This window comes from Actibacterium ureilyticum, assembly GCF_002285435.1.
GTDB classification, from domain to species: Bacteria; Pseudomonadota; Alphaproteobacteria; order Rhodobacterales; family Rhodobacteraceae; genus Actibacterium_C; species Actibacterium_C ureilyticum.
The window spans coordinates 1-111,198 of the sequence record NZ_NSBT01000026.1 but is presented as its reverse complement, the minus strand read 5'-3'; the positions used below and the strand labels follow the sequence as shown (position 1 = coordinate 111,198).

112 protein-coding genes, 1 tRNA gene and 1 riboswitch (1 of these 114 only partly in view) are annotated in these 111,198 nt (G+C 65.4%); of the genes, 48 read left to right on the top strand and 65 right to left on the bottom strand.

The window, feature by feature from the left end:
• From CLM60_RS09120 to CLM60_RS09095, 6 genes are all read right to left on the bottom strand, one after another.
• Positions 1-967, bottom strand: the 5' portion of a protein-coding gene (locus CLM60_RS09120; RefSeq protein WP_095588855.1) for a S8 family serine peptidase. 614 nt of this gene lie to the left of the window's left edge; 967 of the gene's 1,581 nt are visible here — the first part of the coding sequence; the start codon lies at positions 965-967; the stop codon falls past the left edge of the window.
• A gap of 12 nt (positions 968-979) precedes the next feature.
• Positions 980-1,897, bottom strand: coding sequence for a phosphatase PAP2 family protein (locus tag CLM60_RS09115; RefSeq protein ID WP_141246488.1), 918 nt, complete (start codon positions 1,895-1,897; stop codon positions 980-982).
• Positions 1,898-1,925: 28 nt separating this feature from the next.
• A complete protein-coding gene (locus CLM60_RS09110) occupies positions 1,926-3,665 on the bottom strand; it encodes a tetratricopeptide repeat protein (RefSeq protein WP_141246487.1) in 1,740 nt (579 codons plus the stop codon).
• A 536-nt stretch (positions 3,666-4,201) separates the two neighbouring features.
• Positions 4,202-4,633: an Lrp/AsnC family transcriptional regulator gene (locus CLM60_RS09105; RefSeq protein WP_095588852.1), complete on the bottom strand. Its 432-nt coding sequence runs from the start codon at positions 4,631-4,633 to the stop codon at positions 4,202-4,204.
• A 92-nt stretch (positions 4,634-4,725) separates the two neighbouring features.
• A tRNA-Leu gene (locus CLM60_RS09100) sits at positions 4,726-4,812 on the bottom strand.
• Between the two features lie 114 nt (positions 4,813-4,926).
• Complete coding sequence (locus CLM60_RS09095; protein ID WP_095588851.1) at positions 4,927-6,438, bottom strand: peptidoglycan-binding domain-containing protein; 1,512 nt, start codon at positions 6,436-6,438, stop codon at positions 4,927-4,929.
• Between the two features lie 110 nt (positions 6,439-6,548).
• Here CLM60_RS09095 and lipB point away from each other — a divergent pair, with 110 nt between their 5' ends.
• The 5 genes from lipB to CLM60_RS09070 all read left to right on the top strand — a co-directional run bounded on the left by lipB (position 6,549) and on the right by CLM60_RS09070 (position 11,203).
• Positions 6,549-7,208: a lipoyl(octanoyl) transferase LipB gene (lipB, locus tag CLM60_RS09090; protein WP_095588850.1), complete on the top strand. Its 660-nt coding sequence runs from the start codon at positions 6,549-6,551 to the stop codon at positions 7,206-7,208.
• A gap of 52 nt (positions 7,209-7,260) precedes the next feature.
• On the top strand, positions 7,261-8,166 hold the full coding sequence (locus CLM60_RS09085) for an AEC family transporter (RefSeq protein WP_095588849.1): 906 nt from the start codon (positions 7,261-7,263) through the stop codon (positions 8,164-8,166).
• 181 nt (positions 8,167-8,347) lie between these two features.
• A complete protein-coding gene (gene ctaD, locus CLM60_RS09080; RefSeq protein ID WP_095588848.1) occupies positions 8,348-10,021 on the top strand; it encodes a cytochrome c oxidase subunit I in 1,674 nt (557 codons plus the stop codon).
• Positions 10,022-10,145: 124 nt separating this feature from the next.
• Positions 10,146-10,652, top strand: coding sequence for a DUF2244 domain-containing protein (locus tag CLM60_RS09075; protein WP_095588847.1), 507 nt, complete (start codon positions 10,146-10,148; stop codon positions 10,650-10,652).
• Entirely contained in the window at positions 10,649-11,203 is a 555-nt protein-coding gene (locus tag CLM60_RS09070; RefSeq protein WP_095588846.1) for an SF0329 family protein, read from the top strand. The genes CLM60_RS09075 and CLM60_RS09070 overlap by 4 nt, the downstream gene beginning before the upstream one ends.
• A 7-nt stretch (positions 11,204-11,210) precedes the next feature.
• Here CLM60_RS09070 and CLM60_RS09065 read toward each other — a convergent pair whose 3' ends face one another.
• Positions 11,211-11,669 carry a GatB/YqeY domain-containing protein gene (locus CLM60_RS09065; protein ID WP_095588845.1) on the bottom strand — a complete coding sequence of 153 codons (459 nt, stop codon included), beginning with the start codon at positions 11,667-11,669 and terminating at the stop codon, positions 11,211-11,213.
• 188 nt (positions 11,670-11,857) lie between these two features.
• Between CLM60_RS09065 and carA the strand changes: the two genes are divergently transcribed.
• Together carA and CLM60_RS09055 are read left to right on the top strand one after the other, a co-directional pair.
• Complete coding sequence (gene carA, locus CLM60_RS09060; RefSeq protein ID WP_095588844.1) at positions 11,858-13,024, top strand: glutamine-hydrolyzing carbamoyl-phosphate synthase small subunit; 1,167 nt, start codon at positions 11,858-11,860, stop codon at positions 13,022-13,024.
• Between the two features lie 82 nt (positions 13,025-13,106).
• A complete protein-coding gene (locus CLM60_RS09055; protein ID WP_245848322.1) occupies positions 13,107-15,020 on the top strand; it encodes a glycosyltransferase in 1,914 nt (637 codons plus the stop codon).
• On the opposite strand, the gene CLM60_RS09050 is transcribed toward CLM60_RS09055, so the two are convergent.
• Complete coding sequence (locus tag CLM60_RS09050; protein WP_095588843.1) at positions 15,017-15,670, bottom strand: GntR family transcriptional regulator; 654 nt, start codon at positions 15,668-15,670, stop codon at positions 15,017-15,019. The two genes, CLM60_RS09055 and CLM60_RS09050, sit on opposite strands and share 4 nt — an antisense overlap.
• 100 nt (positions 15,671-15,770) lie before the next feature.
• Here CLM60_RS09050 and CLM60_RS09045 point away from each other — a divergent pair, with 100 nt between their 5' ends.
• From CLM60_RS09045 to CLM60_RS09035, 3 genes are all read left to right on the top strand, one after another.
• Positions 15,771-16,418 (top strand): pyrimidine 5'-nucleotidase, encoded by a 648-nt coding sequence (locus tag CLM60_RS09045; protein ID WP_095588842.1) that lies wholly within the window; start codon positions 15,771-15,773, stop codon positions 16,416-16,418.
• Positions 16,419-16,509: 91 nt separating this feature from the next.
• Positions 16,510-16,761 (top strand): hypothetical protein, encoded by a 252-nt coding sequence (locus tag CLM60_RS09040; RefSeq protein WP_095588841.1) that lies wholly within the window; start codon positions 16,510-16,512, stop codon positions 16,759-16,761.
• Positions 16,762-16,820: 59 nt separating this feature from the next.
• A complete protein-coding gene (locus tag CLM60_RS09035) occupies positions 16,821-18,020 on the top strand; it encodes a UbiH/UbiF family hydroxylase (RefSeq protein ID WP_095588840.1) in 1,200 nt (399 codons plus the stop codon).
• Here the strand turns inward: CLM60_RS09035 and CLM60_RS09030 are convergent.
• Positions 18,017-19,150 carry an aminotransferase class V-fold PLP-dependent enzyme gene (locus tag CLM60_RS09030; protein WP_095589314.1) on the bottom strand — a complete coding sequence of 378 codons (1,134 nt, stop codon included), beginning with the start codon at positions 19,148-19,150 and terminating at the stop codon, positions 18,017-18,019. The genes CLM60_RS09035 and CLM60_RS09030 overlap by 4 nt on opposite strands.
• A 254-nt stretch (positions 19,151-19,404) precedes the next feature.
• Between CLM60_RS09030 and CLM60_RS09025 the strand changes: the two genes are divergently transcribed.
• Positions 19,405-20,613, top strand: a complete 1,209-nt coding sequence (locus CLM60_RS09025; RefSeq protein ID WP_176473838.1) for a Hint domain-containing protein — start codon at positions 19,405-19,407, stop codon at positions 20,611-20,613.
• Here the strand turns inward: CLM60_RS09025 and CLM60_RS09020 are convergent.
• Together CLM60_RS09020 and CLM60_RS09015 are read right to left on the bottom strand one after the other, a co-directional pair.
• Complete coding sequence (locus CLM60_RS09020; protein ID WP_095588838.1) at positions 20,528-20,992, bottom strand: Lrp/AsnC family transcriptional regulator; 465 nt, start codon at positions 20,990-20,992, stop codon at positions 20,528-20,530. The two genes, CLM60_RS09025 and CLM60_RS09020, sit on opposite strands and share 86 nt — an antisense overlap.
• On the bottom strand, positions 20,989-21,447 hold the full coding sequence (locus CLM60_RS09015) for an Lrp/AsnC family transcriptional regulator (RefSeq protein WP_095588837.1): 459 nt from the start codon (positions 21,445-21,447) through the stop codon (positions 20,989-20,991). The genes CLM60_RS09020 and CLM60_RS09015 overlap by 4 nt, the downstream gene beginning before the upstream one ends.
• A gap of 134 nt (positions 21,448-21,581) precedes the next feature.
• Between CLM60_RS09015 and ilvC the strand changes: the two genes are divergently transcribed.
• The gene (gene ilvC / locus CLM60_RS09010) at positions 21,582-22,604 is read left to right on the top strand and encodes a ketol-acid reductoisomerase (RefSeq protein WP_036561870.1); all 1,023 of its coding nucleotides are present in this window, start codon (positions 21,582-21,584) and stop codon (positions 22,602-22,604) included.
• A 33-nt stretch (positions 22,605-22,637) separates the two neighbouring features.
• Here ilvC and CLM60_RS09005 read toward each other — a convergent pair whose 3' ends face one another.
• Complete coding sequence (locus tag CLM60_RS09005) at positions 22,638-25,217, bottom strand: cation-translocating P-type ATPase (RefSeq protein WP_245848320.1); 2,580 nt, start codon at positions 25,215-25,217, stop codon at positions 22,638-22,640.
• A 170-nt stretch (positions 25,218-25,387) separates the two neighbouring features.
• Between CLM60_RS09005 and CLM60_RS09000 the strand changes: the two genes are divergently transcribed.
• Complete coding sequence (locus tag CLM60_RS09000) at positions 25,388-26,323, top strand: DMT family transporter (protein ID WP_176473837.1); 936 nt, start codon at positions 25,388-25,390, stop codon at positions 26,321-26,323.
• A 4-nt stretch (positions 26,324-26,327) separates the two neighbouring features.
• On the opposite strand, the gene glmM is transcribed toward CLM60_RS09000, so the two are convergent.
• The 9 genes from glmM to CLM60_RS08955 form a co-directional block, all read right to left on the bottom strand.
• Positions 26,328-27,674, bottom strand: a complete 1,347-nt coding sequence (glmM, locus tag CLM60_RS08995; RefSeq protein WP_095588835.1) for a phosphoglucosamine mutase — start codon at positions 27,672-27,674, stop codon at positions 26,328-26,330.
• Positions 27,667-28,686 (bottom strand): dihydropteroate synthase, encoded by a 1,020-nt coding sequence (folP, locus tag CLM60_RS08990; RefSeq protein WP_095588834.1) that lies wholly within the window; start codon positions 28,684-28,686, stop codon positions 27,667-27,669. Before folP ends, glmM begins: the two co-directional genes overlap by 8 nt.
• 40 nt (positions 28,687-28,726) lie before the next feature.
• A complete protein-coding gene (locus tag CLM60_RS08985) occupies positions 28,727-29,671 on the bottom strand; it encodes a dihydroneopterin aldolase (RefSeq protein WP_095589312.1) in 945 nt (314 codons plus the stop codon).
• 105 nt (positions 29,672-29,776) lie between these two features.
• Entirely contained in the window at positions 29,777-30,466 is a 690-nt protein-coding gene (locus CLM60_RS08980; RefSeq protein WP_095588833.1) for a cell wall hydrolase, read from the bottom strand.
• Between the two features lie 176 nt (positions 30,467-30,642).
• On the bottom strand, positions 30,643-33,195 hold the full coding sequence (locus CLM60_RS08975; RefSeq protein WP_095588832.1) for a putative PEP-binding protein: 2,553 nt from the start codon (positions 33,193-33,195) through the stop codon (positions 30,643-30,645).
• 85 nt (positions 33,196-33,280) lie between these two features.
• A complete protein-coding gene (gene glyS / locus CLM60_RS08970) occupies positions 33,281-35,533 on the bottom strand; it encodes a glycine--tRNA ligase subunit beta (protein WP_095588831.1) in 2,253 nt (750 codons plus the stop codon).
• Positions 35,533-36,063: a DUF6446 family protein gene (locus CLM60_RS08965; RefSeq protein WP_245848318.1), complete on the bottom strand. Its 531-nt coding sequence runs from the start codon at positions 36,061-36,063 to the stop codon at positions 35,533-35,535. Before CLM60_RS08965 ends, glyS begins: the two co-directional genes overlap by 1 nt.
• On the bottom strand, positions 36,060-36,980 hold the full coding sequence (locus CLM60_RS08960; protein ID WP_095588829.1) for a glycine--tRNA ligase subunit alpha: 921 nt from the start codon (positions 36,978-36,980) through the stop codon (positions 36,060-36,062). The genes CLM60_RS08965 and CLM60_RS08960 overlap by 4 nt, the downstream gene beginning before the upstream one ends.
• Before the next feature lie 51 nt (positions 36,981-37,031).
• On the bottom strand, positions 37,032-38,456 hold the full coding sequence (locus tag CLM60_RS08955; RefSeq protein ID WP_095588828.1) for a pyridoxal phosphate-dependent decarboxylase family protein: 1,425 nt from the start codon (positions 38,454-38,456) through the stop codon (positions 37,032-37,034).
• A 149-nt stretch (positions 38,457-38,605) separates the two neighbouring features.
• Between CLM60_RS08955 and CLM60_RS08950 the strand changes: the two genes are divergently transcribed.
• Complete coding sequence (locus CLM60_RS08950; RefSeq protein ID WP_245848316.1) at positions 38,606-40,342, top strand: trypsin-like peptidase domain-containing protein; 1,737 nt, start codon at positions 38,606-38,608, stop codon at positions 40,340-40,342.
• 55 nt (positions 40,343-40,397) lie between these two features.
• On the opposite strand, the gene bioB is transcribed toward CLM60_RS08950, so the two are convergent.
• The 6 genes from bioB to CLM60_RS08920 all read right to left on the bottom strand — a co-directional run bounded on the left by bioB (position 40,398) and on the right by CLM60_RS08920 (position 46,553).
• On the bottom strand, positions 40,398-41,357 hold the full coding sequence (gene bioB, locus CLM60_RS08945) for a biotin synthase BioB (RefSeq protein WP_095588827.1): 960 nt from the start codon (positions 41,355-41,357) through the stop codon (positions 40,398-40,400).
• A 4-nt stretch (positions 41,358-41,361) separates the two neighbouring features.
• Complete coding sequence (locus tag CLM60_RS08940) at positions 41,362-41,919, bottom strand: biotin transporter BioY (protein WP_095588826.1); 558 nt, start codon at positions 41,917-41,919, stop codon at positions 41,362-41,364.
• Between the two features lie 91 nt (positions 41,920-42,010).
• Positions 42,011-42,610, bottom strand: coding sequence for a GntR family transcriptional regulator (locus tag CLM60_RS08935; RefSeq protein ID WP_095588825.1), 600 nt, complete (start codon positions 42,608-42,610; stop codon positions 42,011-42,013).
• 63 nt (positions 42,611-42,673) lie between these two features.
• Complete coding sequence (locus tag CLM60_RS08930; protein WP_095588824.1) at positions 42,674-44,122, bottom strand: TrkH family potassium uptake protein; 1,449 nt, start codon at positions 44,120-44,122, stop codon at positions 42,674-42,676.
• Positions 44,123-44,171: 49 nt separating this feature from the next.
• Complete coding sequence (gene folE2, locus CLM60_RS08925; RefSeq protein ID WP_095588823.1) at positions 44,172-45,275, bottom strand: GTP cyclohydrolase FolE2; 1,104 nt, start codon at positions 45,273-45,275, stop codon at positions 44,172-44,174.
• A 96-nt stretch (positions 45,276-45,371) separates the two neighbouring features.
• Positions 45,372-46,553 (bottom strand): aminotransferase class I/II-fold pyridoxal phosphate-dependent enzyme, encoded by a 1,182-nt coding sequence (locus CLM60_RS08920; RefSeq protein WP_095588822.1) that lies wholly within the window; start codon positions 46,551-46,553, stop codon positions 45,372-45,374.
• Positions 46,554-46,611: 58 nt separating this feature from the next.
• A riboswitch (SAM riboswitch) is annotated at positions 46,612-46,690 on the bottom strand.
• A gap of 115 nt (positions 46,691-46,805) precedes the next feature.
• On the opposite strand from CLM60_RS08920, the gene CLM60_RS08915 reads away from it, so the two are divergent.
• Positions 46,806-47,741 carry an alpha/beta hydrolase gene (locus CLM60_RS08915; protein WP_095588821.1) on the top strand — a complete coding sequence of 312 codons (936 nt, stop codon included), beginning with the start codon at positions 46,806-46,808 and terminating at the stop codon, positions 47,739-47,741.
• Between the two features lie 23 nt (positions 47,742-47,764).
• Positions 47,765-48,472 carry a glutathione S-transferase N-terminal domain-containing protein gene (locus tag CLM60_RS08910; protein ID WP_095588820.1) on the top strand — a complete coding sequence of 236 codons (708 nt, stop codon included), beginning with the start codon at positions 47,765-47,767 and terminating at the stop codon, positions 48,470-48,472.
• Between the two features lie 92 nt (positions 48,473-48,564).
• Here the strand turns inward: CLM60_RS08910 and CLM60_RS08905 are convergent, their stop codons facing one another.
• The 4 genes from CLM60_RS08905 to ftsY form a co-directional block, all read right to left on the bottom strand.
• A complete protein-coding gene (locus tag CLM60_RS08905) occupies positions 48,565-49,173 on the bottom strand; it encodes an inner membrane-spanning protein YciB (RefSeq protein WP_095588819.1) in 609 nt (202 codons plus the stop codon).
• An 11-nt stretch (positions 49,174-49,184) separates the two neighbouring features.
• On the bottom strand, positions 49,185-50,090 hold the full coding sequence (locus CLM60_RS08900; protein WP_095588818.1) for a DMT family transporter: 906 nt from the start codon (positions 50,088-50,090) through the stop codon (positions 49,185-49,187).
• A gap of 6 nt (positions 50,091-50,096) precedes the next feature.
• Positions 50,097-50,621, bottom strand: a complete 525-nt coding sequence (locus CLM60_RS08895) for a peroxiredoxin-like family protein (protein ID WP_095588817.1) — start codon at positions 50,619-50,621, stop codon at positions 50,097-50,099.
• A gap of 75 nt (positions 50,622-50,696) precedes the next feature.
• Positions 50,697-52,004 (bottom strand): signal recognition particle-docking protein FtsY, encoded by a 1,308-nt coding sequence (gene ftsY / locus CLM60_RS08890; RefSeq protein WP_095588816.1) that lies wholly within the window; start codon positions 52,002-52,004, stop codon positions 50,697-50,699.
• Positions 52,005-52,248: 244 nt separating this feature from the next.
• Here ftsY and CLM60_RS08885 point away from each other — a divergent pair, with 244 nt between their 5' ends.
• On the top strand, positions 52,249-52,650 hold the full coding sequence (locus tag CLM60_RS08885; protein WP_425427219.1) for a hypothetical protein: 402 nt from the start codon (positions 52,249-52,251) through the stop codon (positions 52,648-52,650).
• Positions 52,651-52,699: 49 nt separating this feature from the next.
• Here the strand turns inward: CLM60_RS08885 and xseA are convergent, their stop codons facing one another.
• Together xseA and CLM60_RS08875 are read right to left on the bottom strand one after the other, a co-directional pair.
• Positions 52,700-54,208, bottom strand: coding sequence for an exodeoxyribonuclease VII large subunit (gene xseA, locus CLM60_RS08880; protein WP_095589309.1), 1,509 nt, complete (start codon positions 54,206-54,208; stop codon positions 52,700-52,702).
• 1 nt (position 54,209) lies between these two features.
• Positions 54,210-54,923, bottom strand: coding sequence for a glycine-rich domain-containing protein (locus CLM60_RS08875; protein ID WP_095588815.1), 714 nt, complete (start codon positions 54,921-54,923; stop codon positions 54,210-54,212).
• A gap of 154 nt (positions 54,924-55,077) precedes the next feature.
• Here CLM60_RS08875 and CLM60_RS08870 point away from each other — a divergent pair, with 154 nt between their 5' ends.
• The 4 genes from CLM60_RS08870 (at position 55,078) to CLM60_RS08855 (ending at position 57,419) form a co-directional block, all read left to right on the top strand.
• Positions 55,078-55,398 (top strand): hypothetical protein, encoded by a 321-nt coding sequence (locus CLM60_RS08870; RefSeq protein WP_095588814.1) that lies wholly within the window; start codon positions 55,078-55,080, stop codon positions 55,396-55,398.
• 68 nt (positions 55,399-55,466) lie between these two features.
• Positions 55,467-56,732, top strand: a complete 1,266-nt coding sequence (purD, locus tag CLM60_RS08865; RefSeq protein ID WP_095588813.1) for a phosphoribosylamine--glycine ligase — start codon at positions 55,467-55,469, stop codon at positions 56,730-56,732.
• A gap of 118 nt (positions 56,733-56,850) precedes the next feature.
• On the top strand, positions 56,851-57,216 hold the full coding sequence (locus tag CLM60_RS08860) for a hypothetical protein (RefSeq protein ID WP_095588812.1): 366 nt from the start codon (positions 56,851-56,853) through the stop codon (positions 57,214-57,216).
• A 65-nt stretch (positions 57,217-57,281) separates the two neighbouring features.
• Positions 57,282-57,419, top strand: coding sequence for an entericidin A/B family lipoprotein (locus CLM60_RS08855; RefSeq protein WP_081893856.1), 138 nt, complete (start codon positions 57,282-57,284; stop codon positions 57,417-57,419).
• Positions 57,420-57,595: 176 nt separating this feature from the next.
• On the opposite strand, the gene CLM60_RS08850 is transcribed toward CLM60_RS08855, so the two are convergent.
• Positions 57,596-58,027 (bottom strand): DsrE family protein, encoded by a 432-nt coding sequence (locus CLM60_RS08850; protein WP_095588811.1) that lies wholly within the window; start codon positions 58,025-58,027, stop codon positions 57,596-57,598.
• 176 nt (positions 58,028-58,203) lie between these two features.
• Between CLM60_RS08850 and CLM60_RS08845 the strand changes: the two genes are divergently transcribed.
• From CLM60_RS08845 to CLM60_RS20655, 3 genes are all read left to right on the top strand, one after another.
• Complete coding sequence (locus CLM60_RS08845) at positions 58,204-58,482, top strand: hypothetical protein (RefSeq protein WP_095588810.1); 279 nt, start codon at positions 58,204-58,206, stop codon at positions 58,480-58,482.
• 72 nt (positions 58,483-58,554) lie between these two features.
• Positions 58,555-58,698 carry a hypothetical protein gene (locus CLM60_RS20890; RefSeq protein WP_176473836.1) on the top strand — a complete coding sequence of 48 codons (144 nt, stop codon included), beginning with the start codon at positions 58,555-58,557 and terminating at the stop codon, positions 58,696-58,698.
• 380 nt (positions 58,699-59,078) lie between these two features.
• Positions 59,079-59,525, top strand: a complete 447-nt coding sequence (locus CLM60_RS20655) for a hypothetical protein (RefSeq protein WP_141246486.1) — start codon at positions 59,079-59,081, stop codon at positions 59,523-59,525.
• 177 nt (positions 59,526-59,702) lie between these two features.
• Here the strand turns inward: CLM60_RS20655 and lepA are convergent, their stop codons facing one another.
• From lepA to CLM60_RS08820, 5 genes are all read right to left on the bottom strand, one after another.
• Positions 59,703-61,502 (bottom strand): translation elongation factor 4, encoded by a 1,800-nt coding sequence (lepA, locus tag CLM60_RS08840; protein ID WP_095588809.1) that lies wholly within the window; start codon positions 61,500-61,502, stop codon positions 59,703-59,705.
• A gap of 62 nt (positions 61,503-61,564) precedes the next feature.
• Positions 61,565-63,106: a hypothetical protein gene (locus tag CLM60_RS08835; protein ID WP_141246485.1), complete on the bottom strand. Its 1,542-nt coding sequence runs from the start codon at positions 63,104-63,106 to the stop codon at positions 61,565-61,567.
• A 195-nt stretch (positions 63,107-63,301) separates the two neighbouring features.
• Positions 63,302-63,700, bottom strand: a complete 399-nt coding sequence (locus CLM60_RS08830; RefSeq protein ID WP_095588807.1) for a GtrA family protein — start codon at positions 63,698-63,700, stop codon at positions 63,302-63,304.
• Positions 63,678-64,715: a glycosyltransferase family 2 protein gene (locus tag CLM60_RS08825; protein WP_095588806.1), complete on the bottom strand. Its 1,038-nt coding sequence runs from the start codon at positions 64,713-64,715 to the stop codon at positions 63,678-63,680. Before CLM60_RS08825 ends, CLM60_RS08830 begins: the two co-directional genes overlap by 23 nt.
• 1 nt (position 64,716) lies before the next feature.
• Entirely contained in the window at positions 64,717-66,261 is a 1,545-nt protein-coding gene (locus tag CLM60_RS08820; RefSeq protein WP_176473835.1) for a glycosyltransferase family 39 protein, read from the bottom strand.
• Between the two features lie 332 nt (positions 66,262-66,593).
• On the opposite strand from CLM60_RS08820, the gene CLM60_RS08815 reads away from it, so the two are divergent.
• On the top strand, positions 66,594-66,893 hold the full coding sequence (locus tag CLM60_RS08815) for a hypothetical protein (protein ID WP_095588804.1): 300 nt from the start codon (positions 66,594-66,596) through the stop codon (positions 66,891-66,893).
• Positions 66,894-66,896: 3 nt separating this feature from the next.
• Here CLM60_RS08815 and CLM60_RS08810 read toward each other — a convergent pair whose 3' ends face one another.
• The gene (locus CLM60_RS08810; RefSeq protein WP_095588803.1) at positions 66,897-67,352 is read right to left on the bottom strand and encodes a low molecular weight protein-tyrosine-phosphatase; all 456 of its coding nucleotides are present in this window, start codon (positions 67,350-67,352) and stop codon (positions 66,897-66,899) included.
• 42 nt (positions 67,353-67,394) lie between these two features.
• On the opposite strand from CLM60_RS08810, the gene CLM60_RS08805 reads away from it, so the two are divergent.
• A complete protein-coding gene (locus CLM60_RS08805) occupies positions 67,395-68,084 on the top strand; it encodes an NAD-dependent deacylase (protein WP_095588802.1) in 690 nt (229 codons plus the stop codon).
• A 35-nt stretch (positions 68,085-68,119) separates the two neighbouring features.
• Here the strand turns inward: CLM60_RS08805 and CLM60_RS08800 are convergent, their stop codons facing one another.
• From CLM60_RS08800 to meaB, 7 genes are all read right to left on the bottom strand, one after another.
• Positions 68,120-68,611 carry a copper chaperone PCu(A)C gene (locus tag CLM60_RS08800; RefSeq protein WP_095588801.1) on the bottom strand — a complete coding sequence of 164 codons (492 nt, stop codon included), beginning with the start codon at positions 68,609-68,611 and terminating at the stop codon, positions 68,120-68,122.
• Between the two features lie 41 nt (positions 68,612-68,652).
• Positions 68,653-69,000: a hypothetical protein gene (locus CLM60_RS08795; protein WP_095588800.1), complete on the bottom strand. Its 348-nt coding sequence runs from the start codon at positions 68,998-69,000 to the stop codon at positions 68,653-68,655.
• Between the two features lie 60 nt (positions 69,001-69,060).
• Complete coding sequence (locus CLM60_RS08790) at positions 69,061-69,516, bottom strand: PaaI family thioesterase (protein ID WP_095588799.1); 456 nt, start codon at positions 69,514-69,516, stop codon at positions 69,061-69,063.
• 58 nt (positions 69,517-69,574) lie between these two features.
• A complete protein-coding gene (locus tag CLM60_RS08785; RefSeq protein ID WP_095588798.1) occupies positions 69,575-70,138 on the bottom strand; it encodes a helix-turn-helix transcriptional regulator in 564 nt (187 codons plus the stop codon).
• Positions 70,139-70,297: 159 nt separating this feature from the next.
• On the bottom strand, positions 70,298-70,582 hold the full coding sequence (rpmB, locus tag CLM60_RS08780; RefSeq protein ID WP_095588797.1) for a 50S ribosomal protein L28: 285 nt from the start codon (positions 70,580-70,582) through the stop codon (positions 70,298-70,300).
• Positions 70,583-70,652: 70 nt separating this feature from the next.
• On the bottom strand, positions 70,653-71,387 hold the full coding sequence (locus CLM60_RS08775) for a YrbL family protein (RefSeq protein WP_176473834.1): 735 nt from the start codon (positions 71,385-71,387) through the stop codon (positions 70,653-70,655).
• Positions 71,388-71,595: 208 nt separating this feature from the next.
• Positions 71,596-72,576: a methylmalonyl Co-A mutase-associated GTPase MeaB gene (gene meaB, locus CLM60_RS08770; protein WP_095588795.1), complete on the bottom strand. Its 981-nt coding sequence runs from the start codon at positions 72,574-72,576 to the stop codon at positions 71,596-71,598.
• 105 nt (positions 72,577-72,681) lie between these two features.
• Between meaB and hrpB the strand changes: the two genes are divergently transcribed.
• Both hrpB and CLM60_RS08760 read left to right on the top strand, forming a co-directional pair.
• Positions 72,682-75,126 (top strand): ATP-dependent helicase HrpB, encoded by a 2,445-nt coding sequence (gene hrpB / locus CLM60_RS08765; protein WP_095589308.1) that lies wholly within the window; start codon positions 72,682-72,684, stop codon positions 75,124-75,126.
• Between the two features lie 60 nt (positions 75,127-75,186).
• A complete protein-coding gene (locus tag CLM60_RS08760) occupies positions 75,187-76,428 on the top strand; it encodes a 3-deoxy-D-manno-octulosonic acid transferase (protein ID WP_095588794.1) in 1,242 nt (413 codons plus the stop codon).
• On the opposite strand, the gene thpR is transcribed toward CLM60_RS08760, so the two are convergent.
• Positions 76,409-76,957 carry an RNA 2',3'-cyclic phosphodiesterase gene (thpR, locus tag CLM60_RS08755; protein WP_095588793.1) on the bottom strand — a complete coding sequence of 183 codons (549 nt, stop codon included), beginning with the start codon at positions 76,955-76,957 and terminating at the stop codon, positions 76,409-76,411. The two genes, CLM60_RS08760 and thpR, sit on opposite strands and share 20 nt — an antisense overlap.
• Complete coding sequence (locus CLM60_RS08750) at positions 76,954-78,078, bottom strand: acetoin utilization protein AcuC (RefSeq protein WP_245848313.1); 1,125 nt, start codon at positions 78,076-78,078, stop codon at positions 76,954-76,956. Before CLM60_RS08750 ends, thpR begins: the two co-directional genes overlap by 4 nt.
• A 138-nt stretch (positions 78,079-78,216) precedes the next feature.
• On the opposite strand from CLM60_RS08750, the gene CLM60_RS08745 reads away from it, so the two are divergent.
• From CLM60_RS08745 to ptsP, 5 genes are all read left to right on the top strand, one after another.
• Entirely contained in the window at positions 78,217-78,684 is a 468-nt protein-coding gene (locus CLM60_RS08745) for an NUDIX hydrolase (protein WP_342745116.1), read from the top strand.
• A gap of 72 nt (positions 78,685-78,756) precedes the next feature.
• Positions 78,757-79,182 carry a DUF1178 family protein gene (locus CLM60_RS08740; protein WP_095588790.1) on the top strand — a complete coding sequence of 142 codons (426 nt, stop codon included), beginning with the start codon at positions 78,757-78,759 and terminating at the stop codon, positions 79,180-79,182.
• Positions 79,183-79,193: 11 nt separating this feature from the next.
• Positions 79,194-79,853 carry an SDR family oxidoreductase gene (locus CLM60_RS08735; RefSeq protein ID WP_095588789.1) on the top strand — a complete coding sequence of 220 codons (660 nt, stop codon included), beginning with the start codon at positions 79,194-79,196 and terminating at the stop codon, positions 79,851-79,853.
• A gap of 236 nt (positions 79,854-80,089) precedes the next feature.
• Positions 80,090-81,325: an aspartate kinase gene (locus tag CLM60_RS08730; protein ID WP_095588788.1), complete on the top strand. Its 1,236-nt coding sequence runs from the start codon at positions 80,090-80,092 to the stop codon at positions 81,323-81,325.
• A 223-nt stretch (positions 81,326-81,548) separates the two neighbouring features.
• Positions 81,549-83,792 (top strand): phosphoenolpyruvate--protein phosphotransferase, encoded by a 2,244-nt coding sequence (gene ptsP / locus CLM60_RS08725; RefSeq protein WP_095588787.1) that lies wholly within the window; start codon positions 81,549-81,551, stop codon positions 83,790-83,792.
• A gap of 9 nt (positions 83,793-83,801) precedes the next feature.
• Here ptsP and CLM60_RS08720 read toward each other — a convergent pair whose 3' ends face one another.
• Positions 83,802-84,287, bottom strand: coding sequence for a GNAT family N-acetyltransferase (locus tag CLM60_RS08720; protein WP_095588786.1), 486 nt, complete (start codon positions 84,285-84,287; stop codon positions 83,802-83,804).
• 79 nt (positions 84,288-84,366) lie between these two features.
• Between CLM60_RS08720 and CLM60_RS08715 the strand changes: the two genes are divergently transcribed.
• On the top strand, positions 84,367-84,975 hold the full coding sequence (locus tag CLM60_RS08715; RefSeq protein ID WP_095588785.1) for a flavin reductase family protein: 609 nt from the start codon (positions 84,367-84,369) through the stop codon (positions 84,973-84,975).
• A 98-nt stretch (positions 84,976-85,073) separates the two neighbouring features.
• Here the strand turns inward: CLM60_RS08715 and CLM60_RS08710 are convergent, their stop codons facing one another.
• Positions 85,074-86,702, bottom strand: coding sequence for a SulP family inorganic anion transporter (locus CLM60_RS08710; RefSeq protein ID WP_095588784.1), 1,629 nt, complete (start codon positions 86,700-86,702; stop codon positions 85,074-85,076).
• Positions 86,703-86,901: 199 nt separating this feature from the next.
• On the opposite strand from CLM60_RS08710, the gene CLM60_RS08705 reads away from it, so the two are divergent.
• Positions 86,902-87,465 carry an invasion associated locus B family protein gene (locus tag CLM60_RS08705; protein WP_095588783.1) on the top strand — a complete coding sequence of 188 codons (564 nt, stop codon included), beginning with the start codon at positions 86,902-86,904 and terminating at the stop codon, positions 87,463-87,465.
• Between the two features lie 5 nt (positions 87,466-87,470).
• Here CLM60_RS08705 and CLM60_RS21325 read toward each other — a convergent pair whose 3' ends face one another.
• Positions 87,471-87,593 (bottom strand): hypothetical protein, encoded by a 123-nt coding sequence (locus tag CLM60_RS21325; RefSeq protein WP_281256681.1) that lies wholly within the window; start codon positions 87,591-87,593, stop codon positions 87,471-87,473.
• Positions 87,594-87,928: 335 nt separating this feature from the next.
• On the opposite strand from CLM60_RS21325, the gene CLM60_RS08700 reads away from it, so the two are divergent.
• Complete coding sequence (locus tag CLM60_RS08700) at positions 87,929-88,468, top strand: adenine phosphoribosyltransferase (protein ID WP_095588782.1); 540 nt, start codon at positions 87,929-87,931, stop codon at positions 88,466-88,468.
• Positions 88,469-88,589: 121 nt separating this feature from the next.
• Positions 88,590-89,423, top strand: a complete 834-nt coding sequence (locus tag CLM60_RS08695) for a calcium-binding protein (RefSeq protein ID WP_095588781.1) — start codon at positions 88,590-88,592, stop codon at positions 89,421-89,423.
• Positions 89,424-89,475: 52 nt separating this feature from the next.
• Here CLM60_RS08695 and CLM60_RS21405 read toward each other — a convergent pair whose 3' ends face one another.
• Positions 89,476-89,697 carry a hypothetical protein gene (locus tag CLM60_RS21405; protein ID WP_176473833.1) on the bottom strand — a complete coding sequence of 74 codons (222 nt, stop codon included), beginning with the start codon at positions 89,695-89,697 and terminating at the stop codon, positions 89,476-89,478.
• Positions 89,698-89,754: 57 nt separating this feature from the next.
• Between CLM60_RS21405 and CLM60_RS08690 the strand changes: the two genes are divergently transcribed.
• Positions 89,755-90,234, top strand: a complete 480-nt coding sequence (locus CLM60_RS08690; protein WP_095588780.1) for a fasciclin domain-containing protein — start codon at positions 89,755-89,757, stop codon at positions 90,232-90,234.
• A gap of 40 nt (positions 90,235-90,274) precedes the next feature.
• Here CLM60_RS08690 and CLM60_RS08685 read toward each other — a convergent pair whose 3' ends face one another.
• Both CLM60_RS08685 and CLM60_RS08680 read right to left on the bottom strand, forming a co-directional pair.
• A complete protein-coding gene (locus CLM60_RS08685; RefSeq protein ID WP_095588779.1) occupies positions 90,275-91,690 on the bottom strand; it encodes an FAD-binding oxidoreductase in 1,416 nt (471 codons plus the stop codon).
• 52 nt (positions 91,691-91,742) lie between these two features.
• Positions 91,743-92,567: an MBL fold metallo-hydrolase gene (locus CLM60_RS08680; RefSeq protein ID WP_095588778.1), complete on the bottom strand. Its 825-nt coding sequence runs from the start codon at positions 92,565-92,567 to the stop codon at positions 91,743-91,745.
• 116 nt (positions 92,568-92,683) lie between these two features.
• Between CLM60_RS08680 and CLM60_RS08675 the strand changes: the two genes are divergently transcribed.
• The gene (locus tag CLM60_RS08675) at positions 92,684-93,199 is read left to right on the top strand and encodes an alkylphosphonate utilization protein (protein ID WP_095588777.1); all 516 of its coding nucleotides are present in this window, start codon (positions 92,684-92,686) and stop codon (positions 93,197-93,199) included.
• Here the strand turns inward: CLM60_RS08675 and CLM60_RS08670 are convergent.
• The 9 genes from CLM60_RS08670 to coxB all read right to left on the bottom strand — a co-directional run bounded on the left by CLM60_RS08670 (position 93,196) and on the right by coxB (position 100,640).
• Positions 93,196-93,780, bottom strand: coding sequence for a GNAT family N-acetyltransferase (locus CLM60_RS08670; protein ID WP_095588776.1), 585 nt, complete (start codon positions 93,778-93,780; stop codon positions 93,196-93,198). The genes CLM60_RS08675 and CLM60_RS08670 overlap by 4 nt on opposite strands.
• Positions 93,780-95,042: a M16 family metallopeptidase gene (locus CLM60_RS08665; RefSeq protein ID WP_095588775.1), complete on the bottom strand. Its 1,263-nt coding sequence runs from the start codon at positions 95,040-95,042 to the stop codon at positions 93,780-93,782. Before CLM60_RS08665 ends, CLM60_RS08670 begins: the two co-directional genes overlap by 1 nt.
• On the bottom strand, positions 95,039-96,430 hold the full coding sequence (gene thrC / locus CLM60_RS08660) for a threonine synthase (protein WP_095588774.1): 1,392 nt from the start codon (positions 96,428-96,430) through the stop codon (positions 95,039-95,041). The genes CLM60_RS08665 and thrC overlap by 4 nt, the downstream gene beginning before the upstream one ends.
• Positions 96,431-96,440: 10 nt before the next feature.
• Positions 96,441-97,115: an SURF1 family protein gene (locus tag CLM60_RS08655; RefSeq protein ID WP_095588773.1), complete on the bottom strand. Its 675-nt coding sequence runs from the start codon at positions 97,113-97,115 to the stop codon at positions 96,441-96,443.
• Between the two features lie 71 nt (positions 97,116-97,186).
• Positions 97,187-97,993: a cytochrome c oxidase subunit 3 gene (locus CLM60_RS08650; RefSeq protein ID WP_095588772.1), complete on the bottom strand. Its 807-nt coding sequence runs from the start codon at positions 97,991-97,993 to the stop codon at positions 97,187-97,189.
• Between the two features lie 24 nt (positions 97,994-98,017).
• Positions 98,018-98,599 carry a cytochrome c oxidase assembly protein gene (locus tag CLM60_RS08645; RefSeq protein WP_095588771.1) on the bottom strand — a complete coding sequence of 194 codons (582 nt, stop codon included), beginning with the start codon at positions 98,597-98,599 and terminating at the stop codon, positions 98,018-98,020.
• Positions 98,596-98,784 (bottom strand): hypothetical protein, encoded by a 189-nt coding sequence (locus CLM60_RS08640; RefSeq protein WP_095589307.1) that lies wholly within the window; start codon positions 98,782-98,784, stop codon positions 98,596-98,598. Before CLM60_RS08640 ends, CLM60_RS08645 begins: the two co-directional genes overlap by 4 nt.
• Complete coding sequence (gene cyoE, locus CLM60_RS08635) at positions 98,784-99,719, bottom strand: heme o synthase (RefSeq protein ID WP_095588770.1); 936 nt, start codon at positions 99,717-99,719, stop codon at positions 98,784-98,786. The genes CLM60_RS08640 and cyoE overlap by 1 nt, the downstream gene beginning before the upstream one ends.
• A gap of 51 nt (positions 99,720-99,770) precedes the next feature.
• Entirely contained in the window at positions 99,771-100,640 is an 870-nt protein-coding gene (coxB, locus tag CLM60_RS08630) for a cytochrome c oxidase subunit II (RefSeq protein WP_095588769.1), read from the bottom strand.
• 177 nt (positions 100,641-100,817) lie between these two features.
• On the opposite strand from coxB, the gene tldD reads away from it, so the two are divergent.
• The 9 genes from tldD (at position 100,818) to CLM60_RS08585 (ending at position 110,659) form a co-directional block, all read left to right on the top strand.
• Positions 100,818-102,239, top strand: coding sequence for a metalloprotease TldD (gene tldD / locus CLM60_RS08625; RefSeq protein ID WP_095589306.1), 1,422 nt, complete (start codon positions 100,818-100,820; stop codon positions 102,237-102,239).
• On the top strand, positions 102,236-102,718 hold the full coding sequence (locus tag CLM60_RS08620; RefSeq protein WP_176473832.1) for a GNAT family N-acetyltransferase: 483 nt from the start codon (positions 102,236-102,238) through the stop codon (positions 102,716-102,718). The genes tldD and CLM60_RS08620 overlap by 4 nt, the downstream gene beginning before the upstream one ends.
• A 106-nt stretch (positions 102,719-102,824) precedes the next feature.
• The gene (gene dprA, locus CLM60_RS08615) at positions 102,825-103,961 is read left to right on the top strand and encodes a DNA-processing protein DprA (RefSeq protein ID WP_095588767.1); all 1,137 of its coding nucleotides are present in this window, start codon (positions 102,825-102,827) and stop codon (positions 103,959-103,961) included.
• A 137-nt stretch (positions 103,962-104,098) separates the two neighbouring features.
• Positions 104,099-106,693 carry a type I DNA topoisomerase gene (topA, locus tag CLM60_RS08610; RefSeq protein ID WP_095588766.1) on the top strand — a complete coding sequence of 865 codons (2,595 nt, stop codon included), beginning with the start codon at positions 104,099-104,101 and terminating at the stop codon, positions 106,691-106,693.
• A gap of 109 nt (positions 106,694-106,802) precedes the next feature.
• Positions 106,803-107,366, top strand: coding sequence for a L,D-transpeptidase (locus tag CLM60_RS08605; protein WP_095588765.1), 564 nt, complete (start codon positions 106,803-106,805; stop codon positions 107,364-107,366).
• A gap of 78 nt (positions 107,367-107,444) precedes the next feature.
• The gene (locus CLM60_RS08600) at positions 107,445-108,140 is read left to right on the top strand and encodes a CoA transferase subunit A (RefSeq protein ID WP_095588764.1); all 696 of its coding nucleotides are present in this window, start codon (positions 107,445-107,447) and stop codon (positions 108,138-108,140) included.
• Positions 108,141-108,159: 19 nt separating this feature from the next.
• On the top strand, positions 108,160-109,221 hold the full coding sequence (locus CLM60_RS08595; protein WP_095588763.1) for a GSCFA domain-containing protein: 1,062 nt from the start codon (positions 108,160-108,162) through the stop codon (positions 109,219-109,221).
• Positions 109,218-110,009, top strand: a complete 792-nt coding sequence (locus CLM60_RS08590; RefSeq protein WP_141246484.1) for a hypothetical protein — start codon at positions 109,218-109,220, stop codon at positions 110,007-110,009. Before CLM60_RS08595 ends, CLM60_RS08590 begins: the two co-directional genes overlap by 4 nt.
• 23 nt (positions 110,010-110,032) lie before the next feature.
• The gene (locus tag CLM60_RS08585; protein ID WP_095588761.1) at positions 110,033-110,659 is read left to right on the top strand and encodes a 3-oxoacid CoA-transferase subunit B; all 627 of its coding nucleotides are present in this window, start codon (positions 110,033-110,035) and stop codon (positions 110,657-110,659) included.
• Between the two features lie 74 nt (positions 110,660-110,733).
• Here the strand turns inward: CLM60_RS08585 and CLM60_RS08580 are convergent, their stop codons facing one another.
• Complete coding sequence (locus CLM60_RS08580; protein ID WP_095587995.1) at positions 110,734-111,039, bottom strand: hypothetical protein; 306 nt, start codon at positions 111,037-111,039, stop codon at positions 110,734-110,736.
• Positions 111,040-111,198 lie beyond the last annotated feature (159 nt).

The following is a 111,198-nucleotide window of genomic DNA, read 5'->3' as shown; positions in this document are numbered from 1 at the left end:
TCATCGAATCGTCATAGCCATTGCCCGCCGCACAGACGACCGGGATGGTTTCCGAGATCTTCAGAACCAGATCGTGCAGCGCATCCCAAAGCTCCAGCTCGCGCTCGGTCAGCTCGCAGGGATAGGCCTTCAGCAGCGCCTCGCGCTCTTCGGGCAGCACCTTGCCATTGTCGCGCCGGCCGGTGATCGCGCTGCGCAGCGGATCGGGGAAATCACGCGCCAGCACGATGATGTCGGCCCCGATGATCCAGGCATAAAGCAGCGTCAGGATCAGCTGTTCGGGGTCGGGATCGAAGCTGGTGGAAATCGGCACGATCTCGCAAAACGGATCGACCCCCGCAAAGGGCAGGCTTGGCCCGGCGGGCAGTTTCGCGGGCGGCAGGTCGATATCGGTGCCGTCCTCTTCCGACAGGGGAATGCGCGACGGCACGACGAATTCGACCTCGTCCTTGCCCTTGGGCCGCGCGCCGATCAGCCCCGCCATCGCGGTGCCATGGGCCGAGAAATCGGCGCTGGTGGTGGGCAGGACGCGCTGGCGCTGGTCCCACGGACCGCGCGCGGCGATGTATTCGTCCGGCAGATGCGCGGTCAGCTCCAGGAACAGCTCGCCGATCGGCCCCAGGCCCAGCGGCGCGGCCATGTTCTGGGCCGCGCCCGGGGTGAAGGGATCGGTCTGGCTGGGCTTGGGGAAGGTGCCCAGCCGGGCCGAGAAGAAGTCGATCATCAGATCGGTGTTGATCGCCCCCACCAGGTTCGGGTGGTGATAGGCGACCGATACGTCGATCAGCGCCACGCGGGTCGGCGGATAGCTTTCGCCCTCGCGCTTTTCGGCCAGATCCCAGCCTTCGGAGTTGAAATCCAGATCGGTCACGACGCCGATTTCGAACAGGTGCCACAGCGCCAGGTAATCGGCATAGTTGGCATCGCCCCGGACCGATCCGGGCGGTGTGTAATTCAGTTCAGTCATAATACCCTCCGCTCAAATCCATTCGGCGCGTGCGGCGATCATCTGTTCGCGCAGCACCAGTTCCAAAATCGGTGTGAACATCCGCGCCAGGTCATGGCCCGCGCGGGTGTCGGCGGCAAAATGAATGCCCGCCCATTCCCGGTTCTCGGCGATCCGGCGCGAGGATCGGAACAGCCCCGGAATGCCGGGATGTTCCGGGATCACCCGCGACATCACGAAGGAAATCGCGAAGGACTGGAACGAATGGTTCGACGGATAGGATTCGTAAGGCGGGTTGCTCAGAAAGGTCCGCAGGCGCGGTTCCTGCACCGATGGGCGCGACACGCCATAGCGCGCCTTGTACCGCAGGCCGACCTCTTCGCAGATCCGCGCCACCATCAGCATCAGCGCCCGGGTTTCGTCATAGCCGCCCAGCCCCGCAACCCCCAAGGGGCGCAGATAGCCGGTCAGATCCAGCGAGCGTTCGGACAGGATTTCCTCCTGCCGCAGGCGTTCGGCCGGGTCGGTCTTCAGCCTGTGCAGCTTGTCGAACAGCGCCAGCGTCTGAAGCTTGAATTCATCCGGTGTAGGCGGCAGTTCCAGCGGCAGGTCGACCCAGGCTACGAACACCTCGTGCAGCCAGGCGATCTCGCGCCAGGGCGCCAGGATGTCGCCGCTGGTGTCGAAATCCTCGAAACTGTTGAACCGGTTGCGGTTCCTGTTGCGGTTGCGATTGCGGTTCCGGTTGCGATTTCGGTTCCTGTTGCGATTGCGGTTGCGGTTGAACACGGCCGAGGCCCCGCCGCCGGCCGCCACCATCGCATGCAGCACCACGGTCGCCTCGCCGCCGCCCGCACCGTCGCCTTCCTGTGTCTTGGCGTTGACCAGCTCGAATGTCTCGCCATCCGTCATCAGCCAGTCGGCTTTCAATACATCCCTGTTCAATGGCATCCTTGCACCCCCTTTGCAAAAAATATGGTCAGGCCCCAGCCTTCTCGAATCCCGTCAACAACAATTTGCGCGCCCCATCGTCACTGACCGCCAGGCGGTCGTTCATCACCCAGTCGCCCGAGAAATCGGGCTCCATCTGGCGGATGCGGCCCACCAGACGGTGCGCTTCCTCGTCCTGTCCCAGATGCGCCAGAGCCACCGACATATAGCGCAGCGCGGCCCCGTAATTGGGCCGGTGCGCCAGCGCGCGGCTGCCGAATTCGACGGCGCGGGCATGTTCCCCGCGCAGGGTCGAAATCATGCACATCGTGGTGTCATAGGTGAACCGCAGCGGGCTGTAGACACCCAGCCGGATCGCGGTTTCCGAGGCTTTCAGCGCATCGTCATAGCGCCCGTTATACATGTGGTGCAGCGCCAGGTGATCCCAGGCCAGCGCCAGGGTCGGGTTCAGCTCGACCGCGCGCTCCAGCATCTCGCCCGACAGGACCGGATCGTGCAGGATATAGCCCGCCGCATGCCCCGCCATGGTCAGCGTCACCGTGTTGAACGGATCGTCGTTCAGCACATTATAGACATGCTCGCGCGTGTCATCGATGACCGCCCCGTCATACCGGCCCCAATGCTCGCCCACGTGAAAGGTGTTCAGATACGCCAGCAGCGCGCGGTGGACCGATTCCCCGGTCTCGCTATGGGCGTTGATCAGCATCTGGCGGGTATCGCCCAGCGCCTGCCCTTCAAGCCGGAACATGGTGTTCAGCGCGTGATAGGGCGTGTTCAGATAGGCCCCGCCCGCCTTCATGGCCAGATCGTGCAGCGTCTTGGACACCCGGTCACTGCCCCGGTTGATGAAATTCGAAACCGCCAGATTGTCGAAATTCATCCCGTCGGCATAGCGCGCGGGCATCTGCCAGGTCCACAGCAGCCGCTGTTGGCTGGTGCGATAGACCAGAAGCGTCATGTTGATGCGGTTGGCGTCCTGGAACAGCTTCAGCTGCAACAGGATCGACGGCCCCACCCCCGCGCCGATATCGAACCGCGCGGTGTTGTCGCCGCGATAATCATAGATCTCGGCCAGATGCACCGCCCGCAGGTTGTCGGCGATAGAATCCATGATGGAATCGCCGAACAGCTCCGCATGCAGCGCATTCGCGCGCGAGATCGTAGGCAACAGGCCGATGCCGAAATGGCTTTGCAGATCCGACAGCGCCATCTGCGCGGGATCGCGCAGCGGCGGGTCGATGCGTTCGCGTTCCTGCGGCGGGGTCAGCTTCGGTTCCAGCACGTCGATCCAGTGCTGCCGCTCGATACGCAGCCAATCCTCGAACGTGTCGTCTCCGGTGGCGCGGACATTCAGCCCCTCGATCAGGTCCGGCAGGCGCTGGCCATGGGTATGGCGCAGCTGCTCGGCCCCGGTCGGGCTGGCGTAGTGCACCACGTCGATCCAGAGCCGGTCGATGTTCAGCCGCACGTCCTGGGCATCGCTGGTGATCAGCTCGTCGCCCAGATCGGCCAGGTCCTTTTTCAGCACCGACAGCGCATTGCGCAGGCTGGACGCGCCGCGCGCCGGATCGCGGTCGCCCCAGAACATGTCCTGAAGGGAAAGACGGGATTTCGTACCATGCTGCGACAGCGCCAGAACGGCCAATAACGCGCGCCGCACACCCCCTTTGGGCGTGCGGTCATAGCCCTCCTGGTCGGTCAGCCGGACGGGCCCCAAAAGATAAAGCCGCGCAATTGGCGGCCGACCGGCTTCTGAACCTGGGTCCATGCCCAATGTATTGCCCCGACTGGTAAAGACTTCTTGCGGGGGTGAAAACAGATCGCCCCGGGACACAGAACCGTTAACTGTGTCCCGGAGCGTACTGGAAAGTCCCAAGTCGTCAAAGGAAATAACTACGCGCTCAAAAAAAGGGTACCTTCCGAAAAGGGTTACGTTATGAAACTCGTTACGTACCAACCGGGTCTCTGCCCCCAGCCCCCTGGAGCTATCTGCAATTGACCCTTCCCCAAAACACGGGGAGAGATGCGTCCGGTCCACAGCGGGGACAGGCTTGGGGAGTACTGGCTTGGCGTAATTGCCAAAATCGCTGTGAACCGAACATGTCTGCATCTTGCCCCTAGTGAAGCAACCGGGCGTTAGACCAGCGTTAACTTTCGCGAAACCAAAGTTAAAACTTCTCAAATATCTGATTTTAAATGATATTTTTTCGAATCTTTTCCCCTTGGACGGAAAAACAGGCCGCCAAAGCGGGCTGCGTTAAACGGATTTTCACGCTGAAGTTGAATGCCGTTAATGACGCAACGTTATTTGGTGGTGGATTTCCGAGTCGCCAGCAGCAGATTCGTCTCGGACGCCGCGATTCCGCCGATCTGACGGATTCGGTCCAGCACCGCGTCGAACGTGTCCAGATCATGCGTGGCCAGCTCGATCACCAGATCCCAGCGCCCGTTGGTCGTGTGAACCGACCGCACCTGCGCGATGCCTGACAGCTGCCGGATGACGGGTTGGGTGTTCTTGCCCTCGATCGCGATCAGCATGATCGCCCGCACCGGCATCTCGCGCGTCTCGGACCGCAGGACGACGGTAAAGCCCTGGATCTCGCCCGTGGCGGTCAGCCGGTCCAGCCGGCTGCGCACCGTGGCCCGCGACACGCCCAGATCCAGCGCCAGGTCCGATACCGACCGCCGCCCGTCCTGTCGCAGGGCCGCAATCAGCGCTTGATCGGTCTTGTCCATTTATATCCCCCGTCCATCGGTTCGGATCATCATAAGACACGGGCCGGGCCATGCCAGCGGGCGGCGAAACGTCGATGGATGACTGGGAAGAGTGGTGCGGCCGAGAAGACTCGAACTTCCACGGGAGTTACCCCACAGCGACCTCAACGCTGCGCGTCTACCAATTCCGCCACGGCCGCACGTGAGCAGGTAGTGCGCGGTTACATACCGATTTGGCCTGCCGATGTGAAGGGGGAAAACGCGCGTCGCCGCGCAGGGGATCGGGGGGCGCCGAACGCCCCCCGGAACCGGTGTTATTCGGTCACGGTAAAGACCGGCAGCGCCGCCGGTTGCGGGGCGGTTTCATCCGCCGCGCCGGTGGCCATTTCCGTCCCGCCCGCCATCAGCGCGGCCTTGCGGATCAGGCTCTTGCGCTCGGGCTGGCCGGGGGCGAATGCCGGGGCCGCACCATTGTCCAGCGCGGTCAGCGCGGCCTCGTACCAGGCGGTGCCCAGATCGGGGCGCTTGGCGGCGCCGAAGCCCTGGGTCAGGTGATGGCCCAGAAGCTCGGCATAGATGGGCTCGTCCACCGCCACCAGCAACAGGGCCGAGCCAATGGCCAGGTCCATGTCATCGGTGCGATAGCCGACCGACAGGCAGATCTTCGATGTGCCCGAAAGCTGGCCCGCCGACATGCCCGAGCCGCCGACGAAGCCCTTCACGTCCGACACGACCTGCGCCATCGGCTTCTGCGACAACGCGGTCACATGCGATTTCACCGCCGCGCCCAGGCCCGCGCATTGCTGTGCGATCTGCTCGGCGCTGAAGCCCTTGACCTTGGACGCCATCTCTTCGCCCTTGGTCATGGAATAGGTGCGCGCCAGGCAGAACTGTTCGTTCAGCGCGAATTCCGGGTTGGTCAGGTTCGCCTCGGTCGCGAAACCGCCATTGCCGGTGGTCAGCAGGTTGATCTCGTTGCAATGCGAGGCGAGCGAGACACTCTCGGTCTCGCCCATGAAGCTGGGCAGCGCCGGTGTTGCCACGGCTTCGACCACGGGGGCCGGTTGCGGGGCGCTCAGCACCGGCGCGGTCGGGGCCGGTGCGACGGGCGCAGCGGCCATGGTGGCCGCGGGCGCCGCCGGTGCGGCCTGCAGGTTCGGCACACCGCCCGTGACCGGCGCCACCGCCATCACGCCGGGCACCGGGGCCGCGGCCAGCACGCCGGGCTGGGCCGGTTGCGGCTGTTGCAGACCGGGCGCGGGCGCGACGGCGACCATGCCCTGCCCCGGCATCGGCTGCGCCATGCCAGGGGCGGCGGTAACGATCCCGCCCGCCGCATTCTGCTGATAGGTTTTCAGCAGCCCCTTGGTGCCCATCGGGTTTGTGGCGACCAGCTGCGTCGTCGCGGGTCCGCCCGCAATCGCGCGGTGATAGGAATTGACCAGAAAGTCACGCTCGTACACCGTCAGATAGCCGCTGGCGGGATAGCCCATGAACACCTGATACTGGCTGATCGCAGAGCGGGAATTCCGCCCCAGCACCCCGTCCGGCGACCCGGCGGGAAAGCCGAAATAGTTCAACGAGGTCTGAACCTCGCGGTTCTGCGCGCGGGTCGCAGCGGAAATGCCCGACGACTTCTTCGGCGCGCTTTTGTAATAGACCTTTTTCTGCGGCTTCTTCTTGGCGTTGTTGGCGATGGCCCCGCCGATCACCCCGCCGATGATCCCCCCGACCAGCGCATCGCCCGCGTCGGCGCTGACCCGCGTCGCGGGCACCAGCGTCAGGCTTGCCGCCACGGCAGCCGTCAGCATGTGTTTATGAAACATGTTTAAATCTCCCGAAATAAATTCCACACGGCCCAAGGCCGCAATGACACCCTGCACGAAGTGTCACAAGCGCTGGCACATCCTGTCAAGTCACGATATCCCTGCAAAACATGGTGGAATGGATAATTTCCGACGGCCTTGTGCCGTACGAGGTCGCCTTGCGCGAAATGGAGGCACGCGCCGCTGCAATCGCAGCGGGAACCGCGCCCGAGGCCGTGTGGCTGCTGGAGCACCCGCCGCTTTACACCGCCGGCACATCGGCGCGGCCCCAGGACCTGACCGACCCCGACCGATTCCCGGTCTATGAGGCGCGGCGCGGGGGGCAATATACCTATCACGGGCCGGGGCAGCGGGTGATCTATGTCATGCTGGACGTGGGCCGGCGCGGCCGCGATGTGCGCCGGTTCGTCCAGCAGCTCGAGGAATGGGTGATCGCGACCCTGGCCGAATTCAACGTCCGGGGCCAGATCCGCGATGGCCGTGTCGGCGTCTGGGTTGTGCGCGACGACAAGCCCCTAACCGCCACCGGCACCCCGCCCGAGGACAAGATCGCCGCCATCGGCATCCGGCTGCGCAAATGGATCAGCTTTCATGGCATTTCGATCAATGTGGACCCCGACCTGTCGCATTTCGACGGGATCGTGCCCTGCGGCATCACCGAACATGGTGTGACCAGCCTGGTTGATCTGGGGCTGCCGGTCACGATGACCGATCTGGACGTGGCGCTGAAAACCACGTTCCAGCAGGTTTTCGGCGACGGATCCCATTGAAGCCCCGCTGACGATCGCCTAGTCCATAGGGACAAGCACGGACCAGCGCGACATGTTCACCATCTTTCTGGCAATTGCCCCAGTCTTCGGGCTGATCATGCTCGGCTATGGGTTGCGCCGGGGCGGCATCCCGTCGACCGAGTTCTGGAACCTGAACGACCGGCTGGTCTATTGGGTGCTGATGCCCGCGCTGTTCTTTGCCAAGATCTCGACCGCAGACCTGAGCGGCGGGTTGGGCAGCTATGCCGCCATTCTGTATGTGGGATTTTTTGCTGCAACCGCCGTGGGTTGGGCGTTGGGGCTCAGCCTGTCGGCGCCGACGGCGACATCGTTGATGCAAGGGTCGTCGCGGTTCAACACCTTCGTCGCGCTGGCCATCGCCGAGGCGCTTTTCGGCGCGCCCGGGCTTCAGGTGGCGGTTCTGGGATCGGCCGTTCTGGTGCCCGTGGTCAACGTGGTCATCGTGACGGTGATGACATGGCGACTGGGCGGCAGCAACCGATCGGTGCTGCGCGGATTGATCCGCAATCCGCTGATCCTCAGCATCGGTGCGGGCGCCCTGTTCAACATCGCGGGTATTGGCGCCCTGCCCGTCCTGCACGACATGGCACAGATCCTTGGAAACGCGGCATTGCCCATCATGCTGCTGTGCGTGGGCGCCAATCTGAAGCTGCGCGGCCTCAGCGGATCGAAGCGGATCATCGCATTGTCGATGCTGGGCAAATTCGTGGTGAACCCCGGCATGGTGATTCTGGCCGCGCTGATCCTGGGGCCCGATCCGATGGTGGCGCAGGTGGCGGTCATCTTCGCCGCGCTTCCCACCGGCGTGGCGACCTATACGCTGGCCCGCGAGCTTGGCGGCGACGCGCTATTGATGGCCGCGATCATCACCGTACAGACCCTGATCAGCTTCCTGACACTGCCCCTGACGCTGATGGTTGCGCGCATGTTGCTGTAGCAACCCGGCAAAACCCTGTCCTTTGGTCGGTATGGACAGGGGGGTGCGCCAATTTTTCCCATCCTAATTGGGCCGTTGAATATTGCCCCTTGCGCGGTCAGCCCCTAAAACCGGGGTGACGCATTGGGGACAGAGCATGACTCGTCCCCGGTCATTGAATGACGCCAACAGGGAGAGCCACATGGCAGACGCAGCCATCCACGGCCATGAGCACGAGGACAACCGGGGGTTCTTCACCCGTTGGTTCATGTCCACCAACCACAAGGATATCGGTATCCTTTACCTGATCGTATCGGCACTTGTCGGTCTGATCTCGGTCGCCTTCACCGTTTATATGCGGCTGGAACTGATGGAGCCCGGCGTCCAGCTGATGTGTGCCGAAGGCGCGCGTCTGTTTGCCGACGCCGCCTCGGAATGTACGCCGAACGGCCACCTGTGGAACGTTCTGATCACCGGCCACGGCATTCTGATGATGTTCTTCGTGGTGATTCCCGCGCTTTTCGGGGGGTTCGGCAACTATTTCATGCCGCTGCAGATCGGCGCGCCGGACATGGCGTTCCCGCGTATGAACAACCTGTCCTTCTGGCTGTATGTGGCCGGTACGTCGCTGGCGGTGGCCTCGGTTCTCAGCCCGGGCGGCAACGGCCAGCTGGGCTCGGGCGTGGGCTGGGTCCTGTACCCGCCGCTGTCCACGAACGAGGGCGGCTATTCGATGGATCTGGCGATCTTTGCCGTGCACGTGTCGGGCGCCAGCTCGATCCTGGGCGCGATCAACATGATCACCACCTTTCTGAACATGCGGACGCCGGGCATGACCCTGCACAAGGTTCCGCTGTTCGCCTGGTCGATCTTCGTGACCGCATGGCTGATCCTGCTGTCGCTGCCGGTTCTGGCGGGCGCCATCACCATGCTGCTGACCGACCGGAACTTCGGCACCACCTTCTTCCAGCCCGAAGGCGGCGGTGACCCGATCCTGTACCAGCACATCCTGTGGTTCTTCGGCCACCCGGAAGTGTATATCATCATCCTGCCCGGCTTCGGCATCATCAGCCACGTGATCGCGACCTTCTCGCGCAAGCCGATCTTCGGTTACCTGCCGATGGTCTATGCGATGGTGGCGATCGGTGTTCTGGGCTTCGTCGTCTGGGCGCACCACATGTACACCGTCGGCATGTCGCTGACCCAGCAAAGCTACTTCATGCTGGCCACCATGGTCATCGCGGTGCCCACCGGCGTGAAGGTGTTCAGCTGGATCGCCACGATGTGGGGCGGCTCGATCGAGTTCAAGACGCCCATGCTGTGGGCCTTCGGCTTCCTGTTCCTGTTCACCGTTGGCGGCGTGACCGGCATCGTGCTCAGCCAGGCCCCGATGGACCGGATGTATCACGACACCTATTACGTGGTGGCACACTTCCACTATGTGATGTCGCTGGGTGCGGTCTTTGCGATCTTTGCCGGGATCTACTTCTACTTCGGCAAGATGACCGGCCGGGCATACCCGGAATGGGCGGGCAAGCTGCACTTCTGGGCGATGTTCATCGGTGCCAACCTGACCTTCTTCCCGCAGCACTTCCTGGGTCGCCAGGGCATGCCGCGCCGTTACATCGACTATCCCGAGGCGTTCGCCTACTGGAACTACTGGTCGTCGATCGGTGCGCTGCTGTCCTTTGCCTCGTTCGTGTTCTTCATCGGCGTGGTGATCTATTCGCTGCGCGCCGGCAAGCGAGTGACCGAGGCCAACTATTGGAACGAATACGCCGATACGCTGGAATGGACCCTGCCCTCGCCGCCGCCGGAGCACACGTTCGAGACGCTCCCCAAGCAAGAGGACTGGGACAAGGGCCACGCCCACTAAGGGCGGCCTGACCCGAATGCAAAGGCCCCGGAGCATCCCTCCGGGGCCTTTTTCTTTGCCACGGGCCCATGCGATATTCACCGCCGGACCCAACCCCACACCACTTGCCCGGAGCGCCCGCCCCATGCCCTATGAATGGCACCCCCGCACGCCCGATGGTCCGGCCCAGCTGGATCTGTGGCCCTATCGGTCCCTGCCCCGGCGCGGCATGGTGACGTTCATCGCCATCACCTGTCTGCTGGTGCTGGTGCCGCTGCTGGCGGTGATCGGGTCGATGGTGCTGTGGGGGCTTTTGCCCTTTGTCCTGGGGGCAGTCGGGCTGATGTGGTATTTCCTGGAACGCTCCTACAAGGATGGCGAGATCCTGGAAGAGCTGCGGCTGTCACATGACCGGATCGAGCTGACGCGCCACAACCCGCGCGCGCCCCGGCAGGACTGGCAGGCGAACCCCTATTGGGTGCGGGTCGAGATGCACCGCACCGGCGGCCCGGTCGAAAACTACCTGACGCTGAAAGGCGGCGACCGCGAGGTCGAGATCGGCGCCTTTCTCAGCCCCGAGGAACGGCTGGCGCTGCAGGGCGAGCTGATGCGCGCGCTGGCCGAGGCGCAGAACGCCGGGCGGCGACCATGAAGTGGAGCAAGCTCAAGCAGAGAATTGAAGAAGGGTTTGCAGACAAGGTGCGGGGCCGCGTCGAAGTGTGGAGTACCAGCTATCGCAACGCCCATGACCAAGCGGGCGAAGGTTGGATCACCTTGGATGGCGAGCGCCTCTATAGCGCGGCCACGTTGACCTATTATAAGCAACTAATGGATAGCGGCCGGGATCTGCTGGCGAAACGCGGCAACCCAGATTTCCGAGACCCTGAAAGGGCATCGCTTTACTATCGAACCTGGAAGCAGGTCGAAGAAGACTTGCACAAAGCCGGGAGCTTCGCGCAATGGGATTTCAATGCCGCGCTCTTTGAATATCTGAACCTATCGATCACGCAAATCGCTTCGTCCGACAACCCATTGATATGCGCGATCGGCATGCTCGACCGCCGCCTCGGGAAACGGCAGTTGCTACGTCTCGATGCCTCGCGGATGCCAGAAATAGCGCGCCTGCTCTATGCGGTACGTTGCGACCTCGAACAGATCGCAGCCACACCGTTCGACAACACCACGGACAGACCAAGCGCCTGAGCAGCGCTCAGCCCAGCCGGTCCTTGACCATCGGGCCCACCGCGCCGAAATCCATCTGGCCGGTATATTTGGTCTTAAGCACGCCCATGACCTTGCCCATGTCGCGGATCGACGCTGCGCCGACCGCTTCGATGGCCTTGGCAATCGCGGCTTCGACCTCGGCCTCGTCCAGCTGCTTGGGCAGGAATTCCTCGATCACCGAAATCTCGGACAATTCGCGTTCCGCCAGGTCCAGCCGCCCGCCTTCCTCATAGGCGCGGGCGCTTTCCTTGCGCTGCTTGACCATGCTGCCCAGAATGCCCAGCACCTCGGTGTCGGACACGCCGTCGTCATTGCCCTTGCCGCGTGCGTCGATATCCTTGTCCTTGATCGCAGCGTTGATCAGGCGCAGGGTCGATAGACGCCCGGCCTCTTTGTTCTTCATCGCATCTTTCAGCGCGGAATTGATCTGCGTGCGCATATCCATACGGTCATCATCCCCAATCAGTCCGAGCCTGCGAACTTACTCTTTCGCAAACCGAAGGGCAACCGGCTTGGAATTCCCGTGACACAACGGAAATTCGCGCGATTCCGCGGGTGCGCGGTCCGCCCGCCCTTGACCCTTTCGGGCACTGGCCCTAGGTTCGCGCAAATTCACCGAACCCGGAGCCTCAGATGCCTGCCGTGACCACGCCGCCGCGCCCAACCGCCTGCCTGACTCTGGCCGACGGGACCGTCTTTTATGGCCAGGGGTTCGGCGCCACGGGCGATACGGTGGCCGAGCTGTGTTTCAACACCGCCATGACCGGGTACCAGGAGATCATGACCGACCCGTCCTATGCCGGTCAGGTCGTGACCTTCACCTTCCCGCATGTGGGCAATGTGGGCGTGAACCCCGAGGATGACGAGACCGCCGAGCCGGTGGCCGCCGGCATGGTGGTGAAATGGGACCCGACCGTGCCCAGCAACTGGCGCGCGGCCGAACCGCTGCAGGGCTGGCTGGAACGGCGCGGCCGGATCGGCATCGGCGGGATCGACACCCGCCGCCTGACCCGCGCCATTCGCCAGCAGGGCGCGCCGCATGTGGCCCTGTCGCACAACCCCGAGGGCAAGTTCGACATCGAGGCGCTGGTCGCCAAGGCCCGCGCCTTTGCCGGGCTCGAAGGGCTGGATCTGGCCAAGGACGTGACCTGCGCCCAAAGCTATCGCTGGGACGAGATGCGGTGGGCCTGGCCCGACGGCTATGCCAAGCGGACCGAACCGGGGCACAAGGTCGTCGCCATCGACTATGGCGCGAAACGCAACATCCTGCGCTGTCTGGCCAGCGCGGGTTGTGACGTGACCGTCCTGCCCGCGACCGCGACCGCCGAAGAGGTTCTGGCGCACAACCCCGATGGCGTCTTTTTGTCGAACGGCCCCGGCGATCCGGCGGCCACGGGCGTCTATGCCGTGCCGATGATCCGCGAGGTTCTGGACAAGGCCGATATCCCGGTCTTCGGCATCTGCCTGGGCCACCAGATGCTGGCCCTGGCCCTGGGCGCCAAGACGGTCAAGATGAACCACGGCCATCACGGCGCCAACCACCCGGTCAAGGATCTGGAAACCGGCAAGGTCGAGATCACGTCGATGAACCACGGCTTCACCGTCGACAGCCAGACCCTGCCCCAGGGCGTGATCGAGACCCATGTGTCGTTGTTCGACGGGTCGAACTGCGGCATCCGGATTGCCGACCGCCCGGTCTTTTCGGTGCAATACCACCCCGAGGCCAGCCCAGGCCCGCAGGACAGCTATTACCTGTTCGAACGCTTTTCCGCGGCAATCGCGGAACGCCGGGGGAAATAAACCGGTTCCGCCGGTTTGGTTAACCTTGCATTAACCATCTGTCTCGCAGGCTCGGGAAAACACTAGTCCCGGCCCGTTTTCCATGTCCCCTCCCGCCTTGCGCCTTGCCCGCACCAACGACGCCCCCGGCAAGGCGCGTGTCCATCGGCTGCGTCGGCCGCTGGGCGATATCCTGGTCGAAATGGGCGCGCTGGATCCCGGCGACCTGCTCAAGGCGCTGGCGTTGCAGGGGCGGCAGAACCTGCGGCTGGGCGATATCCTTCTGGCCCACGGTATGGTGTCCGAGGGCGATCTGCTGGCGGCGCTGTCGCGACAATACAACGCCCAGCCCATCGACCTGCGCGCCAGCCCGCCCGATCCCCGGCTGATCGACGCTGTGGGAATACAGCGCTGCCTCGGCGACGGGATCCTGCCGGTGCGCCGACTGGGCGGGGCCACGATCATCGCCACTTCGCGGCCCGAGCATTTCATCGCCCAGCGCCGCCGCCTGCCCGCCGATTTCGGCGATCCGATTATGGCGCTCTGTAACGAGCGTGACCTGCACCGCGCGGTGATCGACAGCCGCAACATCACCCTGGCGCGTGCCGCCGAAACCCGCGTGGCCGAGGATGAAAGCTGCCGCTTCTGGTACCAGTCGGGGCCGCGCAACATCATGCTGACCTTCGCCGCCGCGCTGCTGGCGCTGTTCGTCCTGTCGCCGGTGCTGTGTGTGGCGCTGCTGACGGCTTGGGCGGTCTTTACCCTGGCCGCGGCCACGGGGCTCAAGGCGCTTGCCGCCGGGGCAGTCTGGCGCGAAAGACGCCGCGCGGCGCGGGAACCGGACCTGCCGAAACCCGAAATCGCCAGCCTGCCGGTGGTGTCGGTTCTGGTGCCGCTCTTCCGGGAAGAGGACATCGTCAGCCGCCTGATCCCGCGCCTGTCGCGCCTGACCTATCCCAAGGAATTGCTGGATATCTGCCTGGTGACAGAGGAGGACGACACCGTCACCCGCGCCATGCTGGACAAGGCCGACCTGCCCCACTGGATGCGCGTCATCACCGTGCCGCGCGGGCCGCTGAAGACCAAGCCGCGGGCGCTGAACTTCGCGCTGGATTTCTGCCGGGGCACGATCGTGGGCGTCTATGACGCCGAAGACGCCCCCGCCCCCGACCAGATCCACCGCATCGTGCGCCGGTTCCACGAACGTGGGCCGGATGTGGCCTGTATCCAGGGGGTGCTGGATTACTATAACAGCCGCGCCAACTGGTTCGCCCGCTGTTTCACCATCGAATACAACAGCTGGTTCCGGCTGATGCTGCCCGGGATCGCGGCGCTGGGGCTGGTGGTGCCACTGGGCGGCACAACGCTGTTTTTCCGCCGCGACGTGCTTGAGGAACTGGGCGGCTGGGACGCCCACAACGTGACCGAAGACGCCGATCTGGGTGTCCGCCTGGCCCGGCGCGGCTATCGCACCGAACTGATCGACAGCGTGACCGAGGAAGAGGCGAATTGCCGCCTTTGGCCCTGGGTCAAGCAACGCTCGCGCTGGCTGAAAGGCTATGCCATGACCTGGTCGACCCATATGCGGCGGCCTGGCCTGCTGTGGCGGCAGCTGGGCGCGTGGCGGTTCATCGGGTTCCAGATCATGTTCCTGGGCACCCTGTCACAATTCCTGCTGGTGCCGCTTCTGTGGTCGCTGTGGCTGGTGATGCTGGGCCTGCCACACCCGCTGACCGGCGTGCTCAGCCCGCTGGCGATGCAGGTGATGTCGGGCCTGTTCGTCGGTGCCGAGGTGCTGAACATCGCCATCGGGATGGCGGGCACCGCGCTGGCGGGCAAACGGTATCTGTGGGCCTGGGTGCCGACGACGCATTTCTATTTCCCGCTGGCGGCGCTTGCGACCTATAAGGCGGTGTTCGAAATGGTCTCGAAACCGTTTTACTGGGACAAGACCCAGCATGGCGTCAGCCAGTCGTCGCCCGAAGCCGAACCCGCGCCGCTGCGCGAGGCGGCCTAGATCTCGGCCCCGTAGCCTTCGGCATCCAGCCGCAACCGGGTTTCGAACGCGGTCGAGATATGCGCCTTGAGCGCCTCATAGGCCGCATCCTCGTCCCGCGCGGCAATCGCGCTGACGATGGCGTCATGTTCCTGCAACGCGGTTTCGCCCCGCCCCTCGATCGCCAGCGATGTCGTCGCCATCAGCGCCATCGACCGGTGCACCAGATCCAGCTGCTGCACCAGGAACTGGTTGTGCGAGGCCAGGTGAACCTGCTTATGGAACCGTCGGTTGGCCCGCGCCAAGGCCTTGTGATCGCCCAGATATTTCTGATCCTCGGCCACCATCGCGCGCAGTACGCGGATCTCTTCGGCGGTGGCGTGGCGGGCGGCCAGCCGCGCGGCCAGCCCCTCCAGCTCGCAGCGCACGACGTAAAGCTCGGCCAGCTGGTTGTGGTTCAGCGAGGCCACGATCAGGCTGCGCCCGTCCCGCGCCAGAAGCGACTGTGTCTCAAGCCGCTGCAACGCCTCGCGCACCGGGGTGCGCGACACGCCGAACCGCTCGGCCAGCTCGCTTTCGACCAACCGGTCGCCGGGCTTGTAGACGCCCACATCGATCGCATCCAGGATCAACGCATATGCGTCGATCTGTGCCGTTTTCGTTTCGCCCATCGTGTTCTCCGCCCGGCCCCGCGCCACGCTACCTGTTGCGGGTGGGGCTGATCAACCCCGCAGGCTTGCCGCGACGCGCGCAGGGGGCTAGGTCAGGGGCATGACCGCCGATCAATTCGCCCATGTCCGGGCCTGGGTCTTCGACCTGGACAACACGCTTTACCCGCCCGAGGCGCGGCTTTTCGACCAGATCGAAAAGCGCATGACCGCCTATGTCATGGACGCGCTGAACGTCCCCGAGCCGCGCGCGAACGAGCTGCGGCGGCATTACTGGGCGGAATACGGCACCACCTTGGCCGGGCTGATGGATCTGCACGGGGTGGACCCGGCCCCCTATCTGACCCATGTGCACGAGATCGATCTGTCGCATCTGCAACCCGCCCCGGATTTGCGGCGCAATATCAAGGACCTGCCGGGCAAGCGCATTGTCTATACCAACGGCTCGGCGCCCTATGCCGAACGGGTGCTGGCGGCGCGCGGGCTGTCGGGGATCTTTGACGCGATCTATGGGGTGGAGCATGCCAATTTCCGCCCCAAGCCCGAGCGCAGCGCGTTCGAGCGTGTGTTCGACGCCGCCGGGATCGACCCCGCCGCCGGCGCGATGTTCGAGGACGACCCGCGCAACCTGCAGGCCCCGCATGCGATGGGCATGCGCACGGTCCATGTGGCGCCCGATCCGCACCCGGCCGATCACATCCACCACCACACCGACGACCTGACCGGTTTTCTGGACAAATTGACGCAATAGGTCAGGCATCTTGACGCAGCGCGTCAAGATTGCGCATCGCAAAGTGCGCCCCGATTGCCGATATCCGCAGGCAGAGATAACGGAGCGCGTAATGACCACCGAAACCATCACCCCCGCGGCCCCGCCGCGGTCCCGCCGCATTCTGTTCGCCATTCCGGTTCTGGGCTGGATCGCCCGCGACCTGATCCATGGCGACAAGGACAACATCTGGTACCTGCTGGTCGCGGTGCTGAGCCTGTGGGCCATGGCCGTGATGACCTGGGGTGTACCCGCCCTGTACCTGCCCGCGCTGGCGGCGGTGCCGGTGATTTTCCTGATGCTGTTGTGGATCACCCGCGGGTGACCAGATGCCGCTTGGACGGGGATGGGTTTCGGCCTATGTCTGATCCGAAAGGCATCGCCATGGACCGCACCGAAACCGACATTCTGATCTCTGGCGGCGGGATCGCCGGGCTGACCGCCGCGGCCGCATTCGGCAGCGCGGGGTTTTCGGTGATCTGCGTCGATCCGGCGCCCCCCGTCACGGACGAGGGGGATGTCGCCGCCGACCTGCGCACCACCGCATTTCTGCAACCGTCGATCCCGGTCTTGCAGGCCGCCGGCTTGTGGGACCTTCTTGCGCCCCACGCCACCGCGCTGCAGGTCATGCGCATCGTCGATGCGGGCGGCGACACGCCCGAGCCGCGCCTGATCAAGGATTTCGATGCCGCCGACATTTCCGACCAGCCCTTTGGCTGGAACCTGCCCAACTGGCTGTTGCGGCGCGAGATGCTGGCGCGGCTGGACGCCCTGCCCAATGTCGATTTCCGCCCCGGCACCGGTACGCACAGCGTGCTGACCCGCGAAAGCCAGGCGCTGGTGATGCTGGACGATGGCGCCCAAGTGGCCGCGCGGTTGCTGATCGCCGCCGATGGCCGCAATTCGCCGGTGCGTCAGGCCGTGGGTATTGGCGCGAACACCATCCGCTATGGGCAAAAGGCGCTGGCCTTTGCCGTCACCCACCCGCAGCCGCACAACAAAATCTCGACCGAGGTGCACCGTTCCGGCGGGCCGTTCACGCTGGTCCCCCTGCCCGACCGTGATGGCAAACCCTGTTCGGCCATCGTCTGGATGGAGCGGGGCCCCGAGGTCTTGCGCCTGGCCGCCCTGCCCGTGGCCGAATTCGAGGCCGCGATGAACGACCGTTCCGCCGGGCTTTACGGGCCGCTGACGCTGGCCTCGCGCCGGACGGTCTGGCCGATCATCAGCCAGATTGCCGAACGTTACAGCGCCGAGCGCACCGCGCTGGTGGCAGAGGCCGCCCATGTCGTGCCCCCCATTGGCGCACAGGGGCTGAACATGAGCCTGGCCGATATGCGCGTGCTGCTGGAACTGGCACAGGACCGGCCCGAGGGGCTGGGCGACGCGCGGATGCTGCAGACCTATCACCGCCGCCGCTGGCGCGAGGCCAAGGCCCGCGTCATGGGCATCGACGCGCTGAACCGCGCGTCCATGCTCGGCGCGCCGGGGCTGCGCGACCTGCGCGCCGGGGCGCTCAATACGCTGTATTCCCTGGCGCCGGTGCGCAAGACACTGATGCGCGCGGGGCTGGGTGTGCGCTAAAGCACCTGGTTCAACACCGATTCCAGCCGCGCGATGCTGGCATCCACGTCGTACAGCTTGTCCAGCCCGAAAAGGCCGAGGCGAAAGGTCATGAACCCGTCGCCCTCGTCACAGGCCAGTGGCACGCCGGCGGCGATCTGCATGCCCTGGGCCGCGAATTTGCTGCCGTTCTGAATACCCGGATCGTCGGTATAGCTGACAACAACCCCCGGCGCGCCGAACCCGTCGGCGGCAACCGATTGCACGCCCTTTGCCGCCAACAGCGCGCGGACGCGGTTGCCCTGATCCCACTGCGCCTCGCGCAGCTTGTCGAACCCGTAATCGCGGGTTTCCAGCATCGTGTCGCGGAACGCGCGCAGCGCATCGGTGGGCATGGTGGCGTGATAGGCATGGCCGCCGTTTTCATAGGCCTGCATGATCTGATGCCATTTCTTCAGATCGATGGCGAAACTGTCGGAGGTTGTTTCGTCCAACCGCGCCAGCGCGCGATCCGACATCATCACCAACCCGGCCGAAGGCGACGCCGACCAGCCCTTTTGCGGGGCCGAGATCAGCACATCGACCCCGGTCTTTTCCATATCGACCCAGACACAGCCCGAGGCGATGCAATCCAGCACCATCAGCGCGCCGACCTCATGCGCGGCAGCCGCCAGCGTGGCGATATAGTCATCGGGCAGGATCACGCCGGCCGATGTTTCCACATGGGGTGCAAACACCACCGCCGGGCGCAACTCGTGGATCTTGGCCACGACCTCGTCGATCGGGGCGGGTGCAAAAGGCGCCTGTGGCCCGTTGCCGGTGCGCCGGGCCTTCATCACCGTCGCCTCGGATGTCAGGCCACCGGTTTCGATGATCTGGCTCCAGCGATAGGAGAACCAGCCATTGCGCACCACCAGAACCGACCGGTCGCGCGCGAACTGGCGCGCCACGGCCTCCATCGCATAGGTGCCGCCGCCGGGGATCAGCGCCACCGCCTTGGCGTTATAGACCTGTTTCAGCATGTCCGAGATGTCGCGCATCACCTGCTGAAACGCGGCGCTCATGTGGTTCAGCGACCGGTCGGTGAAGACCACCGAATATTCCAGCAGCCCATCGGGATCGACCGCGCCAAGCGGTTTCAGGTCGTTCATCATATCCTCCCATGCGACGCGGGGGCTTTCCCCGGTCCTCGACCCCATCGTCGGCAAAAAACACTGTTTCTTCAAGATGGATCATAAACGCGCGAGCGGGGCTGTTCAGAGCGGTAAAAAGTTGCTTAAGAGTTTCCGGGCTATCCTTTTGGGACATTTCACCTTGCGGGGCGATCTGCGACCATAAAGATGTCGGCGGGGTGCGCCCACCGCCCCGCGAATTGTCGGTTCTCAGTATCAGGGATGTGTCCAGAATGGTGAGTTTTGCGGTTTCCGGTGCGGATGTCATCCAGGGCGGCAACATCAACACCAATTCGACCGGCGGTTCGAACGGCCTGGGCGAGGTGACGTTTTCCAGCGGCACCGCGGTTTTCGAACCCGATGACATCATCCTGATCGAGGTCGTGAATGCCAGCGCCGATGGCGAGATCGTCAATGGCAGCGCGATTTCCGATCTGACGGTTTTCGACAGCTATGCCGATTATCAGGCGTGGCTGGACAGCGGCAGCACCGACGGCACGCTGATCAAGTACAATTACCAGCCGCAGAACCCCGGCCAGACCGCGACCGTGCAATCCGACATCTCGGGGCTGGGCGACAGCTATGTCCGGTTCAACGCGAATGTGCTGATCCCAACCGATGGCGGCCCGACGCTGAACAACACCCTGACCATCGCGCCGGGCACCAATCTGGCCACCAATGGCGGCGCCTCGGTCACGCTGGACCGGGTGCGCGATTTCGACCTGGATTACGATGAAACCATCGATTCCGGTACGATCGAGGTCGGCAACTCGAATTTCTATATCGGCGACTATGTCGAGATCCTGAATGGCGGGCCGCTGTGCTGGACCCGTGGCGCGCGGGTGGACACCCCCGCCGGGCTGCGCCCCATCGAAACGCTGGCGGTCGGCGATCTGGTGAACACGCTGGATCACGGCCCCCGCCCCGTGCGCTGGGTCGCGCATCGCCGGGTGCCCGCCCGCGACGCCTTTGCGCCGGTGCATTTCGCCGCGGGCGCCATTGGCAATGACCGCCCGTTCGAGCTGTCGCGCAATCACCGCATCCTGTTCAGCGGCGCCCATGTCGAGTTTCTGTTCGATGAACCCCAGGTGCTGGTTGCGGCCAAGCATCTGGTGAATGGCGACACCATCCGGCTGCGGCAGGGCGGCACGGTCGATTACTATCACCTGATGTTCGACCGGCACGAGATCATCTTTGTCGACGGTCTGGCCAGCGAAAGCCTGCTGTCCGGGCCCGCCAGCCTGAACGACCGGGCCGCCCAGGCCGAGCTGCAGGCGCTGTTCCCGGGCCTGGTCCATCAGGCGGAAACCGCCCAGGCCGCGCGGCTGTGCCTGCGCAAGCCCGAGGCGGCGGTGCTCATGGCGTCGCCAGCGGGCCTGGACGGCGCTCTTCGCTCAGCAGCACATTCGCCTCGACATCGCCCACTCCGGGCAGCGTCATGATCCGGCGGCGCAACACGCGTTCGAAATCGGCAATGTCGCGCGCCACCACCCGCAGGCGGTAATCGAACAGGCCCAGCACATGCTGCACCGTCTGCACCTCGGGGATGGCGGACACCGCGCGTTCGAAATCCTCCAGGCTGATGCGGCCCTTGGTCGCCAGCTTCACCCCCAGGAACACGGTCACGCCGAACCCCATCGCCTGTGGGTCCAGCACGACCTGCCGCCGGGCGATGATGCCCGCCTGTTCCAGCCGCTGGATGCGCCGCCAGGTCGCGGGTTGGCTCAGCCCCATGCGGCGGCCCAGCGCGCCCGCGCTTTGGGTGGCATCCTGCGCCAGCGCCTGTAACAGCGCCCGGTCGGTGTCGTCCAGATCGATCATATCGGCAGGCTCTCTTCCATCTTGATGTCGGCCACCAGCATCAGCGCCTCGATCTCGGCGATATGGGGCAGTTTCAGCACCCGGTCCCGATAGATGCGCTGATAATCCGCCATGTCGCGGGCCAGGATATTCAGCCGCACGTCGACCCGGCCCAGAAATGTCTGGATCTCGGTCACCTCGGGCACCTCGCGCGCGGCGGCCAGAAAGGTGTCGAACGCCCGCGGGTCGGTCTTGTCGAGCGTGAAGCGCAGGCTGACCTCGACCGCATAGCCCAGCGCGCGCCAGTTGATGACCGCGCGGGTGGCGCGCAACACGCCCTCGGCCCGGAGCCGTTCCAGCCGCCGCCAGCAGGTCGCCTGTGTCAGGCCCGCGCGTTCGGCCAACTCCGCCGTGGGCAGGGCCGGATCGGATTGCAGATAGCGCAGCAGGCGGCGGTCCGTATCGTCGACTTGCATGGATTATTCACCGAATATCAAAATGGCGAATATATTTTTAACACATCCGCCAGTTTCAGCAAGTACACCAATGGCGCCCGCCGCGCGCATGCGTATCCTGCGGCCAATCAACACGCCAAGGAAGGACTGAAACCATGCGCGTTTATTACGACCGCGATTGCGACATCAACCTGATCAAGGACAAGAAGGTCGCGATCCTGGGCTATGGCAGCCAGGGCCACGCCCATGCGCTGAACCTGCGCGACAGCGGCGCCAAGAATGTCGTCGTCGCCCTGCGCGAAGGCTCGGCCAGCGCCAAGAAAGCCGAAGGCGAAGGCCTGAAGGTCATGGGCATCGCCGAAGCGGCGGCCTGGTGCGACGTGATCATGTTCACCATGCCCGACGAGCTGCAGGCCGAAACGTACAAGAAATACGTGCATGACAACATCAAGCCGGGCGCGGCCATCGCGTTCGCCCACGGTCTGAACGTGCATTTCGGCCTGATCGAGCCGAAAGAAGGCGTCGACGTGATCATGATGGCGCCCAAGGGCCCCGGCCACACCGTGCGCGGCGAATACGTCAAGGGCGGCGGCGTGCCCTGCCTTGTGGCGGTCGACACCGACGCGACCGGCAAGGCGCTGGAAATCGGCCTGTCCTATTGCTCGGCCATCGGCGGCGGCCGTTCGGGCATTATCGAGACCAACTTCCGCGAGGAATGCGAAACCGACCTGTTCGGCGAACAGGCCGTTCTGTGCGGTGGCCTGGTCGAGCTGATCCGCTGCGGTTTCGAGACCCTGGTCGAGGCGGGCTATGCCCCCGAGATGGCCTATTTCGAATGCCTGCATGAGGTGAAGCTGATCGTCGACTTGATCTATGAAGGCGGCATCGCCAACATGAACTACTCGATCTCGAACACCGCCGAATACGGCGAATATGTCAGCGGCCCGCGGGTTCTGCCCTATGAGCAGACCAAGAAGGCGATGAAAGAGATCCTGACCGACATCCAGAAGGGCAAGTTCGTGCGTGACTTCATGCAGGAAAACGCCGTCGGCCAGCCGTTCTTCAAGGGCACCCGTCGTATCAACGACGAGCACCAGATCGAAGAAACCGGCAAGAAACTGCGCGGCATGATGCCGTGGATTTCCGCCGGCAAGCTGGTCGACCAGGAAAAGAACTAAGACCTTGGGGCGGGCCACAGCGGCCCGCCCTTTTCACGTCCGCCCCGCCCGCAGCATCCGCACCGATTTCACCAGCTCGGGAACGATCACAAGCGGCGCGGCCAACGCGGCGATGATCTGCCAGTGTTCCATCCCGATGGGTACCGTGTGCAGCAACAGCTGCAAGGGCGGCCAATAGACCGCCGCCACCTGCGCCCCGATGGTCAGCGTCAACGCCAGCAGCAGGAACGGGTTCGACAACCAGCCGATATGCCAGCAGGGCGCGCGCAGCGACCGGAAGGCAAAGACGCTGAGCTTTTCGAACACCACGATTGCCGTGAACGCAGCGGTGCGCGCCAGATCGACCCCCAGCGGCAGCAGGTGCTGGAACAGCCACAGGCTGGCCAGCCCGGTGTACAGACCGAACAGCCCGATCACCACCAAGCCGCGCCCGCCCAGGATGCGCTGGTTCTTTTGCCGGGGCGGATCGCGCATCTGGCCGGTTTCGGATTTCTCCATCCCCAGCGCCACGGCCGTCACCCCGTCGGTCACAAGGTTCATCCACAGGATCTGCGTCGCCAGAAAGATCAGCGGCCCGCCCATCAGGATCGACAGCAGGATCGCCACCACCTCGCCCGCGTTGGAACTCAGCAGATAGCGGACGAATTTGCGCACATTGTCGAACTGGCGGCGGCCCTCGGAAATGGCCGCAACGATGGTGGCGAAATTGTCGTCCAGCAGAACCAGATCGGCGGCGCCCTTTGCCACATCGGTGCCGCGCACGCCCATGGCCACGCCGATATCGGCCTGTTTCAGCGCGGGCGCGTCATTCACGCCGTCGCCGGTCATTGCGACGATCTGGTCCTGGGCCTGCAACGCCTGCACGATCCGCATCTTGTGATCGGGCCGGGTGCGCGCAAACAGCACGTTGCCCGCCACCGCGCGGGACAGCGCGGCATCGTCGGCGGCATCCACATCCGCCCCGTTCAGCACCAGATCGGGCGCCAACCCCAGATCGCGCGCAATCGCGGTGGCCGTGGCGCTGCTGTCGCCGGTGATGACGACCACGCGAATGCCCGCCCCGCGCGCGGCGGCAACCGCATCGCGCACCTCGGGGCGCAGCGGGTCGATCAGCCCGACATGGCCCAGAAAGGTCAGTTCCCCCTCATGCAGCACGGGCTCGGCCACCGCGCGCATGGCCAGCGCGATCACCCGATAGCCCTGTGCGGCCAACCCCTCATACGCGGCCAGGATCGCCGCGCGGTCGGCATCGGTCAGCGGGCGCGGGCCGTCCGGGCCATCCGCCTGGGTGCAGGCCGCCAGAACCGCCTCGGGCGCGCCTTTCATGTAAACGACCGGCCCGTCGCCATGATCGGCCAGCACCGCCATGCGCTTGCGGTCGCTGGAAAACGGCGCCTCGGCGATCAAGTGGCGGTGCTCGGCGGCCTCGGACCAGCCCTTGGCCGCTAGGGTGATCAGCGCGCCTTCGGTGGGGGCACCGACCATGTGCCAGTCTTCGCCCACCCGGCGCAGGGTGGCATGGTTGCACACCACACCGGCCCGCAGCAGCGCCGCCAGCCGCGCATCGTCGGCCGCGCGCACCCGCTGGCCGTCCCGTTCGATATGGCCCGCAGGGTCATAGCCGGTGCCGGTGACCGTATACTCCCCGGCCGGGGTCCAGATCGCCGCGACCGTCATCTTGTTTTCCGTCAGCGTGCCGGTCTTGTCGGTGCAGATGACCGAGGCCGCGCCCAGGGTTTCGACCGCCTGCAACCGCCGGGCCAGCGCGTTCTTGCGCGCCATCGCCGCCGCCCCCAGCGCCAGCGTGATCGTCACCACCGCCGGCAGCCCCTCGGGCACCATGGCGACGGCCAGTGACACGCCGGTCATGAACATGTCGGACAGCGACCGCCCCGCGGCCATGCCGACCCCCACCACCAGCGCGCCGATCAGAACCGCCGCCAGCCCCAGCTGTTGCGCCAGCACACCCAGCTTGCGTTGCAGGCTGGTGATCTTGGGCCCGACAGAGCCGGTCAGATCGGCAATATGGCCAAAGGCGGTCTTGGCCCCGATGGCGGTCACGACCCCCTCGCCCCGGCCATGCACGACGGTGGTGCCCATGAACAGCGCGGCCGCCTCGGGGTCTTCGGTCTTGTGCACGGGCACCGATTCCCCGGTCAGCACGCTTTCATCCACCTGCAACGCCTGCACGGAATGCAGCGTGATATCGGCGGGCACCCGATCGCCCGCCTGCAGGATCACCAGATCGCCCGGCACCAGATCGCGCGCGTCGATCACCACCTCGCGCCCGTTGCGCAGCACCACCGCATGCGGGGTCAGCATGGCCTGCAACGCCCCCAGCGCGGTTTCCGCCCGCCATTCCTGAACGAAGCCCAGCACCGCGTTCAGCACCACCACCAGCGCGATGACAAAGGCGTCGATCCGCTCGCCCTGGAACAACGCCACTGCCCCGGCCAGCACCAGCAGCAGGATCAGCACGCTCTTGAACTGGCGCGCCAGAACCTCCAGCGGCGTCACCTGCTTGCCCTGGGGCAGCACGTTGCGGCCGTGTTCCGCCTGCAGCCGGGCGACATCGGTATCGCTCAGGCCCGTTTGATCCGTCCGAAGGGTCATTGCGCGCATCCTTTGTTTCGCGCCCAGCCTGACAGCCAGCGCCGCGCCTGACGTTGCGCCAGATCAACCCAAGGCTGCTTCGGTCCCGACCGAACCGAAACCGTTTGACCTTGGCCCGCGAAACCCGTCTTGTCGGGCCGAGCCTTGACCCAACGACATGTGACACGCGAATGACCCCGCTGCCCCAGATCACCCCCAAAAGCTGGCTGATGGTCGCGATCCTGGGCTTTGTCTGGGGCTCGACCTTCATGGTGATCGAAATCGCGCTACGGGGCTTTCCGCCGTTCTGGCTGGCCAGCCTGCGGCTCTTTGTGGGGGCGGCCGTGATGGCGGTGGCCTGGGCCGCGACCGGGTTCCGGCTGGCGCTGGATGCCAACCGCCGCCCGACCTGGATCGCGCTGATCTGGGCCGGGGCGGTCAGTTCGGGGATCCCGTTCCTGCTGCTCAACTGGGGGCAGCAGCATGTAACCTCGGGCTTTGCGGGCACCGCGATGGCGGCCGTGCCGATCTTCGTGCTGCCGCTGGCGCATTTCATGGTCGCGGGCGAACGGATGCGGCCCCGGGCCGTTTTGGGTGTCATGCTGGGCGTGGCGGGGGTCTGGCTGCTGATCGGGCCGGACGCGCTGGCCAGCAGCGGCGCGGATCTGGAGCTGTGGGGGCGGCTGGCCTGTCTGGGCGTTGCGGCGTGCTATGCGCTGAATTCGATCACCATCCGCCGCCTGCCGCCGGTCGATCCCATCGGCCTGACCACGCTGATGCTGGTCTTTGGCGGACTGATCACCCTGCCGTTTTCGCTGGCCTATGAAGGCATCCCGCCCCTGCCCGGCGCCACCCCCATCGCCGCGATGCTGTTCATGGGCGTGGTGTCGACGGCGGCGATGAACCTGTTGCGGGTGCTGGTCATCCGCTCGGCCGGGCCGACATTCCTGACGCTGGTCAATTACCAGGTGCCGGTCTGGTCGGTGGTGCTGGGCGCGCTGGTCCTGAACGAGGCACTGCCGCCCAGCCTGTTTGCCGCGCTGGCGCTGATCCTGTTCGGCGTCGCGCTCAGCCAGGGGGCGGCGCTGCGGGCGCTGGCGCGGTCGGTGTTCCGACCAGCGGGCTAAGGCATCAGACCGCGCCCTGAACCGCCGCCACAACCCGCGCAATGGCCGAATCCAGCCGCGCCGCATCCTCGCTTTCGCCCATGACACGGATCAGCGGCTCGGTCCCCGACTTGCGGATCAGCAGCCGGCCATTGCCGTTCAACTCGGCCTCGGACGCGGCAATCGCGGCCTGAACATCGGCGTTGTCCAGCGGCGCCATCTCTGGCGAATAGCGCACGTTTTCAAGCCGTTGCGGCACGGTCTTGAACTGTTGCGCCAGGCTGGAGGCGGGTAAACCGGTCTCCACCATCGCCGCCAGGAACTGCACCCCGGCCAACAGCCCGTCGCCGGTGGTGGCATAGTCGGTCATCACGATATGGCCCGACTGCTCGCCACCCAGGTTCCAGCCGCCACGGCGCATCGCCTCGACCACATAGCGGTCGCCGACCGCCGTGCGTTCCAGCCGCAAGCCGCGCTCCTGCAGGAACCGTTCCAGCCCCAGGTTCGACATGACCGTGGCCACCAGCGTGCCATCGTTCAGCCGCCCGGCTTCGGCCCAGCGGCTGGCGAACAGCGCCATGATCTGGTCGCCATCGGCCACCCGGCCGGTTTCGTCGATGATCATCACCCGGTCGGCATCGCCATCCAGACAGATGCCCATATCCGCGCCATGCGCCACCACGGCCGCCGCCGCCGCGTCGGGGCTGGTCGAGCCGCATTTCTCGTTGATGTTGAACCCGTTGGGCGACGTTCCGATCGGCACCACATCGGCGCCAAGCTCCCACAACACCTCGGGCGCGGTGCGATAGGCGGCGCCATTGGCGCAATCCACCACGACCTTCAGCCCGGCCAGCGTCATGCCGCGCGGCAGGCTGCCCTTGACCCGTTCGTTGTACCGATAGCGCCCGTCATAGATGTGCTTGGCCCGGCCGATATTGCGCGCCTGTGCCAGTTCGACACCTTCGTGCATCATGCGCTCGATCTCGATCTCGACCTCGTCCGACAGCTTGAACCCGTCGGGGCCAAAGAACTTGATCCCGTTATCCTCGGCCGCGTTGTGACTGGCCGAGATCATGACCCCCACATCCGCCCGCATCGAGGTCGTGAGCATCCCCACCGCGGGCGTCGGCACCGGCGACAGCAGCAGCACGTTCATACCGGTCGAGGTGAAGCCCGCCGTCAGTGCGTTTTCGAACATATAGCCCGACAGGCGCGTGTCCTTGCCAATCACCACCCGGTGTTCGGTGCCCCCATCCTTGCGCCGGAAATACCGACCCGCCGCCGCGCCCAGACGCAACGCCATCTCGGCGGTCATCGGTTCGGTATTGGCGCGGCCCCGCACGCCATCGGTGCCAAAAAGCTTGTCACGCATCGGTTGAACTGCCCCACACTGCCTGTGCCAGGCGCAGCGCCTGGCGGGTCTCAGAAATATCATGAACGCGCAGGATCTGCACGCCCTGCCGCGCGCCTTCCAGCGCGATTGCCACAGATCCCGGCATCCGGTCGCGGGCCTGCGGCGCATCGCCCAGCGTGCCGATGAACCGCTTGCGCGACGCGCCCAGCAGCACCGGACAGCCCAGCCCGTGAAACAGCGACAGCCCCCGGATCAGCGCCAGATTGTGATCCAGCGTCTTGCCGAAACCGATCCCGGGATCGACAATCACCCGGTCGCGCGGGATACCCGAAGCCACCGCCGCATCGACACGTTCCTCAAGAAAATCATACACATCCAGCAGGACATTCGCGTAGTCCGGCGCGTCCTGCATGGTTTTCGGATCGCCCTGCGCATGCATCACGCAGACCGGCGTGCCGCTGTCAGCGGCCAGCCGGGCGATGTTCGGATCAAAGGTAAAGGCCGCCACATCGTTGATCAGGTCCGCCCCGGCCTCCAGCGCGGCGCGCGCCACGTCGGATTTGCGGGTGTCGATGGATATGGGCGTCGTGATGCCCCCCGCCCGCAGCGCGGCGATGACCGGCGCGGTGCGGCGGGTTTCCAGATCGGCGGGCACGAGTTCGGCGCCGGGCCGGGTGGACTCGCCCCCGATATCCAGGATCTCTGCCCCGTCCGCGATCAGTGTCTGCCCCTGCGCCAGCGCGGCCTCGGGGTCGTCGAACAGCCCCCCGTCCGAGAAACTGTCCGGCGTCACGTTCAGGATCCCCATCAGGCGCGGGCGGTCCATGGCCAGACCGCAAACCGGCGCGCGCGGGGCCATCAGCGCGGCGCGTATGTCGTCGGGAAGCTCGCTGGCGGGGCAGAACCGGGCCGGCGCCCCCCGCTCCAACCGCTCGGCATGGGTGAACCACAGCGTCCCGCCCGCCAGCGGCAGGGCATCAATGGGACGGTCGGGGCCGGTCTGGACCAGCGGGCGATAATAGACACGCATGAGAGTTGTTTTGGCGATCTGGCCGGGAATGGCAAGCGGGCTAAAGCGCGCTTGTCGCCTGCTCCGGGGAAAGATGCCGCAGCGGCAGGTCGGTCCGGACCGTTTCCCCCGCCCCGATCAGAACCAGCTCGGACGCGGCCAGGTGATCGGCAAACCATGCCACCAGCGCCAGCGCGTCGCGGGGCGAGGCCGAGGGGCCATCGACCGCATCCAGCACGATCTTGGACGGCGCCCAGACCAGCATCTGGCCGTGATGCATGGCCCAGTCGATCTCGGTCCGCGTTCCCGTCACGATGCAGCGCGGATCGCGCCCGGCCAGCACCCAGGCATTCTGTTCGATGGCCAGCAGGTCGATGCGCCGTTGCGCCAGCGCGGCCTGCGATTGCGGCGCGGGCGCATCGGCGGGGCCCACGCACAGCACCGCGGGCACCGTCCCGGCGGCCAGACGGTCCAGCCAGACCGACAGATCGGGCGAGGCGATGGCCGCGTTCGACAGGTACACCACCCGCGGATGCAGCGCGGTTTCGGCATCGGGTGCGGGTTGCACCACGCGCGGCCCCTCGTTCGGGCGGCTGCGCACGATTTCCACCCCCAGCGCACCGGGGCCGCGATCCAGCTTTTCGATCCGGACGAAAACGCGCATCGCCAGCGGGTCGGTCAGGATATGCTCGGCAACCCGGTCTGCCAGGGTCTCCAACAGGTTCAGGCGTTCCAGCGACAGCTCGGCCTCGATCGCGTCGGTGATCTTGTCATAGGACAGGATGCGATCCACATCGTCGCCCAGATCGTCGCCATGCGGGCGCACCTCGACCACCACGTTGAAACGCACGCGCTGGGTGGTGCCACGTTCGGATTGAAAGGCGCCGATTTCGACCGCGATCACGTGATCGCGCAGGGAAATCCGGTCACGCGGTTGCGTGTCTGGCGCGCTGGCCTCGGCCCGGGCCGCGGGGTGCGCAAAGGCAAGGCGGATTTCATCACTCATCGAGCGCCCCATATCGCAGGTTTCCGCCACACAGACTAGCCCCCGCCCACAGATCCACCGCCCCGCAAGCGGCATTTGTCCGACGGGATGCGACCTGCGCCGCGCTCAGCGCTTCGACAGGCGGGTGGGCTGACGATAGAAATGGTGCACACCGATCGTGGCGGTGCGCTGGAACGTGCGCGACCAGCGCGGGCTCACGGCCTTGGTGTGGTAATGCGTGGCACCAGCGGTCAGGTTGCCGCCCGCGCCATCCAGCGCCAGGCGCGCGATCTTGCCCATGCGCCGATAGGCGGCGGGTTCGTTGATCACTTCTTTCTTGCCGTCGCAGGTATAAGTGAACTGGCACTGGAACTTGCGCCCTGTCCCTTGATTAACAACGCCGCATACGCTGTTGGGATAATTGGGGGAATCGACCCGGTTCAGGATCACCTCGGCCACGCCGAACTGGCCTTTGACGCTTTCGCCGCGCGCCTCGAAGTAGAGCGCTTCGGACAGGCATTCCCATTCCGCCCCGCCCGAGGCCGCAGGTAGGCCCGACAGCCAGGACCGGTCATAGCGGACAGTGGCCACAGTCCCGGCGGGTTTGGCCCGGCCCGGCGCGACCAGCTTTTCCAGTTGCCGACCTTTCACCGAACGCATCGCCTTTTTCTCGGCCCCCAGAAGGGTCGTCAGGTGTGTGTCCAGCGACGCGGTCGGATCGTTGGCCTGTGAAAGACTCACATCAGCCAGAGTTGCAGGCGCAAAAAAGCACACAAGCGCCAAGGCGCTTAACGCCGAATTCCATATACGCACCATCGAAGTGCCCCCAGATAGTCTTGGCCAACGGGCCAGCAGCGGCTGTTCCATAGATCAAAGGATTCCAGAGGTCCACCCCCTGTGGCGAAAGCGCAACACGGTCTTGTTTCAAATTTGAAACATGTTTGACGCCCATCCGGCGCGTTGGTGCCGGGCCATGGACAGCCAAGCCTTTGTTATCGGGATTGTTCCCCGTCTGGTCGGCGATTTTCCGCCAACGCGTGATGGGCCGCCGCCAGACGGGCCACCGGCACCCGGAATGGCGAGCAGGAAACATAGTCGAATCCCGCATTCCGGCAGAAGCCGATGGATTCGGGATTGCCCCCATGTTCGCCGCAAACCGACAGCACCACGCCCGGCCGCGCGCTGCGTCCGCGCTCAGCCCCGATCAGCAGCAGCTCGCCCACCCCTTCGACATCCAGCGTGTGGAACGGATCCTCGGGGAAGACACCCTTTTGCACATAGGACGCCATGAACCGCCCCGCATCGTCGCGGCTGAGCCCATAGGCCATCTGCGTCAGGTCATTGGTCCCGAAGCTGAGGAACGCCGCATGCTGGGCGATATCGTCGGCCCGAAGCGCGGCGCGCGGGGTTTCGACCATCACGCCCAGCTTGTATTCGAAATCCACCCCGCGTTCGTTGCGCACCGCCGCCGCCACGCCATCGACGCTGGTCTTGACCAGCTCGACCTCGCGCATGGCGGACACCAGCGGGATCATGATCTCGGGCACCACTGTGATGCCGCGCAGGGCCACATCGACGGTGGCCTCGAAAATCGCGCGGGCCTGGCTTTCATAGATGACGGGCATGGTCACGCCCAACCGCACACCGCGCATGCCCAGCATCGGGTTGAACTCTGTCAGCGCCTCGACCCGGCGGGTGACCTTCGACAGCGGCATGTCCAGCGCCTCGGCCAGGGCGCGCATGCCGTGGCGGTCATGGGGCAGGAATTCGTGCAGCGGCGGGTCGAACAGGCGCACGCAGACCGGCTTGCCCTGCATGATCTCGAACAGATGCACCAGATCGTCGCGCTGCATCGGCAGCAACTGGTCCAGCGCCGCACGGCGGTCGCCATCGCTGTCGGCAAAGATCATTTCGCGCATGACGGTCATGCGGTCGTCTTCGAAGAACATGTGTTCGGTCCGGCACAGCCCGATCCCGTCGGCCCCGAACCGCAGCGCGGTGCGCGCGTCGGCGGGCGTGTCGGCATTGGCGCGGATCCCGATATCACAGGCATCCTCGGCCCAGCGCAAGAGCTTCAGGAACCGGTCGTCCAGCGCCGGCTCCAGCATGTCGACCGCGCCGATCAGTGCTTGGCCCGTGCTACCATCGATGGTGATGATGTCGCCCTCGCGCAGGACGCGGCCATCGGCCGATGTCAGCGTGCCGTCGCGGGTTTTCAGCGACATGTCCGACACCCCCACCACACAAGGCAGGCCAAGCCCCCGCGCGATCACCGCCGCGTGGCTGGTCATGCCGCCGCGTTCGGTCAGCACCGCGCTGGCCGCGTGCATGCCGCGAATGTCCTCGGGCGAAGTTTCGCGCCGCACCAGGATGCAGGGTTCCCCGCGCGCCGCGCTGGCCTGCGCCGCAGCCGAGCCAAAGACGATCCGGCCCGTCGCCGCGCCGGGGCTGGCGGCGATGCCTTGCGCGAACCGGTCCCGCTTGCCACGCGGGTCGATTTGGCTGTGCATCAGCTCGGTCAGCGCGCGCGGGGCGATCCGCAGCACGGCCTCGTCCTGGGGGATGATGCCCGCCTCGGCCATGTCGACGGCGATCCGCACCGCCGCGCGCGAGCTGCGCGTCAGCCGCACCGCATCCAGGATATGCAGGTGCCCGTGTTCGATCACGAACTCGATCTGCATTTCCTCGCGCAGGCGCGCCCGGCAAAGCGCGCCCCAGTGTTTCAGCGCCTCGAAGATCTCGGGCTCGTGTTCTTCCAGCGACCGGCCACGGGGGTCGCGGGTCAGGTAAAGCGCGCCCTCGCCATGGGTCAGCGCGGCGCGCCCCTGGCTCTGGCTCAGATAGCGGCCCTTGATCAGCGGCGCGCCGGTCACATCGTCGGCGAACTGGATCACGCCCGCCCCGCTTTCGGTCGGCCCGACGCCCAGCGCCATGCGCTGCACCACCAGCCCCAGCCCGGCATCCGCCGGCGCGCCCTTGGCCTGGCGCAACAGGCGGGCGGTCGTGCCCTCCCACGCGCGGGCCATCGACCGCAGAACCTCGGCCAGTTGCCGTTCGACATCCTGCGGGAACGGCTCGTCGGTCTCGTCCTCATAGGCCTGAAGCGCCCCCTCCAGGCTCGCCGCGGCCTCGAACGCATCGGGGTCCAGCCGCGCGACATGGACCGAATAGGCCTGAATGAACCGCAGATACAGCCGGTCGGCGGCCTCGGTCCCGATCTTTTTGGTCAGCGCGGCGTGGCGTTCGGCATTCATGCCGATATTCAGGATCGCCCCCGGCCCGCCCCAATCGGGATCCTCGGAGCTGGGCCGCACCGACAACAGCGGCGCGGGGCCGAACCCCTGCAGGATGCGGGCATAATCCACCATCTGACCGGCAGCGATGCGATGCACGGTTTCGAACGGCAGCGCAACGGTCGTGGGCACCGGCAGATCCAGCCGGATCAGACGCTGCAGGCATTTCGCCCGCCCGCCATGGCGATTGACCGCGACCGGCGCGGTTGGCGTGATCTCGATGAACTCGGACAATTCGGAATGTTTCTGCACCGCGGCGCCTCCGTCTGGCGGCGAAGCATACGCCCTTCCCCGCTTGAGGCAAGAAGGGAAGGCGCGATTTCCGTGGCTTCGGGCGTCAGCCCTCGATCCGGGTCAGGTCGGCCGCCGACAGGCAGATCGCGCTGATCCGATAGAGCAGGTTCAGCCGGTTGCGCCGAACGGCCTGATTGTCGGTGTTGACCTGAACGGCTTCGAAGAACGCGTCGATGGGGCCGCGCAGCGCGGCCATGTGCGACATGGCCGCGGCGAAATCCTCGGCCTCGATGGCCGAGGAGATCGCCCCCTCCGCCTGGTCCAACGCCGCAAACAGCGCCTTTTCCTCGGCCGCTTCGGCGAATTTCACATCCGGGCCGAACCGGTATTCCACGCCATCCTTTTCCTCTTCCTTGGTCAGGATGTTGTGGGCGCGCTTGAACCCCTGCAGCAGGTTCTCGCCGTCATCGGTGCCCAGAAAGGCCTGCAGCGCCTGCGCGCGTGTCACCAGCAGCGACAGGTCGTCGCTGCCCGGCATCGCCAGACAGGCGTCGATCACGTCATGGCGCACGCCCTCGTCGCGCAGGTGCACCTTCAGCCGGTCATGGAAGAACCCCAGCAGATCGTCGCTTTTCTCTGGCAGGCTCTGGCGCAGGCCGGACAGAAAGCTGCCCTCTTCGACCTCGAACGGTTCGTCCTTGCCGTCGAACGCCTCGATCAGCGCGTGGAACGCGGCGCCGAACACGCCGTGCTGGGCGATCATGTCGACCAGCTCGTGCAGGAAATAGACCTCGCGCTCTTCGGCGGTGTCGGTCGACAGCGCGATGGTATGCGCCAGAAGCTGGGTGTCGATCAGCCGTTCCAGCGGCAGGCGCAGGTCGTTGCCCAGCACGATCCGGATGATCCCAAGCGCCGCCCGGCGCAGGGCGAACGGGTCCTTGGACCCTGTGGGTTTCTCGTCAATCGCCCAGAAGCCTGTCAGCGTGTCCAGCTTGTCGGCCAGCGCCACGGCGACCGACACCGGCGCGGTCGGCACATCGTCGGACGGGCCCAGCGGAGCGTAATGTTCCTGGCACGCGGCGGCCACCGCTTCGGGCAGGCCTGCGGCCTGGGCGTAATAGCGGCCCATCAGCCCCTGAAGTTCCGGGAATTCATAGACCATTTCCGAGCTCAGATCCGCCTTGGCCACCTGCGCCGCCTGCACCGCCAGATCGGCATCCGCCCCGAAGATGGGGGCAATGTCCCCCGCCAGCGTGGCGATCCGGTCGATCCGGGCCTTCTGGCTGCCCAGCTGGTTGTGGAAGGTCACCGCCGACAGCCGGTCGGTCCAGGCCTCGATCCCGCTATGGGCCACACGCAGGTCGTTTTCCCAGAAGAATTTCGCATCCGACAGCCGGGCCGACAGGACCTTCTGGTTGCCCGCCAGGATCGTCGCGCCATTATCGGCGGTCTCGCGGTTGGCGACCGTCACGAAACGCACGATTTTCCCGGTTTTCGGGTCGCGAACCGAGAAGAACTTTTGATGTTCCTTCATCGAGGTCTGCAAGACCTCGGCCGGAAGCTCCAGGAAATCGGCGCCGATCTCGCCCATCAGGACCACGGGCCATTCGACCAGCCCTGCGACTTCGGTCAGCAGGCCGGGATCCTCGACCACCTCCAGCCCCTGGGCAAAGGCCATGTTGGTCGCCTCGTGCCAGATGTGATCGGCGCGCGCGTCCTGGTCCAGCTCGACCCGGGCTTTCTTCAGCTTGGCGGCGTAATCCTCGAACCCGGTGACGGCAAAGCGCTGGCTGCCCATGAACCGGTGGCCTTCGGTGGTGTTGCCGGCCACGATCCCGTCGACATCCAGCGTCACGACCTCGGACCCGTCCTCGCGGCTGAGGATACACAGGATCGAATGCAGCGGCCGCACCCAGCGCAAGCTGCCCGCGCCCCAGCGCATGGATTTCGGCCAGGGGAAGTTGCGGATCACATCCTCCAGCACATCCGCCACGATGGCCGCAGCGGGGCGGCCCGGCTTTTCGATCACCGCGAAATAAACCTGGCCCTTCTTGTCGTCGCGCACCTGCAACTGATCCTTGCTCAGGCCGGTGGATCGCAGGAACCCTTCGATTGCCTTTTCGGGCGCGTCGTTGCGGGGCCCCTTGCGTTCCTCGCGCAGGGTCGGGCTTTCCTCGGTCAGGCCTTCGATCGCCAGCGCCAGCCGGCGCGGGGTCGAAAACGCCTCTGCCCCTGCATAGGTCAGGCCGGCCTCGACCAGCCCGTCGGTCACGCGCTTTTTCAGATCCGCGCGGGCGCGCGCCTGCATGCGGGCGGGGATTTCCTCGGAAAAGAGTTCGATCAGCAGATCAGGCATCAATAATTCTCCGGCGCGGGCGGGCAGCCCTCGGGCGCGGGCTTGCCGTCAAAGACGACCTCGCCGCAATGATTGAGTTGGTTCCAGGCATAGCCACGCCCATCGGGAAAGACGGCGACGACACGGTCCACGCCATAGGTGATGTTTTCCTGCCCCAGGAACCCCAGCGCCTCGCCGCTTTCCAGCGCGGCGCCGATGGTCTTGGCGTCGAAACAGTCGAACCAGCCGGGCGCGATCAGCGGCACCGGGTCGTCATGGATGACATAGGTTTCCGACAGCATCGCCAGCGACATAGGCGTGGTGAAACAGGCCCGGAACCGGATGGGCGAGCTTTCGGCGTCGATGCCTTCGAACCCGTCGGCGATCACCTCCTCCGGCGCGCCGCTGACGACCGAGGTCAGCATGACATGCGCCTGCGGCGCGGTGTCCGACACACGTTCGTAATAGGCATAGACCTGGGTGTAATAGACCCCGATGCCGAAGATCAGCGCGAAAAGCACGATGCCACCTGCAAGAAGTTTACCGGTCACGCCTGCCAGCCCCCGGCTTCGGTCTGGACGAACGCATCGGCGCATTTCTTGGCCAGCGCCCGCACACGCCCGATATAGGCTTGGCGTTCGGTGACCGAGATCACGCCGCGCGCGTCCAGCAGGTTGAACAGATGGCTGGCCTTGATGCACTGGTCATAGGCCGGGTGCGCCATGACGATGCGTTTGCCGGTTTTCGGGTCCTCGTACGGGTGGCTCAGGATCGCCTCGCATTCGGCCTCGGCCTCTTCGAACTGCTTCAGCAGCACGTCGGTGTTGGCCACGTCGAAGTTCCAGCGGCTGTATTCACCCTCGGTCTGGCGGAAGACGTCGCCATAGCTGAGCGCGATGGGCGTCTGCGGGTCGTTATAGGGCATGTCCATCACGTGATCGACGCCCAGAACATACATTGCCAGCCGTTCCAGACCATAGGTCAGCTCGCCCGACACGGGCTTGCAGTCATGCCCGCCGACCTGCTGGAAATAGGTGAACTGGCTGACCTCCATCCCATCGCACCAGACCTCCCACCCCAGGCCCCAGGCGCCCAGCGTGGGGGATTCCCAGTCATCCTCGACAAAGCGGATATCGTGCAGATCCATGTCGATGCCGATGGCCTCCAGGCTGCCCAGATACAGGTCCTGCAGATCGGGCGGGCTGGGTTTGATCAGCACCTGATACTGGTAATAGTGCTGCAAGCGGTTGGGGTTCTCGCCATAACGCCCGTCGGTCGGGCGGCGCGAGGGCTGGACATAGGCCGCCGCCCAGGATTTGGACCCCAGCGCGCGCAAGGTGGTGGCGGGGTGAAAGGTGCCGGCGCCCACCTCCATGTCATAGGGTTGCAGGATCGCGCAGCCCTTCTCGGCCCAGTAGGTCTGAAGCCGCAGGATGATCTCCTGAAAGGAACGGGGTTTGTCGGCCATGGGGACACCTTTGCAAAATCAGCGCCTGAATAGGCAACCGCGCGGGCGGGGTCAATCGCGGGTCAGGCTTTCGCCCAAGCGCAGCACCTCATCCACCAGCAGATCCAGATCGCTGGCCCGGGTGCGGTGGTTGGTCAGGTTCACGCGAATGGCCAGCTTGCCGTTGATTTTGGTCGTCGAGGGCGCGGCGACACCGCTTTCCTGCAAGGCGACTACAATGGCGTCGTTCAGCGCGTCGTCTTCGCCATAACGGAAGCAGACGATCTGCAAGGGCACGGGCGCCAGCAGCTCCAGCGCCGGTTCGCGGGCGATCCGCGCGGCCAGATACTGCGCCTGATCGCAATTGCGGTCGATGGCCGCGCCCAAGGCATCGGTGCCATGTTCCAGAAAATGCGCCCAGATCTTCAGCGCCCGAAAGCCCCGCGACAGCTCGGGGCCGTAATCCACCGGCCAGAAGCCCCCCGCCGCCAGCCCGCGCTCGTTCTGGGCCAGATAATCGGGCCGGTCAGAGAATGCACGGCGCAGCGCGCCTTCGTCCCGCACCAGAACGCAGCCCGCGTCATAGGCGACATGCAGCCATTTGTGAAAATCGAAGGCCAGAGAATCGGCGCGGTCGAACCCGCTCAGGCGCGGGCGCAGCCGGTCGGAAAGCCGCCCCGCCGCGCCGATGGCGCCGTCGACATGGAACCACATACCCTGTTCGGCACAGATATCGGCGATGCCGTCCAGATCGTCGATGGCGCCCATGTTCACCGCCCCCGCCGTGCCGATCACCGCGAAAGGGGTCAGCCCGGCGGCCCGGTCGGCGGCAATGGAAGCGCGCAGCGCGTCCAGATCCATTTCGAACGCGTCATTGCAGGGGATGGCGCGCAGCGCGTCGCTGCCCAGCCCCAGCATGTCGAAAGCCCGCGCGTTGCACGAATGCGCCTGGGCCGAGGCATAGCCGACCAGCCGCAGCCCGCCCACCCCGTCGCGGCGGCTGGCGAAATCCGTCCGCCGGTCGCGCGCGGCCTTCAGCGCGATGATCGTGGCCATGGAGGTGCCCGACACGATCAGCCCGCCGCTGTCCGCCGGGAACCCCATCAGCGCGCGGCACCAGTCCAGCACCTGTCGTTCGACATAGATCCCGCCGTGATCGCGCCCGCCCAGATTGGCGTTCATCGCCGCCGCCGCCACCGCGGGCAGCACCGCGCCGGGCGTGCCCGCCCCGTGGACCCAGCCGAAAAAGCGCGGATGGGTGTTGCCCACGCCAAAGGGCAGCAGCGCGGCGATCTGGTCGGCCACCGCATCGGCGCCCTGCCCGTCCACCGGCACCGGCGCGGTCAGGCGCGCCTTGGCGTCCGGCGGCAAGGGCGTCCAGACCCGGCCGTCGCCCGCCCCCTGCATCCGGTCGAGCGCGGCATCCAGCATCCGGTGCGCCGTGGCGCGGAAATCCCGCCAATTGTCAGGGTCGAGCGATTTGAAACGGTCCGGCATCCGGGCTCCTGATGTGCGCAGGCCTCACCCGCGGGGATTTCTGCGTTCATATCATCGTCAGTATGGAAATACAGGCGTGCAAATCACGCGGCGGAAAGCTAGGTTCTGTCGGACGACAAATGCTGCAGACCACCGGGGATAGGGCAGAAATGAGAAAAACGATCGGCATCTTCTGCCTTTTGTTCGGCGTGCTTGCGGGCACAATGGGACAGGCGCAATCCACCGCCTGGGTCCAGATCGAGGCGCATTCCACCCTGCGCGAGGCTCAGGACCGCGCGCGCGCCTATGCCGGGGCGTTCCCGCAGGTGAACGGGTTCCGGATGAGCACGGGCTGGTACGCGATTGCCCTGGGCCCCTACACCCGCGAGGACGCGCTGGCGCAGATGGGCGAGCTGAAGCGCGAGCTGCTGATCCCGCGCGACAGTTTCGTGGCCTTCAGCCGGGATTACGGCCAGCAATTCTGGCCCGTGGGTGCCAACCTGCGCCCGGTGACGCCGCAGGTCGACCCGACACCGGCGGTGCCGCAGGTAGCCATGCCCGCCAACCCCGCGCCGCTGCCCGATGAAACCCCGGCCGAGGCGCGGCGCAGCGAACGCGATCTTCCGCGTGAGGCACGGATGCGCCTGCAAGAGGCGCTGCAATGGGAAGGGTTCTATGACGCGGCCATCGACGGCGCCTTCGGTCCCGGCACCCGCCGGGCGATGGCCGCCTATCAGACCGCCATGGGGCTGGAGCCGACCGGCATCCTGACCACGAAACAGCGCGCCGCCCTGCTGAAGGGGATGGACGATGCGCTGGCGCAGCTGGGCATGCGGGTGGTCGAGGACACGACCGCCGGCGTATCGCTGTCCATGCCTGCCGCGATGGTGGCGTTCGACCGGTACGAGGCGCCCTTTGCCCATTACACCGCCAAGGATGGCAGCGGCGTTCAGGTCCTGCTGATCAGCCAGGCGGGCAACCAGGACACGCTTTACGGCCTTTATGACATCATGCAGACGCTGGAAATCGTTCCGGTCGACGGCGCGCGCGAACGCGGCCGCAACAGTTTCGAACTGACCGGGCAAAGCGCGGCGCTGCATTCCTATACCTTCGCGCGGCTGGACGGGGACGAGATCAAGGGCTTCACCCTTGCCTGGCCGCCGGGTGACGAAAAGCTGATGCAACACGCGGTCAAGGTGATGCGCGACAGCTTTGCCCCCGTCGCGGGCGTCGTGCTGGGCGATTCCGTCGGCCACACCACCGAAAGCCAGGCGGTCGATCTGGTCTCGGGGTTGCAGGTGCGGCGGCCCACGGTCACCGGCTCGGGCTTTTACGTGAACGGAAACGGCGCGGTGCTGACCACGACCGAGGTTCTGGGCCAATGCACCCGCGTCACCATCGCCGACGAATACGAGGCCGAGGTCGCCGCGCGCGACGACCTGCTGGGCCTGGCGGTTCTGACCCCGAAACAGCCGTTGGCCCCGCCGGCCTATGCCGCGTTCCGCGCCAGCGTGCCGCGGCTGAACAGCGATGTGGCGGTGGCGGGTTTCCCCTATGGCGGGGCGCTGGATCTGCCGGTGCTGACCTTTGGGCAACTGGCCGACCTGCGCGGTCTGCGTGGCGAGGACGAGCTGCAGCGCCTGGCGCTGGCGGCCACCCCCGGCGATGCGGGCGGCCCGGTCTTTGACACCCAGGGCGCGGTGATGGGCGTGCTGCTGGCCCCCGACACCGGCGCACAGCAACTGCCCGGCGATGTCAGCTTTGCCGCCAAGGTGCCCGCGATCGCCGATTTCCTGTCGGCGCATGGCGTGACACCCGCCGCCGCCGAAAGCGCCGCCGCGCTGGCGCCCGAGGATCTGACCGGCCTGGCCGCCGACATGACGGTTCTGGTCAGCTGCTGGAATTGATGATTGCCGGGCGGGACGCGCGTGCCGCCCCGCCTGGCCGCCCCCGTCCGAGCGCTTATTCCGCGATGGGGGCCAGGGTTTCGAACAGCGCGTCGTCCAGCGACAGGCCGCTGTTTGGCGCCGTCAGCAACACATCGCCGTAAAAGATCGAATTCGCCCCCGCGACAAAGCACAGGATCTGGTCGCTGACCGAAAACCCGTCGCGCCCCGCCGACAGCCGCAGCCGGGTTTTCGGCATCAGGATGCGGGCCGTGGCCACCATCCGCACCATTTCCATCGGGCGAATGCGCGGCAGATGCGCCAGCGGTGTGCCGGGCACGGGGATCAGCGCATTGATCGGCACGCTTTCGGGATGGGGATCGAAACTGGCCAGTACGGCCAGCATCTCGGCCCGGTCGCGCAGGCTTTCGCCCATGCCGATAATGCCCCCACAACAGATCGTGATCCCCGCCGCGCGCACATGGTCCAGCGTCTCCAGCCGGTCGCGATAGGTGCGCGTGCCAATGATCTCGGCATAGAATTCGGGGCCGGTATCCAGATTGTGATTATAGGCTGTCAGCCCCGCATCGGCCAGCGCCTGTGCCTGATGGGGCTGCAACATGCCCAGGGTCACGCAGGCCTCCATCCCCAGGGCGCGCACGCCGCGCACCATCTGCAGCACCGCGTCGAATTCCGCGCCATCGCGCACCTTGCGCCAGGCCGCGCCCATGCAGAACCGCTCGGCCCCGGCCTGTTGCGCGCGGGCGGCCATTTCGATGACCCGGTCGGGGTGCATGAAATGCTCTTTCTGCAGCCCGACTTCCTTGTGATGCGCCGATTGCGGGCAATAGGCGCAATCCTCCGGGCAGCCGCCCGTCTTGATGCTGAGCAGGCTGGCCTTCTGGATATATTCCACATCGTGATGGGCGCGATGCGTTTCGGCGGCCTGATGCAGCAGCGTCATCAACGGGCTGCGCAACAGCGCCTCGGCCCGGGCGGCGACGGGCGAGTCGCCCAGCTTGGCAAGATCCAGCATGGGCTCAGCCCCGGATCCAGCGCGTCAGTCGTGCAGGCGCCAGCGTGGTCAACAGCGCGGCCATCGCGACCTTGAGCAGATCACCCAGGACGAACGGCATCAGACCCAGCGCCAGAAGCTTGTCCGACGGCACGAACCGCGACAGCCAGGCCAGACCAAGCGCATAGACCAGCCCAAGCGCCACGGGCATGGCCCACCACACCGCGCGGCGGCCGAACCGGTCCACGGCCCAGCCCACCAGCACGGCCGCGACCAGAAAGCCCGCCAGATATCCGCCCGTCGGCCCGACCATATAGGCCAGCCCGATGCCTTTCTCCGGCGTTCCGGTAAAGACCGGCATCCCCGCCGCGCCGACGGCCAGATAGGACAACAGCGACAAGGCGCCGAAGCGCAACCCGCCCAAGCCCGCCAGCAGCAGCGTGGCCATGACATGCATCGTCATCGGCACGGGGAAAAACGGCACCGTGGTCTTGGCCGACAGCGTCAGAAGGCAAACGGCAAGGGAGAGTTTCAGGATCTGACCGCCCGCGACGGGAAGCGATCTGGTGGTGGCGTTCTGCATGGCGTCCTCATTTTTATCTATAAAATAACCAGAAGATTCTTTTCGGTTATAGTCTTTATAGATTTAACGCTCAAGCGCCGCCTGCCCCGCCCTATCGCATCAGGTGCCGCGACAGGATCTGACAGGCGCCATCCGCATCGCGCCGCTGCATCGCCTGAACAATCGCGCCATGGTCCCGGTCCGAGGACCGCACCCACCCCGCACGCCAGCGCGCGTGGAAGCGATGCGCCGACAGACGCTGCAACGGCGCGATCCGCTTCAGCAAAAGCGGCCGGTTGCAGGGCGCCAGGATCGCAAGGTGAAAGGCCCGGTTCGCCTTCTCCCACGAGATCGGATCGGTCGCATTGTCACACTGCACCCGCGCGCGTTCGATCCCCGCCAGCGCAGCCCTGTCGAGAGCCGCGATGGATTTGCGCAACGCCAGCGGCTCCAGCGCCAGGCGCATTTCCTGAATGTCTTCGTGATCGGCATTCGACAGAGAAAACACCCGCACGCCGCGCCGTGGCTCGGAGGTTGCCAGCTCCATCTGCACCAGCCGCTGCAACGCCTCGCGCACGGGCACGTGGCTGGTCTGGAACCGTTCAGCGATGTGATCCTGCGCCAGGCGCGACCCCGGCTCCAACTCGCCACGGATGATCTCTTCGGCCAAGGCCTCGGCGATGATCGCCGATTTTGTAGATAAATTGGACATGCCCCCGGCTTAGCCGAAATTCCCGCCGTTGCGAAGAACCCGTTTCCGCGCCCTGGCGGCGGCTCAGCTGCGCCAGAACTGTACCGTCAGCATGGCATAGACCGCAAACAGCTCCAGCCGGCCGATCAGCATGCCCGCCGTCAGCATCCATTTGGCGGTGTCGTTCAGGCTGGAAAAGTTGCCCGCCGGGCCGATCGTGTCGCCCAGCCCCGGGCCGATATTGGCCAGCGCCGTCGCCGCACCCGAGACCGAGGTCACGAAATCCAGCCCCGTCAGGCCCAGCATCACCGACAGCACGCCCAGCGACACCACGAAGATCACGAAGAACGCCATGACCGACGACAGCGCATCCTCGGGCACGGTGCGCCCCTCGTACCGGGGCGGAAAGACGCCGTGGGGCGAGTGGATCTTGCGGATCTGCGCCAGGATCGCGGCAAACAGCAACTGATAGCGGAAGATCTTGATCGAACAGCAGGTCGACCCGGCGCAGCCCCCCACCAGCCCGATGAAGAAGAACACCACCACCGGGAACGCGCCCCACAGCTGGTAATCGACGCTGGCATAGCCGGTGCCGGTGATGATCGAGGTGACGTTGAAGATCCCCTCGCGGAAGGCATGTTCCAGATGGTCGTCATTGATGAACACGCGATAGATGGTCATCAGCACGGTCAGGAAGAAAATCAGGACCAGAAAGACCCGCACCTGCGAATCCCGTTTCAGCGGCAGCAGGTTGCCCGCCATCAGTTGCACGTAGCGCACGAAGGGCAGGCTGGCCAACACCATGAACACCGACGCGACATATTCCGGCGCCCCCTGAAACGCCCCGAACGACGCGTCATGGCTGGAAAATCCCCCCGTGGACACCGTGGTCAGCGCGTGGTTGACCGCGTCCAGGAACGACATCCCCACAACCAGATAGCACAGCACGCAGGCCACCGTCAGAACCAGATACGCGACCGAGATCCGCGCCGCGATCTGTGCCGCGCGCGGCAGCACCTTGCCGTCTGTCTCGAACGCCTCGGACCGGAAGATCTGCATCCCGCCCACCCGCAATTCGGGCAGGAAGACCATCGCCACGACGATGATGCCCACGCCGCCGAACCATTGCAGCATCGACCGCCACAGCAGCAGCCCCTGCGGCAGCGCATCCAGCCCCGAAAACACGGTCGAGCCGGTGGTGGTCATGCCCGACATCGCCTCGAAAAACGCGTCGACGGCACGCGCCTCGGTCGCGCCGATCACGAAAGGGATGCCGCCGAAGACCGGCAGGATCAGCCAGACGCCGGTGGTCAGAAGAAAGGTCTGTTGCAGGGTCAGCCCCGCCTGCACCCCGTTCGAACAGGCCAGCGACAGCACGCCGCCGGTCAGGCAAGTCAGGATCGCGGCCTCGAGGAATACGGGCCAATGGCCATTCCCGTGCCACAGGTCCAGCAGCATGGGCAACAGCATGGTCGCGCCCAAAACGGCAACCAACAGGCCGACGACATATCCAACGGGGCGCAGATCCAGCATGACCGCAGGCTTGGCCCTGCCGCCCCCCGCTGTCAAGCCCGCAAGGGGCCTAGCCGTGGTGGATCAGCGTCGAAAACAGCTTGGGATCCAGGCTGTTGCCGGCAAAGGTCTCGCCCTCGACCAGCAGGCTGACCGCGTCATGGCTGTGCAGGCTTTCCTGATGGCTGGCCACCACGCGATAGTCGCCGATCCGCGGGTCGGCATGCAGCACCTCGCTGAACAGCCGCGCGGCATCCTCGACAAAGATCGGGTTCGCGGCGTTCAGCTCGGCAAAGGCCTGTTCATCCTCGCGCTTGACCATCACCTGGGTCTCGGTCGGGACCGCCTTGCGGCAAAGCGCGATCAGGTCCTCGAACCACAGACAGCCCGCGCCGGGTTCCACCACGACCGAGATCCGCGCGACCGAGCGCTGCGAATGCGGCGTGGCCAACTGCCCGCGCGCGCTGCGCGCGTGTTCGGCCAGTTCCAGCGAACAGGGGCAGGTCGACGAATAGACGTAGTCCAGATGCAGGATCCGCATCCGCTGCCCGTTCTGTTCGATCACCTCAAGCGCGATGTCGTAATATTGAAACCCTTCCAGACCCGACCGCAGCGAGCGGATCTTCATCGGGAAGGAGAACTGCATCTGGATGCGTGCATCCAGGCTTTCCAGATCGGTCTTGTAATCGTCCAGGGCCGCCTCGATCACCTCGAAGCTGAAGGTCCGCTCGCCATGCCGATAGAAGCTGCGCATGATGCGCGACATGTTGATGCCCTTCTTGCCGGGCTCTAGGCTGACCGTGCCGGTGACCGAGCTTTCCAGCGTCAGGTCGCCATTGTCGCGGGTGTGAAAGCGGATCGGCAGGCGGAAATTCGAAATCCCCACATGCTGGATCAGCCGCTTCTGCCCCCGGATCAGGCTGGCCGGCCCGTTCTGAAGATCGGGCATCGACGCCTTGTACGCCGCATCGACCGTGAAATCCGACGGATAGGTCCGGCTGAGCGCGGGTCCATTGGACAGGTCGCGCCCCGGCATCAGCCGTTCGATGGCGGGATCGAGCGTCTCGATCTCCAGCGTCGATGACGCACCGGCCCAGCGCCGCAGCAGTTTCAGCGCGGCCCTGGCCTCGTCCCGGCTTGGCACCCGGTCGGTATCGCGGTCGTGAACGTTCATTGCAGGCACTCCCTTGTGACGCCGTGCTCGCCCATAGATGGGCGTTATACGGCGTATTTCCACAATTTCACAGGGTAATACGTGGGCCCGCCCGGCTCAGATCAGATCAAGCGCCTGCATCAGGTCCGCAATCAGGTCATCGGGATGTTCCAGCCCGACCGAGATGCGCACCAACCCGTCGCTGATCCCCAGCGCGTCCTTCTGATCCTGCGGCAGACGCTGATGCGTCGTCGTGGCGGGATGGGTCGCGATGGATTTCGCATCGGCGAAATTGTTGGAAATGATGAACAGGTTCAAGGCGTTGAGGAATTTGAAACAGGCATCCTTGCCGCCCTTCACCTCGATCGCCAGAACGGTGCCGCCCGACGGCGCCTGTGCGATCGCCACGTCATATTGCGGATGCGTGGGATGGGTGGGATAGCGCATCTGGCTCAGCTTGGGATGGCCGACCAGCGCCTCGGCGATCCTTGCCGTGCTCTCAGCCTGGGCGCGCACCCGCAGCTCCAGCGTTTCCAGCGCCTTCAGATGGGTCCAGGCGGCAAAGGGGTTGATCGCCCCGCCAGTGTGCTTGACATAGGTCTCGATCGGGCCGCGGATCAGCGCGCGCGACCCACAGATCGCACCGCCCAGCATCCGCCCCTGCCCGTCCACATGCTTGGTGGTGGAATAGACGACCAGATCCACCCCCATCCGCGTGGCATAGGAAAAGACCGGCGTCGCCATCACATTGTCGACCACCACCAGGGCGCCGTTGCGATGCGCCACATCGACCACATGCGCCAGATCCACCACCTCGAGCGTGGGGTTCGAGATCGATTCCAGGAACACCAGCGTGGTGTCGGGCCGGATCGCCGCGTCCCAGGCCGCATTGTCGGTGCCATCGACCAGCGTCACCTCGACCCCGTAGCGCGCCAGAACCTCCTCCAGCACATACAGGCACGACCCAAAGAGCGCGCGCGAAGACACCACATGATCGCCCGCCTTGGTCAGCGCCATCAGCGCCGCACTGACCGCCGCCATCCCCGAGGTACAGGCAAACGCGTCCTCTGTCCCCTCAAGGGCGGCGATGCGGTCCTCGAACATGCGGTTGGTGGGGTTGCCATAGCGGGCATAGATGAATTCGTCATCGCCCGCGCCCTGGAACCGCGCCTCGGCGGCCTCGGCCGTGGGATAGACGAAGGCCTGGGTCACGAACAGCCCCTCGGACAGCTCGCCATACTGGCTGCGACGAATACCGGCATGCACCGCCTTGGTGCGCGGGTTCCAGTCCTGTGTCATCTGTCGGTCACTCCTTCGCGACGCATAAAAAAGCCCCCACCGCATCACGAGCGTCGGGGGCAATCCGTCCCTGACCTCTTTAGCGGCATGTTTAACGTGGCCCGCAATCCGGTGAACAAATCGCCACGATGGCCGTGACATATCGCCACGCGCCGTGACCGTCAAGCACCGTCACGCAGCTGTAACACCCGGTTCACGCCCCTGTCGTATCCTCGGTTTAACTCCCGCACCCAAGATGTAGTGGGGGCACCCATGCCACTTGTCCAGATCAATGCCGGCCCCGCGGGCCTTGTGCCCGACCCGGATGCCGAAACCCGGCTGCGCACCGCCCTGCACGCGCTGCCCAAGGGCGCGCCGGTGGTGATCCTGATCCACGGGTTCAAATTCTCGCCCAGCCACCCCGCCCGCAGCCCGCACCGGCATATCCTGGCGCTGGACCCCGCCAGCGGCTGCCGCAAGGCGCTGTCCTGGCCGCGCGCTCTGGGCTTTGGCGACGACACCGCCGACGGGCTCTGCATCGCCTTCGGGTGGGAGGCGTCGGGCTCGATCTGGCGCGCCTATGGGCAGGCCGCGCGCACCGGCGCCGCGCTGGCCCGGCTGATCGCCACGATCCGGCATCACAGCCCCGGCCGACAGGTCGACATCCTGGCCCATTCGCTGGGCGCGCGGGTCACCCTGGCCGCCCTGCCCCACTTGCAAGCGGGCGCGCTGCGCCACGCGATCCTGATGGCGCCTGCCGAAACACGCAGCCAGGCGCGCGCGGCCCTCGACACCCCCGCCGGGCGCGCGGCGGCGTTCCTGACCGTGGCCAGCGGGGAAAACACGCTTTATGACCTGCTGCTGGAATGGCTCGTCGCCCCGCACCGCCCCGGCGACCGCAGCCTGGGCCAGGCGGGCTTCACCGACCGCGCCAATTGGCTGACCCTACGGATCGACAGCACCGCCACCCTGCAGGCGCTGCGCGACCTTGGCTTTCCCGTCGCCGCCCCCGAACGCCGGATCTGTCACTGGAGCCCCTATCTGCGCCCCGGCATGTTCGGCCTCTACACCGCGCTCCTGCGGGCCGATTTCCCGCTGGAACACCTGCGCATGCGCCTGCCCGACACGCCCCAGCCCCGCCGGTCACGACGAGTTGCACGGCCCCGCCTGCCCCTGCCCTTGCCCTTTGCCGGAAAAGCGCCATCCTGATCCCAGCGAACAGGAGAACCGACATGACCGCACCCATTGACCTCTATTACTGGCCCACGCCCAACGGCTGGAAGATCTCGATCGCGCTCGAGGAAATGGGCCTGCCCTATGATCTGCACCTGATCGATATCGGCGCGGGCGACCAGTTCGACCCCGATTTCCTGAAAATCGCGCCCAATAACCGGATGCCCGCCATCGTCGATCCCGACGGCCCCGATGGCGCCCCGATCGCGATCTTCGAATCCGGCGCGATCCTGCAATACCTGGCGCGCAAGACCGGCCGCTTCTGCGGCGATACCGAACGCAGCCGCATCGCGGTCGACCAGTGGCTGATGTGGCAGATGGGCGGCGTGGGTCCGATGGCGGGCCAGGCGCATCACTTCCTGAAATACGCCCCCAGCATGGAGCCTCCCAACGACCTGCCCTATGCCAAGGACCGCTACCGCAACGAGGTCGCGCGGCTTTACGGCGTGCTGGACCGGCAACTGGCCCAGAACGCCTTCGTCGCCGGCGATTTCTACTCCATCGCCGATATGGCGATCTGGCCCTGGGCATCCCTGTGGGAGGGTCAGGAACAGACCCTCGACGACAAGCCGCACCTGAAACGCTGGCTGGAGACGGTCGGCGAACGCCCCGCGGTGCAAAAGGGCCGCGCCCTGGCCGCCGAAAAACGCAGCAACCTGCAATCCGACAAGAAGGCGCAAGAGATCCTGTTCAAGAAACAGGCCTGACCCTTCATTGTTCGAAAAATACTCCCGCCGGAGGCATCGCGCGCGTCAGCGCGCCACAAAATGTCGTGCGGGCGCAAGCCCGCGCAATCGGATCAGGCACTGTCCTCATCCGCCTCGGCGGCGTATTTCTGGAACACGCCGCTTTGGGTCATGAAAAACAGGAACACCGCCGCGGTCAGGCCAAAGGTCTTGAAATTCACCCAGGTGTCGGTCGACATGGTGCGCCAGACGACCTCGTTCGCCACGGCCAGCCCGGCAAAGAACAGCGCCAGCCGCCGGGTCAGGATCATCCACCCCTCGTGGCGCAGCGGCATCGCCTCTTCCATCACCAGCTTCAGATAGCTCTGCCCGCGCAGCAGCCCAAAGCCCAAAATCCCCGCAAACAGCGTATAGATCATCGTGGGCTTCATCTTGAAGAACCGGTCGTCGTTCAGCCACACGGTCAGCCCGCCGAAGACCACCACCAGAACCGCGGTCGCGATCTGCATCTTGGAAATATGCCCCGACAGCTTCCACAACAGCGCCGTGGTCAAAAGGATCAGCGGAATGAACCCCGCCGTCACCAGGATGAAGCCGTCATATTCCGTGCCGCTGATGACAAAGCTCTTGTCCTTCATCGCGACATAGGCCGCGAAGAACGCCGCGATCGGCCCCAGTTCCAGCGCCATCTTCAGGATCGGATTGATGCGTTTCTCGCTCATCGCTGCCTCTTTCATCCACCCATTTCAACTATCACGGCGCCCGCCGCGATCAAACCCATCAGGACCACCCGGCGCGGGCCGACCTTTTCGCCCAGCACCAGCCAGCCGATCAGCGCGGCAAAGACGGTCGATGTTTCGCGCAGCACCGCCGCCTCGCCCACCTTGTCCAGCCGCGTGGCCATCATGACCGACCCAAAGCTCAGGAACGCCACGATGGCGCCCAGCACCCCCCGCGCCATCAGCGGCCTCGGCGCGGGCCGGTCGGCCATGCTGCGCCAGCGCAGCAGCGCGATCGCGGGCATGAACAGCAGCCCGTCGATGAAGAAGAACCACGCCAGAAAGGTGAACGGATTGGCCGTCGCGCGAATGCCATAGGCGTCATAGGTGGTGTAAAGCGCGACAAAGGCGCCGGTCAGCACCGCCAGCATCAGCGCCAGTTTCAGCGTGTCGCGCTGCAATTCCCAATGGATCAGATTATAGACCGCCAGCCCGAAGATCCCCGCCAGCAGCACCGCCATGCCCAGCCATTGCGCGGCGGTGAAATGCTCGTCGAAGATCACCATCGCCCCGATCACCGCGAAAAGCGGCCCGGTGCCGCGCACCACCGGATAAACGACGGTATAGGCCCCCTTGGTATAGGTATAGCCCTGCGCCAGCTTGTAGCCCACATGGATCACGAAAGCCCCGGCAAAGATCGCCCACATATGCGGCTCGGGCCAGGGCACCACGAACAGCGCAAAGGGCGCGGCCATCATCCCATAGCTGAAATCGATCGCCCCACGGCTGAGCCAGGGATCGTGCCGCCCCTTCTGCAGCGCCCCGAACACCGCATGCAACAGCGCCGCCAGCAGCGCGAGCACCAGCGCAAGCTGGTGCCCGGCGGCGGTGCCCTCCAGTGACAGCAGCCAATTGCTCACATCATCCTATCCAGCAAAGGTGCCCCTGACCGGATAGTCGTTTTCCAGCACATATTTGATCCGTGCGGGCAACCGGTCCAGATCGGGCCGCAGGAACGGCGCGTTGGAATAGTCGACCATGTGAAGATCGCCCCCCGCATCGATCAGGAACAGCCCCGGCTCGGCAAAGGTCCGGTCGGTTTCCTGCGCCGAGCGCGGGGTCGAGATATAAAGCCCAAGCGCCTGCATCTGCGCCACCGACAGATCGTACCCGATGGGCAGGCTCAGCCCCTGTTCGGTCTGCATCTGCTGCGCCTTGGCTTCGGTATCGGCCGAGATCGCGACGACCTCGATCCCGATCTCGGCAAAGGCCGGCAGGATCTGTTCCAGGTCCGACAGGTATTGCTTGCAGATCGGGCAATGCAGGCCGCGATAGACGAAGACAAGCTGCCATTCGGCGCGCTCGGGCTTGCCCAAGGTGATGGTGCCACCGCCAAGGCGGGCGATATCGGTTTGCGGGAACGGCGCCCCGGCGGTCAGTGCGTTCGGCATCGGACAGTTTCCTTGTGAAAGTCATGGGCCGAACCACCTGCGCTGATCGCTCGGGGCTTCAAGACCGGCAGATGATCACGTGTTCGCGACCCCGGCAAGGGCATTCGCGAAATCCTGTGGATCGAACGCATCCAGGTCGTCGATCTGTTCGCCCACGCCTATGGCGTGGATCGGCAGGCCGAACCTGTCGGCCAGCGCCACAAGCACCCCGCCCTTGGCCGTGCCATCGAGCTTGGTCATCACCAGACCCGACACATCGGCCAGTTTCCGGAATGTCTCGACCTGGCTAAGCGCGTTCTGGCCGGTGGTGGCGTCCAGCACCAGCAGGGTGTTGTGCGGCGCGTCGGGGTTCTTCTTGCGGATGACGCGGACGATCTTGGCCAGTTCCTCCATCAGGTCGGCGCGGTTCTGCAGCCGCCCGGCGGTGTCGATCATCAGCAGATCGGCGCCCTCGGCCTCGGCCCTTGTCATGGCGTCGAAAGCCAGGCTGGCGGGATCGGACCCTTCGGGTGCGGTCATCACCGGCACGCCCGCGCGTTCGCCCCAGACCTGAAGCTGTTCGACGGCGGCGGCGCGGAACGTGTCGCCCGCGGCGATCACCACCGATTTGCCCGCCGCCTTGAACTGGCTGGCCAGCTTGCCGATGGTCGTGGTCTTGCCCGAGCCGTTGACCCCCACCACCAGCACCACCTGCGGCTTGCTGGGGTAAAGCGGCATGGGCTTGGCGACGGGTTCCATGATGCGGGCGATCTCGGTGGCCAGCAGGGATTTGATCTCGGCCACCGACAGTTTCTTGCCGAACCGCCCCTCGGCCATGTTGGCGGTGACGCGCAGGGCGGTGTCGACGCCCATGTCGGACGCGATCAGCAGCTCTTCGAGCTGTTCCAGCATGTCGTCATCCAGCACCCGGCGCATGACCGGCGCGCCGTCGCCCCGGCCCAGCAGCCGGCCGATGATCCCTGGGCGTGCAGCGGTTTCGGCGGGCGGCAGCGGGATTTCCACCGGCGCGGGATCGGGCGTGATGTCGGGCTGCACCGGCAGTTCGACCGGCGGTTCGGGCGCGCGTTCGGGTTGCGGCGGCGGTACCGGCATCGGTTCGGGCACCGGCGTGGGATCGGGCGCGGGTTGCGGCGCGGGATCGGGCGCGGGCACGGTTTCCGGTTCGGGCACGGGGATCGGTACCGGTTCGGGTTCGGGCACCGGGTCGGGCGTGGGCTGGGGCACCGGTTCGGGCGTGGGCGCGGGATCGGGCTGGGCGGGAACCTCGGGCAGCTCTGGCGTGGTGTCGAGCGTGCCGCCATCCTCGACAATCGCCTCCAGCCCCTCTTCGAGCTTCGACGAAGATTTGAAGAGCTTGTCCTTGAGCTTTCTGAAAAGTGCCATGTCGCCTCCGATCAGGTCTGACTTAATGGCAATCGCGGCGCTAGAAAAGCCCGATCCCGGACAGAAACGCCAAAAGCGCGGGCATCGGCCCGCCGCCCGAAAACGCGGCAATCCCCGGCGGCTCACGAAAATCTGTGCCCGCAGGGGGCGCTTTGGCGCCGGGCGCGATGGACCGCCCGCGCGCGGGATGGCAAGATGTCCCGGGGTGCCCGGTGACCGGGCGCCGATGACCAGGGGGACCCCCATGATGCGCGCCTGTCTTTTCTTCCTGATGCTCTGGGCCGGGGCGGTCCGGGCCGCCGATGGCCCGATGTCGGCCGAGGCGTTCGAGGACTATGCCACCGGGCGGACGCTTTATTTCGGGGCGGAAGGGCTGGCCTATGGCGCCGAGCAATACCTGCCGGGGCGCGAGGTGATCTGGACCTTTCTGAACGGGGAATGCCAGCGCGGGCGGTGGTATGAACAGGCGGGCATGATCTGTTTCGTCTACGAAAAAGCGCCCGAGGCGCCACAATGCTGGAGCTTTTTCAGCGATGGCGCAGGCTTGAGCGCGCGGTTCGAAGGCGACCCCGACGCGACCGAGCTTTACGAGGTGGAAAAGGACGATGCCCCGCTGATCTGCCCCGGCCCCGAGGTCGGCGCCTGAGATTTCAGGCCTCCGGCGGGAGTTTTTTCAAAGCGCTGAAAGGGGCGGTTCAGAACAGGCTACCCTGTTCGGGCGGTTTCTTGACCGGTTTCGTGGCTTTCGGTTTGGCGGGCGCGGGGGCGGCGGGGTTTGCGGCGCCGGGCACCACGTCGAGCCGCCCGTCGCGGAACTGGATTTCCAGCGTGGCGGCTTTCGCGGCCTCGGCGCTGGTGGTGATCACATCTTCGCCCGCGCGCACCACCGCATAGCCGCGTTTCAGCGTTTCGGTATAGCCCAGGCTTTGGCGCATGCGTTCCAGTGCGGCCAGCCGGTCGGCCAGCCGCGCGGTGCGGGTGCGGGCGATCTGGGCCAGCCGGTCGGACACCTGACGCAGCTCGCGCGACTTACGGTCGATGTCGCGTTGCAAGGCCGCGGGTTGCAGCCGGGCGGCGCGGTCGTCCAGGCGGCGGCCCGCATCGTCCAGCCGCGCGTGCAGCATGGCCGGGCGCAGGCTGGCGCAGCGTTCGGCCAGCGCCACGCGTTTTTTCTGGGCGACGCCCGTGAGCGCCGGGTCGAGCCGCGCCGACCACAGATCGAGCCGTTGCGCGGCGGTTTCGACCAGCGCCTGGGGCCGGGGCAGCCCGCGGGCCATGTCCTGCATCCGCTGGCGGCGCTGCTGGATGGCGCGCGTGGCCGCATGGGTCAGGCGGGCGCCCTGTTCATCGGTCCAGGACAGCAGCTCCAGCCGCACCGGCACGGCCAGTTCGGCGGCCGCCGTGGGCGTCGGCGCGCGCTTGTCCGAGACATAGTCGATGAGCGTGGTGTCGGTTTCGTGCCCGACGGCCGAGATCAGCGGGATGTCGGACTCTGCCGCCGCGCGGGCCACGGATTCTTCGTTGAAGCCCCACAGATCCTCGATCGAGCCGCCGCCGCGCGCCACGATGATCAGGTCGGGCCGGGGCAGCGCGCCGCCTGGGCTAAGCGCATTGAAGCCCCGGATCGCGCGCGTGACTTCGGGTGCGCAGGCCGATCCCTGCACCGCCACGGGCCAGATCAGCACCTTGCGCGGGAAACGGTCGCGCAGCCGGTGCAGGATGTCGCGGATGACCGCACCGCTGGGCGAGGTCACGACGCCGATCACCTCAGGCAGGAACGGCAGCGGGCGTTTGCGTTCGGCGGCAAAGAGGCCTTCGGCCGCCAGCGCCTTCTTGCGCTTTTCCAGCATCGCCATCAGCGCACCTTCGCCCGCGACGGTGACCTCGTCCACGTTCAGGTTGTATTTCGACTGCGCCCCGAAGGCGGTGAGCTTGCCGGTGACGATGACCTCCAGCCCCTCTTCGGGGATGACGCTGAGGCGCGCCGCCTGGCCCTTCCACGTGGTGCAGGCCAGCACGTTATTGTCGTCCTTGATGTCGTAGTAAAGATGGCCCGAGCGCGCCTTGAACACGCGGCCGACCTCGCCCCGCACACGGATGCGGCCAAAGGCGCCCTCGATCGTGCGCTTCACCGCGCCCGAGATTTCGCTGACGGTGAATTCCGGGGCGTTCTGGCCGGGTTCTGGGGCGTCGATCAGGTCCATGTCAGCCTCCTCCTCCGCCGCAACCACCGCCGCCGCAGCCCGCGCCACCATCGCCTGCACCGCCATCAACCGCGCTGCTATTTCCTTTGCCATGGCCGCCGCTACAACCAGCGACAAATGTGCCACCAGTTCGGTCTGCTTTGGCCGGTTTTACCTGCAACAAGCCCCAGATGATCAATCCTGCGCCCAGGACAAGTCCTGTGATACCCAACACAGACGCGCCCGCGAAAAGCGCTCCGGCGCCCGCGATGCCGGTCGCCGCCCCGACGATGAACAGTGGCCGTGTGGCGCGGGCAGCGCCACGGGTCTGACCGGGAATAGGCCAAATGTCCGTTGGTGCGACTGCACCAAACTCCTGCGCATAAAGCCGTCGTGTCGCGGCATATTGATCGGCCATACGGGCGGAATCCTCACCGGTATCGGCGGCGTCATGGTGAAGATCGTTCCGCAACACCTGTTTACACAGAACCTGCCAATAGTCGCGCGTCATGGCCAGATGAAGGTGCCAGGCCGCGTCGACTGCCACGCTGGGCGTGACCGGCTTTTCGCTGACTTGAGAAAGATAGAGGAAACGCTTGTATTCCTGCACCACACGGGCGGCATAGTCCGGATCCCAGAGTTCCTGTGCCGCCAGTCTGGAAGCGAAGCTCTGCGTGTGCGCCTCAGCGCCAAAGCGATGCTCTTGCAGACGGGACATCAGTTCAGGGTCGCGCATCTTGTCTGATCTCTCTAGAGATTTGCGTTTCATCCGATCTAGCAGATCGCGCAAGCCGGGTGAACCACGCAGGTACCTGTAGTCTTTCGCCACCGCGTGTTTCGTGGCACCCTTGCAGGCGATGTTGCGATCGTGGCTTTTACTCGCATTCGCTATGCTGACCGCCTGTGGGCGAGAGGCCAGCCATATCCCCAACCCCGTCCTGCTGCCGGGCCAGGCGGTCAGCACAGGGATCGCGAATGCCGCCTATGGCGCCCGCCGCGCGCGGGTGGCGCGCCATGTGGCCGTGCATCACCCCACCCTGATGACCGAGATCGCGGCCGGGGGCGGGCCGAAGCTGAGCCAAGCGATGGATCTGGCGCGCGTCCGGGTGGCGGATCGCCCGGCCCTGATCCGGCGCCTGCAACAGGACCGCGCGCTTTATGCCGCCGACCGCGAGGCGCTGATCGTCGCGCTGATGGTGCATGGCGGCTAGCACCGCTTGTGTCCCGCAACGCACCGCCGTAGAACCCTCCCAACCAAATTCGGGCGGGAGCATCTGGCATGAATATCCTTATCCTCGGCAGTGGCGGGCGCGAACATGCCCTGGCCTGGGCGATCAAGCAGAACCCGAAATGCGATCGGCTGATCTGTGCCCCCGGCAATGCGGGCATGGCCGAGATCGCCGAATGCGCGGCGCTGGATATCGAAGACGGCGGCGCCGTCGCGACATTCGCCGAGGAAAACGCGGTGGATTTCGTGGTGATCGGCCCCGAGGCGCCGCTGGCCGCGGGCGTGGCCGACCGGCTGCGCGCCGCCGGATTCCTGTGTTTCGGACCGTCGGCCGAGGCCGCGAAACTGGAAGCCAGCAAGGGCTTCACCAAGGAGATCTGCGACGCCTGTGGCGCGCCCACCGCCGCCTATGCCCGTTTCACCGATGCCGATGCGGCCCGCGATTACATCCGCGCTCAAGGTGCGCCCATCGTGGTCAAGGCCGACGGGCTGGCCGCGGGCAAGGGCGTGATCGTCGCGATGACCGAGGCCGAGGCGCTGGCGGCCATTGACGACATGTTCGGCGGCGCCTTTGGCGGCGCGGGCGCCGAGGTGGTGATCGAGGAATTCATGGAAGGCGAAGAGGCGTCCTTCTTCATCCTGTGCGACGGGGAAAACGTGCTGCCCGTGGGCACCGCGCAGGACCACAAGCGCGTGGGCGATGGCGATACCGGCCCCAATACCGGCGGCATGGGCGCCTATTCCCCCGCGCCCGTGATGACCGATGCGGTGACGCAAAAGGCGCTGGATGAAATCGTGAAGCCCACGGTGGCGGAAATGACGAAACGCGGGACGCCCTATCAGGGTGTGCTGTACGCCGGGTTCATGATCCAGGACGGCCAGCCCCGGCTGGTGGAATACAATGTCCGGTTTGGCGACCCCGAATGCCAGGTGCTGATGCTGCGCCTTGGGGCGCAGGCGCTGGACCTGCTGCTGGCCTGTGCCGAGGGGCGGCTGGACCAGGCTCAGGTCAACTGGGCCGACGACCACGCCATGACCGTGGTGCTGGCGGCCAAGGGGTATCCCGGCGGCTATGACAAGGGCTCTGTCATCGGGGGGCTGGACGCCCTGCCCGAAACCAGCAGCCAGATGGTGTTCCACGCCGGCACCAAGGAGGTCAACGGCCATGTGACGGCCGCTGGCGGGCGGGTGCTGAACGCCACCGCGCGCGGCGCGACATTGGCCGAGGCGCGCGACCGCGCCTATGCCCTGGCCGACGGGATCGACTGGCCCGACGGGTTCTATCGCCGCGATATCGGCTGGCGCGCGCTGGGGTAACGCCCCCGCGCGCAGACGCCCGGCATGCTGCGGCGCGGCGGATAATATCGTTGACACGACGGAAACAACACGGTTCTGTGAAGCATATTTATTTGCTTTTCAGTACCGAGAATTTTCCATGTCTTACCCGTTTTCCCTTTTCCCCACGATCCGCACCGAATTCCACGCCCCGCTGTCGGGCGACGTGACCCAGAATGTCGAACCACGCGTCTTTTCCCCCGACATCGCGGGCGACCCGCGCATCGAATCCCGCATCCACCGCAATATCGCCAGCTATGGCACGCAGTTGGGCAAGATCCTGGAGGCGCTGGAGACCCTGTCAGCGGCCACCGACACGCCCCTGCCCCAGATCGACAGCCTGGTCGAACGGGTCGAGGCCGAAAAGACCCACCACCGCGAAACCCTGCGGCGCGAGGCCGAAGAGGCGCTGATGCGTCTGAAACGGGCCGATGAAACCGCCTGGACCGAAGTTATTCAAAAATAAAAGGAACCCCAATCCGTGACGCGCGTTGACGACAGGACTGCAAAGCGAAGAACGGAGATACCGACATGACCCGCATGACCCTGGCCCTGCTGACCGCCCTTGCCCTGAGCGCCTGTGAAACCGTCGAAGGCGCCGGCCAGGACATCCAGAACGCCGGCGAAGCGATCGAGACCGAGGCCAACGAGACCCAGGCCCAGATGTAACCAGATTGGCGTGACGAGTAACCGTAACCAGTTTGATGTGACGTGTACCGCGTAAACGATTGAGCGCAAAAAATTTCAAGCCTACCGACCCGGTTGTCCCCCGGGCCGTATACCGGTCCACCCGCGAAATCCCCAAGCTTCGCCGGTGGGCCGGTTTCTTTTTGTCCGAAATCCGGTCAGAACGACCAGATCGCCGCGTCATCGTCCAGCAGGGCGTCGGCCATGGCGGGCGGCGCGGCGACGGTGACGCCGTCCAGCAGCGCCTCGGGGCCCGCGCCCTTGCCCGGCAGATAGATCGCACAGACCTCGGCCTTGGCGCCCTTTTCCATCGCCGCCTGCAACAGGCCCTGCGGGCTCATCCCCTTGGGCGGCTGTCCGGCGGTGGCGGTTTCGGGTGCGTCCTTCAGCGCGATATCCCCCGCCGGCCCGCACAGCAGGATGCGCGTGTCCACGCCCTTGGCGACGGCCTGCATGGTCAGAACCATGCTCATCAGCTGGGTCTGCGGCTCGGCCGCGGTGACGACCGTCACCAGACGCTCTGCGGGTTCGGCCTGCGCGGGCAGGGCCAGCAGCGCGACGGCGGCCAGGGCGGGCAAAGTTTTCAGCATTTCGACATCCTCTCACAGTCTCCATGCGCGTTCCGCGGTGCACCCTAAAGATGCATTCGACATACTGAATATGTCAGAACGCCGCATGCGCGCTGCGCCCCATTGTCCCTGGGGCAATCGGCGCCCGCGCGCCCGGGGCCGTTTCGCGCTATACTGCCCGCGAAGGAGGAGCCGACATGATCACCTTGGACGATATCGAGGACATGACCTGCCTGACCCGCGACGAGATCGCCGCCGTGGCCGAGCACGAGGGCCTGCCCGCGCTGAACGCCGCGACGCTGGGCGACTATCTGATGCACCAGCACAAGGGGCCGCAGCATGTGCAACAGATGATCTGCGAGGATATCCGCAGCGCCCTGCATGCCGACAATCTGGACCACGCGCGGGAGCTTTACGCGGTGCTGCACCATTTCATCACCGACCACCCCGAGGCCCAGCACGGCGCCGAGGGGTAACGGCCCGCGCGCGGCAACCCGCCCCTATCATTCACCTGATTTGCCGCTAAGCTGGCGTCAGGAGAATCGAGCATGCGCAAAACATTCTGGCTGATCGCCATCATCACCGCCCCCACCCTGCTGTCGGCCTGTGCCCCCGTCGTCATCGGCGCCGCCGGCGCCGTCGCCGCCGACGAGGCCATCGAACAGAAGAAAGGTGGGGACGGGTTATTTTGAGGTTGCTTGAACCACAAGAAAACCCACACATGATGCTGAAATAAAACGTTTTTTACAAGAAAAACCACAGGACCCACAGAACTCGAGATCGCACATCTCATACTAAATTTTTCACGCCAAAAATAATCTACTGCTTGGATTTCCTGAAAATATCGCCATATTTAAACCAAAGAAGTGGTCCACAAACCTCCATAAATGCCTGCAACCAAACAACATCACCGAGGAAAACATGGGTGGGAGCTACAAGCTCGACATGCACGGGTTCAACTCTGGCGTCAACAAAACGTTGACGATGAAACCCATGGTGCGTGTTCTAAAGAATATCAAAGATGGTCATGGTACAAGCAGCGTGAACCGAGATACCAAGAAAGGGAATTCTGTTGTCATCAGAGAAAGACGAAGCGGGTCTTCCTGACAGAGTTCCAGCTAACGCACGCGACCGTGAAAATGTAAATGCGCTCTATGTAGAGAACTTTCACTACAGCCCTAACAGCATAAGCGAGTTGAGAAGGCTAGCTGAGAGCAACCCTGAACTTGCCGAAAAGATCGTAGACTCTCAAGATAGAGTTGCGCGCCTATACTCCATAAGCGAGTGGATTGGCATGGTGGTGTCCGCGGTGCTAGGACTTAGCATAATTGCCGGGTTTGTGTCCATGGTGGTGAATCTAGGTTGGTGGCAGTCACTAGCTTTTGTGCTTTTGATGCTAGCTACTTCACATTTACTTCGTACAGTATTGACTGGAGAGTGGTCCGAAACAAGCTGGTTAGGACCAATATTCAAGGCAAGCGGCTTCCCCAAATCAGATGATTCTGAAGGGGATCCGTAGTCGCTTGATGTTCTTCGTAATAGAAGCACACTTGCGCCCCTATGCAGCTTCGGCATCACCCCAAGAGCGCACAATCAATCATCTATCTTCAACGCATTGAGCTCTCCGCCCAGGCAAACCGCAGGGGCACGCGATTTTCTTCGAAAATAGCTTTCGCCCCACCCTAAAATTGGACGATCAATCGTCCATTTTCAGGGCGTTGATAAACGCCTGCTGCGGGATCTCGACCTTGCCAAACTGGCGCATCTTCTTCTTGCCCGCCTTCTGCTTCTCCAACAGCTTTTTCTTCCGCGTGGCGTCGCCGCCATAGCATTTGGCGGTCACGTCCTTGCGCATGGCCGACAGGGTCTCGCGGGCGATGACGCGGCCGCCGATGGCGGCCTGGATCGGGATCTTGAACATGTGGCGGGGGATCAGCTCTTTCAGCTTTTCGCACATCGCCCTGCCCCGCGCCTCGGCCCGGTCGCGGTGAACCATGGTCGACAGCGCGTCCACGGGTTCGTCATTCACCAGCACCTGCATCTTGACCAGGTAATCCTGGGCATAGCCGATCATCTGATAGTCGAAGGACGCATAGCCCTTGGTCACCGATTTCAGCCGGTCATAGAAATCGAACACCACCTCGTTCAGCGGCAGGTCATAGACCACCATGGCGCGGGACCCGGCATAGGTCAGATCCTGTTGAATGCCGCGCCGGTCCTGGCACAGCTTCAGCACGTCGCCCAGGTATTCGTCGGGCACCAGGATCGTGGCTTTGATGCGCGGTTCCTCGATATGATCGACGTAAGTGAGATCGGGCATGTCGGCGGGGTTGTGCAGCTCGACCATCGTGCCGTCCTTCATGTGGACGTGATAGATCACGCTGGGCGCCGTGGTGATCAGGTCGATGTCGTATTCCCGTTCGATCCGGTCGCGGATGACCTCCAGGTGCAGAAGCCCCAGGAACCCGCAGCGGAAGCCGAAGCCCAGCGCGGCCGAGGTCTCCATCTCGTAGCTGAAAGAGGCGTCGTTCAGCGCCAGCTTCTCGATACTGTCGCGCAGATCCTCGAATTCGGCCGAATCCACCGGGAACAGGCCACAGAACACCACCGGCTGCGCGGGTTTAAAGCCCGGCAGGGCCTTGTCGGTGCCCTTTTTCTCGTGCGTGATGGTGTCGCCCACGCGGGTATCGCGCACCTGTTTGATGGAGGCGGTCAGGAAGCCGATCTCGCCCGGGCCCAGTTCCGCGATATCCTGCATCTTGGGGCGGAAGACGCCCAGCCGGTCGACGGGATAGGTGCCGCCAGTGCCCATCATCTTGATCCGGTCGCCTTTCTTGATGACGCCGTCGATCACGCGGATGATCACGACCACGCCCAGATAGGCGTCGTAATAGCTGTCGACCAGCATCGCCTTGAGCGGCGCATCGCGGTCGCCCTTGGGCGCGGGCAGGCGCGTCACGATCGCCTCGAGCACATCGGGGATGCCGACACCGGTCTTGGCGCTGATCTGCACCGCATCGGTGGCGTCGATGCCGATCACATCCTCGATCTGTTCGGCCACGCGGTCCACATCCGCCGCGGGCAGGTCGATCTTGTTCAGCACCGGCACGATTTCATGGTCGGCATCGATGGCCTGATAGACATTGGCCAGCGTCTGCGCCTCGACCCCCTGGGTCGCGTCGACGACCAGCAGCGAGCCTTCGACCGCCTGCATCGAGCGGCTGACCTCATAGGCGAAGTCGACATGGCCGGGCGTGTCGATCAGGTTCAGCACATAGGTCTCGCCATCCTTGGCGGGATATTCGATCCGCACCGTGTTGGCCTTGATGGTGATCCCGCGTTCGCGTTCGATATCCATGCTGTCCAGCAACTGCTCTTGCATGTCCCGTTCGGCCACCGTGCCCGTCATCTGGATCAGGCGGTCGGCCAGCGTGGATTTGCCGTGGTCGATATGGGCCACGATGGAAAAGTTGCGGATGTTTTTCAGATCGGTCATTCGCGACGATATGCGTTGGTTTTCAGGGGCGGTCAAGCGCCCTGAACGGTTTGCCGCGGCGGTTACAGGCCGGGAAGATCGCACGCGCCCGCCGGCGGTTGCGGCGATTGCCAGCGCAGCAGGAAATTCTGGTCGTCAGCGCGGGTCTGAAACTGGAAACCCGGCGTGGCCAGCGTGGGCGCCAGACGCTCTTGCCAGCCGACATCGGCCCACCAGCCGGGATCGGCCACGATCAGCCCTTCGGGCACGCACAGCATGACCTGCGCCACCGTGGCGGTGTCGCTGATGATCGGCCGGCCGGTGCGCGTGTCGCGCGCGAATTGCGTGAATGGCGGGGTTTCGGACAGGCGGCTGCGGCTGATCAACAGGTCGTAATCGCCCAGATAGGCGATGGTATCGAGCTCGCGCGTGGTCATCCGGAACGGCACATCCCGCCAATCGCCGACCAGGGTGGCGACGCGGGACCAATCCTCGCGGTTCAGGGGCGCGGTTGCGGTGGCCAGCCGCAGCGCGGGCGCCATGAACGAGCCCGAGATCAGCGCCACCAGCACCACCAGCCCCGCAGCGGTCGCCGGAAGATAGCGCGCGGATGCGACCCGCGCCGACACCTGCCCCGCCACCCAGTCCGCCACGGCGACGATCGCAAGCGCGGTCAGCGCGAAATAGAACGGCATCACATAGGACAGGTAGCGCGCCGCCTTGAACGCGCCGAAGGAATGGGTGACCAAGGCCACCGCGAAGATCACCGCGCAAAACAGCCCCATCCGCCGCGCCCGCCAGATCGCCAGAAACAGCACCACCGGAAAGGCCGCCCAAAGCGGACCGTACCCTTCCAGGAAAAGACGGTGATAGAACAGAACGTCATCGCGGGCCTTTTCGCTGTGGGCGGGGACCCAGCGATAGAACTCCCACGCCTTGTGCAGGACCCCCAGCCGATAGGCCGCGAACAGCAGCAGCAGGGCCGCCGGAACCCCCAGCGTCACCACCCAGCGACCGGCGGGATGGCGGCGCAGAAACGGCAGCGCATGGGCCAGCGCCCACCACAGGCCCAGCGCCGCCGCCCCGATCAGGGTCGACATCTGCGCCGACAGCGCCACCGCCAGCGCCGGAACCGCCAGCGCCAGCCAAGCGGCGCGCGCCCGGCCGCTGGCCTGAAACCCGTTATAGAAAGCGGCGGCACCGATCAGAAAGGTCAGCACCTGCAGCGAATAGAACCGCACGGTCTGCGCCTCGAATATGCCCGCGGGCCACAGGATCGCCAGCACCGCCGCCAGCGCCGCGACCGCCCAGCCCGCATGGCGGTTCAGCCACAGGAACAGCACCATCGGCACCGCCGCCCCAAGCAGCATGGGAAACAGCCGCGCCGTGGCCAGGTCGTCCTGTCCCAACAGCCGCAGATGCAGCGCCAGCGCGCGGGTAAAGCCCGCCCCACGCCGGTATTCGCCGTCCAGGATGCGAAAGCCCGCACCATCGTTCAGCGACCGCGCAGGCAGCAGGTGATAGAACTCGTCAAACTGCGCGGGCAGGTTCAACAGGCCGATGCGGGTCGCGATCCCCGCCAGCAGGACCGTCAGCGCCGACAGGATCAGCAAACGGCCGGTCACAGGCTGTCCGCCCAAACCCATTCGATTGCTGAAACCCACCGTCAATGCCCCGATAACCCTGTGCCGTCCCGCGCCAGCGCCCGCCCATTGCCCCACCCCGTGATCGGGTGACGGCCTGCGGGCGGAAACCACGGGATCCCGTTTGAAATCCGACCGTATGCGACCCCGAAACCGGAGTCCAATGCCCCGGCGCCCCTAGGACGCCGCTGTAAACCCCCAGAACCGGCTGGCGACAAAGGTGCCCACCGGTACGATAATGATCGCAATCGCCAGGGCCACGGATTCGGGCAGGACATTCATCGCCACCAGCCCGATCAGAACGAAATTGTTCACCGCAAACCCCATCAGCGCAATCACCCCGTAACGGCCCATCGACCGCAGGAAGGGCGTGTTGCGCTGGAATGAAAAATGATAGTGCCCGAAGAACGACACGAAAAACGCCGTGACGAAGCCCAGCACGTTCGACCAGCCCAGCGATGCCAGATCGAACGCCAGCAGCCCCTGCGCCACCGCCATATGCACCAGCGTCGACAGCCCGCCCACCAGGCCGAAGCGCAGCGCCTGGATCAGCTCAGCCCTGGTCCGGATCGACATCGCGCGTCCCTTTTTCGGTCCGGGCGCCCTTGCGGTACACCCCCTGCAACAGATAGACGGGCCGGCCCTTGGTCTCGACGAAAAGCCGCGACAGGTATTCGCCGATCACCCCCAGCGAAATCAGCTGGATGCCCCCCAGGAACAGCACCGCCGTCATGGTCGAGGCATAGCCGGGCACGTCGATCCCATAAACCATGGTCCGGACCACGATCAGGCTGGCATAAAGCACCGACACGAACGCCACGATCCCCCCGGCATAGGTCCAGACCCGCAGCGGCAGGCTGGAAAAGCTGACCACCCCGTCCAGCGCGAAATTCCACAGCCGCCAGTAATTGAACTTGGTCTCGCCCGCCGCGCGTTCGGGGCGGGTGTATTCCACCCCCACCGACGGAAACCCGATCCAGGCAAACAGCCCCTTCATGAACCGGTTGCGCTCGGTCAGCTGACAGATCGCATCCACCGCCACCCGGTCCATCAGGCGATAGTCGCCTGCATTCGGCGGGATCTCGGTCTGGGCCAGACGGTTGAACAGCCGATAGAACAGGCCCGAGGTCACGCGCTTGGTCGCCTTGTCCGACGACCGGTCCACCCGCACGCCATAGACCACGTCATAGCCTTCGCGCCATCTCTCAAGGAATTTCGGGATCAGGTCGGGCGGGTCCTGCAGATCGACATCCATCGGGATCACCACATCGCCGCTGGCCTGTTCGATCCCGGCGGTCATCGCGACCTCTTTCCCGAAATTGCGGCTCAGGTTGACGACGACGACCCGGTCGTCGCGGCGGCTCAGGTCAATGAGCTTGGCGATGGTGTCGTCCTTGCTGCCATCGTTGACAAAGACCAGCTCCAGCCGGTGGCCGTCCAGCTCGCCCGTGATGGCGGTGTGGAACAGGTCGACCGCATCGGTTTCGTTATAGCACGGCACCACGATCGAGATCAGCGGATCGGCCACCCGCGTCACCGCCGGCGGCAAGCCCACGGGACGGGCGGGCAGGCTGATTTCGGTATCCTTCATCTCAACGTGTCCATTTTGCATAATGCCTGCCATCCTGTGCCGCCGCCAGGATCGGCGCGCGCGCAAAGCCCTGTTCGTGCAATTGCGCCACGATATCCCCATAAAGCGCGGTCTTGTCGGTGTTCATCGACCCCCGGTCGATGGTGAAGGCCAGTATGACAGTGCTTCGGTTATCCAGCAACGGGGCCAGATCGGCGGCCGCAGCGGCCCAGTCGCCCGGTTCGCGCGGCAGCAGGTACAGCAGCTGTTCCGGCGCCACCTCGAACGCTGCGGCCAGCGTCGCCCCCCGCCCGACGCCGGGATCGACCACGATCAGCGTCTGATCGGTCCCGGCCTGCGCGGCCTCGGCCGCGATGGACCGATAGAACCCGCCGCCCCGGTTGCGGTTGGTCTCGAACCCGAAATTCAGCATCGCCGCCAGCCCCGCCACCAGCAGCCAGAGCGGCGCCAGGGCCGGAAAGACCGGGATCGCCCGCGCGATCCCCTGCCCCAGCATCAGCGCCCCGCGCGCGGCCAGATAGGCCACGAAGGGCGTGAAGAATGTCCAATAGCGCAACGCGTTGAACGACCGGTCCATCAGCACCGACGCCACCAGGAACAGCCCCACCCCGACGCCCACCACAAACAGCGCGATCGTGGCGTGATCCCACCGGCGCGGGCCGCGCAGCATCGCCGCCAGAACGCCCGAGCCCCCCAGCGCGATCAGCGCGAAACAGGCCAGCCGCCCGTATTTCTGGACCAGGTTCGGCACCTCGAAACTGGTGGCCGAAAAGACCTGTCCGGGCAGAAAGGCCAGCATCTCCTTCACCCAGCCGACCAGCCCGGGAAACCCGGTCATCTGGTCGGGCCGCGCGCCCATGTGATGCAGCATCACTGGCAGCCAGGGCAGGAACACCAGAAACGCCACCAGCGGCGACAGCCAGTAAAGGAACCGCCGCGTCACCAGCCCGCGCAGCACCTGCACCCCCAACAGGGGCACCACGATGAAAACGGCGAAATAATGCGTCAGCAGCAGCCCGCCACAGGCCAGCCCATTCACCACCACGCGCCACAGCACCGGGCGCGATGCGGCCCCGTCAGCGGGCTGTGCGGCGGTGAGCCAGGCCAGCACCGCCAGCAGCAGCACCATGGCATAGCCGCGCGCGTCATGGGCGCTGGTGGCCACCGAAAACGACAGCCCATAGGCCAGCACATAGGCCAGCGCGCGGGGCGGCTCGAACCGGGCCATCAGCCGGGCAAACAGCACCACGGATGCCAGCACCAGCGCGACCGACACGAACCGCATCACCGTCAGGCTGTTGCCAAAGACCCATGTCGCTGCATTGGCAACACCGAAGTAAAGCGGTGGATGAACGTCATTTTCGATATAGTTGTCAATCAGTTGCGGCAATATCCTGACGCCGTCGAACTGGCGCTGAACCTGTTCGGCGGCAAGCGGACCGGGGCCGGGCTGAACATAGTCCACAGCCGCGTTCGATTGCAGGGTGATCGCCTCGTCATACCAGATAGACCGGCTGAAAACGCCGAGGGAATAGACAATGGCCAACAATATCAATGCGATAAAATAAAAATACCAACGGGACATACAGGTGCTTTTGAAAGATCGAACCGCACCGGCCGCAATTGACCGACACCGGGCCAAGTGTAATGCAAACCACCCCCGAAAGGAAAAGAAATCCTGCGACATGGGCCGGGATTTTCTGCATCTGCGAAAGTTTTGCGCGCCCGGGGCGATTGTTTCACCCCAAAGGCCCGCGCGTCACGTTTTGACGCGGCACCGTCGAGATTATTGAAATTTTAAGATCGCGTGGCATAATCCCCGCACTGGGCAGGACGCCGGGCCAACCGGGGCCGCCCGCGCAAAGAAGAGGCAAGGGCATGAAACATCTTATTCTGGCAGCGCTGATCGCGGGCACGACCGCCCCCGCCAGCTTTGGCGGCACCATCGAAAAGGCCTGTCTGCGGTCGGACCGCAAGGCCGTGTCGCGCAGCCTGTGCGGCTGTATCCAAGAGGCCGCGAACCTGACGCTTTCGGGCTCGGATCAGCGGCTGGCGGCGAAATTCTTCCGCGACCCGCATCAGGCACAGGTGATCCGCCAGTCGGACCGCAGCAGCCACGAGGCGTTCTGGAAGCGCTACAAGCAGTTCGGCGCCACCGCGGAAACCTTCTGCCGCTAAGGCTCAGCGCGGCCGCAGGCTGCGTGCCAGCCCGCGGCTCGCCCCCTCGATCAGGTCCAGAACCAGGTCGAACCCGCCCTCGTAATAAGGGTCGGGCACCTCGTCGCGCGCGCTGTCGGCATAGCTGAGGAACAGCGCCACAGGCGTTTCGCTGTCCATCGGGCGCATCCGTTCCAGCGCCGCGACATTGGCATGATCCATCGCCACGATCAGATCGAACCGCGCGAAATCGGCGCCCGTGACCTGCTGCGCGCGCAGATGGCTCAGGTCATAGCCGCGCTGCGCAGCCTCGGTCGTGGCGCGCGCATCGGGCGGATCGCCCACATGCCAGCCACCGGTGCCCGCGCTTTCGACATGCACGTCCAGCCCCTCGGCCGCTGCGATGGCTTCGAAAACGCCGTGCGCGGTGGGCGAGCGGCAGATATTGCCCAGACAGACAAACAGGATGCGGGTGGTCATCGGCTCCTCCATTGGTCAAAGTGATAGCGCAAGGAGCCGCGCATGACCAAGATCGTAATTCTGACCGGGGCGGGCGTGTCCGCCGAAAGCGGGCTGGGCACGTTCCGCGACAAGGACGGGCTATGGACCAGATACGACCTGGAGGAGGTCGCGACGCCCGAGGGATTCGCGCGCAACCCCGCGCTGGTCCACGAATTCTATAACGCCCGCCGCAAGAACTGTGTCGAGGCGACGCCGAACGCCGCCCATCACGCGCTGGCCAGGCTGGAACGCGACTTCGACGGGCCCGTGCTGATCGTGACGCAGAATGTCGATGATCTGCACGAACGGGCGGGCTCCAGCCATGTCTGGCATATGCACGGGCAGCTGACGCGGGCGCTTTGTGCCGCCTGCGGGCATCGTTGGGACGCGCCGGCGGTCATGGCGCCCGCCGATCCCTGCCCGGCCTGCGCCGCCCCGGCCACGCGGCCCGATATCGTCTGGTTCGGCGAATATCCCTATGGGATGGAGGCGATCTGGGACGAACTGCGCGCCGCCGATCTGTTCGTATCGATCGGCACCTCGGGCAATGTCTATCCCGCCGCGGCTTTCGTCCAGGATGCCGCGCGGGCGGGCGCGCAAACGCTGGAGCTGAACCTGGAGCCGTCCATCGGCGCCCATGATTTCGAAGAGGTCCGCACCGGCCCGGCGACCGAAATCGTGCCCGCCTGGGTCGCGCAGATGCTGGCCTAGGGATCCCGCCCCCACCGGCGCGGGATCCGCCAGGATCAGTTGCTCATCTGCATCTTGGGCTGGCCATGGTTCATGCCGCCATGCATCGGCTTGCGCTCCAGATCGACGGGGATGGCGACCGTCATCTCGCCCGCCTGTTCGAAGGTCAGCGTGACGTCCACCACATCGCCATGTTTCAGCGGCCGGTTCAGGCCCAGAAACATCACGTGATCGCCCCCGCGCGCCAGCGCATGAGTGCCCCCGGCGGGGATGGCGAAGCCTTCGTCGACCCGGATCATCTGCATCACGCCCTGATCGTTTTCCTTGTGGGTGTGCAGCTCGACCTTGGCGGCCACATCCGAACTTGCGCCGACCAGCCTGTCATCGGCATCGGCGGCGTTGTGGATCACCATGAAGGCCGCGCCGGATTTCGCCATCATGGTCGAAACACGGGCATAGGCATCGTCGATGGTGATATCGCCCGCGAAAACGGGCAGCGTCATGGCGGCGGTTGCGGCAACCGCGCAAAGCGTTGATTTCAGAAACATTTCGCACTCCTGCGTGGGGATCCAAGTTGGTTTTCGGAAACTCAGATCACCGGTGGAGGGCCCCGCGCCTGGGCGGGGACGACCGGTTGGGCCACCGCCGCAATGTCGCGCGGAATGCGCAAGGTCTCGCCATCCCGGACCCGGCGCAGCGCCTGTGCCGACGGCTCCATATCCACCAGCGCCAGCGCCGCCACCCCGTCGGGGCAGACATGCGGCGGGCCGGTCGGGTTGCCATCGGCATCGACATACAGCATCTGCATGCCCGCACCGGAACACAGCGCGATGGTGCCCGCAGGCGTCGCCTGACCGCGCGCCACCGCCAGCGACAGCGATGTCAGCGCCAGCATCAGGGCCAGCGTCAGGGCGATATGAGGGCGCAACCGATCCATCAGGTGGGTTTGATAGACCGCCCGGCCCGGGCTTGCCAAGCGACAAAAGGCAGCAACCGCCTATCCCCGGATATCGGCCCGCCCCGTCACCGCCATCAGCGTGGCGGTCATCCGCGCGACGGGCCGCTCGGCACCGTCTTTCAGGGCAAAGGCCGTCGCTTCGGCAAAGCTCAGCGTGCGGCCGGGTTTCAGAACCTCGGCCCGGAACAGGAAATGATCGCCATCGGCGGGCGCCATCAGGCTGGTCTTCAGCTCGACCGTCAGCACTGCGGCATCCTCGGCCATCAGCGAAAACGCCGCATAGCCGCAGGCGCTGTCCAGCGCGGTGGTCACGATCCCCGTATGCACGAACCCGTGCTGCTGGGTGAAATCGACGTGAAAGGGCATCTCCAGCGTGATCCGCCCCGGCGCAAGATCGGTGATCGACACGCCCAATGTCGCCATCGCCGGTTGCCGGTCGAAACTGTCCCGCACCCGTTGCGCATAGCCTGCGAACCGTGGTTCGAATGCCGTCATGATGCCCCCCCTGCCTGTCCGGTCTGCGGGGCATCAGATACCAGCGCGGCGCGAAAGGCTAGTGCTTGGGCGACTGTTCGTGCTGTGCGGCACTGCGGGCGGCGGCCATGTCGAAAACGTCTTGCAGGAAATAGGCCGCCAGTTCCGACCGGTTGGCCAGCCCGGATTTGCGATAGATCGCCTGCGCCTGCTGACGGATGGTCGCCTGCGAGGTCTGGCGCACCTGCGCGATTTCCTTCAGCGACGCCCCTTTCAGGATCATCCCGGCGATGTCCGCCTCGGCCTCGGTCAGGCCCCAGTCGTCGAATTTCTGCGCCACCGCCGCCGACAGGCCGCGCGCGAAATGGGCGCTTTGACGCCGCCAGTCCGCCCCGGCCCGGGCGGCATCGTCCAGCTTGGCCTTCAGCACCTCGGCCTCGCCCTCGAGCGTGCGCAGACGGTCGAGCCCGAAAACCCCGATCACGATGGCCAGCGCCATCACCAGCATCTCGACGAAATCGGTCAACAGCTCGCCCGGCTCCATCGCGTCGCCGGTCACGGCAAGTTCCAACAGGGCCAGCACAAGCGTCAGGCAAACCGCCAGCCCGACGACAAACCCCACGATCCGAATCCGAAATGACATCACCGCTCCTTCATTTTTGCCGCCCCACCCTAGGGCCTGCGCCGCGCCGCGCCATCTGACAAAAGGCGGATCGGGCGCGCGGGACGGGGTTCGCGCACAGAAAAACGCCCGGCGGACAGGGTCAGCCGGGCGTCAATCACTGTGTCTGATCAAAAGGGCTCAGGCCGCGGCGGCCTTTGCGATGTCCTTCTTGATCTTCAGCGCCTTGGGCGACAGGTCGCTGTCCTTGGCTTTCGCCAGGAACGCGTCCAGACCGCCGCGGTGATCCACCGTGCGCAACGCCGATGCGGAAATGCGCAGCTTGAACGACTGTCCAAGCGCATCCGACAGCAGCGTCACATCGTTCAGGTTCGGCAGAAACCGGCGCTTGGTCTTGTTGTTGGCATGGCTGACATTGTTGCCAACCATCGGGCCTTTTCCGGTCAGTTCGCAAACGCGCGACATGGGTCTTTTCCTTGTCTCGATAATAGATCAGGCGCCGCAAGCGCAGCGCCCCGAATTCCGTTGGGCGTGATTAAGGCGAAACATTCAGGGCGTCAAGGGATTCGTGCGAGGAATTTACGCCCCGCCGCGCGGGCTTGCGCGCGGTGATCCGATAGCGGCGCTGTGCCGGCACCCATTCCAGCCCCGCGACCTTCTTGCTGCGCTTGAAGCAATCGTCCAGCCCCATGGTCCGCACCCGGCGCGACACCGACCGGATGGTGATCGCGAAGCGGTCGCCGAACCCGTCGACCAGCACCCAGCTGGGCTCGGACCGCGCGTTCGACGGGCCGATATGGCGGTGGCCATAGACGAAATTCGCCGGCCCCACATCGCCCACGCAGACGCTGACATCGTAAAGCTCTTCGACAAAGCGGTTCAGCCGTTGCAGATCGTCATCGGTGAACCGGCCCGACCGCACCAGCTTTTGCAGCGTGGGCGCGTTGTTGCCATCGGCATCGGTCACGCGTTCCGTGATGCAGCCCACGCCCAGGTTGGTTTTCACAAACCCATACAGGTGCGAGATCGGCAGGTTGAAATTCACGTCGAACAGCCGGCCCAGCATCAGGCGGCGATATTCGTCATATTGCTTGACCGTCGGCCGCCACCGGGCCGAGGGGATATAGCGCTGCGTCAGATGCCCGAAGGTCCAGCGGTTGAATTCTTCCGTGTGGCGCGGCTTGACGACCTTGATCAGGCGGAACGGGTGATCGGGGTGGGCAAAGACCATCCGCTCGCCGCCTTCGGCGATGACGTCACTTGGGTTCAAGGTGATCGTGTCTTCCTGCAAACCGGCCTACTCCGCTTGCGATGCTGGGAACGCATTATGTCATGTAACGGTTATATGACAAGTGTGGGATGCCGCGCCCCGGTTTGCAAGTCACGCATCGATCACATGTCGGATGCCCCACGGCATGCGGAACGGACCATCCGACAGATGTCGGATGCCCTGTGCGAACCGGTTGTGGGATGTGTAGCTAGGCCGCGCCCAGCGCCACCAGGATATCGCGGGTGGCGGCGCCGATGCTGACCTCGCCTCGCGCGACGCCTTCGCCCAGGGCGCGCATCTGCGCGCGGGTCTGAGGGTCCTGATGCAGGCGCGCCAGCAGGCCCTGCCGGACCTCTTCCTCGAACCAGTGGCGGGCCTGTTCGGCGCGGCGGGCATCGAAATGCCCCTGTTCCCGCCGCCAGTCCGACAGCGCGCGCATCTCGGCCCAGGCCTCGGCCAGGCCGTGTTCCTCGACCGCGGAAACGGTCATCGCCTTGGGGAATTCCGGCGGGTCATAGGGGCGCTTGCGCAGCAGCCGCAGCGCCCCGGCATAATCGGCGCAGGTGCGGGTGGCGGTGGCTTTCAGATCGCCATCGGCCTTGTTCACCAGGATGATATCGGCCATCTCCATGATGCCGCGCTTGACGCCCTGAAGCTCGTCCCCGCCGGCGGGCGCCAGCAACAGGATGAACAGGTCCGACATCTCGGCCACCATGGTCTCCGACTGGCCCACGCCCACGGTTTCGATCAGCACCACGTCGAAGCCCGCAGCCTCGCACAGCGCAATGGATTCGCGGGTGCGCCGCGCCACGCCGCCCAGCGCCGATTGGCTGGGCGAGGGGCGGATGAACGCGTTCGGATCGCGGCTCAGGCGTTCCATCCGCGTCTTGTCGCCCAGGATCGACCCGCCCGAGCGCGCGCTGGACGGATCCACCGCCAGCACCGCCACGCGCAGCCCCTGCCCGGTCAGCATCATGCCGAACGCCTCGATAAAGGTCGACTTGCCCACACCGGGCGTGCCCGACAGCCCGATGCGCAGCGCCTGACGCTGGGTCTTGGCCAGCTGCTCCAGCAACTCGACCGCCTGCGCCCGGTGATCGGCCCGGCCGCTTTCGACCAGCGTGATCGCCCGCGCCAGCGCGCGGCGTTCGCCATTCTGGATGCGGGTCGCCAGATCTGTGATGTCCATCGCATGCTCCGGGGGCTTGGGCTTCGGGTCACGCTGTCTTGCCCCGTGCGCGGCGCGCTGTCCACCCCTCTGGCCCAGACGGCGCGGATCGACCATAAGGGCGCCATGAGCGATACGCCCCTGCCCATCGACGACGCCCTGCCCGCCCTGCTGGACACCCTGCGCGACCGGGGCCGTGCGGTGCTGCAAGCGCCCCCCGGCGCGGGGAAAACCACCCGCGTGCCGCTGGCGATGCTGCGCGCCGGGCTGACCAAGGGCCGCATCGTGATGCTGGAGCCGCGCCGCCTGGCCGCGCGCGCCGCCGCCGAACGCATGGCCCAGACATTGGGCGAGCCGGTGGGCCAGACCGTCGGCTATCGCATCCGGGGCGAGGCCAAGGTGGGCAAGACCACCCGGATCGAGGTCGTGACCGAAGGCATTCTGACCCGGATGCTGCAATCCGACCCCGACCTGCCCGGTGTGGGCGCCGTGATCTTCGACGAATTCCACGAACGATCTTTGAATGCCGATCTGGGGCTGGCATTGGCGTGGGAGGTCCGGCAAGCCCTGCGCGACGATCTGATCCTGCTGGTCATGTCGGCCACGCTGGATGCCGAGCCTGTCGCCGCCATGCTGGAGGCCGCGCCGGTCGTCACGTCGCAGGGCCGCGCCTTTCCGGTCGCAACGCACTGGCTGGACCGGCCCGCCAACACCACGCGCTTTCACGACTATATCCAAGCGGCCGCCGATCTGGTCGCCCGCGCGAGCGCCGAGACCGAGGGCGGCGTGCTGGTCTTTTTGCCCGGAGAGGGCGAAATTCGCCGCGTTGCCAGCGCGTTGCAGGGCAAACTTCCACCCGATTGCCACCTGCGCCCGCTTTACGGCGCGTTGCCGTTCAAGGACCAGCGCGCGGCGATCCAGCCGGCGGAAACGGGCCGCAAGATCGTTCTGGCCACCGCCATCGCCGAAACCTCGCTGACCATTCAGGATATTCGCGTGGTGGTCGATTGCGGGCGGGCGCGGCGGGCGCGGTTCGACCCCAATTCCGGCATGTCGCGGCTGGTGACCGAACGCGTGACCAAGGCCGAGGCCGAACAGCGCCGGGGCCGCGCGGGCCGCGTGGCGCCGGGCACCTGTTACCGGCTGTGGACTAAGGGCGAGGAAGGCGCGCTGGCGGCCTTTCCCCCGCCCGAGATCGCGGCGACCGACCTGACCGGGCTGGCGCTGGAACTGGCGGTCTGGGGCGCGACGCCCGAAGATCTGGCGTTCCTGACCCCACCGCCCGAGGGCAGCTTTGCCGAGGCGCGCGCGCTGCTCGGCCAACTTGGCGCGTTGGCGGACGGGCGGATCACCGATCATGGCCGCGCGCTGGCCCGGCTGCCGCTGCACCCCCGGCTGGGCCATATGCTGGTCCGGGCGGGCGCGCAGGCCGCGCCGCTGGCCGCCCTGCTGGCCGAGCGTGATCCGCTGCGCGGTGCGCCCGCCGATCTGGCGCTGCGGCTGCGGGCGCTGACCGGCACGCCCCCCGCGACCGCTGATCGTGGCGCGCTGGAGCGTATAAGGGCCGAGGCCAAACGCCTGTCGAAAGCCGCCCCCAAAAGCGCGGCCGACCCCATGAGCGCGGGCGAGATGGCGGCGCTGGCCTATCCCGACCGGATCGGGCTGCGCCGCCCGGGAGACGATCCGCGCTATGTCCTGTCGGGCGGCAAGGGCGCGGTGCTGGCCGCCGACGACCCGCTGGCGGGGGCGCGGCTGATCGTGGCGACCGATCTGGATGGCGACACGCGCGAGGCGCGCATCCGCCTGGCCGCCGCCCTGAGCGACAGTGAGCTGCGCGGGCTTTATGGCGACCGCATCGCCTGGCACGACCTCTGCGCCTGGTCGAAACGCGACCGCCGCGTGCTGGCCCGGCGGCAGGAACGGCTTGGCGCGCTGGTGCTGGCCGACCAGATCTGGAAAGACGCCCCGGCTGATGCCATCGCGCGGGCCATGCTGGACGGCGTGCGCGAGCTTGGCCTGCCGTGGTCGGACGCCGCACGCCGGTTCCGGGCGCGGGTCGCGTTGCTGCGTTCTGAGGGGGCCGAGATGCCCGATATGTCCGATGCCGGGCTGATGGCCACGCTTGACGACTGGCTTTTGCCGCATCTGGCGGGCGTGAAGACGGCCGAGGATCTGAAACGCTTCGACATCCTGCCCGCCCTGCGCGCGATGCTGGACTGGGACGCGCAGCAGCGGCTGGACCAACTGGCGCCCGCGCATTTCATCACGCCCATGGGGCACAAGGCCGCCATCGACTATGACGGCGACGCGCCGGAAATTCAGGTTCGCTTGCAGGAAATGTTCGGCGTCACCACCCACCCCACCATCGGGCCGAAACGCCTGCCGCTGAAGATCACGCTGCTGTCGCCCGCCCGCCGCCCGGTGCAGACGACCATGGACCTGCCGGGGTTCTGGGCCAGCTCCTATGCGGACGTGCGCAAGGACATGCGCGGGCGCTATCCCAAACACCCCTGGCCCGAGGACCCGACGCAAGCCGAACCCACCCTGCGCGCCAAGCCGCGCGGGCGGTGACGCTTGCACAGCACGGCCCGGGCGCGTAACCCTCGGGCCGGATGCAAACGGGGGGATGGCGTGATCTTGTATCGATTTCTGCTCAGCCTTGCGGCGCCGGTCCTGCTGATCCGGGCGGCGCTGTCGGGTGGGCTGCGGGAACGGCTGGGCCATGGCGGACCGGACGCGGCGCGACGCGGCAGGGTGCTGTGGCTGCACGGCGCGTCGAATGGCGAGCTGACGGCGGCGCGCCCGCTGATCGACGCGCTGCTGGCGCATGACCCCGCGATTGCGCTGATCGTCACCTGCAACAGCGCCACGGGCCGAGCATTGGTCGACGGCTGGAACCTGCCGCGCGTGTCGGTGCGGTTTGCGCCGCTGGACCTGCGCATCGCGCTGCGCCGCTTCATCGCCACATGGCAGCCCGAGGCGCTGATCGTGGTGGAAAACGAGCTTTGGCCCAACCGGATGCAGGTGATGCGGGCGCTGCACCGGCCGGTGATCCTGGTCTCGGCGCGGATGTCGCCCCGCTCGGCCCGGCGCTGGCAGAAGCTGCCGGGGCTGGCGGCACAGGTGCTGGGCGCGATCCGTTACCTGTCGGCACAGGACAGCGCCTCGGCCGCGCGGTTTGCCGAGCTGGGCCTGCCGTCTGACCGGATCGGCCCGGCGCTGAACCTGAAATCCCTGACCGAGCCGCCCGCCGATATCGACACCGCCGCGCTGAAAGCGTTGCAAGGCGTCTATGCCCGCGCCGATACAGTGCTGGCGGCCTCGACCCACGAGGGCGAAGAGCGCGTGATCCTGCGCGGCTATGCCCAGGCGCTGTCGGAACGTCCCGGCCTGCGCCTGATCCTGGCGCCGCGCCATCCCCGCCGCCGGGACGAGCTGGTGGCGCTGCTGGAGCAGCGGCGGCTGAACTTCGCCGTGCGGTCACGCGGGGAAATGCCGGGGCCGGACACGCATGTCTATCTGGCCGATACGCTGGGCGAGATGCCGCTGTGGTACAGCCTGGCCGGGATCAGCTTTGTCGGCGGTTCCCTGGTGCCGCGCGGCGGGCATACCCCGTTCGAGCCCGTGGCGCTGGGATCGGCGCTGTTGCACGGCCCGCATCTGGAGAATTTCGCCGAAACCTATGCCGCGCTACAGGCCGGGGGCGGCGCGATCCTGGTGCAGGATGCCGAGGCTTTCGCGCGTTGCCTGATCGGCTGCGACGCGGCGGCCCAAGCCGCGTTGGCCCAGCGCGCGCGCAAGGTGCTGACCGATCTGCGCCCCAGCGCCGGGCTGGCGCCGCTGACCCGGCAGATCACCGAGCTTCTGACCTGAGCGGATAGCTGGCCAGCGGGGTATAGACCGCGCCCTCCGGCCGCAGGTCGGATTGATAAAGCGTGAAGCCATGCGCCCGGAACGCCCCGAACGGGGTCAGCCTGTGGGACAGGACCACATCGTTCAGCGCCGCGCTGGCCCGCGCCTTGCCCAGCCGCGCCAGCGTCACATGCGGCACGAAGCGGCGGCGTTCCACCACCACCCCCGCGCCATGGCACGCGCCCAGAACCGCCCGGTGCAGCGCTGTCAGCCCGTCATGCGGCACCACCCCGGCCACGATCGCCCGCGGATGCGCCCCGCCGATCCAGTCCAGCCCGGACAGGGTGATATCGACGCCGGGCTGGTGCAGCGCCGACAGCCGCTCATGCACCGCCTCAAGCGCCGGGTCGCTGACATCGCCCAGAAAGCACAAGGTCAGGTGCAGGTTTTCCGGCGGCACGATCCGCCCCATCGGCAGACGGTCCTGCACCGGCTGCAGCACGGTGATGATGTGTTCGGGAATATCGATGCCGACAAAGGCGCGGGTCATGGCGCGCCCCGCTCGGCAAGGGCCGCCAACCGCGCGCGCACCTCGTCCCGCACAGGACCGGGGCGCGGCACGTCGCGCAGGGTGGTGAACCAATGCGCGGGCGGGTTGCGGCCCCGGCTGTGCCCCGGCCAGTCCAGCCCGCGCAGGACATTTTCACCCGCGCCGGGCAAACGCTCGGGAATGTCATGCCCGGCCAGCACCGCCCAGACCCCGGTCCAAAGCCGCCCGACCGACCAGGGGTTATACCCGCCCCCGCCCAGCACCAGATACCGCGGGGCGACCCCGCGCAGCGCCGCCACCACGCCCCAATGGGCATTGTTCGACAGCGACAGGCGCGACAGCGGGTCTTCCTCGACCGCGTCGGCCCCGCATTGCAGCACCAACGCCTCGGGGCGGAACTGCGCCAGCCGGGGCAGGATCAAGCCCTCCAGCACCGCCTGCATTTCGGTATCGTTGAACCCGCGCGGCACCGGCAGGTTGAAGACATTCCCGCGGCCTGCATCCGCCAGCGCGCCGGTAAAGGGCCAGCGGCGTTCCTCGTGCACCGACATGACCAGCGTCTGCGGATCGTCGGCAAAGGCGATCTCGACCCCGTCGCCATGATGGGCGTCGATATCGACATAGGCGATCCGCCCCACCCCCTTGCGGCGCAGCGCCATGATCGCCAGCACCGGGTCGTTCAGGTAACAGAACCCGCTGGCCCGCCCCTTCAGCCCGTGATGCGTGCCGCCCGCCGGGTGAAACACCACGCCACCCCCTGCCAGCAGTTCCGCCGCCAGCAACGATCCGCCCGCCCCGGTAGCCGGGCGGCGGTACATCTCGGCAAAGACCGGATTGGCGGCGGTACCCAGCCCGAAACGGGCGCGCGTGGCGTCGTCGACCTGCTGCGTGGCCTCGGCCAGTTGCAGCGCCGCGATGTAATCCGGGTCGTGCCAGATCTGCAGCGCGGCGGGTTTGGCACAGGGGCTGGTGCGGAACCGATCCGCCGGCAACCAGCCCAGCGCCCGCGACAGATCCATCACCGTCGACACACGCGGCACGCGCAACGGGTGAAACGCCCCATAGCTGGACCGGCGATAGATCCCCGCCCCCAGAAAAAGCGGCGCCGTCGCGTCGGTCACACCCTGCCGCCCCATCCCCGTCAAAACCGTCCCGCGCCCCGCCATCAAGCCATGCACCTTGTTAAATGCCGCAAATCGGTCATAAATAAAGGGTAGAAACCAAAAACCGGGTCAAACCCTCAGAGCAGATCAGTGTCCGTGCACCGTAGTACATACCTGCCGATTTCGGTCGGCCGCACCCAGAAACGGGACATGCGCTCGCAATTCGCGGCGTTGTGCTATCGCACCGTGAAGGACAAGCCGCAGGTTCTGCTGATCACCAGCCGCGACACCGGCCGCTGGATCGTGCCCAAGGGCTGGCCGATGGACGGCAAGACCCCGCACGAGGCCGCCGCCGTCGAAGCCTTTGAAGAGGCCGGCGCGCGTGGCCGGGTGTTCGACCACGTGCTGGGGATGTATTCCTATGAAAAGCAGCTCGACGATGGCAGCACGCTGCCCTGCATCGTGACGCTTTTCCCGTTCAAGGTGCAATCCCTGGTCAGCGACTATCCCGAAGCGGGCGAGCGCAAACGCAAATGGTTCTCGCCGCGCAAGGCCGCCACCAAGGTGGACGAGCCGGAACTGGCCCGCATCCTGGCACAGTTCGATCCCCGCCTGTCGCGCTGACGGCGAAAACAATTGAAACCCGCGCCGGTTTCCATAGATATTCATCAGATCGACGCAAATGGGTAACGCCGCATGATCCGCTATGCACTGAAATGTGCGGACGAGCACGATTTCGAAAGCTGGTTCCAATCCGCCGCCGCCTTCGACAAGCTGCAGGCGGCGGGGATGATCACCTGCGCGGTCTGCGGCTCGGGCCAGGTGCGCAAATGCCTGATGGCGCCCAGCGTCGCGTCGACCGACAAGGCCGCACCGGCCAAACCGCTTGCCGCACCCGTGACCCAGGCCGAACAGGCCATCGCCGCGCTGCGCGATGCGGTGGAAAAGAACTCTGACTATGTCGGCGGCGATTTCGTGCACGAAGCCCGGATGATCCACGCGGGCGAGGCGCCAGAGCGCGCCATCCATGGCGAGGCCGCCCCGGCCGAGGCGCGCAAGCTGCTGGAGGACGGCATCCCCGTCGCACCCCTGCCTTTCCTGCCCGCGCGCAAAACGAACTGAGGTCCCCGGCCATGACCATCCTGATCACCGGCGCATCGCGCGGCATCGGCCGGCAACTGGCCGCGGACTATGCCGCTGCGGGCGAAACGGTGATCGGCACAATGCGCAGCCCCGGCGATCTTTCCGGGGTCACGGTCCTGCCGCTTGAGGTTACCGATCCCGAAAGCCACAACGCGCTCGCCCGGCGCCTGGACGGAAAAGCCATCGACACGCTGATCTGCAATGCCGGGATCTATCCCGACAAGGGTCAGACGCTGGAAACGGGCTTCCCGCACCAGGCCTGGGACGACGGCTTTGCCACCAACGTGACCGGTGTTTTCCTGACGATCCAGACGCTGCTGCCGAACCTGCGCGCCGCGCAGACCCCGAAGATCGCGATCATATCGTCGATGATGGCGTCACACGAACGGGCGCCGGGCGGGTCCTATATCTATCGCGCCTCGAAGGCGGCGGTGCTGAACCTGGGCCGAAACCTGGCCACAGACCTGAAACCGCAGGGCATCGCGGTCGGCATCTATCACCCGGGCTGGGTGCGCACCGATATGGGCGGGGCAGAGGCCGATATCGACCTGGCGACCGCATCGGACGGGCTGCGCCACCGCTTCGCCGCCCTGGACCCCACGACGACGGGCTGTTTCGAGGGATATGACGGCAGCCCCCTCCCCTATTGATCGCGCCGGAAACTCGCTTTTGGGGCGCTGCCCCAAACCCCGAGGTATTTGGACCAAGATGAAAGACAAGGGGCTTCATCTTGGCGAAAATACCTCCGCCGGAGGCATCCCGAGCCGAAGGCGAGATATCGTCTTGCACGCGCCAGCGTGCGCCGCCGGATTGACCGCCGCCCCTTGCCCTTGGCGGGCGGTTGCCCTAGGAAGCGCCGGAACTTTTCTGGGCAAGGGCACGGATCATGCCGGTTCTGGTAATGAAATTCGGCGGCACGTCGGTCGCCGATCTGGACCGCATCAAGAATGCGGCCGAAAAGGTGCGCCGCGAGGTCGAGCGCGGTTACGATGTGATCGTGATCGTGTCGGCGATGTCGGGCAAGACCAACGAGCTGGTGGGCTGGGTCACGCAGACCTCGCATCTTTATGACGCGCGCGAATACGATGCCGTTGTCAGCTCGGGCGAGAATGTGACCGCCGGGCTGATGGCGCTGACCTTGCAGGAGATGGACGTGCCCGCCCGCAGCTGGCAGGGCTGGCAGGTGCCGCTGAAGACATCGGCCGTGCACGCCGCCGCCCGGATCGAGGAGATCCCGCGCGACAATCTGGACGCCAAGTTTGCCGAGGGCATGAAGGTGGCCGTGGTCGCCGGATTCCAAGGGATCGCGCCGGACGGGCGGATCACCACGCTGGGCCGGGGCGGCAGCGACACCACGGCGGTGGCCTTTGCAGCGGCCTTCGATGCCGAGCGTTGCGATATCTATACCGATGTCGACGGGGTCTATACCACCGACCCGCGGATCGAGGACAAGGCGCGCAAGCTGGACAAGATCGCGTTCGAGGAAATGCTGGAACTGGCCAGCCTGGGCGCCAAGGTGCTGCAGACCCGATCGGTCGAGCTGGCGATGCGGTACAAGGTGCGGCTGCGCGTTCTGTCGAGTTTCGAGGAAACCGGCGACAATTCGGGTACACTGGTCTGCGACGAAGAGGAAATCATGGAAAGCAATGTTGTCTCTGGCGTCGCCTATGTCCGCGACGAAGCGAAAATGACCCTGATCTCGGTGGCCGACCGCCCCGGAATCGCGGCGGCGATCTTCGGCCCGCTGGCCGAGGCTGGCGTGAACGTGGATATGATCATCCAGAACATCTCCGAGGAGGGGCGCACCGACATGACCTTCTCGTGCCCCGTGGACCAGGTGGCGCGGGCCGAGGCGGCGGTGAACGCGGCCAAGGAGGCGGGCGAGATCAACTTCCACGGGCTGGTGGCCGATACCGATGTGGCCAAGGTCTCTGTCGTGGGGATCGGGATGCGCAGCCATGCGGGCGTGGCCAGCAAGATGTTCAAGGCGCTGTCGAACGAGGGCATCAACATCAAGGTCATCACCACATCCGAGATCAAGGTTTCGGTGCTGATCGAACGCAAATACATGGAGCTGGCCGTTCAGGCACTGCACGACGCGTTCGAGCTGGAAAAGGCCTGAGCCGCTGCGCCGGGCGTCGCGGCCGGTATCGGTCGCGCGGCATCCGGCGGGCGTTCGGGCATTGCGCCAGATCGCGGCAGCGCCCCCGCGCGCTGTCGGAATTTCAGACATCCCCTTTTCGGCATTGCATTTTTTGCTGCAGCGCGGCGCAGCATTCGTCTTTTCCTTCGCCCCGCAACTCGCCTATATCTGGTAGTCGCGGAACAGAGTGGAGCCCCCGTGCATGGCCGATGGCCTGGAAAGTGAAAGCCGCAAACTGCTGCGACGATTGCGCGATACCCTTGCCGACGCGGGCAAGGGCCAGGAGCGGCTTGACCGGATCACCCACATCATCGCGGATTCGATGCATTGCGAGGTCTGCTCGATCTATCTGTTTCGCGACACCGACACGCTGGAGCTCTGCGCGACCGAGGGGCTGAACCCCGAGGCCGTACACCAGACCCGGATGCGCATCGGCGAGGGTCTGGTGGGGCGTGTGGCGCGCACCGCCAGCCCGGTCAATACCGGCGACGCGCCCAGCGAACGCGGTTTCCGCTACATGCCCGAAACCGGCGAAGAGGTGTTCCCGTCCTTTCTGGGGGTGCCGATCCAGCGCCTGGGCGAGCGTCTGGGCGTGCTGGTCGTGCAGTCCAAGAAGGCGCGCGAGTTTTCCGAGGACGAGGTCTATGCGCTGGAAGTCGTGGCGATGGTGCTGGCCGAGATGACCGAACTGGGCGCGTTCATCGGCGAGGGTGCCGCGATGGCCGCCCTGCACCAGCGCCCCGCCATGTTCCGTGGCAGCACCGCACAGGAGGGCGTGGCCGCCGGTTCGGTCTGGCTGCACGAGCCGCGCGTTCTGGTCTCGAACCCGGTGGCCGACGACCCCGAGATCGAGTTGAAGCGGCTGAGCCACGCGGTCGATCATCTGCGGGTGTCGGTCGACGAGATGCTGAGTTCCGCCGAGGGCGGCGACAAGGAGCAGCTTCAGGTTCTGGAAGCCTATCGGATGTTCGCCAATTCGCGCGGCTGGATGCGCCGGATGGAGGAAGACATCCAGCGCGGCCTGTCGGCCGAAGCGGCGGTCGAAAAGGAACAATCCGCCGCCCGCGCCCGGATGGAACAGGTCCCCGACCCCTATCTGCGCGAGCGGCTGCACGATCTGGATGACCTGTCGAACCGGCTTTTGCGCATCCTGACCGGTCAGGGCCAGGATACCGGCGCCGAGATGCCCGACGACCCGATCCTGATCGCGCGCAATATCGGCCCGGGCGAATTGCTGGCCTATAACCGCAAGTTGAAGGGGATCGTGCTGGAAGAAGGCTCGGTCGGCAGCCATGCCGCCATCGTGGCGCGGGCGTTGTCGATCCCGCTGGTGATCCATGCCAAGCGGATCACGACCGAGGCGCTGAATGGCGATGCGATCCTGGTCGATGGCGAACAGGGGATCGTGCATCTGCGGCCCGAGGAAACCGTCGCCACGGCGTTTCAGGACAAGATCGCGATGCAGGCCGAGGCGCAGGAGCGCTATGCCTCGATCCGCGACAAGCCCGCCTGCACCACCGATGGCACCACCGTTTCGCTGCACATGAATGCGGGCCTGATGGCCGATCTGCCGTCGCTGGCGGGATCGGGGGCCGAGGGCGTCGGGCTGTTCCGGACCGAGTTGCAATTCCTGATCCGCAATCAGGTGCCCAAACGCGGCGAGCTGGCCGCGCTTTATGCCCGGGTGCTGGATGCCGCGCAGGGCAAACGCGTGGCGTTCCGCACGCTGGATATCGGCTCGGACAAGGTGCTGCCCTATATGAAGCCGCAGGACGAGCCGAACCCGGCGCTCGGCTGGCGCGCGATCCGTGTCGGGCTGGACAAGCCCGGCGTGATGCGGATGCAGCTTCAGGCGCTGATCCGCGCCGCCAATGGCCGCCCGCTGACCGTGATGTTTCCCTTCGTCGCCCAATTCGAGGAATTCACCTGTGCGCGTCAGGCGCTGCTGGACGAGCTGGAGCGCGAGGACCGGTTGGGCCATGTCCTGCCGGAAAAGGTCGAGATCGGCGCGATGCTGGAAACCCCCAGCCTGGCCTTTGCCCCCAGCCAGTTCTTCGAGATGGCCGATTTCATCTCGATCGGCGGCAATGACCTGAAACAGTTCTTTTTCGCCGCCGACCGCGAAAACGAACGGGTGCGCCGCCGCTATGACACGCTGAATGTCAGCTTCCTGTCCTTTATCGAGATGATCGTGCAGCGCTGCGCCGAGGGCGGCACGCATCTGTCGTTCTGCGGCGAGGATGCCGGCCGCCCGATCGAGGCGATGTGTTTCGCGGCGATGGGCCTCAGGGCGCTGTCGATGCGCCCGGCCTCCATCGGGCCGGTCAAGAACCTGTTGCGCCGGATCGACCTGGGACAGGTGCGGGCAGTGATCGATGACGCGCGTCTGAGTGGGGCGCAATCGGTGCGACCCATGGTCATGGACTGGCTGCGCAAACAGGGCTGAGCGCGGCGGTCAGCCCGCGGGCGTGTCCCATTTGGTGACCGCGCCGGTGATCCCGTCCCAATCGCCCCGCCCCAGAATACGGTTGGGGTTGGTGGGCGGCGGCATCTCGACCCCTTCGAGCTTTTCGAACCCGAACCGGCTGTAATAGGGCGCGTCGCCCACCAGCAGGATCCGCGCCCAGCCCAGCGCAAAGGCACGCGCGACGGAGTCCTGGATCAGCAGCGCGCCCAGCCCCTCGCCCTGGCGGGTGGGGTGAACCGCGACCGGGCCCAGCAAAAGCGCAGGCGCCGTGCCCACGCGGATCGGCCAATAGCGGATCGCGCCGCCCAGAACGCCGCCTTCGTCCCGGGCGGTCAGGCAAAGTTCGGCCACGCGCGGAACATCGTCGCGCAGCCGATAAGACGACAAGGTCTCGCGCCCGGGCGCGAAACACAGGTCGAAAAGCGCCTCGGCCTCCCACCAGTCGTCGGGCCGTTCCTGCTCCAGTCGGATCACGGTCTGTCCTGCATTGCCTCTGGAACGGCCCTAGCACGCGCGCTAGGTCTGGGGCAACGCAACTTGGGATACCCGCCGAATGTTCTATCGCCCCGCCGACGGCCATGGCCTGCCGCACAACCCGTTCAATGCCATCGTGACACCGCGCCCCATCGGCTGGATCTCGACCCGCGACGGGGCGGGCCGCGACAACCTGGCGCCCTATTCGTTCTTCAACGCCGTGGCCTATACCCCGCCGCAGGTGATGTTCGCCTCGACCTCGGCCAAGGCCGACCGCGACGACACCAAGGACAGCCTGGGCAATATCCGCGAAACCGGGGTTTTCTGCGTGAACATCGTGTCATTCGCGCTGCGCGATGCGATGAACGTGACATCGGGCGGTTATGGGCGCGCGGTGGACGAGTTCGCCGAAGCCGGGCTGGAAAAGCTGCCTTGCGAAACCATCGACTGCGCCCGCGTGGCCGCCGCGCCCGCGCATCTGGAATGCCGCCTGACCCAGGTGGTCGCGCTGGAGGGGGCGTCGAACTTCGCCGTCTTCGGCGAGGTGACGGGCGTGCATATCGACGATGCCTTTATGGTGGACGGGATGCTGGATGTGACCCGGTTCCAGCCGCTGGCCCGGCTGGGCTATCGCGACTATGCCGTTGTGCGCGAGCTGTTCAGCCTGAACCGTCCCGCCCAGAGCTAGCGCCCCGCAGGGGGCGCGCGTCCGCCCCGCCCACGGGGGACGGGCCGCACGCGGCCCGGCCGTTGGCCGGGCGACGGCCCAGCGGCAAGGTCGGGTTCTTAGTGCCCGCCACCCAGGATGCCGGTGCGCACGCTGTAATCGACCGCGACCTGGTAATCGGGGTCATCGCCGCTGTCGACCATCAGTTGCCCGGCCTTTTCCAGCAGCCGGTGACAATCGCGGCTGAGATGGCGCAGCTGCACCTTTTTCCCCGCGGCCTCGTATTTCGCAGCGACGGCTTCGATCGCGGTCAGTGCCGATTGGTCGGCCACCCGGCTGTCGGCGAAATCAATCACCACATGGGCGGGGTCGCTTTCGGGCGTGAACAGCTCGACAAACCCGTCGGTCGAGCCGAAGAAGAGCGGGCCCTTGACCTGATAGACCTTGGCGCCCTCGGGTGTTTCATAGACCTTGGCATGGATGCGCGAGGCGTTCTGCCACGCATATTCCAGAGCCGACACGATCACGCCCACCACAACGGCGGTCGCCAGGTCATAGAAGACGGTCGTGATCGTCACCAGCACGATCACCAGCGCATCGGCCAGCGGGATTTTCCGCATGATGGTCAGCGACTGCCAGGCGAAAGTGCCGATCACAACCATGAACATCACGCCCACAAGCGCGGCCAGCGGGATCTGTTCGATCAGCGGCGCGGCCACCACGATGAACAGCAGCAGGAACAGCGCCGCCGACACACCCGAGATCCGCGTGCGACCGCCCGATTTCACGTTGATCATCGACTGACCGATCATCGCGCACCCGCCCATGCCGCCGAAGAACCCGGTCACGACATTCGCCGCGCCCTGGGCCACGCATTCCTTGCTGGCGCCGCCGCGCTGGCCGGTGATCTCGCCCACCAGGTTCAGCGTCAGCAGGCTTTCGATCAGGCCGATGGCCGCCAGGATCAGCGCATAGGGCAGGATGATGTTCAGCGTTTCCAGGTTCAGCGGCACCATCGGCAGGTGAAAGCTCGGCAGCCCCCCCTCGATCGAGGCCATGTCGCCCACGCGCGGCACGTCGATGCCAAAGGCGATGACCAGGATCGCCACGATCCCGATCCCGGCCAGCGGCGCGGGGATCGCGCGGGTGATCTTGGGCATGACCCAAATGATCGCCATCGTCGCGGCCACCAGCGCCAGCATGGTGATCAGCGGCCAGCCCGACAGCCAGTCGCCGCCCGACATGCCGTGGCCCGAAACCTCGGCAGAGCCGGGCACCTTGAACTGCGTCAGCTGCGCCAGGAAGATCACGATGGCCAGCCCGTTCACGAAGCCCAGCATCACCGGATGCGGCACCAGCCGGATGAACTTGCCCAGCCGGAAGATCCCCGCCGCGATCTGAATGATCCCCATCAGCACCACGGTCGCGAACAGGTATTCCACCCCGTGTTCGGCCACCAGCGCCACCATGACAACCGCCAGCGCCCCGGTCGCGCCCGAGATCATCCCCGGCCGCCCGCCCAGCAGCGCGGTGATCAGCCCCACCATAAACGCGGCGTAAAGCCCCACCAGCGGATGCACCCCCGCGACAAAGGCAAAGGCCACCGCCTCGGGCACCAGCGCCAGCGCGACGGTCAGCCCGGCCAGGATCTCGGTCTTGAACCCGGCAAGGGTCAGCCCCTGGGTGGGGGTCTGGAAATTGGCAAGTGATACACGGCTGGCAAAGGCCGCTAGCATGGATCGCGCCATGGGTCATGTCCTGGCTTTGGGGGGTGTTTGCCGCGCCTTCTATCGCATCGCCGCATGTCCGGAAACCGGGGAACCGGAAAAATAAAAATTGCATAGCGGCTTTGCAACATCGGCATATCACGAAAGCTTGGCCCGCCGTGATTGGACTTCGCCGCCGCAGCCTGCGCAACTGCCGCCCAGTTTGAACCGGAGATCTGCCATGCTGCGCCGCGCCTTTATCTACCTTCTTCTGACCGCCCTGCCCGTGTTGGCCCAGGATCTGGAGGGCAACGACACCCCCGGTAACTGGCGGGTCAAACATTTCCAGACCTTCGGCATCTGGAACAGCATGTGCGACGAGCGCGAGGAAAATGGCACCCTGAACCAGCGCTGCTATATCCGCTATGTCGATGTGTTTTCGCCCCGCCCCGAATTCGCGGCGCAATTCCTGTTCATCGTCGCCGAAGAGGGGCGCGAGAATGTCGAGTTCGGGCTGGAGCCGGGCACGCTGTTTTCGCCCAACGGCTTTCGGATCGATACCGGCGACACGGTTCGCTGGCGCACCCGCCGCCCGGGCTGTCTGACCGGGCTGTCCTGCACGTTCCGCGACGACGGCGCCGCAGAACTGCTGGGCGCAATGACCGAAGGCGACGCGATGCGCTTTGTCTTCATCGACCGGCATGGCAACGCGCGCGACATCACCTGGCCGCTGGACGGGTTCGCCGACGCGCTGGCCGATTTCCGCAGCCAGTCACGCGCGCGCGCCCTGCTGCCAGCGTCCTGAGCGGATCACTCTTCGGGGTGGTCTTTCAGGAACCGCCGGATGAAGCCGCGGATCTCGCGCGCGGCAGATGTGTCCAGCTCCTTGCAGCGCTCGACAAAGGCGTCACGCTCTTCCTTATCAAGGCGCAAAACCAGCTGACTGTTCTTCTTATACGATTTCTTAGGGCTTTTCTTGTTCAACGCGTCAGTTCCGGCAGCCTTGACGTTACGCAAAGTCAATGTATATACATATCCTATGCATCAGCGTTACATGGTAGGGGCAGCCGCAACAAAAAGGAAGCAGAAATGAACATTCACACCGCACACAGCCTGATCATCCGCGACCGGATGGATTGGCGCAAACCGCATCTTCGGTGGATCCCGGAACGGGCCTATCGGTTCTTCAGCAATAATTCGAAGAAATGATCGCACCGGGGCGCGGCATCGGACAGAACCGACCAAGGTACAGCCCAAGGACCGGCCCGATGCAAAACCGCCCCACCGTCAAGGATTACATCCGCACCATCGTCGACTTCCCGCATGAAGGGATCATGTTTCGCGATGTGACGACGCTGTTCGCCGATCCGCGCGGGTTCCGGATGGCCATCGACCAGATGCTGCACCCCTATGCCGGGCAACCGATCGACAAGGTGGTGGGGCTTGAGGCGCGCGGTTTCATCCTGGGCGGCGCAATTGCGCACCAGCTGACCGTGGGCTTCGTGCCCGTGCGCAAGAAGGGCAAGCTGCCCGGCACGGTCATCAGCGAAGAATACACGCTGGAATATGGCGAGGCCGTGGTCGAGATCCACGATGACGCGATTCAGCCCGGCGAACGGATCCTGGTGGTCGATGACCTGCTGGCCACCGGCGGTACGGCAGAGGCGGGCATCAAGCTGATCGAACGTCTGGGCGGCGAGATCGTCGGATGCGCCTTTATCGTCGACCTGCCGGAACTGGGCGGGCGGCAGAAGCTCGAGGCACTCGGCATGGATGTTCACGTGCTGTGCGAATTCGAAGGCGCCTGATATCCCCGCAGCCTGATCACGTTTCGGTTATGCCGGACTAAACCGACCCTGTGCACGTCTGTAACAGGGACTGCTGCGACGGCGGTCCTTGCTCAGCATCATTGCACAGACGAGGTCAGACATGTCTTTTCCCTTCTTCTTTTCCTTTGCCCTGCTGCCCAGCCGGTTCGGGTCGATCTTCGGCACCGATGGCAACGACAAGCTGATCGGCCGGCTGCGTGCCGACGTGATCGATGCCGGTGACGGCGACGACATCGTCTTTGGCCTGACCGGGCGCGACCGGTTGTTCGGCGGCGATGGCGATGACGACCTGTTCGGGGGCTTTGGCCGCGATGTCCTGAAAGGCGGGAACGGCAATGACAAGCTTCATGGCGGGTTCGGGCGGGACCGGCTGAAGGGGGGCGAAGGCGACGATCTGCTGGACGGCGGTGCGGGGCGCGACGTGCTGGAAGGCGGCGCAGGCGTCGACACCCTGATCGGCGGCAAGGGCGCGGACACCTTTGTGTTCAGCGGCGATCCCTTCAACGGCAACACCCCCGCCGCCCCCGAACCGGGCCTGATCCCGGGCGTCAACAAACCCGATCAGGTCGAGGATTTCGACATTGCCGAGGATACGCTGGCGCTGAATTCCGACGATTTCGATGTCGACAGTTTCGAGTTCGTGAACGGGCTGGTGAACGAGATTTCGGGCAACGCGAATCTGATCGTCGTGCAGGATGAATTCGTGAACGCCCGCGCCGCCGCGCAAGCCATCGCCGACAATGACGCGCTGACCGCCGACGAGGGCTTCTTTGTCTATTTCAACGCCACGCTGGGCATCAACCGCCTGGTCTATTCCCAGGATCTGGGCGATGGCGGCGCGTTTTCGGTGCTGGCCAACCTGAACAACCTGACCGGGGACGACGCCATTGCGGCGCTGCCCGATTTCACGGTCGAGAATTTCGAGCTTGTGTGAGTAACGAGTAACGGTTGGACGTGTTGCGGGCGCGACGGGCCCGCAACACATTTCACCCCGCGCGCATCGCCGCGCCGTCGGATGCGCCTTTTTCGTCGACCTGCCGGAACCGGGCGGGCGGCGGCTTGGGATGGATGTTCACGTGCCTTCGGGCTTCGAAGGCGCCTGAACCGATCACAATGAATTGAGTGGAAACCCAGCGGGCCCCGGGCTTAGCGCGGCCGCACGCGCCGTCAAGCGCCACAACCGGCGTGGCGGGGTGATCCCAGCGCATGGGGGCTGCGTATCGGGGCATATGCCAATTCCGGCAGAACCCTGAGAGGAGACCCACATGTTTCGTACCATTGCATTGACCACGCTGACCACCGCTTTCCTGGGCACCGCCGCCATGGCCGGGGGCCATTCGATGGATATCGTCGACACCGCCGCCGGGTCGGAAGATTTCGAAACGCTGGTCGCGGCCGTGCAGGCGGCGGGGCTGGTCGACACCCTGAAGGGCGAGGGACCCTTCACCGTCTTCGCCCCCACCGATGACGCTTTTGCCGCCCTGCCCGAAGGCACGTTGGAGGATCTGCTGAAGCCCGAGAACAAGGATCAGCTGGTTTCGATCCTGACCTATCACGTGGTGCCGGGCAAGGTGATGTCGACCGACCTGAGCGATGACATGATGGCCGCCACCGTGCAGGGCGGCGAGGTGATGATCGACCTGGACAATGGCGTGATGGTCAATGACGCCACCGTGACCGCCGCGGATATCGAGGCGTCGAACGGCGTGATCCACGTGATCGACAAGGTGATCCTGCCGCAATAAGCGCAAGGTCACGTTGGGTGGCGCGCGACCGCGCGCCGCCCTATCCGCCGTGCAGCACCGCGCCGGGGTTCATGATCCCCGCCGGGTCCAGCGCCGCCTTGATCGCGCGCATCGCCGACAGCTTGCCCGGATCGCCATAGCGTTCCAGATCCTCGACCTTCAGCCGTCCGACGCCATGTTCGGCGCTGACGGAGCCGCCCATTTCATGCACCAGATCGTGCACCGCGCGCTTGATTGCGTCGCGTTCGGCGTGGTGGTCCGCGCGAGTCTTGCCCGGCATCGGGAACACGTTGAAATGCAGGTTGCCATCGCCCAGATGGCCGAAACAGTTGATGCGGAAATCGCCCAGACCCGCGATCACCTGCGCGCCTTTTTCGATGAAATCCGGGATCGCCGAGATCGGCACCGAAATATCGTGGGATGAGACCGAGCCGATGCGCCGGTTGCCCTCGGGGATATGTTCGCGGATCGACCACAGCTCGGCCCGCTGACCCTCGCTTTGGGCGATCAGCCCGTTTGACACCAGCCCGGCCTCGGCCGCGTGGCCATAAAGGTCGGTCAGAACCTCGTCCGGGTTCTGGTCGCCGAACAGGCCCAGTTCGACCAGCACCATCCAGTCATGGCGGCTGGCAAAGGGCTGGCGGATATCGGGCAAAGTTTCGGCCAGAAAATCCAGCCCCACGCCCGAGATCAGCTCGAACGCCGACACGGCATCCCCCGCGATACCGCGGGCCATGTCCAGCAGCGCCAGCGCCGCGGCGGGGTCGGGCACCACAAGCAGCGCGGTGCCATTGGCCGTGGGCCGCGGCAACAGCTTCAGCGACGCCGCGGTGATGATGCCCAGCGTCCCCTCGGCCCCGATCAGCAGGTCGCGCAGGTCATAGCCGGTATTGTCCTTGCGCAGGCGGCTCAGCCCGTTCAGCACCGTGCCGTCGGGCAGCACCGCCTCGACCCCCAGGCACAGGTCCCGCGCGTTGCCATAGCGCAGCACATTGACCCCGCCCGCATTGGTCGCCAGACAGCCGCCGATCCGCGCCGACCCTTCCGAGGCCAGCGACAGCGGGAAAAGCCGCCCCGCCCCCTGGGCCGCCGCACGCAGGTCGGCCAGGATCACGCCGGCCTCGGCCACGATCACGTTCTCCGCCGCATGCAGCGCGCGCACCGCGTTCATCCGTTCCAGCGACAGCACCACCGGCGCGGGGCCGTCTGACAGAACCTGCCCGCCCACCAGCCCGGTACCACCGCCATAGGGCACGACCCCCACCCGCGCCTGCGCACAGGCCCGCACGATGGCGGCCACCTGGTCGGTCGACGCGGGCGCCAGCACCACCCCCGCCTGTCCGGCATAACGGCCGCGCGGTTCCTCAAGGTATTGCGGCGCGGGATCGCGGAACAGATCGGCGGGCAATTGCGCCCGCAGGGTCTGTAGAAAATCGTCGGTGACGGGGTTCAGCATCGGTGGCCCTCCTGCACATGCAGGTCAACCATGCCCGGACAGGCTGTGCAAGTCAGTCGTCGCCCGGCCGTAGCCAGGCGGGTTCAAGCACCATGATCGTGGGTTCGGACGGCAGGTTGCGCAGCGAGACCTCAAGCGAGGTGTCGCCGGAACGGACGATGTGGAACGCGTCCTCCATCCCGATCAGGAACTGGTCCAGCGTGTAACCGCCGAACCAGTGCATCGGGATCACGATGGACGCGCGCAGACGTTTCAGCACCCGGATCATGCTGGGCTGGTCCAGTGTCATGCTGCCATCGACGGGCGCCATCACCACATCCATCCGGCCAAGGGCGGCGTATTGCGCGGCATCGGGTTCGTGATGCAGGTGGCCCAGATGGCCGATGCACAGGCCCGCGACCTCGAACACGAAGATCGAATTGCCGCCGACCCGCACCGTCCCGCTGTAACCGCCGCGCGTGTCGGTGGGCACGTTGCGCACCAGCATCTCGCCCAGATCCAGATAGTGATCGGCCAGCACCCCGTCCCTGGCCCAGCCCTCCAGCACATGGGGGATGGCGGGGTCGGGAAAGGCGGTCCAGTGGGTATCGTGGGCGTTGTTCATCGTGACCACATCGGGGATCAGCGGCACGTTGCCCAGAAACCCGGTGAAATCCGTGGCCGCGACCAGCCCGCCCGGCGTTTCCAGCACGAAGGTCGAATGATCGACATAGCTGAGCCGCACGGTTTCATCCGCCAGCGCCGCCCCGTATGACGCCGGAACGACATATTCCAGCCCCGGCGCGGATTGGGCCAGCGCGATACAGTGGCTGGGCGTGCGCTCCTGCGCGTGGGCGGGCAGCGCAAGAAGGGTCAGAAACACGAAAAGGCGCAGCATTGTCCATTCCTCCTGCGGCGCAGGCTAACATGATTCCCGCCCTGCATGGACATTTGTCTGGCAAGGGCTTAGCCCGGACGCACCTGCCCTGCCCCACTGCCCGAAAGGATGGCTTCATGGCGCAATGTGCCTTGTGTTCCGCCGAACCTGCAACCGAAACGCCCGTGGCTGCAACCGACCATGTGATCGCTCTGTGCGCCGATTGCCGGGCCGGGGTCGAAAACGGGCCGACGGACCACCCCCGCTGGCACTGCCTGACCGAGGCGATCTGGAGCACCGAGGCCCCGGTGCAGATCACCGCCTATCGTCTGCTCAAGGCCCTGCCGCAGGCCCCTTGGGCGCGCGAGACACTGGAAATGGCCTATCTGGAGCCCGAGGTTCTGGCCGCGGCCGAGGCAGACCTGTCCACCGAACCCGATATCGTGCATCACGACAGCAACGGCGCGGTCCTGTCGGTGGGCGATACGGTGGTGCTGATCAAGGATCTGCCGGTCAAGGGCGCGGGGTTCACCGCCAAACGCGGCACGGCGGTGCGCAATATCGCGCTGGTCCCTGACAACCCCGAACAGATCGAGGGCCGCGTCGAAGGTCAGCGCATCGTCATCCTGACGAAATTCGTGAAGAAGTCCTAGCCGATATCGGTGCGCCCGCGCCGATCCCCGCGCAGGTTGGAATACAGCACGTGTGAGCGCCACCGCCCGTTGATCTGCAGATAGCTCTGCGCGACGCCCTCGTACTTGAAGCCGCATTTTTCCAGCACCCCGCGCGAGGCGGCGTTTTCCGGCAGGCAGGCGGCCTCGACCCGGCTGATGTCGATCTGGTTGAACGCATAGAAGACCAGCGATTCAATCGCCTCGCGCATATAGCCCTGGCGCGCGTGATGCGCCCCCACCCAATAGCCCAGCGTGCCCGATTGCGCGGGCCCGCGCCGGATATTGTCCAGCGTGACGGCGCCCAGCAGATCCTCGGTATCGCGCTTGACCAGGAACAGCGGCACGGCGGTGCCGTTGCTGATCGCGCGCTGCGCCCAATAGACCCGGTTGGTAAAGGATTTGCGGCTCAGGTGATCGTCGGCCCAGGCGGGTTCCCACGGTGTCAGGAAATCGCGGCTGGCCCGGCGCAGCGCCGTCCAGGCGCGAAAATCGGCATGTTGCGGCGGGCGCAGGGTCATGCGTGCGGTTTCGATCCGCACCTTGCGCCGCCGCGAAAGCATCAGGCCGCCAGACCCTTTTGCAGCGCCTCCAGCTCGGGCGCATTGGCGATGGGGCCGTAAAGCGCCAGCGCCGATTTGCCGTCGGTCAGCATCCGCCCCGCAAAGTCGCGCACATCGGTGGTGGTGACGGCGTCGATATTGGCAATCGTCTCTTCCAGTTCCGGCACCCGGTCCCAGATCGCCACCAGCCGCGCCAGCCGTTCGGCCCGGTTCGACGGGCTTTCCAGCCCCATCAGCAGCCCCGCCTTCATCTGCGCGCGGGATCGGTTGATCTCGGCCGGGCTGAGCGTGTCGGCCGACCGGAACATCTCGGCCATGGTCAGCTGCGCCAGTTCGGGCAATTGCGCCTCGGACGTGCCGGCATAAAGCGTGATCAGCCCGGTATCGGCATAGGCACCCGCCTGGGCGAAGATCGAATAGCACAGCCCCCGGCGTTCACGGATTTCCTGAAACAGCCGCGAGGACATGCCGCCACCCATCGCCGTGGCATAGATCTGGGCGGTATAGATGTCGGGATGGCGATAACCCGGGCTTTCGAAGGCCAGCGCGAAATGCGCCTGTTCCAGCGCCTTGTGCTCGCGCCGCTCGCCGCCCGAAAACTGCGCGGGATCGGCGGGCACATGGGTCACCGCCGGAAGATGGCCGAATAGCGCCTCGGCCAGGCGCACGATCTCGTCATGGTCCACCGCCCCGGCGGCCGACAGGATCATCTGACCCGGCGCGTAATGTTCACGCACAAAGCCATAAAGATCGTCGCGCGAAAACGCGCTGACACGTTCGCTGGGGCCCAGAATGGTGCGGCCCAGGGCCTGTCCGGGAAAGGCGGCCTCTTGCAGCCAGTCGAAGATCACGTCGTCTGGCGTGTCCATCGCCTGACCGATTTCCTGCAGGATCACGCCGCGCTCGATCTCGATCTCGGCGGGGTCGAAAACCGGGTTCAGCACGATATCGGCAATCACGTCCAGCGCCAGCGGCACGTCCGCCTCGAGCACGCGGGCGTAATAGGCCGTCATCTCGCGCGAGGTATAGGCGTTGATGTAGCCGCCCACATCTTCGATCTCTTCGGCGATCTCCAGCGCGGTGCGCTTCTTGGTGCCCTTGAAGGCCATGTGTTCCAGGAAATGCGCGATGCCGTTCTGTTCGAACCGCTCATGCCGCCCCCCGGCGGTCACCCAGATCCCCAGCGAGGCCGACTTGGACGACGGCATGTGTTCTGTGACGATGCGGAATCCGTTGGAAAGCCTGTGCAGCTGAACGCTCAATGGGCGCGCCTTTCATGAATAATGTCTTCAATCGCGGCCAGGTCGTTGGGAACCCGTGTCACGCGTTCTGAACGCTCATACAGGTCTGCCATGCGATTGGGAAGGGGGGGATGCACGCCGCACGCGGCCTCGACCGCCGCGGGGAACTTGGCCGGATGCGCCGTGGCCAGGGTGATCATCGGCGTGGCGCTGACGGGTTGTTCGCCGGCCACCTTGACGCCCACGGCGCTGTGCGGGCACAGAACCTCGCCGGTTTCGGCAAAGGCGCGGGCGATGGTGGCGGAGGTTTCCTCCTCGGACGCGCGGCCCGAGGCGAAGATATCCTGCAACCGCTGCAACGCACCCTGGCTGATCTGGAAGCCGCCGGTTTGCTTAAGCTCGTCCATCTGCTGGGCCACCGCCGCGCCATCGCGGTCATAGACATCGAACAGCGCCCGTTCGAAATTCGAGCTGACCTGAATATCCATCGACGGGCTGATCGACGGCGTCACCCCTTGGGTCACGTACCCGCCCGAGCTGAGCGCGCGGTGCAGGATGTCGTTCTGGTTGGTGGCGACCACCAGCTTGTCAATCGGCAGCCCCATGCGCTTGGCGATATAGCCCGCGAAGATGTCGCCGAAATTGCCCGTGGGCACGGTAAAGCTGACCTTGCGCTGCGGCGCGCCCAGGCTGACGGCCGAGGTGAAGTAATAGACCACCTGCGCCAGAACCCGCGCCCAGTTGATGCTGTTCACACCGGCGAGCCCCACGGCATCGCGGAATTCGAAATGGTTAAACATGTCCTTCAGCTTGGCTTGGCAATCGTCGAAATCGCCATCCACGGCCAGCGCGTGCACGTTATCCTCGGACGGCGTCGTCATCTGGCGGCGCTGCACCTCGGAAACCCGGCCATGCGGGAACAGGATGAACACGTCGACATTCGACAGGCCGCGGAACGCCTCGATCGCCGCAGAGCCGGTATCGCCGCTGGTCGCGCCCACGATGGTCACCCGCTTGCCCGACCGGCTGAGCGCGGCCTGAAACAGCTGACCGATCAGCTGCATCGCGAAATCCTTGAAGGCCAGCGTGGGGCCGTGGAACAGCTCCAGCAGGAAATGGTTCGGCGCCAGCTGCACCAGCGGCGCGCGGGCGGCGTGGTGGAACCCGGCATAGGCGCGGTCGATGATGGCGCGAAACTCGGCATCGGTGAAGGCATCGCCGATAAAGGGGCGCATGATGCGAAAGGCGGCCTCTTCATAGGTTTGGCCGGCCAGCGCGGCGATCTCGTCAGCGCTGATCTGAGGGATGGTCTCGGGCACATACAGGCCCCCATCGCGGGCCAGACCCGTCAGCATCGCCTCTTCGAAACTCAGAACCGGGGCGTTGCCCCGTGTCGATACATAGCGCATCTGCCTGCCCTTACACCGTTTTCCGCCTGATACGCCACATCAGCAGCGCTGTCATCCCCAGCCAGACGATCGTCAGCCCGAACCAGGTCAGTGCATATTCCAAATGATCGTTTGGAATGCCAGAGGTATCGACCGGCTGCGGCAGGACATCGCCATTGTCCCCCGACACCTGACGCGCGACGATCAGCACCGGCTCGGTCCCCAGATGTGCGGCCATCGCGGGCACGTCGCGGGCGAACCACAGATCGGCCTTCAGGTCCGGGTCGGGGGTGAATTCGTCGGCCTCGCGCGGCCAATGCAGGTTGCCGGTCACCTGAACCGCGCCTTCGGGCGGGGTGCCGCCCGGCGCCTGTTGCGGCAGGAAGCCCCGGTCGATCAGGATGCGCCGCCCGGTATCGGTCTCGAACCCCGCGATCATCCGGTGGCCCGGGCCGATGCCCTTGACCCCCGACAACACCCGCAACTGGTCCCCGGTGAAACGTCCCGCAACCGCGACCGGCTGAAACCGGTCGGTTTCGGGGTCGAACGTGGTGGCCAGCGCCGCGGGGGTGCCGCCGATCCGCGCTTCGATCTCGGCCAGATAGGCCTCTTTCCACTCCAGCCGGCGCAGCTGCCACAGGCCCAGCGATATCAGCACCGCCGCGCCACAGATCCCGATCACCAAAGGAAACAGGTATCGCCGCATGTCGTCCCCTCAAATGAAAAGCGCGGGGGAAGCCCCCGCACTTTCGCGTTTTCTAGCGTGCTGGCGGGCGCTTAGCCACCCCAGATATAGACCGCCGCGAACAGGAACAGCCACACCACGTCGACGAAGTGCCAGTACCAGGCGGCGGCCTCGAAGCCGACGTGTTTTTCGGGGGTGAAGTGCCCCTTCATCAGCCGCAGCAGGCAGACGAACAGGAAGATCGTGCCGATGATCACGTGCATGCCGTGAAAGCCCGTCGCCATGAAGAAGTTCGCACCATAGATGTTGCCCGAGAAGCCGAAGGCCGCGTGGCTGTATTCATAGGCCTGGAACACGGTGAAGATCGCGCCCAGTGCAATCGCCAGGATCAGGCCGTTGCGCATGTCCTTGCGGTTGTTTTCATGCACAAGCGCGTGGTGCGCCCAGGTCGCCGCCGCGCCCGAGCACAGCAGGATCAGCGTGTTAATCAGCGGCAGGTGCCAGGGGTCAAAGGTCTCGATCCCCGCGGGCGGCCATTGGCCATCGACCAGCGGGCTCATGCCATCGGGGTCCATCGGGTACAGCGCGTGCTTGAAGAAGCTCCAGAACCAGGCCGCGAAGAACATCACCTCGGACATGATGAACAGGATGAAGCCATAGCGCAGGCCGATCCGCACCACGGGGGTGTGATCGCCGATGCGGCTTTCGGCCACGACCTCGGACCACCAGGCGAACATGGTGTACAGGACCGCCACCAGGCCGATCAGGAACATCCAGACGCCGTTGCCATGCATCCACATGACGGCGCCGAACAGCATGACGAACGCCCCGACGGACCCGGCAAAGGGCCAGATCGAGGGGCTCAGAATGTGATAGTCGTGGTTTTTCTCATGCGCCATAGTCGCGTTCCCTCGCCTGAGACGTCAGTTAAACGTGGTTGTGTCCGCCGGCTTTGACAGGTTGGCCTGTTCTTCCGGCAGATCGGTTTCGTGAAAAGTATAGCTCAGCGTGATCGTATGCACGTATTTTGCGTCGCGGTCGGTCACCATGTCGGGATCGACATAGAAGCTGACCGGCATCTGCACCCGCTCGCCCGGTTGCAGCACCTGCAATTCGAAGCAGAAACAGTCGATCTTGGTAAAGAAGCCCCCGGCCTCATACGGCGCGACGTTATAGCTGGCGGTGCCCGCAATCGGCCGGTCGGTGGGGTTGTATGCCTCATAGAACGCCAGCCCGGTCTCGCCGATGCGGATGTCCATCTCATGCGCGACGGGTTTGAATTCCCACGGGAAATCGCGCTCTTTCGACGCATCGAAGCGGATCTTGATCGTCTGGTCCAGCACCCGGTCGGCGCCCGCATCGGCAATCGCGGGCACGCCGCCAAAGCCGGTGACGCGGCAGAACAGGTCGTAAAGCGGCACCGATGCCCAGGCCAGCGCGCCCATGACGAAAACCACGGTCAGCAGCTGGCGCACGGTGCGCTTGGTGTTGGGTGTATCGCTCATTGTCCGGTCCCCTCGGTCAGGCCGGGGCGCGCGGTGTGATCGAAGGCCTCCATGCTGTCGCCATTCGAGACCTTGACCACGGTCAGGCCAAAGACCAGCGCGACGAACCCGGCCAGGACGATGCCCAGCCCCAGGTTGCGCCCGAAGCGGCGCTTGTGCAGGTCGTGTTCGGCTTTCAGGGCCATCACCATCCCCCCATCCCAGCGGTGCGCAGCGCGGCCTCGGCCAGCAGCGCGACGAAATGCATGAACAGATAGATCAGCGAGAAGCGGAAAAACTTCTTTTCCGCCGCGTATTTGTCGGCACCGGCCAGGCCCTCGTCCCGGCGCCACAGGCGCAGCGCCCCAGCCAGGAAGACGGCGTTCAGCACCAGCGACACGGCCAGGTAAAGCGGCCCGCCAATGCTGGTCGCGGCGATGCCCAGCGCCAGCGGCGCCAGCAGGATCGTATAGACCAGGATGTGCAGGCGCGTCGCCTTGCGGCCGTGGGTCACGGTCAGCATCGGCACCTTGGCATTGGTGTAGTCGTCGTTCATGAACAGCGCCAGCGCCCAGAAATGCGGCGGCGTCCACATGAAGATCAGCGCGAACATCAGCACGCTTTCCACGCTGATCCCGCCCGTGGCCGCGGCCCAGCCGATCATCGGCGGGAACGCCCCCGCCGCGCCACCGATCACGATGTTCTGCGGGGTCGAGCGTTTCAGCCACATCGTATAGACGACGGCATAGAAGAAAATGGTGAATGCCAGCAGCCCGGCGGCGACCCAGTTGGCCGCCAGCCCCAGCATCACGACCGAGATCCCCGACAGCGCCAGGCCCACGGCCAGCGCCTCGTCCCGGTCGACGCGACCCGACGGGATCGGACGGCTTTGGGTGCGGCGCATGATCCGGTCGATATCGCTGTCCCACCACATGTTCAGCGCGCCCGACGCACCACCGCCGATGGCGATGAACAGGATGGCGGCGAACCCTTCCAGCGGGTGCAGCGACACCGGCGCCACCAGCAGGCCGGTCAGCGCGGTGAACACCACCAGCGACATGACGCGCGGCTTCAGCAGCGCGATATAGTCGCCGAACCGGGCCTCTTGCGTGTGATCCAGAAGGGTTGTGCTGTCGGTCATGATGGCGTCCCTGGCGGGCGGGGGGCCAATGCGGCCCCTGCCCCGATTGGCTTACTGGTTCGATGCGACGGTCAGATCACGCGGCTTGCCCGCATATTCCTCGATCGCGCCATCCAGCCAGGCTTCGTATTCGGCCTGGGTCACGGCCTTGACCGTGATCGGCATATAGGCGTGATCCTTGCCACACAGTTCCGAGCACTGGCCGAAATAGATGCCTTCCTTGCCCTCATCCACCTCAAACCACAGCTGTGCCAGGCGGCCGGGAACGGCGTCTTGCTTCACGCCGAAGGCGGGGATGGTCCAGGAATGGATCACGTCGGCGCCGGTGACCTGCACCACGATCTTCTTGCCGGTGGGCACGACCATGGCGGTGTCGGTGGCCAGCAGGTATTCGGATTCGTCGTAGCCGTAATCGGCCAACTCTTCCTTGGCCAGCATATAGCTGTCGAAGCCGAATTCGTTCGCCGGGTATTCATAGCCCCAGTACCACTGATAACCGGTGGCCTTGATCACGATGTCGCCTTCGGGGATTTCCTGCTGCTTGAACAGGATCGGCAGCGAGATCGAGCCGATGACGATCAGGATCAGCACCGGAATCAGGGTCCACGCGACCTCCAGCGGGGTGTTGTGGGTGAACCGCGCGGGCTCGGCATTGGCGCGCTTGTTGTAACGCACGATGCAGATCACCAGCAGCGCGGTCACGAACACGCAGATCGCGGTGATGATGACCAGCACGAAACCGTCCAGCCATTGCGCATCCTGCGCCAGCTCGGTCGCCGCCGGCTGAAAGCCGATGCCGCGATCGGTCGGCTTGCCGATCACCGGCAATCCCTGCAGATTGTCCTGCGCCATTGCTGCGGCGGCAGTGAATACACCGGTGGTTGCGGCACCAAGCCCGAAAAGCAAATTCGAAAGTCGCATAGTCATTCCCTGTTCACGTCGCGACCAAAGGCCGCTGCACGATTGGTCCGAGTCATCGGTTAACCGTTGTGCTCCCGCGCCCCAAAAACCATATTGGACCGGAAGAAACAAGCCAAAGACATGCGGCATAGGGCCGCGAAATTGATCTATATCAAAGACAGGTTTTCGGACAGCCCCATGACCCAGACAGGTTTTCAGCCCTTTTCCGACACGATCGACCAGCACGCCGCGCTGGACACGCTGCGTGCCGCCACCGACGGCGCCGACGATGGCGAGCTGTTCCTGGAACGCCGCCGGTCCGAGGTACTAAGCTTCGATGACGGGCGGGTGCGCAACGCCGCCTATGACGCGGTCGAGGGGTTCGGCCTGCGCGCCGTGCGGGGCGAGACCACGGGCTACGCCCATTCGACCGAGATCAGCGAAACCGCGATCCGGCGGGCGTCCGAGACCGTGCGCCTGGCGGTGGGCGATGGCGGCGGCACGCTGGGCACGCCGCCTGCGCGCACCAACACCAGGCTTTATGGCGACCGTGACCCGATGGGCGATGCCGAATTCCCGGTAAAGCTGGAGACATTGCGCGAGATCGACGCCTTTGCCCGTGATCTGGACCCCCGCGTGGTACAGGTTTCGGCCACGCTGGCGGCATCTTTGCAGGAGGTCTTCATCCTGCGCCCAGATGGCCAGTTGCTGAGCGACACGCGCCCGATGACCCGGCTGAACGTGTCCGTCATCGTCGAGGAAAACGGCCGCCGCGAATCCGGTGGCCATGGCGGCGGCGGGCGCACCGGCCTGACCGGGCTGATCGACCCCACCCACTGGCAGGACACCACGCGCGAGGCGCTGCGCATCGCGCTGGTGAACCTTGATGCGGAACCGGCCCCGGCGGGCGTGATGGATGTGGTGCTTGGCCCCGGCTGGCCCGGCGTGCTGCTGCACGAGGCCGTGGGCCACGGGCTGGAGGGTGATTTCAACCGCAAGGGCAGCTCTGCCTTTGCCGGGCTGATGGGCCAGCGCGTGGCGGCCCCCGGCGTCACGGTGCTGGATGACGGTACGATCCCCGACCGGCGCGGTTCGATCACCATCGATGACGAGGGCACGCCCAGCAGCCGCACCACCCTGATCGAGGACGGCATCCTTGTGGGCTATATGCAGGACCGGCAGAACGCGCGGCTGATGGGCGTGGCCCCCACCGGCAACGGGCGGCGCGAAAGCTATGCCCACGCGCCGATGCCGCGCATGACCAACACCTATATGCTGGGCGGCGACGCCACGCCCGAGGTCATCGTCGCCGACCTGAAGGACGGGATCTATGCCGTGGGCTTCGGCGGCGGGCAGGTCGACATCACCAATGGCAAGTTCGTGTTCTCCTGCACCGAGGCCTATCGCGTGAAGAACGGCCAGATCGGCGCGCCGGTCAAGGGCGCCACGCTGATCGGTGACGGGCCGACCGCGATGCAGCAGATCCGCGCCATCGGCAACGACATGGCGCTTGACCCCGGTATCGGCAATTGCGGCAAGAACGGCCAATGGGTGCCGGTGGGTGTGGGCCAGCCCACGCTGATGATCGGCGGGCTGACGGTCGGTGGCTCGGCGGCATGATCCCCGGCCCGCGCCCGGTCGTCGATGCCGATCTGGCCCCGCTGGCGCGGCTTTGGCATGACGGCTGGCACCGGGCGCATGCCGCCCATGTGCCGCCCGCGCTGACCGCGCTGCGCACCATCGGCGATTTCACCGCCCGCCTGCCCGGGTTGCGCGATGCGCTGCGCGTGATCGGCCCGCCCGGCGCGCCACAGGGCCTGTGCGCAGTGCGCGGCGATGAGCTTTATCAACTCTATGTCGCCCAGGCGGCGCAGGGCAGCGGCGTGGCGGGCGCTTTGCTACAGGACGGCGCCGCGCGAATCGCCGCGGCCGGGCACCGTGCCGCCTGGCTGATCGTGGTGCCCGAAAACGCCCGCGCGGTTGCCTTTTACACCCGACAGGGCTGGCGCGATGCGGGCATGACCGATGCGGTGCTGGACACCGCCCACGGCACCTTTGCCCTGCCCCTGTTGAAAATGACCAAGGGGTTGGCGGGCTGAACCGGCCCCCGCCGCGAAAATTTCCGCGGCCCGCGCATTCGTTCACCACCTGTTAACCCTGTGACGCCAAGACTGTTCCCACGAATGAGCCGGAGCAGCAGGACCCGTGGTTACAGATTCTTCCACCCACCCCCTCGCACCACCCACTCAGGAGGAGTCGCTGGTTCAGTGGCTCCGGCTCATTCGGTCGCGCCGGGTCGGCGCGACGACATTCTATCGGCTGATGGCCGAACATGGCTCTGCCGATGCCGCGCTGGACGCCCTGCCCGAAATTGCCCGCACTGCCGGGGTCAAGGACTATGCGCCCTTTGCCCGCGACGATGCGCTGCGCGAACTGGACCGGGGACGCGCCGCCGGGGCCACGCTGATCGCCCATGGCATGCCCGCCTATCCCGCGCTGCTGCACGATCTGTCCGACGCGCCGCCGCTTCTGTGGATCAGCGGCCGGGCCGACCTGTTGCAGCGCCCCACCGTCGCACTGGTGGGGGCGCGCAATGCCTCGTCGCTGGGCATTCGGATGGCGCGCAAGCTGGCCGCCGATCTGGGCGCCGCCGATCAGGTCACCGTTTCGGGGCTGGCACGCGGCATCGACACCGCCGTGCATCAGGCCACGCTGGACAGCGGCACGATTGCCGTGGTGGCGGGCGGGATCGACGTGATCTATCCGCGTGAAAACGCCGATCTGGCCCGCGACATCGCACAGAACGGGCTGCTGGTCAGCGAAATGCCCCCCGGGCTGCAACCGCAGGCCCGCCACTTCCCGCGCCGCAACCGGATCATCTCGGGCCTGGCCCGCGCGGTCGTGGTGGTCGAGGCCGCGGCGCGTTCCGGCAGCCTGATCACCGCGCGCGATGCGCTGGACCAGGGGCGCGAGGTGCTGGCGGTGCCCGGCCACCCCTATGACGCGCGCGCCTCGGGCTGCAACATGCTGATCCGCGATGGCGCGGGGCTGGTGCGTGGCGCCAAAGACGTGATCGAGGCATTGCAGGACAACGCCCCTGCCCCGCCGCCACAGGCCGACATCCCGCCGCCCCCACCGGAACGCACAGCCCCACGCCTGACCGACATCGCGCAGCTGCACGGCCAGATCCTGAACCGGCTGGGCCCCACCCCGCTGGCCGAGGATCAGTTGATCCGCGATCTGAACCTGCCGGCTCAGGCGGTCGCGGCGGAACTGGTCACGCTGGAACTGGACGGCCAGATCATCCGCCAGCCCGGCGGGCTGCTGTCCCGCACTGTCTGAGGCCCCGTCCGGCCAGCCGGTATTTTCTTGCCCCGAAGGGGCAGACCGACCCGACTGCACGGGGCGGATTGACATTTTCCCTTTATGGCCCACATCTAGCGCCGCCGGTGACCCGGCCTTGAGTCGAAAGGAATTCCATGCCCGTTGTTGTTGTCGAATCCCCAGCGAAAGCCAAAACGATCAACAAATATCTGGGCGACGACTTCACGGTTCTGGCGTCCTATGGGCATGTGCGCGACCTGCCGCCCAAGGACGGTTCGGTCGACACCGAAAACGCATTCGAGATGACCTGGGAAATCGCCAACGACTCGCGCAAGCATGTCAAGGCGATCGCCGATGCGCTGAAGGACGACAACGCGCTGATCCTGGCGACGGACCCCGACCGCGAGGGCGAGGCGATCAGCTGGCACCTGGAGGAAGCGCTGCGTAAGCGCAAGGCGATCAAGAAGGACACGCCGGTCAGCCGCGTGGTGTTCAACGCCATTACCAAATCGGCGGTGACCGAGGCGATGAAGAACCCCCGCCAGGTCGACGAGGCGCTGGTGCATGCCTATCTGGCGCGCCGCGCGCTGGATTATCTTGTGGGCTTCAACCTGTCGCCCGTCCTGTGGCGCAAGCTGCCCGGCGCGAAATCGGCGGGGCGGGTGCAATCGGTCTGCCTGCGCCTCATCGTCGAGCGTGAGATGGAGATCGAGGCCTTTCGCGCGCGCGAATACTGGTCGGTCAAGGCGGTGCTGGCCACCCCGCGCGGTCAGGAATTCGAAGCCCGCCTGACGGTTCTGGGCGGCAAGAAGCTGGACAAATACGATATCGCCAACGGCACCGCCGCCGAACTGGCGGTGCAGGCGGTCCAGAGCCGCGATCTGACCGTGCAATCGGTCGAGGCGAAACCGGCCAGCCGCAATCCCAGCGCGCCCTTCATGACCTCGACCCTGCAACAGGAAGCCAGCCGCAAGTTCGGCTTCGGCGCGCGCCAAACCATGAGCCTGGCACAGCGGCTTTATGAGGCCGGGCACATCACCTATATGCGGACCGACGGGATCGACATGGCGCCCGAGGCCGTGAGCGCGGCGCGCGACGCGATCAAGGACCGCTATGGCGACGAATACGTTCCCGACAGCCCGCGCATCTATAAGAACAAGGCCAAGAACGCGCAGGAAGCGCATGAATGCATCCGCCCCACCGACATGACCCGCGACGCGGCCAGCCTGAAGGTGACGGATGCCGACCAGCGCAAGCTTTACGACCTGATCTGGAAACGGACCCTGGCCAGCCAGATGGAAGCCGCCCGGATGGAGCGTACCACGGTCGATATCGGCAGCAGCGACGGCCAGGTCGCCCTGCGCGCCACCGGCCAGGTGGTGCTGTTCGACGGGTTCCTGAAGGTCTACGAGGAAGGCCGCGACGACGTGGTTGTCGACGATGACGACAAGCGCCTGCCCCAGATCATGCAAGGCGAGCCCGCCGACAAACGCTCGGTCACGCCCGAACAGCATTTCACCCAGCCCCCGCCCCGCTATACCGAGGCGACGCTGGTCAAGAAGATGGAAGAGCTGGGCATCGGCCGCCCGTCCACCTATGCCAGCATCGTGACCACGATCCAGGATCGCGGTTACGTGCGCAAGGAACAGAACCGCCTGATCCCCGAGGACAAGGGCCGGCTGGTGACGGCGTTCCTGAGCAACTATTTCCGCAAATACGTGGGTTACGAGTTCACCGCCAACCTGGAATCCGAACTGGATGACGTGTCGGCGGGCGAGCGCGACTATATCAATGTGCTGGACCGGTTCTGGCGCGATTTTTCCGCCGCCATTGCCGAAACCGCGGATCTGCGGATTTCCGAGGTTCTGGACAAGATCGACGAGGTGCTGGCCCCGCACCTGTTCCCGCCCACCGAAGACGGCAGCGATCCGCGCGTCTGCCCCAAATGCGGCGCGGGCCGGCTGAACCTGAAGACCGCGCGGTCCGGCGGGGCGTTCATCGGCTGTTCGAACTATCCCGAATGCCGCTATACCCGGCCGCTGTCGGCGCCCGGTGGCGATGACGGCACGGCGGAGCTGGACGGCAAGGTTCTGGGCCATGACGGCGAGGACGAGATCACCCTGCGCGTGGGCCGGTTCGGGCCTTATGTGCAAAAGGGCGAGCCGACCGAGGACACCCCCAAACCACCCCGCGCCAGCCTGCCCAAGGGCTGGGAAGCGGCGGATATGGACCTGGACAAGGCACTGACCCTGCTGTCGCTGCCGCGCGAGATCGGCAATCACCCCGAAGGCGGCATGATCACATCGAATTTCGGCCGCTACGGGCCTTATGTGATGCACCAGCTGCCGGACGAGGCGAAACCGGTCTATGCCAATCTGAAAGACCCCAATGACGTGTTCGAGATCGGCATGAACCGCGCCGTCGAGCTGTTGGCCGAAAAGCGCGCCAATCCGGGCCGCCGGGGCAGCCGCGCCGCCGCAAAGCCGCTCAAGGAACTGGGCGAACACCCCGAAAGCGGCGGGCCGGTGAACGTGATGGAGGGCCGCTATGGCCCCTATGTGAAGTGGGAAAAGGTAAACGCCACCCTGCCCAAGGATGTCGAACCCGCCGATGTGACGATGGAAATGGCCGTCGCGCTGATCGCGGAAAAGGCGGCCAAGAAGGGCGGCGGCAAGAAAGCGGCGAAGAAACCCGCCGCCAAGAAAACCGCGAAGAAAACCACCAAGAAAGCCGCCGACAAGGACACCTGAGGCGCGCCCCGACCTTTACATATTCGGCTTCAACCATATGTGATTGGTCAAGACCGCCCCGCCAATGCGACCCTGCGGCGGGGGGAAACACGCGAACAGAAGTAGAGATATGAAAAACCTCAACCTGAGCCGCCGTCACCTGATCGCAGGCATCGGCGCCACCGCCCTTGTGCCCGCCAGCCTGCGGGCACAGACCCTGCCCGCGGATTCCAGCCGCCACAACGTTTCCAGCTTCTCCAGCCAGGATTGGCGCGACCATTTCAGCGAATTGGGCAAGGGCTGCATCGTCTGCGACAGTGTCTCGCGCGCGCTGCATTACTGGTCCGCAGACGGCACCGATTACCGGATCTATCCGACATCGGTCCCCAAGACCGACGAGCTGACCAAGCGCGGCTATACCGAAATCGTGCGCAAGAAGGTCGGCCCGTCCTGGACGCCCACGCCGTCGCAGCTGGAACGCTTCCCCGACTGGAAACCGGTGCCGCCGGGCCCGGAAAACCCGCTGGGCACCCACGCGATGTACCTGAGCTGGCCCGCCTATATCATCCATGGCACCCATGACACCCGCAAGATCGGGCGCAAATCCTCGGACGGCTGTTTCGGGCTCTATAACGAGAAGATCGCCGAGCTGTACCAACTGGCCCCGATCGGGACCCAGGTGCGGGTGATCTGACGCGACGTCCGGGCTTTGTTGACTCTGCTTCTGCAGCGCGGCACAACATTGCCGATACGCTGTTGGAGGAGTGACAATATGCAGAAAGTTTACGGCTCGGCCGCGGAAGCGCTCGACGGGCTGTTGTCCGACGGAATGTTCATCGCGGCCGGCGGTTTCGGCCTGTGCGGCATTCCCGAACTGCTGATCGACGCGATCGTGGACAGCGGGGTCAGGGACCTGACCATCGCGTCGAACAATTGCGGGGTCGACGGGTTCGGACTGGGCAAGCTGCTGGACACCAAGCAGATCAAGAAGATGATGTCGTCCTATGTGGGTGAAAACGCCGAATTCATGCGGCAATACCTGTCGGGCGAACTGGAGCTGGAATTCAACCCGCAGGGCACGCTGGCCGAGCGCATGCGCGCCGGCGGCTGCGGCATCCCGGGCTTTTACACCAAGACCGGCGTCGGCACCGTGGTGGCCGAGGGCAAGGAGCACAAGGATTTCAACGGCGAGACCTTCGTGCTGGAGGAAGGCATCTTTGCCGATCTGGCCATCGTCAAGGCGTGGAAGGCCGACACGACCGGCAACTGCATCTTCCGCAAGACCGCGCGCAACTTCAACCCGCCCGCGGCCATGTGCGGCAAGGTCTGCGTGATGGAGGTCGAAGAGATCGTCGAGCCCGGCGAACTGGACCCCGACCACATCCACCTGCCCGGCATCTATGTGCACCGCCTGATCCAGGGCGACCACGAGAAACGGATCGAACAGCGCACCACACGGTCAAAGTGATGGCAGGACGGGACGCGATATGACAAGTTCGCCCTATGAGGGTCTGGAGCCGGGTGCCTTCTGGCGCACCGGCGTCTCTGAAGTGCGGCGTTTTCCCCCGGCCGGGCTCTACCAAGCGCGCTTTGCGATACCGCGTGACCTGCCTGTCTTGACCGCCGGCAGCTGTTTTGCCCAACATGTCGGGCGTGCCTTGGTGCGCAACGGCTTCAATGTCATCGACACCGAGCCGTTGCCGGACAGGATCGCCAACCGTTACGTCGCGCTAAGTCAGAAATTCGGCTACGGGCTCTATTCCGCGCGTTACGGCAACATCTATACGATGCGCCAGTTCCTGCAACTTTTGCGTGAGTCACAGGGCGTTTTTGAACCTGCCGAGCCGGTCTGGGAGCGCGATGGCCGTTTCTTCGACGCGATGCGGCCGTCAGTCGAACCTGCGGGCCTGGCCTCACCAGAGCTGGTGAAAACCGCTCGAACCGCCCATTTGGCCGCGATACGCGAAGCGCTCTCGCAAGCCGGTTTGATCGTTTTTACGTTGGGTCTGACAGAAGCTTGGCAGCATATCGAAAGCGGCACGGTCTATCCGACCGCCCCTGGTACGATTGCCGGGGAGATGGACGATACAATATTCGGCTTTGTCAATTTCCGCGCCGCAGAAATCCGAGAGGACTTCTTGGCGCTGCGAGATTTGGTGCGCGCGGTCAATCCTGACATGCGTTTCCTACTGACCGTGTCGCCGGTACCGCTGACCGCCACAGCCAGCGGACAGCATGTCCTGCCGGCGACAATCTATTCGAAATCGGTCCTGCGTGCGGTGGCTGGCGAACTGTATGAGGATTTCGAGGATGTGGATTATTTCCCGTCCTACGAGATCATTGCCGCGCATCCTTCGGAAGGGTCTTTCTTCGAGGAAAACATGCGCACCGTCAGCGCGCGGGGCGTGCGCCGGGTAATGCGGGCCTTTCTGGCGGCCCATGGCGGAGAAGACATTGACGGCGAAACCGCACCCGCAATCGCCGCATCGCCCGATGAGGACGAAGATCTGGTGTGCGAGGAAGCCCTGCTGGAGGCGTTCAACAAATGAGCCGACTTCTTGTTCTGGGCAGCTCACATGTTGCAGCGATGAAGCAGGCCGCCGGGGCCTTCTGTGCGGAATGCCGCGATATCGAGCTGTCTTTTTTTGCAATGGCCGCCCCGAATTTCCGCTTGGGACGCGTGGGAAAGCGCGGGGTTTTCGCGCCTCATCTGCGTTCCCGCGTCGATCGCGACTTTATCGAAAACGTCAACGGTGCACGGACGATCGACCTGACGACGTTCGACCATATCCTGGTTGTCGGATTTCGCTTCAGTCTGAGCGATCTGGCCTGGCTGTTGATGGACCATGATATTCTGGAAGGGTCCGACACCGGCAAGGCATTGCACTGTTCCGAAGCATTCGCGCAGGCGTGTATCGATCAGTTGGTGGCCCGGGAGCTTTCCCTGGTGACGAACTGTTTGGGCCAAAACCGCAACTATATCCTAACAGACGCCCCCTATCCGGCCGTGTCAATTGCAGCGCGGTCAGAGGAGTACGCCCCGGCACGCGCCCTGAGTGCGTTCATGGCCCATCCCGATGCGCCCGTTTTGTTTGAGTACTGGCAAAAAGCGGTTTCCAGCGCGGTCGAAGGCGCCGGTTACCGCTGGCTGCCCCAACCCGCCGATACGGTCGCAGCGCCCTTTGGAACAAACGCCGATTTCAGCCGTGATGCAGCCCATATCGGTGGCGGCGGCATGGACACTGCCGATCATCGGCACATGAACGCGGATTTCGGCCTGAAGATGTTGCAGGCCGTGTCAATGGACATTCTGGAAAACGTGCCGGATACGGCATAGAGATAGGACGGAGGAACTGATCAATGGCATGGGACCGCAACCAGATGGCCGCGCGCGCGGCGGACGAGCTTGAAGACGGCATGTATGTGAACCTCGGGATCGGGATCCCGACGCTGGTCGCCAACTATGTGGGCGACAAGGACATCACGCTGCAATCGGAAAACGGTATGCTGGGCATGGGCCCCTTCCCGTTCGAGGGCGAGGAAGACCCCGACCTGATCAACGCCGGCAAGCAGACGATCACCGAACTGCGCCGGACGTCTTACTTCGACAGCGCCACCAGCTTCGGCATGATCCGCGGCGGCAAGATCGCGGCGGCGATCCTGGGCGCGATGGAGGTCGACGAAAAAGGTGATCTAGCCAACTGGATGATCCCCGGCAAGCTGGTGAAAGGCATGGGCGGAGCGATGGATCTGGTGGCGGGCGTGGGCCGCGTCATCGTCGTGATGGACCACACCAACAAGCATGGCGACAGCAAGGTCCTGCATGAATGCACCCTGCCGCTGACCGGCAAGGGCGTGGTCGACCGCATTATCACCAATCTGGGTGTCCTGGACGTCGTCGAGGGCGGCTTGAAGCTTGTTGAACTGGCCGATGGCGTGATCGAGGAAGAGCTGCGCGCCGCGACCGAGGCGATGATCGTCAACTGATCGGGCCGCATGGCAGACATTAAAAAACGGGGGCCGATCACGGCCCCCGTTTTGGTCTTGCATGTCGCTAGTGCTTACGAGTTCGAGCCCGAGCGGAAGTCTTCGGGGTTGTACTCGCCATCCGTCACGTAAACGGTCGGCGTCACGCCGCGGCCGGTCGAGCGTTCGAACTCGTCGCCATTGGCCACGATGTCAGCGGCGATGGCACTGGCAACGGGGTTCAGCGAGTTCGCCGTCGACAGCGCAACATTGTTTTCCGGCAGGTCATAGACCAGACGGTCCTGACCGTCGCGGTCGGCGTCGACGATGCTGAAGTTGTTGGCAAAGGCCGGAGCGGTCAGGCCAGCGATCAGGGCGGTGGTCAGTGCGAGGGTTTTCATTTTCAAGTTCCTTTCAGGGTCGGTGTCTTTTCAGTTTGTTGGCAGCGGGCCTGCTGCCGATGACACCGATCTGGGGGCGCAAATCGCTCACTACAATGCACAGAAGCGTGAGATGTTTGAAATGTCTGTGCATATGTGCGGGGGTCGATGTGCGGGCTT

Excerpts from the sequence above, each read along its gene's own strand:
- CLM60_RS09115 (WP_141246488.1), bottom strand. The coding sequence starts at position 1,897 with ATGCCATTGAACAGGGATGTATTGAAAGCCGACTGGCTGATGACGGAT.
- CLM60_RS09110 (WP_141246487.1), bottom strand. The coding sequence starts at position 3,665 with ATGGACCCAGGTTCAGAAGCCGGTCGGCCGCCAATTGCGCGGCTTTAT.
- CLM60_RS09105 (WP_095588852.1), bottom strand. The coding sequence starts at position 4,633 with ATGGACAAGACCGATCAAGCGCTGATTGCGGCCCTGCGACAGGACGGG.
- CLM60_RS09095 (WP_095588851.1), bottom strand. The coding sequence starts at position 6,438 with ATGTTTCATAAACACATGCTGACGGCTGCCGTGGCGGCAAGCCTGACG.
- lipB (WP_095588850.1), top strand. The coding sequence starts at position 6,549 with ATGGTGGAATGGATAATTTCCGACGGCCTTGTGCCGTACGAGGTCGCC.
- CLM60_RS09085 (WP_095588849.1), top strand. The coding sequence starts at position 7,261 with ATGTTCACCATCTTTCTGGCAATTGCCCCAGTCTTCGGGCTGATCATG.
- ctaD (WP_095588848.1), top strand. The coding sequence starts at position 8,348 with ATGGCAGACGCAGCCATCCACGGCCATGAGCACGAGGACAACCGGGGG.
- CLM60_RS09075 (WP_095588847.1), top strand. The coding sequence starts at position 10,146 with ATGCCCTATGAATGGCACCCCCGCACGCCCGATGGTCCGGCCCAGCTG.
- CLM60_RS09070 (WP_095588846.1), top strand. The coding sequence starts at position 10,649 with ATGAAGTGGAGCAAGCTCAAGCAGAGAATTGAAGAAGGGTTTGCAGAC.
- CLM60_RS09065 (WP_095588845.1), bottom strand. The coding sequence starts at position 11,669 with ATGGATATGCGCACGCAGATCAATTCCGCGCTGAAAGATGCGATGAAG.
- carA (WP_095588844.1), top strand. The coding sequence starts at position 11,858 with ATGCCTGCCGTGACCACGCCGCCGCGCCCAACCGCCTGCCTGACTCTG.
- CLM60_RS09055 (WP_245848322.1), top strand. The coding sequence starts at position 13,107 with ATGTCCCCTCCCGCCTTGCGCCTTGCCCGCACCAACGACGCCCCCGGC.
- CLM60_RS09050 (WP_095588843.1), bottom strand. The coding sequence starts at position 15,670 with ATGGGCGAAACGAAAACGGCACAGATCGACGCATATGCGTTGATCCTG.
- CLM60_RS09045 (WP_095588842.1), top strand. The coding sequence starts at position 15,771 with ATGACCGCCGATCAATTCGCCCATGTCCGGGCCTGGGTCTTCGACCTG.
- CLM60_RS09040 (WP_095588841.1), top strand. The coding sequence starts at position 16,510 with ATGACCACCGAAACCATCACCCCCGCGGCCCCGCCGCGGTCCCGCCGC.
- CLM60_RS09035 (WP_095588840.1), top strand. The coding sequence starts at position 16,821 with ATGGACCGCACCGAAACCGACATTCTGATCTCTGGCGGCGGGATCGCC.
- CLM60_RS09030 (WP_095589314.1), bottom strand. The coding sequence starts at position 19,150 with ATGAACGACCTGAAACCGCTTGGCGCGGTCGATCCCGATGGGCTGCTG.
- CLM60_RS09025 (WP_176473838.1), top strand. The coding sequence starts at position 19,405 with ATGGTGAGTTTTGCGGTTTCCGGTGCGGATGTCATCCAGGGCGGCAAC.
- CLM60_RS09020 (WP_095588838.1), bottom strand. The coding sequence starts at position 20,992 with ATGATCGATCTGGACGACACCGACCGGGCGCTGTTACAGGCGCTGGCG.
- CLM60_RS09015 (WP_095588837.1), bottom strand. The coding sequence starts at position 21,447 with ATGCAAGTCGACGATACGGACCGCCGCCTGCTGCGCTATCTGCAATCC.
- ilvC (WP_036561870.1), top strand. The coding sequence starts at position 21,582 with ATGCGCGTTTATTACGACCGCGATTGCGACATCAACCTGATCAAGGAC.
- CLM60_RS09005 (WP_245848320.1), bottom strand. The coding sequence starts at position 25,217 with ATGACCCTTCGGACGGATCAAACGGGCCTGAGCGATACCGATGTCGCC.
- CLM60_RS09000 (WP_176473837.1), top strand. The coding sequence starts at position 25,388 with ATGACCCCGCTGCCCCAGATCACCCCCAAAAGCTGGCTGATGGTCGCG.
- glmM (WP_095588835.1), bottom strand. The coding sequence starts at position 27,674 with ATGCGTGACAAGCTTTTTGGCACCGATGGCGTGCGGGGCCGCGCCAAT.
- folP (WP_095588834.1), bottom strand. The coding sequence starts at position 28,686 with ATGCGTGTCTATTATCGCCCGCTGGTCCAGACCGGCCCCGACCGTCCC.
- CLM60_RS08985 (WP_095589312.1), bottom strand. The coding sequence starts at position 29,671 with ATGAGTGATGAAATCCGCCTTGCCTTTGCGCACCCCGCGGCCCGGGCC.
- CLM60_RS08980 (WP_095588833.1), bottom strand. The coding sequence starts at position 30,466 with ATGGTGCGTATATGGAATTCGGCGTTAAGCGCCTTGGCGCTTGTGTGC.
- glyS (WP_095588831.1), bottom strand. The coding sequence starts at position 35,533 with ATGCCTGATCTGCTGATCGAACTCTTTTCCGAGGAAATCCCCGCCCGC.
- CLM60_RS08960 (WP_095588829.1), bottom strand. The coding sequence starts at position 36,980 with ATGGCCGACAAACCCCGTTCCTTTCAGGAGATCATCCTGCGGCTTCAG.
- CLM60_RS08955 (WP_095588828.1), bottom strand. The coding sequence starts at position 38,456 with ATGCCGGACCGTTTCAAATCGCTCGACCCTGACAATTGGCGGGATTTC.
- CLM60_RS08950 (WP_245848316.1), top strand. The coding sequence starts at position 38,606 with ATGAGAAAAACGATCGGCATCTTCTGCCTTTTGTTCGGCGTGCTTGCG.
- bioB (WP_095588827.1), bottom strand. The coding sequence starts at position 41,357 with ATGCTGGATCTTGCCAAGCTGGGCGACTCGCCCGTCGCCGCCCGGGCC.
- CLM60_RS08940 (WP_095588826.1), bottom strand. The coding sequence starts at position 41,919 with ATGCAGAACGCCACCACCAGATCGCTTCCCGTCGCGGGCGGTCAGATC.
- CLM60_RS08935 (WP_095588825.1), bottom strand. The coding sequence starts at position 42,610 with ATGTCCAATTTATCTACAAAATCGGCGATCATCGCCGAGGCCTTGGCC.
- CLM60_RS08930 (WP_095588824.1), bottom strand. The coding sequence starts at position 44,122 with ATGCTGGATCTGCGCCCCGTTGGATATGTCGTCGGCCTGTTGGTTGCC.
- folE2 (WP_095588823.1), bottom strand. The coding sequence starts at position 45,275 with ATGAACGTTCACGACCGCGATACCGACCGGGTGCCAAGCCGGGACGAG.
- CLM60_RS08920 (WP_095588822.1), bottom strand. The coding sequence starts at position 46,553 with ATGACACAGGACTGGAACCCGCGCACCAAGGCGGTGCATGCCGGTATT.
- CLM60_RS08915 (WP_095588821.1), top strand. The coding sequence starts at position 46,806 with ATGCCACTTGTCCAGATCAATGCCGGCCCCGCGGGCCTTGTGCCCGAC.
- CLM60_RS08910 (WP_095588820.1), top strand. The coding sequence starts at position 47,765 with ATGACCGCACCCATTGACCTCTATTACTGGCCCACGCCCAACGGCTGG.
- CLM60_RS08905 (WP_095588819.1), bottom strand. The coding sequence starts at position 49,173 with ATGAGCGAGAAACGCATCAATCCGATCCTGAAGATGGCGCTGGAACTG.
- CLM60_RS08895 (WP_095588817.1), bottom strand. The coding sequence starts at position 50,621 with ATGCCGAACGCACTGACCGCCGGGGCGCCGTTCCCGCAAACCGATATC.
- ftsY (WP_095588816.1), bottom strand. The coding sequence starts at position 52,004 with ATGGCACTTTTCAGAAAGCTCAAGGACAAGCTCTTCAAATCTTCGTCG.
- CLM60_RS08885 (WP_425427219.1), top strand. The coding sequence starts at position 52,249 with ATGATGCGCGCCTGTCTTTTCTTCCTGATGCTCTGGGCCGGGGCGGTC.
- xseA (WP_095589309.1), bottom strand. The coding sequence starts at position 54,208 with ATGGACCTGATCGACGCCCCAGAACCCGGCCAGAACGCCCCGGAATTC.
- CLM60_RS08875 (WP_095588815.1), bottom strand. The coding sequence starts at position 54,923 with ATGCGCGACCCTGAACTGATGTCCCGTCTGCAAGAGCATCGCTTTGGC.
- CLM60_RS08870 (WP_095588814.1), top strand. The coding sequence starts at position 55,078 with ATGCTGACCGCCTGTGGGCGAGAGGCCAGCCATATCCCCAACCCCGTC.
- purD (WP_095588813.1), top strand. The coding sequence starts at position 55,467 with ATGAATATCCTTATCCTCGGCAGTGGCGGGCGCGAACATGCCCTGGCC.
- CLM60_RS08860 (WP_095588812.1), top strand. The coding sequence starts at position 56,851 with ATGTCTTACCCGTTTTCCCTTTTCCCCACGATCCGCACCGAATTCCAC.
- CLM60_RS08855 (WP_081893856.1), top strand. The coding sequence starts at position 57,282 with ATGACCCGCATGACCCTGGCCCTGCTGACCGCCCTTGCCCTGAGCGCC.
- CLM60_RS08850 (WP_095588811.1), bottom strand. The coding sequence starts at position 58,027 with ATGCTGAAAACTTTGCCCGCCCTGGCCGCCGTCGCGCTGCTGGCCCTG.
- CLM60_RS08845 (WP_095588810.1), top strand. The coding sequence starts at position 58,204 with ATGATCACCTTGGACGATATCGAGGACATGACCTGCCTGACCCGCGAC.
- CLM60_RS20890 (WP_176473836.1), top strand. The coding sequence starts at position 58,555 with ATGCGCAAAACATTCTGGCTGATCGCCATCATCACCGCCCCCACCCTG.
- lepA (WP_095588809.1), bottom strand. The coding sequence starts at position 61,502 with ATGACCGATCTGAAAAACATCCGCAACTTTTCCATCGTGGCCCATATC.
- CLM60_RS08830 (WP_095588807.1), bottom strand. The coding sequence starts at position 63,700 with ATGTCGATCCGGACCAGGGCTGAGCTGATCCAGGCGCTGCGCTTCGGC.
- CLM60_RS08825 (WP_095588806.1), bottom strand. The coding sequence starts at position 64,715 with ATGAAGGATACCGAAATCAGCCTGCCCGCCCGTCCCGTGGGCTTGCCG.
- CLM60_RS08815 (WP_095588804.1), top strand. The coding sequence starts at position 66,594 with ATGAAACATCTTATTCTGGCAGCGCTGATCGCGGGCACGACCGCCCCC.
- CLM60_RS08810 (WP_095588803.1), bottom strand. The coding sequence starts at position 67,352 with ATGACCACCCGCATCCTGTTTGTCTGTCTGGGCAATATCTGCCGCTCG.
- CLM60_RS08805 (WP_095588802.1), top strand. The coding sequence starts at position 67,395 with ATGACCAAGATCGTAATTCTGACCGGGGCGGGCGTGTCCGCCGAAAGC.
- CLM60_RS08800 (WP_095588801.1), bottom strand. The coding sequence starts at position 68,611 with ATGTTTCTGAAATCAACGCTTTGCGCGGTTGCCGCAACCGCCGCCATG.
- CLM60_RS08795 (WP_095588800.1), bottom strand. The coding sequence starts at position 69,000 with ATGGATCGGTTGCGCCCTCATATCGCCCTGACGCTGGCCCTGATGCTG.
- CLM60_RS08790 (WP_095588799.1), bottom strand. The coding sequence starts at position 69,516 with ATGACGGCATTCGAACCACGGTTCGCAGGCTATGCGCAACGGGTGCGG.
- CLM60_RS08785 (WP_095588798.1), bottom strand. The coding sequence starts at position 70,138 with ATGTCATTTCGGATTCGGATCGTGGGGTTTGTCGTCGGGCTGGCGGTT.
- rpmB (WP_095588797.1), bottom strand. The coding sequence starts at position 70,582 with ATGTCGCGCGTTTGCGAACTGACCGGAAAAGGCCCGATGGTTGGCAAC.
- meaB (WP_095588795.1), bottom strand. The coding sequence starts at position 72,576 with ATGGACATCACAGATCTGGCGACCCGCATCCAGAATGGCGAACGCCGC.
- hrpB (WP_095589308.1), top strand. The coding sequence starts at position 72,682 with ATGAGCGATACGCCCCTGCCCATCGACGACGCCCTGCCCGCCCTGCTG.
- thpR (WP_095588793.1), bottom strand. The coding sequence starts at position 76,957 with ATGACCCGCGCCTTTGTCGGCATCGATATTCCCGAACACATCATCACC.
- CLM60_RS08740 (WP_095588790.1), top strand. The coding sequence starts at position 78,757 with ATGATCCGCTATGCACTGAAATGTGCGGACGAGCACGATTTCGAAAGC.
- CLM60_RS08735 (WP_095588789.1), top strand. The coding sequence starts at position 79,194 with ATGACCATCCTGATCACCGGCGCATCGCGCGGCATCGGCCGGCAACTG.
- CLM60_RS08730 (WP_095588788.1), top strand. The coding sequence starts at position 80,090 with ATGCCGGTTCTGGTAATGAAATTCGGCGGCACGTCGGTCGCCGATCTG.
- ptsP (WP_095588787.1), top strand. The coding sequence starts at position 81,549 with ATGGCCGATGGCCTGGAAAGTGAAAGCCGCAAACTGCTGCGACGATTG.
- CLM60_RS08715 (WP_095588785.1), top strand. The coding sequence starts at position 84,367 with ATGTTCTATCGCCCCGCCGACGGCCATGGCCTGCCGCACAACCCGTTC.
- CLM60_RS08710 (WP_095588784.1), bottom strand. The coding sequence starts at position 86,702 with ATGGCGCGATCCATGCTAGCGGCCTTTGCCAGCCGTGTATCACTTGCC.
- CLM60_RS08705 (WP_095588783.1), top strand. The coding sequence starts at position 86,902 with ATGCTGCGCCGCGCCTTTATCTACCTTCTTCTGACCGCCCTGCCCGTG.
- CLM60_RS08700 (WP_095588782.1), top strand. The coding sequence starts at position 87,929 with ATGCAAAACCGCCCCACCGTCAAGGATTACATCCGCACCATCGTCGAC.
- CLM60_RS08695 (WP_095588781.1), top strand. The coding sequence starts at position 88,590 with ATGTCTTTTCCCTTCTTCTTTTCCTTTGCCCTGCTGCCCAGCCGGTTC.
- CLM60_RS21405 (WP_176473833.1), bottom strand. The coding sequence starts at position 89,697 with ATGCGCTGGGATCACCCCGCCACGCCGGTTGTGGCGCTTGACGGCGCG.
- CLM60_RS08690 (WP_095588780.1), top strand. The coding sequence starts at position 89,755 with ATGTTTCGTACCATTGCATTGACCACGCTGACCACCGCTTTCCTGGGC.
- CLM60_RS08685 (WP_095588779.1), bottom strand. The coding sequence starts at position 91,690 with ATGCTGAACCCCGTCACCGACGATTTTCTACAGACCCTGCGGGCGCAA.
- CLM60_RS08680 (WP_095588778.1), bottom strand. The coding sequence starts at position 92,567 with ATGCTGCGCCTTTTCGTGTTTCTGACCCTTCTTGCGCTGCCCGCCCAC.
- CLM60_RS08675 (WP_095588777.1), top strand. The coding sequence starts at position 92,684 with ATGGCGCAATGTGCCTTGTGTTCCGCCGAACCTGCAACCGAAACGCCC.
- CLM60_RS08670 (WP_095588776.1), bottom strand. The coding sequence starts at position 93,780 with ATGCTTTCGCGGCGGCGCAAGGTGCGGATCGAAACCGCACGCATGACC.
- thrC (WP_095588774.1), bottom strand. The coding sequence starts at position 96,430 with ATGCGCTATGTATCGACACGGGGCAACGCCCCGGTTCTGAGTTTCGAA.
- CLM60_RS08655 (WP_095588773.1), bottom strand. The coding sequence starts at position 97,115 with ATGCGGCGATACCTGTTTCCTTTGGTGATCGGGATCTGTGGCGCGGCG.
- CLM60_RS08650 (WP_095588772.1), bottom strand. The coding sequence starts at position 97,993 with ATGGCGCATGAGAAAAACCACGACTATCACATTCTGAGCCCCTCGATC.
- CLM60_RS08645 (WP_095588771.1), bottom strand. The coding sequence starts at position 98,599 with ATGAGCGATACACCCAACACCAAGCGCACCGTGCGCCAGCTGCTGACC.
- CLM60_RS08640 (WP_095589307.1), bottom strand. The coding sequence starts at position 98,784 with ATGGCCCTGAAAGCCGAACACGACCTGCACAAGCGCCGCTTCGGGCGC.
- cyoE (WP_095588770.1), bottom strand. The coding sequence starts at position 99,719 with ATGACCGACAGCACAACCCTTCTGGATCACACGCAAGAGGCCCGGTTC.
- coxB (WP_095588769.1), bottom strand. The coding sequence starts at position 100,640 with ATGCGACTTTCGAATTTGCTTTTCGGGCTTGGTGCCGCAACCACCGGT.
- tldD (WP_095589306.1), top strand. The coding sequence starts at position 100,818 with ATGACCCAGACAGGTTTTCAGCCCTTTTCCGACACGATCGACCAGCAC.
- CLM60_RS08620 (WP_176473832.1), top strand. The coding sequence starts at position 102,236 with ATGATCCCCGGCCCGCGCCCGGTCGTCGATGCCGATCTGGCCCCGCTG.
- topA (WP_095588766.1), top strand. The coding sequence starts at position 104,099 with ATGCCCGTTGTTGTTGTCGAATCCCCAGCGAAAGCCAAAACGATCAAC.
- CLM60_RS08605 (WP_095588765.1), top strand. The coding sequence starts at position 106,803 with ATGAAAAACCTCAACCTGAGCCGCCGTCACCTGATCGCAGGCATCGGC.
- CLM60_RS08600 (WP_095588764.1), top strand. The coding sequence starts at position 107,445 with ATGCAGAAAGTTTACGGCTCGGCCGCGGAAGCGCTCGACGGGCTGTTG.
- CLM60_RS08595 (WP_095588763.1), top strand. The coding sequence starts at position 108,160 with ATGACAAGTTCGCCCTATGAGGGTCTGGAGCCGGGTGCCTTCTGGCGC.
- CLM60_RS08590 (WP_141246484.1), top strand. The coding sequence starts at position 109,218 with ATGAGCCGACTTCTTGTTCTGGGCAGCTCACATGTTGCAGCGATGAAG.
- CLM60_RS08585 (WP_095588761.1), top strand. The coding sequence starts at position 110,033 with ATGGCATGGGACCGCAACCAGATGGCCGCGCGCGCGGCGGACGAGCTT.
- CLM60_RS08580 (WP_095587995.1), bottom strand. The coding sequence starts at position 111,039 with ATGAAAACCCTCGCACTGACCACCGCCCTGATCGCTGGCCTGACCGCT.